We start from the raw sequence: 115,343 nt of genomic DNA, 5'->3' as shown, positions 1-115,343 counted from the left end.
GTCATCCTTTCATGCCTGCATCACTTTCCTTCCTGCTACCTGAAGACATCCACATACGATCTGCAATAAAGAAGCCCACATTTCGTTATGGGAGTGAACTACTTTTTTCACGAAAAGGGTCTCTCTGGGCGCACAATACGTGACACCGTCACTTTTAGATGTAAGTGATTTAATATCATTGGATATAGTCACAATGGTAAATGTCAATAGCGATAAAATAACAGAAATTGATTATAAAATTGATGCCTTTTAAATAAAACAAGGTTTCAATATGTCGATATAAAAACCAACAAAAAGCATGAATTCAGGAATAACCAGAAGTGTGCTCACTTTTCCATCGCTTCAAGAGGTATGCAACATCCTATTTACAGTTAGAATAATACCCTTTATTCCATGTGTTAGATTAATGTTATCACCCGAGGTGGGGGTAACCAGCTTCTAAATCAGTCCAAAAGTTACTTTTCTAGTGGTTTTTGTTCAGGTTGCGCTACGCGAAATCTGAAGAAAAACGGAGGGGTGAGTACGTCAGATTTCACGTAGCGCACGGCGACGAAAAGAAAATTTCGTATGATTTCTGGCCGGTTAATTGATCAAAATTGAAATCGCAGGATGAAGTACAACAGGGCTGAAGCCTTTTATGCCAGAAAAGTGCTGATAGTTATAATAGGGCCGAAGCCCTTACTGAAGCATTTTGGCGTTAACTGCAGCCCTTATCGGGCAAATGGGGTAGGGGGCCAGCCGGGGCAACCCATGATGCCCAACCATCCTTTCCATATCGTTCATTATAGTAACTTTCTTTGATCGCCTTACGCGCCAAATATGAAGCAGTATCCATACCAAATACCTCAATAGGAAATAGTTCATGCCCCCCAATATCCGTCAGACAAAAATCTGGGAAAACATCATTATTAGAAGCATCGTATCTCAGGGGTTTGATAAATGACCGCTCATGCTTATGAAGATAATTTAGCATGGTCAGCTCATAACTCGAGTCTGCCGGGATCCAGTTTTCATCAACATTCATCAATGCTATCTGAAGTGGTTTAAGATAGTATGTATCTTTCCCCTTAAATTTACCCAGATCACCTATAGCCATACAGATTACGTTACCTCCTGAACGCCAGTTTGCTATTTCAGAGCTGAATCTCTTCTCCAGTGATGCCCAATTCTCAGTATTCATCAGCACAACTGGAACACCTGAAAAAAACTTTATCGGAAGTCGTTTTGATGCATTCGAGTGTCTTTCAGGGTTATATTTAGATAGTACATTGAGGCAAATCAGACGCTCTTTATTCATCAGCGCCTCTGATGTCATTTTTATGTTTTTTGTCTCTTGAGGTGTCGAAGGATATGCACCTGCAAGTAAATGCATGGACAGCGGATGTGATGCGACTTTAATTTTTTCCGCAGAGTGGGTTATAAGGTTGAACACCTTGCCAGGATTACGTTTCCCGGCCATTTTCGGATACCAACGATTCAGACCGCTGTCATCCCACAGGAACTGGAGAAGACCCAGCAATGACATGCTATTCTGAGAAACACCACCTGATTTATTCCTGTTATCTATCGGTACGATCGAGGTCGACTCCGAGTCAGATGAGGCTAATGCCACGTCTAACCTAATTCCGTAGCCTCCATCTTTAAGGTCTTTGACGACACCTTGTGTATAGCATTTTAGACCTGAATTGTCTTTATCAAGTGTAAAGAAAATACAGTCAGGTGAATGTTGACTACCTGTATTCGGGTACCGCGCCAGGAAATAAGTATCACCGCCTGAGTGATATTTTACGGCAAGTGATTTTTGTCCTTTTCCTTTACAGGCACAGCTTACCTTCGCTTCTACCGAAGCATGCGCCCGGGACAAAACGGCGTACCAACTCTTTTTAAATTCTTCTTTTGTCTGGAAGTCTCTTGAATACCTTTTACTGTCACCCCCATAAGATACAATCACATCATTAACAGTAGACATAAGCCCCCCTTAATTGATCTGAGCCGAGATGCGTTTTCATTCACCTCAGGTAATAATTTTCATATACATTGACACAATAGCATGTTGTTAATAAAGTAACCTATACTTTGAAAGTAACTTTTCAAAATCGTTGTGATTTCCCCCTCAAATCACATTTAATGATTATCATCCAGAGACAACCAATGATAAACATCCGGTCAACTAGATTAGCCATTTTTCCACTGGCTGTTATCCTTTTATATTCCCCATTAACTTCTATTGCCAAAACTTTCTCGGCGAAAGTAGTGCGAGTTATTGATGGTGATACAGTCCAGGCTTATGACGGTGCAACAAATACAAGAATACGGCTCTATGGGATTGATGCTCCTGAAAGTAAGCAAGCCTTCGGACAGAAAGCAAAGCAAGCAATGATTCAGTTAGTAGCAAATCAGGTTGTTAGTATTCAGGACCATGGGCAGGACGTCTATGGTCGTATGCTTGGCACAATCTATCTTAACAACAACGATGTTAACGCCATCATGGTCGCAAACGGTATGGCCTGGGCATATCGGTATCAGGGGAGGTTGATTGTTCCTGAATATGGGCCTCTTGAACAAAACGCTCGAAATGAAGGGAAAGGTCTGTGGTCTGATCCGCACGCTATAGAACCACGTCAATGGCGAAAAGCGAATAATTAAGTAAGGAATCACACTTCCACTTTCACAATATCGAGCATTCCTACTCCTAAAAAGTAACTTTTTAACGTGCGCTATTATTTATAAACAACACTGTAAAAAATGGGGGATTTATGGTTCAGATTCTTAATACAACAGGTTTAAACTATCATGTAGAGCAAACCATCGCTAATGCCGAAGAGCGCATTATTTTGATAAGCCCTTATCTGAAACTTAGCGCAAGAATTAAGGAGCTCATTGAAGACAAAAACCGTATGAAGGTTGATATTCGTATCATCTACGGTAAATCTGAACTTAACCCTAAAGACCATGAATGGCTTGTCAGTTTACCTTATGTTCGTTTGAGTTTTTGCCAGAACCTTCATGCTAAGTTTTATGCTAATGAAAATCAAAGCCTGATATGCAGCCTAAATCTATATGATTTTAGTCAAATCAACAATCATGAACTTGGGGTGTTAATTGTAAAGGATGATGACCGTGACGCTTTCAACGCTTCTATCACAGAGGCCCAGCGGTTAATCAGGATCAGTACAGAAAATATTCCATCACCAATATCATTACAATCGGGTAGATCTGAGTTGCAAAAAACTCATGAGCAGAAGAGTGAACATACAAGAACATCTCAAAAAAATGATGAAAAACATAGTATGTTAACAGATCCTATCTCAACCGAGTCAGATGAGAGAACAAGTAAAGAGGGGGATACAAACCCAGAACCCGCAAATAAACTAACCTCAACTAATTTAGCTAAACAACATAAAATGGGTTTATCTGAAATGTATGCGGAATTGATGAATTCAGGATACCTCATAGAGAAAGACGGAAAATATGAGTTAACGCCTTTAGGTATTTCCATCGGAGGCGAGAGTAAACCCAATCGTTATAAAAAAGGTGAGTTTTATTTTTTATGGCCTTCTGATATTTCTCTTTAACAGAGTTAACTTTTAAATTGCAGGGTGGTTTTTTTAATCACCCCTTTAACATTTATATGCAGTCTGAAATTTCTTAAGCAGTATCCTTTTGCAATCAAAAAATGTATTCAAATAGCATTGATTGTTTGCTTGATGACCTTTACAATTACAACATCTTATTCACTTCATACAACGATAGAATCATAACCGGATAAAAATTTTCCCGAGATGATTTTTTTCAAGATGGTGAATTTACCAACAGGGCAGTATCAAGACCAAGGAACATACATTCAGCATGAGATAGACTCATTTTTAAGACTTTTCTCGATTGAGAGAATTGAACTTCCTAAACCACTTGCTGAATTTCTTTAATTAATTTAATGTTCTTATGTAATTGCATAACAATGTGCATAAAGAGGTAACTATGAGCGAGACATTACAGGTTCTCAATAACATCCGTACACTTCGCGCTCAGGCACGAGAGCTACCATTAGAAGTGCTTGAAGAAGTATTAGAAAAGTTCACTATTGTCGTCGCTGAACGCAGTGAAGAAGAAAAGGCGGCCGAAGCGGCTAACCGTGAGCGTTTAGAAAAACTCTCTCATTACCGGGAAATGATGATCGCTGATGGTATAAATCCGAGCGAACTTATGGACGCGGCCGTCAACATTAAAGTACGCAAAAAACGTGAACCACGTCCTGCGAAATATGCTTACGTAGACGATGCCGGTGAGCAAAAAACCTGGACAGGTCAGGGACGTACTCCGGCACCAATTAAAGCTCAGCTGGATGCAGGAAAAACTCTCGAAGATTTCCTGATCTAAAACAAAATTTCTTTATTTTATTAACCACCTTACCAAGGTGGTTTTTTTTATCATCTTCATGCATTATCGTGGTTGGTCCGGCCGCAGAGAGATTACTATGTTAAACGATCATATTGAGACAGTTATGGATTTGTTTAACGGATCCAGACATCTAATCATTGCTGGAATTGTTCTAATTTATCTGGTGTTGATATGCCGTATAGTCAGTCATTATGAGGTTTATGCGGTAATGAACCGTAGACAGACATCATCCAGAGCTGGTAAGTATGAAGATGAGGACTCGGATTTAGCTAACCTTCTCATAAGCAAGAGTAAGGTTTCTCTGTGTTTAGACGTCATTACATTAGTATTGATTACATTTTTCACTGTAATGATGTATGTGTCAGCCTGAGTTTGTTGTGTTCATATTGGCATTTGGTATATCTGGCCATAGCCACACCAAACCACAAAACGTGTAAAATCAATAACTTAGTACGCATAATGTGCGTTATGTTAAATCCAGACTGTATATATATACAGTGCTTTATCAGACACTAACCTCTCACGTTGTAAGTCTTGCATTAGGGTTAATGCTATGAATGTCCATAAGAGTTATCAAACTATCACCCACTACCATTTTGATTGGTTGACCCCAGCTGGCGACTACCCCAAGTCTGCTATTATGGTAGTTGAATGCAAGGATGGCCGTTGGATGATAGTTCAGGAGTTTGGGGAAGATTACGGCTGCTTCGAAGGTGTGCTGAAGAATGAATGCGATCTTATCACTAAGCCTACTTTTTATCCCGACTTGCGAAGTGCAGCTATGTCCGGTTTTGGTATGATGAAGCAATTATACCCACTGTACGATGATAATCTCTTTAATGAATTCCTCTCAGAAATTCCGGAATAGGTATTTATATGGCCAATATCCTTATGCCCGATTGTCTTGTGAAGTTAAACAATCTCTTACAGGCTATTGAGAATGCACCCGTTGAGTGCGATGGTCATACATTAATGATAAGCAGTGCTCTAAATCATGCAGGCATTTCTCATCAACGAATGTGCGGGGTAGTTAAAAACCCCAAAACGTATTTTGAGTTATATCCACATTTCTGGATTGAGATAGGTGAATTCACTCTGGATTACCGACTCAGGATATGGGTTGAGTTATATTCAGGTGGAAAACTATCAGAGGGTGCCCCTCACGGCATATTTGATGCGCGTGGGCTTGAGTATCTTTACACTTCTGGAAGCATTTGCCCACCACCTGCCCTGGACTTTAATTTATTAAACTTAATCAGTGATGGTTATTACGAAAAAATTAACTTTACCGAGCTAACAACACTGGCACATTCTGTAGATATTAGTTTAATCAGTGATGTTAAGAATGTTACAAACACCGGGGTTGCAGAGTACAATGATAATTAATCAAAAAATATTAGAAGCTGATATTACAAATATAATCAATACATTTGAAAGGCTAATGGATGAAAGTAATAAAAGTATTATACCAGTAAAATCCAGACATGTTGATGGCTTGGCCTTGTTCGAAAACATGTATATACGTGCACGTAGCAAACATGCATCTTTGCTGGGTAAACCTGTTCTGGTTGTTTCATCAGTTTCTGTATTTATCACTAATCAAGGCTGCTTCAGTACACTTCTTTCTCACTTAAAAGCCCATTGTAAGAACAAGAGTTACCTGTTAAAAATTGAGAGCGTAATCTCTCAGGAACTCAGGAGATATCTTGCCAGGCAAATGTTCGTATTCATTGGAGAAGAATGGGAGTGCGGGTCTGGTTATTGGGTGCCTGAAGATGATCCAGTATACCCATCTTTAAATACACTACCTTATTGATAATAAATACTCTTTATAGGCTCTGAATAATGTCGACTATTCATCTCATTACAACATGCGCGAAAAAGAAAGCAGGACCTGTACATGACACTGTGTTTCCCTACCATACGACAGATACTGAGATTGCCTATCAGCAATGGAAAAGTCTTGTGCAGTCCCGATTCACTACATGTAATGATGATATTAAGGAAACGGAAAACATATACTGTAGTGCTCACTGGAGTACAGCTAAGTCTATTGCAAACTCTAATTCTCATATCTGTTTATGGGTTATTTCTGCAGGTCTGGGCCTACGACACAGTTCTGACCCCGCGATCCCTTATGATGCTACGTTTACAAAGATAGGAAGAAAGAGCGCCAGCATATGGGGTATGCTGACTTCTGACCCCATACTGCCTGGAAAAGTCCCTTCCCTTGCGGAACTGTTTAGTATGTACCGGCATGATATCTTTATCATTGCGGCCTCTCCCGTTTACCTGAACGCTGTTGAGGACGATCTCGTTAAAGGAGTGGCTTATCTTCCCTGTCCGATAAAGCAGCTTAAAATCGCTTCCAGCGCTGCCTACAATGGAAGATTAAGAGAATATGTGCGATGCGGCGGAACCAGAATGATGAAAGACCTTAATGCAAACATGACGACTCTAAACATTAAACATGCTGGCATGCTGATTCATGAGCTGGAGTAATGGCAGGTACACTTAGCCTTTGATGCAGCTGCAGAACGCTGGCTCTGACTGCCGGTGCCCACCCAGCAACGCATTATTTCATTTGTACTGTTGAGATATTGCCTCGATTACCCCGCCTTACTGTCATGCGCTAGTTCTACGATTTCTTTGCCCGGACATGTCCGGGAGCCGATTATCCATGGTGGTTGTTCCTGCCCTGCCTGAATAACCGGCTTTAATTCTCTGTTCATCGCCCACAAAAAAAACTTATATTTAACATTTTAATTCATTCCTTCATGTTAAGTACTGACAATATTTCATAATGACAGATGCTACTGTTTGGTCAGTCATCCCCTCACTGTAATTCGTTGACACCAGATTTTCGCACCCAGGTGGAAAACGGTGTGATTCATCATCAATGATAATAAACTTGTTGACCCCCATATGTCTGGCATGTAAAAGGCACTCTCTGTACCGAACATATTCGGTATCCTTTACTTCCTGAAGTGAAGGTGTAACACCTATTATTCTGTGTCTGAATGCTACCGGAAAAAGGTATTTAAGCCCTTCTAAAGTCATTGTTTCCCTCCAACTGCTGGACACGACTATATGTAATTCTGGACATTGTTTTAAAATTTTTTCCAGTAGAGGCATTCTTTCAAATGTCTCATTCATCCTTCGATGGAGGACTCCATCAAAATCAAGATAAAGCAGGACAGTACCACCTGAACAATTGCAAGATGCTAGTTGAGGTGATCCTGTAAACTCTGGTGGGTTAATATTTTTAGAACGTCTTTTAACTATACTGTCATATAGCATAGCACTAAAGATGATAATAACAACAGCTGTTGCAAACATCACCCCACCAGCAGAAAGTGAAAACAATGCCCCTGCCATTTTCACCCCCTTTTTACATCATACTTAACTTTAAGTTTAGCAAACCCATCAAACTCTTTATTTTTCAGTTTAAACTCATCATCTATAACATTCAGCTCACCCAACGAAGCGAACGGTGATAGAGATAATTTAATATCTTTTATTACGTCCGTATTATTTACCACTTCATTTATTCCTTTCATGGATTTGTCCAACCAAAAATGGCTGTCTGATATAAGTGAAAGAATATACTGAACATCATCCTCTTTTTCGCACACAATATTTCTGCCATCAAACTGGACAGTGTCTTGATTTAAGTAAACAGCAAGGAACTGCAACTGAGCATTGCTTAAAGATAAGTTTTTGTAAACTTCTTTTAGGCCGCCGGTGTACTCTGAATTCGCAATATGAAAAGCCTTAAACACCTCATCATACTTATGCTGAAGCCTTTTCTTTGACTTAAGACTTTTAAATAGCAGATAAGATAAGATAACAATCACAATCATCATGCCGTTAAAAGCAATGTTATGTTCGAACATAGAAACCGCCATAAATATTTAATGTTTAGTGAAATTTACATCTTTCAAATGTAAAATTCATTTATTATTAACCTCATTATCTCCATGCCCACTGGGTCACGTTTTACGAGGCATTTACTATATATCCCTGTTTTTGAAGTGCTGCTGATACCGACACGATATGATATATAGAAAAACAATTCGTATGTTAGGAAATTCTTTAATTATTATATCTTCATTCAACCACTTGCGAGGTTCTCGTGTATTCGGTTTCTGTCGATGGTCAAAGCGCCCCTTTCTGTATATAACTAACTCAGCACCCCCTGTTTTCGGGTTAACCAGTATGCTTCTATAATAGCTATCACATGATAAGTATCCTTCATCATTAATAATCACTTTGCCGCTTTCAGTTTTGCACATGTATGGCATAAGTATTTCCAGACCTATACACAAGTCTTCATAAGTGTTTTTGCTCACTGAATTGCGAATACCTATCTCCAATGGTTTCCCAGGCTCTCCTTTTTTGAGATGCAGCGAAAATGACCTGACATAAAAGTAAAGTAAATTCTTACAAAAATCAGGATAAGGAGGATTTGTCAGAAGTTCAAGATCTGGACGAAATTTGTCATTCCTCATATAGATGAATTTTTTTTCCTGCGGGCAGTAATAACTATTGTCATACTTGATACCCCTTGATAATTCGGGTCTGTTATAAAGCACTTCCCTGCTATATTCATCGTTCTTTGCACATGATACATAAGCAGATAAATGTTCCAAACTAGGGAGGAATATACCATAATCCTTTGTCTTATCGTCATCAATAACGCCACCCCATTTAGCTATCAGGTTTCTTTCATACTGTTCTTTGAGCGCATTTGTTTTTTGTATATTTAGAAATAACGTTTCAAGAATCATGCTTTTTTCGGTAATTATCTTTATAGACAGTGCTCTACGTCTTGCGCTTTCTTCCTTCGCCCTCTCAGCTTCACGTCGCCAGTACTCAATGCATGTTTTTTTTGTTTTCTCTTCTTTATTTATACAATCCTGCAATGATATATAAAAATTTTCTTGGACATGATGTACATTGGTGTTCATTTTCAGGTAACCTTTTATAAAGTTAAGTAAGTATACAAAAGATACTATAGCTAGTGTTTCTTTGACGCATTTCCATTTACGTACTCGTATGACGCTAAACACTAACAACGTCAGCAAAAACGACGCCACCAACGAAAACTGTCAAGAAAGCCTCCGACATACATACTCCTAGAATTTTGCCAATGAATTAAACACTCCGCTTATATTTCTATGTAAGGGAGGGCTATGTTTAGTTCCCTTTTGCCTTATCAATTGCCTGTTGCAAGCGATAAAAATCAGGCGCACCGGGCATAATGGTTGTGGTTTTGTTTTGCGGGTTCTTCATGTTCATAACAATAAACACTGGCGTGCCGCTATAATTGAGTTTATCCGCCAGCATCATATTTGCATCAAGAACATTCTGAAGCTGATCGCGCATTTCGACAGTAAGCAAGAAGTTACCTTGCTGATCCAGTATTTCTTTATATCCTAAACCATTGACCAGGGCCGCCAGATTAGAAGGTGTATAGTCCTTCCTGTCCTTCATTGCCCTACCCGCTTCACTCATGAGCTTATTATGGAACTCGTAGTATTTTTCCTGCCCGTACTTATTAAAGATGTAGAGACCAATTTTTGCCCCCATCCCGGAGATAGGTGTGCGGTCAGCAAAAATGGTGAAGTCTTTAAAGAAAGTCCGAACATTTTTATTTTCTGCAATCGCCTTTTCAAGCACGGGACTGGACTGCTGACAGAAATGACACATGTAATCGAAAAATTCAATAACAGCTACATCTGCGTTATCTGGGCCGTAGTTTGGCGTGAATTTTGTTTCAAGCAATACGTCTTTTGTATTCACAACGTCTGAGGTTTTTTCACCATCTCGGTTGGCTTCAAGGCGCTTACCAGCTTCCACCAGGTTCTCTGGATGTTCGATCAAATACTGTGCCGCAGTTTTTCCAATAAGTTCCTTGTCCTGCTCAGTCAGGACTAAACCGGCTGTCTTATTTACCTGGTTCGCTGTTTGAGCTAATGCATTGAATCTATTTGCCAGTTCGATTTGCTGTTTTTTGACAGACTCATTAGCCGAGTCATTTGAGTTCATAATATTACTGCCATTCCCCCAAATTACCGAACCAGCAACAAAACCACCTACTACCAAGGCGATGTGAATCAGAGTTTGTTTTTTAGTGCTTTGTTTATTTTCCATGATTTATCTCTGAGTTATTTTATTTTAAACAGGCGTATCTGATGGTTCTGAGAGCCATTTTACTTACTGGATTTACGGCTATTGCTGTCTAGTTCATCCACTGCATCCTGAATAGCCTTCTGGATATCGACATTACCGGCCGTCATGACAACATTATTGACAGACCCCCTGATATCCTGAGCATCATCCAGAATACTGGATATACCGTCAGCAATCGGGCCATTCTTCAGTGAAGTGTAATGCTCGTTCACCCATGTCGATTGTATAAAGTTATTCCTGGAGATTGACGATGGAAACTCCGCATCCGGAACCGAAATATTTTCAAGGCTATCTTTTGTTTGTGTATAGGCAAAGATGCCTCCAATGATACCCACGTATACCACTGTTCTGATTAATCCCATGAGAGACTCCGTTTTATGCGCTGTAGATGACCACAGGACTTAATTCCCTGCTCATTTGCACGGGTGATGATTTATCAGGATGCCCGGCAGCTGGAGTGGTTGATTTCAGGTCAGTCTGGACCTTACGGCCGTGCGAGTACACATCATCAAATACACGGTTCATTGAGCTCTTCCGCGTTGAAACTTTGTCATCGAGAAGCATGATCGGCTTTTGCGAGCCGTCGACATCGACGAAAGTAACTTTGCACGCAACTGGCCCGCAAACGCTGGATTGGGCGGCAAATGAAACAACCACAACCGCTGCCACTGCAATTAATTTCTTCATTGTTGCTCCCGGAGAGTTATTTTTTCTGATTGGCCGTTTTCAGGCTGTTCAGCATCTGGTCAGGGTCACGTAACCCCGCAAATACCATCGGCTCACCTTTCAGGCTTAAACCGCTAGGCGTGCCTGAGAGTTTGAACATGTTCCCTGCATTAAATTGGCTCTGAATGGAGTCCATGCAGGCCTTTGTCGGTTGCTTTTCAGGTAAACCATCCCCTTTCATTGCTCTGGTTAAAGCTGCAGGTTTGTCATCTGCACACCAGACAGATGCCATGTTTCGGGCTATCATGGAGTTCATCCCGGCACGTGGGTATGCGATGAATTTAATAGTGATGCCTTTATCCAGATAGGATTGCAGGTCGCTATGTAGTTTCTGGCAAAAGCCACAGGTGATATCAGTAAAAACACCGATGACATATTTCTCATCTGGTGCTTTGTAGGTGATAGTATCGAGCTTCTCAATATAGGATCGCATCCCTTTACTGATAAACTCGTCCGTGGTGTTTTCCACTTCTGTCCCTTTCACTTTGAATAAATTTCCGGTGAAGATGTATTCACCGTCAGACGTGACGTAACTCGTCCCTTCTTTTGAAAAGACTGAGTAAATACCACTTACCGGAGATTTCTCTGCAGAGACGGGGTTGATACCAACGGCTTCAATTTTGTCCTTTAATTCTGCAGGTAAATCAACATCAGCATAGGCCGATGGAGTTAACAATATCAGAGCAACTGCAATGGGTTTAATCATGTCCTACCTCCTTAAATACTGTATCAAACAAAAAAAAATATTTTTCCGACCAGGAGGCATTTACCCCCGGTATAGGAAAAAAATTTTTTTGTTGTCGTGTAACCTGTAAAAGTTACTTTTGAGGAGCGGGTTAATGACTAGATTATTTTTTGGAGCGGTGCTGTTCGCCACTTTAACCGTCAATGCAAATGCAGCATTCAATCCCCCACCGGATCGACCTAAGCCCCAAAATGTACCCGAAACGGTTAAAAACGAATGTTTAACTGACGCCGCGCGTTTCTTCGGGATTGACCGTGACCTTGTCTTTACTCTTTTTGATAACGAAGGTGGAAAGATTGGCTCTTTCGTCCTTAACACCAATGGCACATGGGATATTGGCCCAATGCAGATTAACTCATCAAATCTGGCTGAGGTGAAATCCCACTTCCCCGCAGTTACCTGGCGTGAGCTCGCTTATGACGCCTGTGCTTCTTTTTGGGTTGGGACATGGTGGCTGCACCGGAAAATTATTGACCGTAAAGGGAACGTGTTTGAAGGTATTGCTGACTACAACAGTAAAACGCCTCGCGTAAGAGCCAACTATATTTTCAAATTTATGGAACGTTATAACCGGCGTCTGCAGCGTAACGGCAAAATGATGCAGCTCAATGCATGGACCGGTCTTGATCGTGTAAAGCAGAATCCTCCCGAGGTAACAGGTAAGCTCGCTAACAACTCTCATCAGCAATCCTGGCAATCCTATAGATAAAAGTAACTTTTACTGCACCTTCGCTGGTTGCCCTGGTGAGGGTCCAACTTTTGGTGTCCAGTTCACAAGTCGGCGAGCGTTTATGAGTAACTTGCTAAACCAGAGGGAAGACCTCCCTGCCTCACCTGCATACGCTGATGGTCCGGCAGGGAATATCAGGAATAGATTAGAGGCAGATATCCGACTGATTATCATCCCTCAGGCATGTCATAGTCACCCGGCATTGCGGTCGATACCGCATTAGACAGCTGGCAGACCTGGCGCTTATCAGCGCCATTCAGTGGTTAAGTACTCTTCCATATATGACATCGCACGCGGGTTGCTGTTGCTCACCGGCACATCCAGCCTTCCCAGTGCCCGGGACAGCGTGGAAAAGTAAGGTTGCTTCTCCCATAATGCACGCTCGCCGATGACATAAATGCGTTGTTTCGCCCTGCTTACCGCGACGTTCAGAAGATTGGGTTTTTCCGCCGCCCAGGCTTTCGCCCCCTGACTTTTTATGTTGCCTCCCAGCACGAGGATAACCACAGTAGCTTCCTTGCCCTGTGTTTTATGTACGGTCCCCGTTCTGTCCATCCTGAATCCCAGCCTCTTTGCGATCCGGTTAAGCTGCTTAGCGCAGTCCTTGAATGGCGAGATCAGAAACACGTCGTCAGGTGTCAGTGAATACTGGTGACGCAACGCCAAAAGTAACTTTTCCACTGCCGCCCCTTCCTCCACTACCCAGTTTCCCTCGCATGTCCTCCCTTTCACATCCAGCCATCCGCTTTCAGGGAAATCCACCAGGCCCGGCTTTTTCCCGTGGACCATGAGCCCGTCATAGGCAATATGGTTACTGATACTGAACATTGGGTCATCACAGCGCCGGTGAACCCGTAACGGACAGCCCACCCAAATCTGTTCTGACTCCGGGTCGGGTAGATAGGTGCCAACGTCCATCGTCTGGTCTGCCAGTATCTGTGCTGAGACTTTTCCGGGCCACCAGCAGGACGGGATCTTATAATGTTTTCCCAGCGCCCCCTCTACAGTGGACGGAATACCGCTGACCGGCTCCAGTTGTTTTGGGTCACCTACCAGAACCGTGCGTTTTGCTCTCCAGATAGCCCCAATCGCATGCTGAGGTTGTGCCTGTCCGGCTTCATCAATCAGCAACCAGCCTATCGCTTCCTGACCTGTATCCCTGAACATCCGGGGCATGGACGCAAAGGTGCTTGATATAACCGGGACGACCAGAGATAAGGAGTCGAGAGCCAGACCCGCCTGTTTTTCGGTCAGTTTTCGCCCTTTTAACCAGTCCATTGCAAGCCCTATATTAGCGGCCATTTTTACAGGATTATTTTCAATAAACGCCCGGTGAACGTCTAATGCTGCGATAAACACATCTTCCCTCGCCTTTCTCCAGCGCTCATGAAGCCATGGTGCTGACAACTCCCTTCGTTCATCTGTTGCAGTCCGCTCCGGCCAGGAGGCTCCCAGATCGGATATAGCCTGCTTCAGCAAGGTATTATTCTGTTCCTGCTCTTTACAGACCGCCTGACCGTTGCTGATCACCTGAGTGAGCTCACGCTCAAGGCTCCTGAGTTCATTGTCTGCATTATGTTTTTCTGATTGCGCCAGCTGCAGTTCCTGCCGTTGCTGAGTCAACGTCGCCCGCAAAGAATCTGATTCATCTGTCAGCCGTTGATAACGATCCCACCATGCCTTCGATATCCTCCCCAGCGAAAAGAGATTAGCCAGAAGGCCGGGTTTATTTTTTTCATGCTGGTGGATGCGCTGATCGAGTTCGTCCCGATCTCCACTGGACAGGGTCAGGGTCATTTCCATAGCGGCGAGTCTGTCAGAGAGCGTCTGTAGCGCGTTCCGGCATTCCTCAATCTGAAGCGTTGCGGTTTGCTTCCTTTCTTCCCACACTCTTCGTTGTTCTTCGAGCCACTCAATTTTATGCGTTAGCCCTGAACTGGTGACCAGTTGCTGACGCTCGGCTTCCTCCACCGCCTGTGCCTGTTCAAAACGTGTGACAGCCTCAGTCCAGGTCAGTGCAGGCTCTCTGACTTTCCGGGGCGGTCGCAGTAAATTCAGATGGTATTTCAGCCCCTCCCCACGTTCGGGTGAAAACTTCTCCGGAGGTGCTTCATCGCCTTTTTCACTTTTCTGCAGATTTCCCCACCACAGTGTGTTAACGAACTGCTCTCTGTTACTTTTATTGCCCAGTCTTGCCGCCAGAAGTCCCCAGGCAGGCCTGTTAAGTATTACGGTAGCCAGCCCGCCAAAGTAATCGCTGCGATCTGACACATCCTCCGGTACCGCTTCCATCCCGGGGAGCTCAAGTGAGATATTCTCCACGGCTCCGTTATTGGACGATGCAATCACGATGGCACTCCCCGCCAGGGACGGGTGAAGCGAATAATAGGGTATCAGCCTGTCATTGTATTTGAGGCTGTCTTTGGCTTTAAATGCAGAGTCTCCGAGTTTAACCAGTTTACTCGCCCGATCGGTGACGACTGCGGCCACCACATCACGCAGGAGTGTTGTCTTCCCCGTTCCCGGAGGACCATTTACAGCAAAAATACCCGGTTCAGTGTGATTTCTGGTCCAGATTTCATTGACGGCCAGCTGCTGGCTGAATGCCAGCGGGTACTTTGAAGGCCAGGAGCCAGCTGGTGGCTGTGTGGGCAACAGTTTCTCAAAAGCAAAATCCAGGCCTTCTTCAGTGCGTATATCGAGGCGCTGTTGGTTATCCCGGGTTATCGCCATGATAAAGTCTTTAAAACCGGCCCCACCCCCTCCTTGCCTCCACTCCGCGTCGAGCTTTCGCAGTTCCTGAATGAAAAAACTGTTAATGAGGTCATCGGGCACCGCTTCTTTCTTTTTATTGTCTTTCTTTGCACTGTCTTCCTGGATAACTTTCGCCTTCCTGGTCAGGGAACACTTAACCACACTGACGATCGTCGTATCCATGGCTTCTTCCGGGAAATACAGTTTTGCGATGACCAGTTTCTCAAGCGTCTTCAACCATCCTGTATCGGCCTTCTGTCCCTCCTCCTGTAATCGATAAGCCTCATTGTCCACCCACTGCATGAGATGAAGGGTCAGATTATCAAAATCGTAAAAACCGCTATCCACCAGCGGGAGGCTGTCGTTTGGTGCGGGCAGGTCGGACACATCGGAGCAAAGGGGAGCATGAAGAGCATAAACGCCGCGATCATGCCTGAGTATCTGAGCCGCCGACCATGCTGACAGGGATAACATGAACGTGGCTGGCTGGGGGATGCCTTCTTCATTGAAACCAATATCAAAAAGCCTGCATTTCCCTGATTTACGTTCTTCAGGTACCGCTTCATGGGCACCGATTTTATCCTCCAGCATTTTGGAAATCTCGCTAAGATGATAAACCCCCGCCTGAGCGGAGTAGCGCCACACTTTGCCAGGCGCAATATCCTTACGGGTATGTTCCGGGTCATCCCAGGGAAGCATGGTTCCTGCGCCTACTTTGTAAACCGGGTTGAGTTTGTCGCGGGCATTTTCCTTATCAATATCCTGAGGGGTTAAGGCTTCAATGGCTCTCCAGAAGAGGAACACATTTTCGGTTTTTATTGATGATTCATTCACGTAAACCTCACTGGTCTGTCTGTTCCTGACGTCGTGACTCCCGTTGACACACTACGAAGACGGTCTGCTTACCCGGCCGGGAAAAGAAAACGTCATTCCCCTTAATTTACCGGGTAGAACTGCCGGGGTGCTGTTTCGATGGCTGAGAAAAAGTAACTTTCCGGGCCTGTGCAGCGCATAAACAACGACTGTTTTTCATAGCCGGTCAGCGATAACAACTGTGTATCAACGGATACACCATGGACTATGGCCTGTAAAGCCCCCTTTTAGAGTTGAGGCTGCATCCGGGGGTGATGAAAACAGGGGGTTGGAGGCTGGGTTAAATAGTTTATAATGTAATCAAATGAGAAGGAGCAGAGGGTTACACAATGATGTACGAACTGTTTGGTTTTGAACTTGCCGACTTTAGAGAGCTCTTCTATGTCTTTTGCCTGGGTGTGCTTGTCTACCGCTACTGCACTGTCGGGCACAAATACCCGCTTTTCAGTTGCCGTAAGAAAGAGCCTGATACGGCTGAAAGGGTTGAAACCGGGGAATCCCGTGAAACGGATTATGATAATGAGTTTCCTGGCTACAGACAATCAGATATCAATGACCCCCGTTCAACTGAATATTATTTTTTTGAACAAGAAATTAATGAAAGACATCACCACTAAAAAGCCCGCTTTATAGCGGGCTTTTTTCTTAGTGTTTTCGGTACTTGTCCAGGAAGGCTTTCGCATAATCCTTGCCTTCTGTGGTACCGAGCCTTTCCGGTAGGCTTGCGATAAACGCAGGGTAAGCGGCGGCCGCTTCTGGCCCATATCGTGGGTCGTCAGCTAATTTACTCTGGACAGTCCTCATTGCGGTGTCCTGCGCGTCCTGAAGACGGGTTAATTTCTCGTCCGTCATACCAGGGCTGTTGTCAGCTAAATTGAGCGCCTGTCGTAACTGCATATTATTGCTCATGTTGCCGATGAGCGTTTGACCGGATGAACCGTTTTCTAACTTCATAGAATCACCGACATAACGGTCTGAACCGGCTCCGGTTAACGTTTTTGCTACTGTACGGTTACCATCAAACACCTGTTCTCTGGCTGCCTGCCCTTTATCTAACAGATTCGGACTTCTGCTGTTGCTGTCGCGCATACCTCCACCCAGCTCATAATCAGCAGAGCCAGTCGGTACTCTGCTGGCCGTAGTGCCCGCCTTGCTGACCGCGTTTTTAACGACGTCCGAAAGTCCGTTTTCATAACCATTATTTTTACCATCCACGGCTAACCGAGCAACACGGTCTACATCGGATGGTGAATAATTATTACCTGAAATCTGGTTGAATGCAGAACGCCATGAATCAGCTTCTTTAAGACTGTTTTCTCTGGCCTCTCCGGTCTGATTGCGGGCAACTTCCGCGTGTAACGCCGACTGGCTTAAGGCGTCTTTCGCATCTTTTTCTTTATTCCCGGACGGGCGGAAACTCTCAGCACTTCTCGGCATATCATGCGATTGCATGTCCCTCATTGCTTGCTGAGTCGGGGCATTGATATCGCTGGTTTCAGGATCGCCAAGAGCTATGCTTTGAATTTTTGAAACTGCCTTGGGAATAGCTGCATCTGTATCTGCCGTTTGTTTCGCCTTGTTAATGGTCTCTGCTGTATTTCCCATTGGCAGCGAATCATCGACGGCTTTAAGGTTTTTAGTATCATTGTCTGTATGGACATTTCTGATATTAGCCCCGTAGGTATTAGCTACATTTCCTCTGGCTTCTTCTTCATTAAGTTTGTTAGCTGTCATGCCGCCAACTTGTGTTGTTGGTTGTGCTTGCGCAGCCTGCTCCCGCTGAGCGAGTCCACCAGTTACCGTCCCTTGCTGATTCGCAACATTACCAGAAACCTGTCCGGCAGTAGGCACTGCGGACGTGTCAGGTGCGATTTGCTGCTGTTCATGTCCGCTGGCATAGTTTCCACCGGAGCCCAGTGCGACAAACTGATCCAGTTTTTCCGTCGCGGGCGCAATCATACCGGCATTGGCCCCCATGATACTGACTGCATTTTTGAGCATCTGGGATGTTTTCTGGATATCGCCCAGATTATGTGCAACCGTCTCCCCTGCATCCATATGAGTCAGTTTCTCTGCTTCGTTAAACATCATTTTAACAAAGGCATCATTACCGTTTCTCTGGTCTCCCAGCGTGTTACTGCTGTTTAATGTCGCTTTCATCGCCTCCCATTTGCCAACTGTAGCTTCACGGGATAATCCCGAGGCCTGTGCCCAGTCACCTACAGATTGTGCGGTTGCTGGTTTACTCAGGGTGTCTGATAGTTTAGCCCCGTCGATGTTGAGGTTGCTACTCATTGAAAGCTGGGAAGCCTGCCCACCTGTCTTACTGAATGCATTACTCTCTTTATTAGTGACAGCCTGGGCATGTTGCTGCATCCTCTGGGCCATTTTCTGGTAGCTGTCAGAATCGGAGAAGTTATTCTCTATACCATTTGACGCTATCTTTGATATGTCCTTTGAAAAACCGCTTCCGGTTTTGGACATATTAGAGAGGCTATCCAGGAGACCTTTTTTTGCCCCGTCCGAAAGTTGAGAGTTGTTCTGTAAACGAGCGCTTAAATTTGCAACAAACGCCCCCATAACGTCCCCAAGCGCAGGCTTGCCCCCACCTTTACCCCCACCAAATTTCATTCCAAGATCACCATTCGCACCGAGTACAGCAGAGAAAACGTTTGATTTAAGAGCATCTGCTGATATTCCTACATCTTTAGAAATGTTACCGGTAAGCCCGGTCACGAAATCTTCCATAGCCCTCATACTTCCCTGGTTTGTCGTACCCGCAGTTTGTGTCCGACTGCCTTGCATTCCTCTGGTCCAGGTTTCATTAAATGCCTCACTGGAGCTGAGTGTCGATAATCGGTCGGTCCCTATCGAGTGCTGCCCTGCTGCGTTAACGGTATCACTTAACGATGACCCCAACCCAAGCGTTGGCATCATCCTGGTCGGAGAATCCAGAAGCCCGCCAGATGACATACCTCCACCGGTTGCAGTGGCTGCTGTGTGTGTCTGGTCACCAAAGGACTGTTTACCCGCATTACCCGCCGACCACACTTCTGGTGTGACATGACCAGTATTGGCAGGAGCATCCGGCGTCACATTTTTCAACGCCCCCATCATCGGGTGGATGCTGGTGGTCAACAGGAACAGCGTCAGCATCGGTACCATGCAATACAGCGCTGAAGCTACTGACAGGTAACTGCCGTACGTCTCCTGAATACTCCCCATATTCGCCCAGTTCATAGTGGTCTGTACACCCAGTGATGACCATGTGTCAAACTGCTGATTTAACACCATTTTTACGTATGCGTTGACCATGACCGCCGTTATCGGCCACATGTTAACGAAGACTATCAGTTGAAGGTATTTTGCAGCTGAAGTTATGCCTTCACCTCCCAGGAAGAGGATCGCAATCAGAGCAAAGGGGGCAACCATGTAGCTGAACATTTCCAGAAACGATATTGCAGCGCCTGAGATGTTCAGCCAGAGTTGCCCCTGACTGACCATGGCGTTGGTACGTTTCATGCTCGCTTCGAAAAGCTGGTAGTCAGCCGCTATACCCAACGATTTACGATACTGCAACACACCTTTATCTATTTGGTTGAGGACAAATGCAGCAGTCGTGATATTGTGAGCCTGACCGGCACTTCCAAAAAGCGTGGTGGCTGCACCTCCGATAAAATCGGTTTGTTGGCCGCTATCCTCCTGCTGCGGTGCTACAAACTGATTCATCTGACCCAAATTACGCATAATTGACGCGCCCTGAGGCGAGTCGAATGCGGCTTTAACCGCCGCCCAGGCATCTGTACACGACGCATACTGCAAACCTGTAGATGTCACCATGGGGACGCTGGCCGTCTTCAGGCTGTTGGCCGTCATTGAATCCATCACGTTCATTACTGACGCAAGATCTGTGGCATAGATTTCATTCAACGCCACCCCTCTGAGTGGTGTATTGACCTCTGAGTCTTGGGTCGTTTTAATACAATCGCGTGCAATAGACTGGATGATTCTGCAGACATCAAAGGTGACAGGTTTTTCGCTCCCGCTCATCGTATTCGGGAAAGCCTGACAGAATCCACTGGATTCCCCACCCCACTCCATATATTTGACCATTTTGGTCATTGGACCCAGCGTCAGGCTGTCATCGAGCGTGTCAGTGACCTGCCCCACCGGCGTAAGCGGGTCAAACGCTGCTCGCCAGTCCGTAATGAGCCCGTGCAGTAATCCGGTAGTCAGTTCACCGGTTGACGCGATAAATAACGGAACATCGTCTATGTTCCTGACTTCCCCCGTTTTAACCGATTCCAGTGTGACATCGGCTTTAATGACCGCGATGGAATAGAACAATAGCCCCATGATCCAGGAGAAGATCGGGACATCATTTTTTGTGGGAGCAAGAACCCATTTCATTGATTTATAGAAGAGTCCAATTGCTGCTGCATAGGCAGCAAATCTGAGCCATTCATTGGAACCATGAGAGGAAAAAATCAGCGCGATCCCGTTAAAAGCCGTATAAACAAAATCGATATCACCAATGGTATAAATAGTGTAATTACTCATATCAGCCACCATTCCCGCTATCGCCATAGGTCCGTTTTTTAACGTATGCCATATCCCAGTAAGCCAGGACCGTTTTTTCCTCAGTGTTCTGTATGGACTGAACCTCTGAAGCGCTGCGGATCTGGTTTCTGAAGGTTTGGTTTATTTTTTCTAGTTGGTCCTTAAACGATGCCATTGCCTCTGAAGGCAAAGTCATATTCGTCATTTTATTCTGCACACTACTCAGCAACTCTATTGTGAAGTTTTTGGCCGCGATCGTACTGATATCATTGATGTATTGAACCCCCTCAGCAGCTGACAAGGTCTGAAGAGTCGGAATGATGTTATTAACACCTAACATACTGATAAGTTTACGTTGGTCTTGCGTCAACTCAGTGTCATTCCTGACAGCCCGCTGAATTTCGAGTAATGTTTCAATAATGGTTTCAGAAAGACCTTTAAATTGTATAGAGTCCTGACGCATTTCAAGACACTGTGCTTTTCTGTTACTACGTAAATCAGGTGTTGGGTTACAAACATTTAATTTAACGTTGCCGGATCCTGTCCCCTTTATGAAATCAGCGGCTTTCATCGTAGGTGGGATCGGTGTTATCGCTGAATTTTCTCCATTACTATCCCAGCTGACGATAAGTGTTCCTGTAAGCGACATTATTTGTTCTGCAAGTTTGTAACCTGTTAATTCAGTCACGCCCCCCACATTCATATTGCCGTTATCAATGCTCATGAATCCCTGGTAAACAATATTCCCTGCATATTTCTCTTTAAAGGCATCAGGATCTTTTGCATAGTTCTTTTTGTTGACTTCACTGGCAGGCTGACTCATGGTGCTACCAAAATCTGGGAATATACCTGATACCATGGAGTCAACAGCGCCACCGCCGAGCCCTATTTTCTCAGTAAACTCCTGAGGTGTACCCAGCCCGTTTTGCAAAAACTCATAGGTTGCGTTACAGCTGTCTTTGGCAAATTTGTTCAGTGCTGCGAGCTTGTCCTGAATGTTGGCAATGATTGCTGCGCAGTCGGCACAGATTGCCGATACTGCCGTGTTAAAAGCATATACCGCTGACCCCTGCGCAATACCGCGTCCAATCTGCACAAGCTGATCACCATTGATCATGCTGAAACTGCCGAGGAAAATATCGATGCCGTTACACCCGACGCTGGCTTTCGGGAAACTGACATTGACGAGGTTGGTATTCACCTGAGGCTGGCGGTATGAGAAACTCCCCCCAACAGCTCCGACACGTGATGCCGTTCTTACGGAAGCGGGATCTGTTGAAGCCACCATGCCTTTAAATATGCCCTCCATGACGTTAGCAGCATGGACCTGCTGCATGGAGAACACACCAAAGAACATGGCCGATAAAAGTAACTTTTTCATGAAAGTTACTTTTGGAAAATCAGTAGCCACTTAAGCCCCCTTCATTTTCTGAAATACCGGTATTAACCCGATCGGTTGTTGGCATGTCGTACCCGCTAAGTTTTTCATCCATTATGTGCTGAAGCAGATAAGGATCCTGTTCATAGCGCTCTTTGTTCACGGTCAGGACATCTCTGTCGCCAATGGCATATTGTTTCTTAATATCGAGCGTGTTCTGGAATGTCGCTTCGTCGAGAAGGTTCATACCTCTGGCCGCAAGAATAATCGTATTTTTCAGTTCGTCAGCGGACACCAGACCGGTACTGACTCGTGTAGCCTGAGAACCATCATTGGACATGAGATAAATAGTGGGAACTTCTGTGATGGCGTATTGCTTAATCATCTCCATTGTTGCCCGTCCATAACGGGGAAATAAACCATTGTGAAGAGGTCGCCCGTCTATACTCACCGGCATAATGTCAATGTGATAATAGTTCTGCATGAAATTCAGTATCTGGCTTTGCTGGTGACAGTACGCACAGGTACTCTGGAAAAAGAAAAACAATCCACCTTTCTGAAAGATGGAGGTAAGTGCTTTTTGCTGATTTTCCTCAAGTCCTGCACGGTGTGCATTTAACGCGACAGTTTCGGTTGGCTGTCGTCGTTTTTCTGACATCATCGGGTTATTAAGGAAATAGTCACGGGTCCGGTCAGAGAAACGGGTGGCAATATCCAGCATTAAACGTTGCGCAGTATAATAGCGGGACAGGTTTTCGTTGGTCGGGTTATCCATTGCCGCATAACGAAGATTCAGCAGGTTTTCTTTTAGCCAGCGTGAATCGAGCTTAAGCTCTTCTTTTTTGTCCTGAGATGGCGATCCCGTTAATGGCTGTTGCGGTTGTTCTTCTTCATCTTTTACCGGTTCTTTATCGTTATACCAGAAGAAACCTTTTTTCAGGGACTGCCCCGAAACAAAAGGTGTGTTCTCAACTTTCTGGGTATCCGCCAGGCTCATAGTGGAAAGCACCAGCAACGAACTAATGGCGGCTTTCAGGATAAAAGTTTTAGTGTTCTGCATATGCTTCCCCTCGATGGTTAGCATTATCATCCCATAAAAAAAATTCCTTTTTCTTCTATAAGGAAGATGTTCTGTACGAAATCTGAAATTTTTCTTGAGGGGCGTTGGGATTCAATGTCGCCGGGTCATGAATCATCGGGAAAACCAGAAATGAGTAACGCCAGGTAACGGGTTTACCTGTAACACGACTATTCAGTAAAACCACCATGGTTATAAGCTGAATGTTTAAGCCTGTGAATTTACGGAATGTTAAACAATAAACGGGAGGATAGATTCCTGACCCACGAACACGTTGACCTTCAGTTGGTTAAAAAGGTCAACGCCAGAAAGTAAAAGATAATGAGGAAGATATAACATGAACCTGTTCAGGGGCGCCTAGTATTACCCGGCGATTTAAATCTGGACACGGTTTCTTCTGCCTGCATCAGGAGTGCCAACTGATGCGAAAGATTACATTTTCTGGCAGTGAGTATTTTCTCAACTCTCGCCTTACGGTCAGGGTTTTTTATCATCCGGAGAAAACGGGATGGGCCCGAAAGATATTCGGCCAGACGAATGCTCACAGCATCTGGACTGGCTGAAAACATGGCGTCCAGCTCTTTATCAAACCTGATTTTTCCGGATGGACAGGTAGCCCTTTTTAACGGAGCAAGTTCCTGAACAAGTTGCAGGATATAAGCAGGAAAATGGTTTTTAAGGTCGCCAGTTTTTAACTCTGTATGAATGACTGGCAGGTATAAATAAGAGGCACAACGGACATGAAGGTCAGGAGAAATCGAACGCAGGCGATTATGGATGCTGTCGGAAAGATGAAAAAAACCCTGCTCATCTGATGGTGTCGTTATTCCCGTCGATGCAAACGCGATATGGCAAATGGTGCTTGCCGTGTGTAAAAGCTGATTTTCCATGTAATCTTAATTACTTTTATTCAAAGGGGACTACGGACTGAGAATAACGCATAATAGCAACTTTGCATTTTTTTGCGCTACATGTCGGGCAGGAATCATACCTGTCCGGCGCATGTATGAAGGGCTTTTTACATACCAGGCAATAGTCTTTATAGTCAGCTTCCGACATCCCGTTGAGAACTTCGACAATCCTGTTGACCTTGAGCGGGTAGTATTCCGGCGTATAGCCCGTGTTAATTAACAAATCAACAAGTGCATTAAAATCCATTTCTCTGGTTGATTCTGTAGGATTTTGTGGGTCATATCCGAAAATATGAATAGCATTGTTTACAACGACATTTGACAGCAACATGGCGGATTTTTCACCGAGCCATTTACCTACTCCTTTTCTTGTATTTATCCCTTTGGGGTACTCCAGGCTGTCGGCAACTTTACGACCATACAAATGTGTTATTGTATATTTATTGGCATCAAATTCTATTAACTTTATGGCACTTGCCAGACTATTTAGCTGGCTTACCTCGCTCTTTTTAAAGCCCATTATCCGCATTCTCCTTAACGTGTACCTGGTCCGGTTCTGTCGACCGGCAGGAAAAACCACTTCATGTTTTCAGAAAAGTTACTTTTCAGCGAAGCACGCTCGGATCCTGTTATTCACCAATATGAATGAACCGTAATCAGGTTACCATATCAATGAGTGAAGCCAGTTAACTCATATAGCATCCAGAAACCGCTAAAATAACTTTAGCTTCTCATATGAATCTTTAAGAGCAAATTCTACCCGTAAGTTTTCCATATTTTCCCTTGGAATGAAACCCTCCAGAACATCAGCCATAATCTCGTAACCCCATGCATATACTTTGTGATCACGTCGTCCGGTATCATAGGTTATAAACCGGGGGAAAAGAACCACATTTGTCACCTCCACAAAGGCGGACATCTCTGTATCGAGGAGCATCTGAAAAGCGTCATTAGACAGGGCCAAATAAGCCCTGACATAAGCCGGTTTAAATCTGGCCAGATTCCATAGATTGACCAGGAAATTCATCTGTATAGAGACGATGTTTTTCCTGAATAACTCAAGGTCGATGGGTTTATAAACATACTGCTTCCCGCTCAATAATTCGCATGGCTCATTTGGTTTCATCTCGGTACTGTCAAAAGGTCTGCCGTACGTTTCAAACTTCAGTAACTGAGAGTCATCCAGAATTAATTTTATTAACTCACCCCATAAAACAGGTTTCCCGTTGACACGGGGAACTAGCAGGCTACCTGGCCTGGCTTCTGACAGGGCAATTCTATTTAGACGCGCATCAGTGGCGGTATGGAAAAAACGCTCCAGCAGGTTGTCCGGTATATAGCGGTAGTCCGACGCGAGATCACGAGGCAACACACTGAGAAGTTTTTTCTGACTACGTATCAACTGCAACTCCGAGCGGAGAAACGCCTTAATGACAGTGTCAGTCTGTACGTTGGGTTGTACGTCCATACGCTCTCCAGGATACTTTTAAATCGCGCTACTTCGGTTACTGAAAGAGGTTTGATTATATCATAGCAATCCGAGGGAGAGTAGAAAAGGGTTAATCACAAATAGTATAAAGCACTATCTTCGTTTTAGTTCCCAGTGCAAGAACATCCGAATTTTCACCAATATCATTAGGCACTTTTTTGAAAAAACCGTCGATAAGCGACATCTTTCATTGGTAACTTTTTTGAAAAAAGTTACCAATGGGGAAAAATCTTCATTTGTAACTTTTCCCGGAATAGTGACCAATGGACAACAGATTTTCACCCTCCATCATTTGTAACTATTACGAAAAAAGTTACTTATGTATAAGGGTAACTATTACTGGTTCGCAAAAAAGTTACTTTTCCATCTCCACGGTTGCGAGAAGTGGTTTTACGGGAGGTGGCACGCACACTGTGTGGGGTCTCAGGCAGAGGTTGCTGGTCGTACTCACAAGAAAGTTACTTTTTGCCGACGACATGAACACGAAAAAAAAATTAAAAAAAAAATGCAAAGACCCTTGTTAGTTCAGAAAAATCTTTTTGGATTCCTGTAGTCTGTGAGAATGGAGGAGTTGATATGAACCCGATAATTACGGCACATCAGGAAATCGTTATCGAAAACTCGGTTCGCTATATCGAGTTACTGAAATCAGAAGCGACAAAAATTCTGGATGAATACTGGGAGACCTGGAAGGCACGAAATCAGTTGATATCCCAGACCACGTATGCAAACGGGGGGAAATTCATGCCCGGTCGATTCGCACCGGTGTTTAAAAAGGTCGGCTCATCGCAAAAGCTCACAATTGTATGGAAAGATTTTTCGCCCAGGTTCAAAAACAAAATTGAACATCATGGCGTGGTTGTTAAACCTAAACTCGGAGGATACAGCGTTAGTTGTTTTAAAAATGCACTGGACTGGGAACTGGAGCTGATCCAGGAAACAGAAAACAAAATTAAACCGATCCGTGAACTACTCGCGGAATACCATCAACGAAAACTGGCCGACATCAAAAGACTGGAAAAACTGAAGAGGTTAATATAATGGCTGACAACGCATCCCCAAAAACTGAACCGCGCAATCAACGTAACGCTGGCAATAACCGCCCGTTAGGGATGGTCATTTCAAAATTAAAACCACTTTCAAGTGAGTTCTATACGCACTTTCATGAAAAAAACAGAGCCTGCCTGCGCCAGTTTAACGCCATTTCCAATGCAATTTATAATATTTTCCGGCTGGTAGAAGGTGACCAGGCGACAAGCACTAAAGTTCAGAAATGGCTCTCCGGTGTTTACGATGAACTGTCGGGTAATGTAAATACCTTCAAAGAGCAGATTGACAAAAATGTCGCCAGACTGCCTCTGGATGATTCATCATTCGAAGGGTTTGACTATGGTGAATTTGAAATTCGCTGGAACCACCCAATGACCTATAAATTGCTGGATATTATCCAGACCATCAACGTCCTGACTCGTCAGGCACATCAGTTGTGGTTATACGGTCAGATATCACAACAGGTTCATGACCGAATTATCCTGCAACTCCTGAGCTCACTGCGGGTTGCGATGGACAACATCACAAAAATACTGAACGCTGAAAACCGCGTGAATGGAAAATACGACGCATTGCCATTCATCCAGAGCATTAAGCGGTTTAAATCGGTGGAACTTTATATTGCCAGTCTCGAAACTAAAGCCCCTGTTCAGTCCGGCCACAGTACCAGTTCTGCTGATGCTGGCAGTGAGCCGACATTAAAACCAGAAGAAGCAGCTGGCTCCGGTAAACCATCTGACAAAACACAGCCTTCTGCCACTCCTGTTTCGGTACAATAACTCACAGGTTGATATGAGTATTATATCCAGGCTTTTTTTAAAAATTAGGGTCGCCCTCTTCGGAGGGCCTGACCACGATATTATTTTTGATACTGATGATGAGTACGATATCCCGCACACGCCTAACAAGGATGTGCAAAGCTATCTTGATTATCCAAGCAAGCCTGCGGGTATAACACTCTTTTCAGAGCGTGAGATTCTATCTGTACATGCTAACCGGTTACAGGAAATTAATATGTATATCGGTTTGCCAAATTCAGACCTGAGTGAGGAGGCCTATACCTTCACTAATCTGGTCATTAAGCCATTGATGGAATATACACGCTGGATACATCTTTTACCTGCGTCTGAAAACCATCACCATGCCGGTACAGGGGGCCTGTTAACGCACAGTTTAGAAACTGCTTTCCTCGCTTTAAAATTTGCGTACAGCACTGAATTACTCCCTATTGGTCTGCAGGATGAAGAACAGATCCGAAAACGTCGTTATCTTTATGCAGCCTTTATTTGTGGGCTTTTACATGACGCAGGGAAGATATTTGATGTCGACGTTATTTCGTCCACCCCTGGTGTTAAAAGCACATGGCGTCCGCTCTCGTCCAGCCTGATGGACTGGGCAAAGTCCAACCGTATTTTTTCCTATGAAGTTATCTGGCGCAAAAGGCAGGCTAACGAGCATTCCGTGCGGGCACCTGTATTCCTGGAACGCTGCTTAAACGATACGTGCCTTAATTATTTGAGCGACGTAGTCAAAGAACGGTTGTACGATAAAATGCTGTCGGCATTGGGTAATTATACAACCAGTGATGATTTTATTTCTCGTTGCATGAGAACGGCCGACTGGCATTCCACCGGCACCGATACCAGCTACCGGTATGATAAACAATCCGGTATTCGGGCCTCTGATACTGCTGCACGTGCCATCGCGATTCTGAAAGACAACATCAGTACTCTTAATATCAATGGTTTCGACTCATCGTCAGTAAGACATGACAGAAACTCACCGCCTCCGGTACATATTATGATTATCGGTGGCTCTGTTTACATCAACGAACATGCGGCCCTTGATTTCATCCTGAATCAGTTTAAACATCTTGGGATTAACTTCCCGGATGGCGATCTTGGCCGCAAAGCATTAACCGACCTTCTTTTAAGTGGGGGCTATATAGAGCCATACGGTGAACAACGGGTTGCTCACTTTTTCCATCGCGGTGACTTTACGGAAAATGACATACAACGAATGTTTGATGAGGGTATCAAAGGCCTGAGCTGGTTCTCTCTCTTAAAAATAAAATGGGTTGGTTTTCTGTTCAAATACGATATTCTACCCGAAAGTACGCCGGGTATTTTCAGTATTAATGAGACTAATGACTATGTTTTTGTCGACCGCAAGGGGAATGACACGCTTTATGTACGCCCTCTTTCGCATGGTACAAAATCAATCCGTCTTGGAATAACTCAAACCACTGATAACGCTTCAGTCTCTACGGCTGACACACAACGCGCAGCGGAAAGTAACAGTACAGTTTCAGATACTGATAATACTGCTGATTCTGAAAATGAAGAGGCGACTTCCGGTGAGAATCAGCAGGCTCAGGAAAACACTAACAAAACATCCCTTAGAACAGATGCAGCTGAACCTGAGACAGAAGAACGTGATTCTATAAAATCTGTTAAAACCCGCCGAAAAAAAGGTGAAGTGAGTCCTGATGAGTACATTTCCAGACTCCTGCATCAGTTCAAAAATAATGCCATTAATGCTAATGAACTGGCTTTAATCGATGGGGTTCTGTATGTATCAGAAACTCATATTCGTTCCATAGCTCCGCTTGAAGAGCCGCGCTTAATGGAGACCGGTCTTTTTGTTCTTTCTTTACGGTCAGGAAGTCTCGATGAAGAATTCAGTATTCCGTGCAATGACGGGAAACGATATGTTCAGTTAAATGACGAAGTATCGCTTGTCCAGTTACGTCATCAACCTGATATTAGAGAGGTTGAGATGCTGCCTTTGCTTTCTGCAGATTTATTTGGTGGGGTTAAGACTGATGATGAAGGGGTGTCTTTCACTTTTCCGCCGCAACTGGCTAAGGTGAATCCTGAGCCACTCCCTCCGGAACGTTATGAAGAGCAGGCACCTGAACTGAATCGAACTGAACATGAACCGACTGACATACCATCAGCGGAATATCCCGATGCGCAGGAAGATGATGTTGAACAATTCTGGGTGGACTACGCTTCATATTCATACGGTGATGACTGTATTAACAGTGAAACAGGCCCGATAAATCAAACCTGCGAGAGCGCTGATGTTGATGTAGCACAGGACAAAAAGTCACTTTCAGATCGTACGCCGGATAATAGTACCTCTGTTCACGAACTCCCTCCGGCAGAGATGGAGCATGATTTCGAGCTAACGGAAGACGAAGTGCAAGAGGAAGATTCTGTTGAGGGGGTCGTTGACATTAACAGCGATTTTGAAGCGCTGTTTGCCCGTCAGAGTCAAATTATCACTGATCCGGCTGTCGTCATTGCACACAGCCTTGAGCAGTTAAAATCCAGTACTTCACCAGATCAGCAGCAAGTTGAAACCAGTAATAGCGATACGCTTTCATCCGATATCGACACGATTATTACACTCTTAAATCGTGTCAGGTACAATAACAATTCTGCTCATGTAAGAGTATTGCTACGGGTGGTTTTGGTAACTGATATAAATCTTTGCATCCGTCTTCGAATTCTAGATGATGTCGGATCCTGGGGTTTTAATCAGGAAGAAATCGGTCAACTCAAACTATCACTGTCTCATTTCCCTGTAGCCTCGCTAAAGGTCACGATAGGCCAACCAATTCGACACTACATGATCCGCCTTAGTGACCTTCAACAAGGTGCTCTGCGCAATAACATTTTCTACGAAGAATTTATTTCGTTTTTTAATCATCAGGAAGTAAGCCATGAAACGTAGAAGCCGTAACAATCTCCATACGCAGGAAATGCTCTACCGCCCTGCCCTTGAATTTCGTTCAGCGCTAATACTCATACTTTTTTCTGCTTACGTGCTTATAGACTCATGGACCAGTAAGTACGGTATCAGTGAAATACCCTTCTATTGCTCTCTGGGGTTAATAGCGATGGCAGGATGGAGGGTATGGCACGGGGTACCGGTCTTCATAGCTCACTGGCGATTATTTCATCGCACGATGGATTTTTTATCACTAGAAGATTTTCGTATGATTAATAATGCACATTTTTTTGCTGATGACCGTAAATATCAGAAACTGGTCAGTTTGCAGGAGTCTGGTGGAGCACCATCGAAGAAAAGTGTTTACCAGCTCCTTCGTAAGAAAGAAAAGATTGTGATCCCCCAGCGTACAACGTTTCTGTGCAATGGTTTCAAATGGGGACCGGAGCACTCTGAACGTACCTACCAGGTGCACAACCTTTCCAGTGATATGCATGAGGTGCAGTTACCGTTTATATTGAATCCCGTTACCCGTCACTATCGAAAACTTGCCTTCGACCTGGGCGGGAATTATGCGATTTTCGGCGTTGATAAAAAAATCCCGATATTCGTCAATGAAGAAAATTTCTTTGGCCATACTCTTATTACAGGAAACGTAGGTACCGGGAAAACGGTTCTCCAGCGCCTTCTTTCCAGTTCAATGCTACACCTTGGACACATCGTTCTCGTTGTTGACCCTAAAAACGACTATCAGTGGCAGGAAGGGTTAAAGGAAGAATGTGAAAGTCTTGGTAAGCCTTTTATGCATTTTCACGCAGGCAATCCTTCAACGTCTGTATCTTATGATGTCAGCGCTAACTATGTTAAGGATACAGACCTTTCCGCCCGTATTATGAGCATTATTTCAGGTACTGAAGGAGGTGAAGATCCGTTCGTGCGTATTGCAGAGGGGCTTGTCACAACGGCGATAGGTGCCCTGAAACTGGGTGGTACAAAACCGACTATCCAGAATATTTACTACGCCATACGCTCTAAACAGGATCTCATTGTTACCACTCGTAACGCTCTCAGGGGTTTTTATACTTACCATCTCGGGGCTGACTGGCATTTAACTGTTCAGGTATCTCCAAATCTTACTTTTGCAGACGAAATCGAAAAGCTGAAAGAATATTTCCACTGCAACTACTTTGAAGACAATTCTCCCAAAAACATGCATGGCATGGATACGGTTCTGGAATGTTTTAAATACATCTCCGGCGATGAGTCGCACTATTACAAAATCACTGCCAGCCTGATGCCTATGCTCAAGCGATTGTCCCAGACCCCTATGGATATATTGCTTTCGGCGAACGATGTCGAGAACCCTGACCGTAACATCGTTAACAGCCATGGACTCTTTAACAGCGGTGGCGTGCTTTACATTTCGCTGGACGGCCTGTCTGATCCGGCAACAGCACGGGACCTCTCCCAGCTGATTACTTCGGATATTGCCGCTGAGGCGGGTAGTCGCTATAACACAGCATCTGATTTGTCCACTGTGCCCAGGGTTTCCATATTCATTGATGAGGCTCATCAGGCAGTTAATATGCAACTGATTAACCTTCTCGCCCAGGGACGCGCGGCCAAGATCGCATTGTTCATCTCTACGCAGACCATTTCTGATTTTGTATCGGCCACCAGCGCCGATACTGCTGACCGTTTAACGGGCCTTTGCAACAACTACATTTCCACACGTGTTACTGACGCGAAGACTCAGGAGCTTGTTCTGACCAAAGTCGGCCAGACTAATGTCTCAATGAACCAGGTCACTTACACCACCAGTGCTGGTACAAAACAGTCACATACAGATTTCAATGGTTCCATTTCCGAGCGAAAGTCGACAACGATGGTAAATGCTATACCACAGGAATTACTGTCGATGATCCCAACCCTTCACTTCATCGCCTGCTTACAGGACGGGCGTAAAATTGTGGGCCAGATGCCTATAACCGTGCCGGGCAAATCAATGCGTAGGTCAACAACCGTCTTTGATATGGTAACGACTTCGCCCTACAAACTAAAAATGAGACGTAATCTCAATGTGGAAGAAATACTTAGCAAATCACAGAAGGTGGGCTAACTATGGAATGCAAACAGGTATCAAGGGAATCGTTATTCGGTATGAATTCCTCCCAGCCCAAATACATTTCACGTGCAACCAAGACACTGAAACTGTATGGCATAGATGTTGATGACGAAGGCCTGCCGGAACTACTGTCACGTTATGCGAAGAAGCTTACTGGTGACATTTGTAAGGTCTACGCCCAATACACGGTTGATAGTCTCGACGTGCTGGCCCGCACGCTGGCGGAGTTTTTTATTATCCGTTATGCGGTGACTATCGTTACGCACGATGATACTGAGGTCACCTGCAACTGGTCTGTATCCCAGGGCCCTTTTACCGAGTGGCTCAAGGAGCAGCTGAGTAACTGCATGGCGAAGAGCCACACGGTTGAAGTGCAGATTGATAAAAATCAGGAACGCATGGCTTTTATCCAGCTCAATGCCGAGCGTCTTGGCTGGTACCTGCTGCCTGAGTTTATTGATATTGCAGGCTTCCTCCCCGTTTTCCTTGAGATGCCTGAACAGGTTGAATACCAGGTTATGCGGCGCAAGCGACACGGTAAGGTGCCAGACATCCACCAGCACGATCTGGGGATTTTCGAAGAGGATGCTTTGATATCCGGTCTGAAAGAAAAGTTACTTTTCTGGAGTGGAAACCTGAGCGATCCACAGGATGAATACACGTCTCTTTTCAACCGTGTTATAGATCTTTCCATTCTGGGTAACCGCCACCAGCCCGCGATGTACCGTAAAAGCAGCATTATTCAGTCGTTCCTTGATGAATTTTCCGCCTCGGTGCTGACTCTTCCCGTTCGCTTTAACGACGATACCCTTATCGCACTCTGGACGCCATGGGCAGAGCCCTTTAGTCAGTTCTCGCGCTTGCGGCCGGTTGAAGAAGATATGGTATACACGCCAACCCCGGGACAGGTGCGCTGGAAAAATGAAGATGTTCGCAGAAAAGTAACTTTTTCTCTCATCTCCCGGTTAATCGCATCGGATGACCTGGCGTGTTCGGGAATTCTTCACGGCTGGAAAAATCATTACCTCAACAGAGAAAGCAACATTCGCCTGGCAGCCCTTTGGGCAGAGCTGTTCACTAATAAAACTGACTGACAGAGGTGTAAAATGGCTGGAAAGGATATGTCGGCGCAGAGAATGACGATGATCCGGTTTGGATTAGGGTTGGGTCTGCTGATTTATTTTCTGTTTAACGTTTACCTGGAAGACACTAACAAACTTTATAAGGATATCACCGCTGAGGTGAACGCCAGTAAGTTGCTTATGGATGTGGAGAGATGGCAGGAGGTAACGCGTAATACGGAAAAGACGTTTAATTACCTTTTTGTCGAACTAAACATTACAGCTTACTTGAATAAGACTCTTTTGCCTGAGGATGATAAAACCAAACCGGCACGCGGAATGAATCTCGCGGCAAACAAATTCATGAGCCCGAGCTATACCGCTGCCCGAAACATCCCCTTAATGGTGTATCAGGCGATTTACCGCTGGTATTTGCTGGCTGGCTGGTTTTTTACATTCCTCCCTCTGATGATAGCTCTGGCACTAGATGGTTATTACCAGTGGAAAATGAAGAGATTTGTTTTTGGCGATGTTACAATTCAGCTTTATCGCCTCTGGTTCCGTTCGCTGTCGATAATCGGTGTTTTGATAATTGCTTATCTGGTCATCCCTAACCTGAATTTATTTTATGGACTGACACAGTATTTTCCGCCACTTGCCCTGGCGTTGCTCGCTATTGCCATTAACCGGCTTCTCGCGCACTACCAAAAACTCATGTGAGGAAGAATATGTTTAAAAAAAGACCATCGAAACCTGAAACAGGCTCGGTTCAGGACGTGGTATCGCGTGAAAGTAAGAAGTTTTACCGTTTGTATAAATCGCATGTGTTATCAAAAATAACCCTGACGATTATTGGTATTGGGTTTGCAGGTTTTAGCGGCTGGTCCATGTATCAGGATAAACAGAAAAACGGTAAAGGGGCAGACCATATCGCGGTTATCCGTATCCATGGTGAAATGGGTACTGGCTCGCCTACAGGCGACGGTGTCATTATTGCCCGCGCTTTACGTGAAGCATGGGATAACCCGCACGCAAAAGCGATCCTGATTGAGGCCGAATCTGGCGGCGGTGGTCCGTCTGACGCTATTAATATTTATCGTGAGATAAACGAGCTTCGCGACTCCCTCCATGGAGTACCGGGGCTCACAATTGAAAACTCCGACCCCACAACATCCCCGGATAAAAAGGACATGCCACCAGCGCCCTCTGAAGCGGTTAAACAGGCGTTGCTGAAAGCCGTGGGTACTGGGCATGGCAAACTGCCAGCCGCCGCCCGGGACGTCCGCCCCATCATCGTCAGTATTAAAAATATGTGCGCCTCCGCCTGTTATTACGCAGCCTCACCGGCTGATGCGATCTATGCGGATCCCAACGCCATCATTGGCAGTATTGGCGTACGTATGGACCACTGGGATGTGTCCAGGATTATGGACCGTCTTGGTGTGGCTAACGAACCGTTGACGGCCGGAGCCTGGAAGGCCTCGCTTGACCCCTGGCGTCCGATTGATGACGAAACCAAGGCCTTTCTGCATAGTGAGTTACTCAACAAAATGCATGACCAGTTTATCAATGATGTCGAAGCCGGTCGTAAAGGAAAGTTACTTTCGCGTGAACAGGCGGATAAAGAACAGCTCTACACGGGGCGTTTCTGGCTGGGGGACCGTGCGAAGCAGTTTGGCCTTATCGATGATACAGCCACCAGCACAGAGGTGCGTGAGCGCCTGAGTATTGTCTACGGCACCACGCGTTTTCGCGACTACAACGCGCCAAAAGCATCGTTAAGCAGCATGTTAGGATTGTCACTGGACGTGAACCTTAAAGAAGCTGTATCCAGTGCGCTTCACACCACCAGCACAGTGAGGTAGCGATGGACCTGACCATGTTGTCGACCATTTTTCTTGTGTTTGTCATGCTGATCCTGTCATGCATCATCCTGTGCATCTGGCCGCTTATCAGTAACATGTTCAGCGAGCAGCGCACACGAAATGCATTAAAGGAGGTGTTAGCAGACCTTGAAGGGACGCTCATATCTGACATTACCCTACCGCTCAACGCCTCCCAGACAACGCAGATAGACCATATCTTTATCAGCACGAAGGGTATTTTCATTATCGAAGAGAAAAACTATACCGGTGACATTTATGGTGGTCTCGATGATAAAATATGGACGGTTGTATACGGTTTCGGTAAAGCGAAACATAAGATGTTAAACCCGTTTGTTCAGAACAAAACCCACATATCCGGAGTGTGTCGGGCCATAAAGCGGGGTGATGAGGGTATTGTTAATGTTGTGTTACTGACGGGCTCCAGTAAGTTTATGGTAGACCCAGCACCGGAGTGGTTGTGCCGTAATTGTGATGACCTCGGGAACAAGTTCACTGCGTACGATGCTGAGCCCGTGTTTAGTGTTGAGGAGACTGGCTGGATCGAAAATGACCTGCGTAAAGCAATGCTGCCGCAGACGCTGTTGACCGACCTGGGTCACGTCTATTCACTGAAACTAAAACACCGACAACCAATATCTGTACCGCACAGGGTGACCTATTTTACGCTACTGACTACCACCCTGTTCTTCCGTGCGCTGAAAAAGTTATTTTCGCGTAAGCGCTCAGAGGTCATCCACAAGCAGTACCGTGAATAGCTCGCATCCATTTTCCACCGTTCTATATGCACAGGGCCACCAGCTGGCCCTGTTTAGCTAAAGTAGTCAGATGCAGGAGGATTAAGGTACGGAACGGACTGCCAGGCGCGGATCATGTTAACCATCTGCTCAGCAATCCCCATTGACTGGTTTAACCGGTATGCCGTCCGGGCTACCATTCCTTCCTGACGTTCATCAGATTTCACATCCACCAGCCTGAAGCACCACCACTCTTTGCCGCAGCTGATGACACAGATATCAAACTCGGCATTAACTACCGGCAGATAAGTGTGTTGATTCAGTTCCAGCAAAAGCGAATATGCCTGTGGCATATACCGTCCATCGAATGACCCCGCCCAACGATATGTTGCGATGAACGGCGGCGAGTCCAGAGATTTGAGAAATGTCATGTCATATCCACCAGCAGTTCGAACTTGCTCCCATTATAAATATTCGAAAGCCTCCTCAAAGCCCCCTTTTCAAACATGCAACAAAGCGACTTTCCCGCGCCCTAAAAAAAGTGACTTATATCGGCATTGTATTCGGGTCTGGAACTATGTTTAGTGCGAGTTTTTGTTACCAGTGCTTTTGGTGGGTCTTTAGCAACAAGATTCAGGTGATCGGGTATTCATAAACAACCAGAAATTATGTGGCGCATTAATGAGACTATTTCGGTGAGTTCCGTTGATGAAAAGTACCTTTTGTGCTGAATGCCGACCGGGATATCAGGGGGAGTCGCCGTATCCGGGAGGGCCCGGAATGAACAGCGACGTCCTGACAGATATACATTAACGTGCTTACGATCGAGCCCGGTCTATCAAGAGCACTGTATGCTGATGTTGATACTTCCATCCACTAACTGCAGGTTTTTTTTACCTCTTAGCATGCATAACAGCATCACTACGGCGAGAATGAGGCATTGTCGGTGACAATTAAAGTTACTTTCTCTTAAATCAATTCAATACGAATCTGAAATTACTGTTGCTGTATACAGCAAGTGCAATCTTATTTTTTTCTTCATCAGACCAGCCTGCCATTTGCTCATTGAGCGGCGTTGACCTTACGATGATGTTTCTCGCTATGTTCAGAGGTTTCACGTCTTTACAGGAACCAGCGAGGATAAGGGCTTTACCGTCGTCCAATTTTTCATTGAATCTATCTAATTTTACAAATGATACTATTTTCATAATCATCTCCATTTATCTGAATGCCTGTCATATAAACATATCGTTATTGTGCAACGACTTCCTCCCGGTCAGCGTACGCTATCCAATGAAATCAACCAGAACCCTACGGGCAATGCTTTGCTCTGGCAAATCACTGTAGATACGCCGCATTGCTGCTTTGTGGAATGGGGAACGATTAACCACGTCCACCAGCGCTAACCTGCTTTTGTTGAATGATGCCCTAACCTCACTGTAACGCTGGTAATGAAACAGCCTGTGGAACAGGTTCATGGACAACACCTGATCGCCTGTGACTTTGAATCGTATTACCGCCTCCCTTACCTCAATCTCTTCTGCCGGGATTTCACCATCAGCATAGGAACCCACAATGCCAGGGGAAACCAGGTATTCCTCATCAAGTGGATCGTTCATGAAACGGCTATACATTTGCGGCTCCTGTTTGAGGAAATCGTCGTACCGGGGCATCCTAAAAGTTTCGTATAGCATATAACTCATGTGGAGTTACCGTCTTTTCTTACTTTACGATGTGCGATAAAGGGAACCGCATGGATCCCCACCAGCAGCTGGCAATGATGGAACTATCAGGAAGACACCAGCGTTTTAATTTCTTCCACACCAAACGCTTTACACTTCATTTGCGTTTTCTGCCCGACAGTTTCAGGTGCTTTCCACATGCCGTATAACTTGTCTTTGTCTGCTATAAATTTTGCGCCTTGCAACTTGCATGACGGAGCCTGTTTTTTATCATTCCATGTGGCATTTACAACGAACGTCCAGACCTTACCCGCCTTTAATTCTGTCGGCATATCGTAGGAGAAGGAGACAGTCGACGCGTGTTGGCTGTTATCCGCAACCGTCATCGATGAGGTATCTACCCCGGCAGCTTTGAGCTCATTGATAGCTGCCTCGCGGCTTGCACCGCTACTTTCCTGCTCTTCTATCTGTTGCTGAATCCACTCTTTGTCGCTGGATGTAAGCAAGGATGCATGGCTGTTGCTGCTGCTCGTTATCCAATACAGCATCGCAAGATGCGAGAAACCGAAATGATTACTTTTATCTTTCTCTATGATGTTACTTACAAGGTTCTGTGAAGGTGGGATGAAATTTACAGATGAAGAGCCCCGCTCAGAACTTCCAGGAATGCTCTGAGACGACGGGAGAGACGACGATTTTTCGGATGTTGGACTTGATGCAGGTATAGTCCCTTTCTTAGCCACCAGCTCCGACCCGCTCACTGATTTCTTTGGCGTAGTGCCTGCAGCAGCGGCGTCGTTATCTCCCTTGGCCTGAGGTCGACTACTGACAACAGCATACCCTCCAGCCTGGTTCTCCACCTTCCCGGTGGTGCTCTCTGACGGTTTATTCCCTGAGGACGCGGAAACTGCCCCGACCGTTAATGCGGCTCCATAACCTGCAATCATCGCTTTCTGGCTGGTGGTCAGTGGTTTGGTGCGAGCCGGTGCTGGCGTATCGTTAACCGTGCGGCTTGCCTGGCTTCTGGTTGAAGAGTTGTACGACTTGGTAATGGTCGATGGGCGGAAGGATGATTTGTAGGAAGACCGATTGGATTTATACCCTGCTTCCGCAGAGGTGGCCACCAGCATCAGACAAATAAGTGAGATCGAGGTTTTGCTAATTTTGCTGCGCATGATTTATTCCTTTTTTGACGAGTCATTCTGAAAGTAACTTTTGGCACAGAGAGCGTTGATCAGCCGCTCACAGGTTTTTGAAAACGGAGTCCCCTCTTAATGCCAAATTAACACCCAGCCAGAGGAGGTTACCCAAAACCGAACAGGTCAGAATGTTAGTTAACATTCCTTGTTGCAGCAGGGTAGTCAAAGGTACCTCCGAGGAATCAAATGCTAATGCAAATCCTATCAGTACATAAAAAAACACGACCGGGAATGAGCGCAGATAATATTCCGTCATTATCGCCGTTGCTCTTACAGCGTAAGCAATATTGCGGATTATGGTTTCTGACCTGGATGGGGCATCCTTTATATTTATCTTCATGCTCGAATCTCTTATTTTTGGGTTTAAGACAACATTTTACAGTAGCCATGTAGTGCCCTATCCCCTTAACTGTTGGATTTTGCCTATCCGGGATATTTTTTTCCTTTACTCTAATTCACCATTCAACCTTCTCCAGGCATTTTGAATTCAGCGCGACAGATAGCGGAAAATGATAAACCCATCGTTCCTGGTTGCTGATAAGACAGAAGCCTGCCGGGAGCCGGCTGCTGTTTATTGTCATTTTCTGGACTGGATTACACAGAATGTTTATGGCAAATTTCTGGCTTCTTTCTTGTTCTCATCCATATGCTATTGGTGATGTAGTATGTCCAGGTTCCTGAAGGGTGTTGGTTTGGGTATGGCGGGCATTGTGTTGCTGCTGTGCGGACTTATCGCGCTGTATTATTTTGAGTCGAAAGCAGCGCTCAGAGCTGATATCAAGGCCTGTCCCACGGTTACAGCTGGTCAGGCAACCGATGCCGTCATTCAGGACATACTCGTGAACAGAGAGCGCATTTTCTCTAAGCCACAGCTGGAGCGTCGGGACATAGTGATTGAAGAACTGAACGTCCAGATAGGCTATTCAGGAACCCTTGTCCCTTTCAGGATCAACGGTGTCGATGATCGCCGGTTTTTTGGCATGTCGGGATGTGCCTCTCTCGACTCTGTTGAATATGCCACAGAGTTTTTGACCCAGCATTAGCTTGATCGGGCACAAGTAACGAACAACATATTTTTCCTGATTGTCCGTTTCGTTTGGCTCGGCCGATGTCACAGTACCGGAGATTTTGCATTCAGGAGAAATGATCTTAAGTGGTGGCCATAGACAGCAAACCGGCCAGCAACACCTGTTCCGGTCGATTCCGGTTCATAATGTTCGCGTCGGCCACCAGCTGACCATCAGTCAATACCAGCATCCTGATCTGCATTAAAAAGAGCCATCTCCTCATCTATAAACACCGGATACTCGAACTTCTCTACCGCCTGAATTACTTCCGGATGGTTACGCCAGCATTCTTCAACAAAACCGAGAGATAACTGTTCAGCTTGCCGCCGCAGCTGTCGTGCAGTCTCGTAGTTGTCCCAGCCACTCTCATAGCTTGCTTTCTGATAGAGGTCTTTTTGCTGTGCTTTTATCTTTTCGATCTCATCAGGACTGGTTAAATGGCGGTGCCACTCCAGTGTGCGGGCATTGCCTGTTAACACCAGCCTGTCACCCTTATCGCGGATCTCTATAGTCCTTTCGGAAAAACTCACCGGCCCCTGGTCACGTCCTGTCAGGTGGTCAATGAACTCATCCCGCCCTTCTTCATCCTGGACAATCCATTCACCCCGCGTAAAAGCTTCTTTTGCGCACTCAAGGGCATCATGTATGGTTTTCGCTTTACCTACTAGGAACGTACCTTCTGTAACGTACGTGCCATACAGCGGGTCATCTTCCGGATACTCTACCTGACCAGTTACGTATACGAGGAAGGGGTACTGCCGTTCCCTATGACGGACAATAAATCGTTCGCGTTTTGCCATAGCCTCTTTCTTGTAATAACGCAGCGGCTGGACCGACCATGGCACGATTTGCTTCCACCAGTCTGGGGCTAAACGCATGGCCAGTTGCTCAACGTGTTTAACCATTTCATATACCGCAGGGCTCGTTATGGCACCACAATCCCTTAGCTGAACCACGCACTGAGCAGCTGAGTCCTGACTCACCCCCAGCATGCTATCCATCATCTCTTCATCTACCTCGATACCGTGCCGCAGAAGGCCTTCAAACGTCATTAGAGTGCCTTCATGTTTAGCAAGGTCCACCAGCGTATTCACGATATGGGTAAAAAGAATGTCGCTGTGAGTGGCTGGTGTGTTTTGAGTTTTCATTCGTGAACCCCTGTTTAAAAAAATATTGGCAAGGTATAAGCGAATATTTCATTCATGCACACCAGGATACCAATAAAATAACGATCATCAACCCCTTATTATCACCGGAAGCTATTTCCAGCTTACGGGAAATGCATACCAAACCGGTTATAAACGCCTTAATCATTTACAGCATTCAGAATCATCCAGAGTTTTTATCAGTTAACATGCAGCATACCGGCGTATAAAATCCGACAGGAAAATTAGTATTAATGACTTTCCTGATTGTGTTTCATGGATTTAATTAGCCAGTAATTTAATATATTGATGCCCCCCTCATCCATTGAGCAGACGTCAGGATAAAGCTGTGTCTCCGTCCGGTTTTCAGACTGATGACAGGGTGTCACATGGAGTGAAGTGTGCTATATTGATTTGCGATTCATTGAATCCATGTGTAGAAAGATGAATGTGTTTTTTTGCCCGTCGTCGTGCGGGCTTTTTTTATTTAATGTAGTCAGGAAAAAGGGGCTACCAGCGCACTGGTAACCCCTTCATAAAGCGCTTCAGGCATGTCCAGACAGTTCAGCCCCTGTACGGCGGAGGTTGCCCTCCGCCGGGGTTGGCTACTTAGCGGATTCGTAGGCCATAAAAGCCGCCACCTCCCTGGTTGTGTCCCTGTACCGGATTTCGCAGAGCGATTTTCTGGTCAGGTAGGTGAATGCCAGTAGTGTGAGACACACTATTAATACACACCATAACAGGTTACTAGGTGGCAGTTTCATAGCCTTTTTCTCCTTGCCTTACGGCAGCTAAGAGGCTACTCTGTTGGTGTCTAGTCAAGCAGATGGCCTCGTGTGGTTGGTTAATGAAAATTAACGTCCTACGGGGCTTTCTTCTTTCTGCCTCACAACATCAAAACACTCAAACATCATGAGGCAAAAAGCCTCAAGCGCCGACACCATTATACCGTGTTTACTCCCATCCTCCCAGGGCTAATAAGCTGGTAAGTTAATAACTTTTAAGATGGTTTCCGCCGTGTTTCTGCCCTGCATCCCGGCATCTGCTGGAGTTCAGTCATGAATTTTCCCCTCTGTCGATATGCTCCGGTTACCACTTCTGCGCCGTCCAGTGTAGCGGTTCTGTGCAGACGCAATGTAGTGCCAGAACAACCCCCTTGTTCGCCAGCTGCGCCCATGTCTGATGTTAACCAAACGACTCAGCTACCAGATTGAAGATTTACGCCCAAATAGAGGTCTACGCCTATGACAAAATTCTCCAGGCAATATCAGATATCAGTAGCGTCATATCCGAAAGAGATTTTTAAAGTCACTTTTCCTGATTGTATTTCTTTCAAAATACAATGACGGTAAGGTTATTTAGCCAATTGACGCGCCACTTGAATAAGTTATTATTACTTACAGGCACTCTGAACTATCAGCAATTTCACAGACTCAACAATGCCTGTAGAAATATCTTTGTATCGGTATTATTTAAGGAATCAATTATGACACTCACTGCATATTACCAGCTAAGGAATACAAAAGCCGCAGGTCTTGGTTTCGAATTGCTGACCAGTGAACCGGGAGCCTTTATTGTGCTGGAAGAATGCAGTTATGAGAAACCGTATGAAATTGCCCGCTATGGGCATAACGGGAGTGCAGGCGATCGTTCGAATGCGTTCAGCTGCGCGATGAATAAAGCCCGTAGTCTGCAGAATTACAGTGGAGCAAAACTGGATTACAACGTTTACGAAGAAACTGCCTGAATCATCCTGTAATAGCTGTGTGTAGTCTTTGCCCGCCGCTGGCGGGCTTTTTTATGTGACACCGGGCAGGAGCGCCAGGCATCATGACAGCGCCCTATCCTCTCTTGCTTCACTTCCTGTCAGGTTTAAGACGACTATCAAACCGGAACGGTATCTGTTGAGCCTTCTGCACGATCCCGTAAAACTCAGGGTGCTCAGGATTTAACAGATAATTGAACTCTACCGGCGATAAGGCTGAGGGAACACGCAGTGCAACCGAGCTCCTGGTAAATGACCAGGCATCTCCGTAATCAGCCAGTTCCTGAGGCGCATCCTCATCAGCCCAGTTGCCCGGTAATTCATCCATGTTTGCGCTTTGTATCAGTTCATCAGGCACATCGATACTCAGTAGCGTGAAAGAGTCCATTATCTGTGCCGCATGCAGGTGTACCAGGGTCTCCAGCATCGTTAGTGATGCCGTTTCGGAGACATATACCATTGACACCCCCACGCTATTCCAGCGCCCACCAGCCTCTTTCGCACCATATCCGGTCCAGGCCGTAGAAAGATACTTTGTTTTCGTCAGCCTGTAGAGGATCACGAGTACACCCCATGCTCCAGACGCGTAATCAGCTTAATGACCTCATAGGCTCCCGTTTCGGATGCCATCAGGTCTGCTGGCACTTTCCAGCTCAATGCCCGGTTAGGTTCGTTCAACCACTTCTGTGCGGCTTCCCTGTCGCCTTCAAACAAATCTACCGCCCGATCAATGACGCGGATAATCCGTACCAGACGTTCACTTTGTTCCGGGTTAAAACGTGCCTTCACACTGCGGCTAAATGTGGTTGACGGGATACCGGACATTTTTCTCAGGTCATTCTGGGTTATTCTGGCCCAGTCAGTGATCCGGTTCACCACCTTCCCGTCCAGGCCTTCATTGATTTGGCCCAGGAGCGCTACACCATCAGCATTATTTAACCCGGCAACCTGCCAGAGGCGCTGTGGTCTGGCTGGAGTTGAGGACAAACTAAAAGTTTTCATAGCAAACCTCCATTTGGTCATTATATTATACCCAAATGGTAACACCAGAGCAAATATCAACCACCAGCAGACGGAAGGCATTTTTCCTGATTGCGATAACTCAGAGTGTAGCGATCGGTATCGAGTCCCACCTCGTTGTGTAGGCTGGAGAGAGCATATCTCTCTTCATTGACCACGCCGGTGCGATGCCACGACCGGCAAACCATACTTTGCCTTTGCCTGAGTTGTTTATCGTATCCAGTACGTTCATGAGCGCGTCACTGTTTGCATACGACCTCCCTTCATCAAATAACGATAGCTGGGTAACTCCGCAGGGACGGAAATCGTTGAGCATGACTCCCGCCTTTGCATAGTTATGTCCTTCTTTCCAGATTTTATCCAGAGCCCGGCCAGCCGCCGCGATAATGTCCCGCGTATCACGTGATGGAATGCAGAGCTGTTCGCTGGAGACTTTGCTGTAATAGGGTTCATGTTTTGAAAAAGGCGAGGTTTTTATGAAAACTGATACCTGACCGCAGTATTGACGTTCCTGGCGCAATTTTTCCGCAGCACGTTCAGCATACTGGCAAATTGCCTGCCGCATGGATTCATACGTTGTTATACGCTGCCCAAAGCTCCTGCTGCATATGATCTGTTGTTTTGGTGGCGGGGCATCCTCCAGGTCGATACAACTTTCTCCCCGTAGTTCCCTCACTGTTCGTTCAAGAACTACGGTGAAGTTTCGTCTTATGAATGCAGGGTTAGTACGAGCCAGCTCCAGCGCAGTGGTTATGCCCATTGCATGAAGCTTACTTGTGGTTCGTCCACCAACCCCCCACACCTCCTCTACCGGCATCAGAGAAAGCATCTTATCTATCCGATTACGCTGGCCTGCAGTCAGTGCGAGTACCCCTCCGAACTGGGGCCAGGTCTTACTGGAATACTGGCAGGCTTTCGCAAGGGTTTTTGTAGGGGCCAGGCCTACCCCTATCGTCAGTCCAGTGCAGCGGAAAACATGATCCCTTAGCTGATGTCCGTATTCCTCAAACGTCATGCAGTTATCAATCCCACCAGCCCAAATAAAAGACTCATCGATGGAATACTCTTCGACACGGGATGATAATTCCTCCAGGCAGAAATGTACTCTGGCGCTCATGCTGGCATACAGCTCGTAGTTACTGGAGAAGGCAATCACGGGCTCCGGGAAGCGCTGCTCACGCAACTTAAACCAGGGTAAACCCATAGGAATGCCGAATTTTTTGGCCAGTTTACAACGAGCTATAACGCAGCCGTCGTTGTTAGAAAGGACGACCACTGGTTTATCGCGTAAATCGGGTCTGAAGCATTTCTCAACACTGCAATAAAAGCTGTTCACATCCGCCAGAGCATACATTACAGATTACCCCGGGCACGATGAACCCAATGAGTCACCACGCCAAAAATTGTCAGTTCATCGGGGTCTGGGTAAATTGGTGAATAAGCATTGTTCATAGGCAACAGGGCCAGTCTGGGAGTGGTCTGGAGCTGTTTAACAGTGAAGCCGCCGTCCACCTCGGCGATCACGATATCGCGATGTTGAGGACGCAGAGAACGGTCCACCACCAGCAAATCTCCATCACGCATACCGACATCCTGCATGCTGTTTCCCTGAGCTCGCACGAAATATGTTGCGGATGGATGCCTGATGCAATAATCGTTCAGGTCTAGCTCACTGGAAGTATAATCCTGGGCAGGGCTGGGGAAGCCAGCTGCACACCGCTCGAGAAATAAAGGGATGGCGATTTTCTCAGGATTTTCCATTGGAATTAAGAACATAGGCACAACCTCCGATCACTTAAAAACACTGTATATATAACCAGTATAAATTGGATCTTTGCAGGTGCCTAGTCCATCAGGTAGCAGTTGGGATCAAGACGACTACCGTTCAAAATTATTGATTGTTTTTAAAGCAGGAATGCCGCCCTACCTTAATCAACCAGAAATGCAGAGTTATAACGTCATACTTCCTTACCAGCTCAAGGCATGAATTTATCGACGTAAGGCCTTTGCTGATTGCAACCTGCAAGATTTGACAGAATGTGGGTTATCCTGAAGAAAGTAACTTTCCTTGATTGTAAAAAGTCCCATCTGCTTGTAGGGGCACATAACAAAAGCCCCACCATTGCGGTTTTTATGTCGATACCCCCGCGTGCGGGGGGAATACTCATTACGGGTGTCCATTCGGATCTGGTAGTGCCGTTAACCCCCGCATGCGGGGGGAATACTTTAATCCACTGCCGGAAACAGGAGTCCGGAACCGATAACCCCCGCTCACGGGGGGAATACAGCAGCAGCTGACCAACTGACGGAAATCCAGCCCGATAACCCCCGCATGCGGGGGGAATACTACTAACAATATTTAACGAACGCCAACACACACCGATAACCCCCGCATGCGGGGGGAATACCACCGCCGTTACTTTGCTTTACTCAATCTCGGCCGATAACCCCCGCACACGGGGGGAATACAAAAGACGTTTTTATGAAGGTTGCCGTTTTCGCCGATAACCCCCGCATGCGGGGGGAATACGCAAAAGTGTTTTACCAACTGCCAAAAAGTAACCGATAACCCCCGCACACGGGGGGAATACCCCTGCCTCGGTGGGGTTTTTGCTTCTCTAAGGCGATAACCCCCGCATGCGGGGGGAATACTAACACTGTGCAAAAGGTATCCGTGAGGGTGCCCGATAACCCCCGCATGCGGGGGGAATACGTCTGTGCCTTTCTGGATGAGGTCAAATACCTCCGATAACCCCCGCATGCGGGGGGAATACTTCCAGCCAGCGGGTAACCGTGGACAACACGACCGATAACCCCCGCACACGGGGGGAATACTTCCAGCCTGCGGGTAACCGTGGACAACACCACCGATAACCCCCGCACACGGGGGGAATACTTCCAGCCAGCGGGTGACGGTTGAGAGCACCACCGATAACCCCCGCACACGGGGGGAATACACGTTCCAGCCATATAATCCGGAAACGTTGCTCCGATAACCCCCGCACACGGGGGGAATACTCTAAAAATAACCGGTTGATTATAAAATATTAAATAGCGCCACTAAAATCCACCAGCTTTTGGAGTTAGCGGGCAGTGAAATCAAAAGATTGATTTTCATTGAATGCCTTTACCATAGCAAACAACTCGTCCCCGGTAATCTCAACACCATTCGGTGTGATGACGATTTCTCCAAGTGTAACTGGTACCAGTTCACCCGGCTTCCAGGTCGTAACTGTCCAGTGAGCCTCCACCAGACCGCAGTTATGATTCGCATGACCGCCAAAACGTGGTTCGGCTGCAAAGCGGATTAATGCAGAAATGAAAAGCCCTGCTTCCTCATCAGTCGCATTTTTAATACTCATGCGATGGCTGAGTTCTGCGCCGGTGATAAACGCTTCATACGGGTCAATCGGGCGGCGAATTGACTCGCGAGATTCCTGCTTCTGATCTTTGCGGGCCTGAATTTTTTCATCGAGCTCCCGTACTTTGATTTGAAGCTCAGCTTTGGTGTCTTTATCAGCCGACTTCATCGCCTTTTTGAGTGCATCCTGCTCTGTTTTGATCTGAGAGATATCCACACTTGCCTCAGCCTGTTCCTCGAGCAGGCGTTCCAGACGATCAACCTGGTCTGTCTCAAGAAACTCCATCAGACTTTCGTCACGCTGAAACATAATTGAGCGGGCACCCCCACCAAACATCCCCCACTGGTTATCACCATCCGGGATAGCATTCCCTATACCAACTTTGCCGCTTAATCCCCAACGACCAAACAAGCTGATTAACGGGTTTTTGCTACGTAGTTCAGCACCAGCATTGATTTCACCTGGCGCGAAGGTTTCGGCTTCACCATTGATATCCACCCCCTGGGCCAGCATGAAATGTACTGCCAGGTCGAAAGGTGATTTTCCGTCTGCATTAAGGCCCACACGATCGACAATGACCTTATGCGCAGCATGACGAAGAGTTCCCCGAATGCTGGTACCTGGAAAGTACGGGGCTGCATTGAATCCACCGTTACGAGGCAAGCGATGGCCGGAAGTTGAGACCGCATTTTTTACTGTTACAGTCAGTGGTTCCAGAGTCGAAATTTTACCGTTGAAGTTTAAAGTTCTCATGAAATTAGCCTCGCAATAAAGAAGAAATCAATTGAGTACGAACTGGTGCTGGGTGGACAATGTTTAGCTTTTCACCAACGAAATAGGGAGGAATAAGTGGTGATACTCCTTTGATACCATTCAGACCCGAATTAACAGTTACCGGACGCAATGCCATACCCTCGTTGGATATACTCGTGTCGATATCGAGAGGAAGAATTGTCACATTGTTAAACTCTCCATTAGCTGCAGAGAAAAAGTCATAACCAACGCCAACATGGGCATGGTTAAGCAGTATTTCTACAGCCTCAGAAGAGCCGACAAAATCAAACGTTAAATAGGGTGCAGAATAAGCTGGACGGGTTGTCATCCTTCTCTTCGTGGGGCCCCCGGTCAGGAGGACACGCGTAAACACCCCCCTGTGGATACGAGGAGAGAACATTGCAGTGCTCAGTTTTTCGGGACTGAGATAATCGCAACGTACGCTTGTTGTCGCCCCAATCCCCTGTTCGGGCGTGATGCCAAAACGTAGAGATGAAGCATGGAAAACACCCAGTTCATCGTTGAATAGAAGTATTTCCTTAAGACGAGCCAATACGACTCCTGGCTCGTTACTGGGTATCGCCTGAGACAGTGCTTCATACAGAATGCCGTCCAGCGATGGGGCTATCCCACTGATGACCACCGGTGTCAGAGAAGACATGATGACCCGATACGGTTTAAAATTTAACACTGGATATCCTCTTCAAAATACGCCGGTGATAAAATTTCACACGAACGATATTCACGACGAAATCGAACGGGAATAATGTGTTCCAGCGACCGATGTTTAGACGAAAGGTCAGTCGGTTCCGGAAAACGCGGATCGAGGATAATTATCCTGACAGTATCATTTTCACTACGAATCCCCCGCCCTACAGACTGCTTTGCTTTGCGAATAACTTTCCGCAAATTTTCCAGGTAGATGTTCCGGTTAACTGCCTCAAAGGTACGACTATAGCCTCGTTCCTTCAGATACCCATAAAGGCTTTCAGCCTTCATTCTGTCCGGAGGTAAGAAAGGTATCCGGGTGATGATTAAATCCTGGAAAATCTGTTCCCCATTCTCGCCTCGTGGGCTCACACCAACAGAAGCACCGGCAGAAATCAGAATTCCTGGTTTCTCCTGATACTGTTTAATAATTTCGGACAGGGCCTGACCTGCTTTCTGAATATAAACTGGTTGCGAGACCTCACCCAGCTGATTGGCAATCATCCGGGTTTCATAATGGCTGGCAGTTAATACCAGAGCTGGCCCGTGAATACAGGACAATTGTTCAACTACTGCCTTTAACCATTGACCTGAAAATATCTGTTCTTTCGGGTCATCGAACACCTTTGGAAAATCAGCACCGGCGATGGTCAGCTTCATTGAGCCATAGACGTCTGGGGAGAATATTTTCCTGATTGAAATCGTATCGCTGGTTAACCCCAGAGCTTTACATAACCACTCCATTCCGGTCTCTGGGGTACTGGTAATTGAGAGCGTAGCCGACGTCAGTAACGCACTACGCCATTGAGTGCAGTATCTGCCCACATTCATCCCGATAAACGGGTTTACAGCGATCAGGGCTGGTTCACGACGTTTATTGGAAACGCCTACACCCTTTTGCCCCCCGGACAATCCGAGCATTTCCCAGCTGTAGATACAGTCAAAGAAAGCTTTCCGGGCCGCTTCATTTTTTATTTCCCGCCCTACCTTTGATAAGGCGTTAAAGCTATTGTCAAACAAGGCAACCGCTGCAGGCGTACTACAAAAATGCAGATCGCCCGCTATCGAAGTCACGTCGTTCATTAACTGGTCGATGACATGCACGCCATTACGTGGAATATGTTCATTGAACGCACTGGTCAACTCTCTGAGGTTGAAGCGCCGCTGTTTCCAGACCTCAAGCATATCTACAAAAATGTCTGCCTCATCAATAATGAGGTACATATTTTCTTTGTCACCGAGGATGCGGTGATTACACATACAGTCGACCATTACCATCGCATGGGTCGTAACAATAAAGTTAGCACTGAGAGCATTCAGGCGAATATCATCAATGTCCTGTATATCATCCCAGATGGAGTAGGTGACCATCTCTGGCGTGATCTGCGCTGGCAGTTCACCATACTCTTCTTCAAACTCAACCAGAGGTTTTGACCAGTTAGCGAGTTTTTCAAGGACCTTAACCGTATCCAGATCGGTAAATTCGTCCATGAGTAACAGTCCACGTACTTTCTCCAGGGATACGTAATTTGCTTTCCCCATAAGCCGGGAAAAAGTAACTTTTATGCCGCATTGTTCAGCTATCTGTTCAAGGAGAGGACGATCGCTTCTGAATATCTGGTGCATCAGGGCATGAGAATTCGTGGCGATCACAAATTTTGCCTCAGGGTTTTTCAGCAGAATCAGAAGCGCCGGTACCAGATAGCCCAGCGTTTTTCCTACACCTGTTTCAGCACTAATCAGTGCAACTTTATGATCCTGAGTCAGTGCACCAGCTGCAGCCTCGATATAATCCTGTTGGACCTTACGTAACGACAATCCGGCAGACTCAAATACCGCTGATGTATTCATGACTACTCCCCTGCCAGATGCATGAAACCACAACCAAAAACGCGTTTAGGGCCGACGCCATAAACGATGGCCATTTCAGCTTCCTGTTGATTGCTGATAGTGGCGGCCCCCTGAACAGTGAAGACAGGAAGCATAAAACCACGGCGAGCATTGCCCTTGTCGATATGGACGAATTCCGGGCCACTCACGACGATTTGACGGGAGTCAAGACCAGCCTTCGCTAATTTGGTGAGGGCCATCTGATAACTCGCTTCATCAGATGGAGCAAACTGGCGTCGGCCATGGCCTTCTAACTTTGTTCCTTTATGAAAGATGGCCATTGACGTAATGAACTTAATTTCATGGCCCTCAGAGAGAATAAGCTCTCTTTTTTTCTCCCCTGGCAGCTCCAGAGCTGTGGCTGTGCGGACCAGCAGTCTCGAATCATTCCCGGTACCGGGAAAAATTTTAAAAGAGTACGGCAGCTTCTCTCCCTTACGTTCCTGCATGAAAAAATCCAGGTGCTGGTGGATCCGGTAAACACTTGTGTGAGAGATACGCAACCGAAACGCATTATCGTAGAAAATCATGGTCATACCTTTTTCAAGAGGTGCAAAATGCTCAGGCGTTGATGGGGATCAGTCGGCAGAAGCAGCAGTAACGGAATGAGGTTGTTTTTCTTAAACTCATTCGAGGCGGCTTCAGGAGTTATCCGCGAATAGGCCAGCAGGGTTACTGTTCTGATAAAGATATCCATCTCTTTCTTGGAGTAGTTTTTTATTTCCTGATGGAGTTCTTTAGCCTTTTTTAAATCCAGCATGTAAAGGACTTCGTTCTGCCGGGTGAGTAGTTGATCGGCACAGGTATAAATTGCGTCGGCACTCAGACTGACCCGCAGTGAGCGAACAAGCTCGTAGGTTTTCACGCCGAAGTTTTGAATATAAATCAGCGGGAATTTCAGTTCGGTGTTAAACAGGTATTCCAGATGCTGACCGCTGGTGGCCGTGATGACTTCTACGTGATCGAAAAAATGCTCAGGTAGTTTATTGACCACTCCCTGAGGGGCTAAAAGAACCGAAGAATTGTCTTCAACGTTAATAACAGCCCCAACACCAGACCACATGCCAAATTTCTGGCCGGTTGTTGGTTTTTTGGGGTTCTCCACGCCCATCAGCTCTGGAGCAGAAACAAAAAATGTCTGGCAAGGGCGGCAATGCACAACACGTTCCCTGTAGGCGTTGACCAGCTCGAAGCCTACCCCGTCGAACTCTGAGGGAGCTCTGCCGCAGCATGAGCAATTTCGTTGCACAGGCACAGGCTCACCCATATAGGGCAATAAAATACTCGTCAGAGCGCTATATACTGACTCTACAGGATGATTCAAAGCTCCCCCTCCCCTAAAATAAGCTATGCCATTTTGATGGCAAATTAGTTAAGTGTCCCTGCTCACAGATACAAGGAATTTTCACCCGCCAGCTTAATAAATAATGGTGAAATTTCCTTAGGCAAATTTAACAGAAGCTTCTGATACAAAGACTCATCTTCCGGACGCCCGGTCAAAATCACTTTCCTTCCCGAGGCAAGTGAATGAAGAACGTATTTCAACACATTCCGCATATCAAAAAGGACAACATCATCAACGATGATATCTTTATTTGATAAACTCTGAATAAAATTCTCACCAGCTATCGGCTCATCTGGTGAAATAAATAAACCATCAAATAATGCACGCTTCGCCAGAAGGGTTTTCCCTGACCGGGAAGGCCCTATTATAACGACAATAAGGTTAGTATCTTTTTCTGAAAAATAACTCAACACCTTATTGAGACATTTTTCATTTTGATTGTTATTGAATTTCAAATCATGACTCCTTTCCAAGAAGATGCCCTCACCTGTGGTTATTCCGTTAATTCAAGGGATGAAGTGTACCAGTTAACCTATGTCCTAATGCAGGAGGTTTTTTGTTTCCGAATTACCCTTGTCCTTGCCATCGCCAGACATCTCTTGCAGGTCTTGATGGCCCATCAGATTCACGAACATAGCACGATAACCCACTGGCAAGCGTGAAAGTAAACCAATGCACAATTCATGGTCTGACGGTTGTCCGATGACCAGAACCTTATGGCCAGAAGCATGTACAGCCAGAATACACTCCAGGACTTTGTCTGCATCAAAACGGAAAATGTCATCAATCACTACATCAAAACCTGTGAACATCTCCGAAATGTGATCACATTCTTCAAATTGCTGAGCGGTAGGGTATAGAGCATCGGGAACCTCAAGTTCAGCCAAACAGGATTTACCAGACCCGGTTTCTCCAATAATAAATACAAGAGCTTTATCTTCTGTTTGCTTGAGATATTTAGTAATGACCCCCATGTTATCCTCAAGATTTTTCATTACTAAAGCAGGTAAGTTTTTATCAAGATTCATGTTAAACCTCTTATTAAATTTACTGTTATAGAAAAATTGACAACACGGTATTTATTCATTCTTCCAGTACGTTACACCATCGTCACAGAGATACCCTGTCTGGTCAGGTTCACCTCCAATAAAAACACCAGCCTGACCTTTTAGTGAAACACCCACTCCCGTCGTGGTAGCACCTTCTCTTTTTTCTATAACTTTGCAATGCTCAGCTGCAAAGTCTCGCCAGTCCTGTTCCTTCTGGTCGCTTGCCAACACCAAAACCACCAGCACGGACATAACTCCACACAGGAGTGCAATGCCAGCCAGTCCGGAAGCAAATGTTGTCAGTAAAGAAAAGTCCTTAAACAAAACAGCGCCAAGAACCAATACCACAAGCAAGGCATAAAAAATTACTGCTCCGTTACTTGTTAATAATGACGTTCCCCAATCCCAAAAGGAATTAACAGTAATTTCACTCTGCGTCATACTTCCCTCCTTCAGTTTAATGGCAATCTTCAAACAAAGTCTAAAACTGTGCTGAATTGTTCTGCTTCAGGTAACATCGGCTTCAGCCCACTACGTCTTGCAATGCGAGTAACGAGTATTAATGTATCGGTCGTATCAGGCAAAGTGATTTGTTTGTGAGAAATTCGGACATCGTCTTCATTAACCATGGAAACATCTACATCGCCAACGCCAATGGTGATTGAGAATTTTTTGTCCGAACCGTAAAAAAGCTCCAGCTCAGTAAATGGTCCAACAGCCCGAAAACAAGTCAGGGACATTTTATGAATGCTGCCAATATTTGTAATGCAGCTATCAATGAATTTATCGGCATGTTCGTGCTGAATAAGACGATCTGTAGAGGTCACTCCATACAGAAACTTTAAATGGTTACCATTGGATTGATTGATGCCTTTCATTAATTAGCCTCAGGATTTAATTTTGTTAAAAAGCATTGCCGCCGAGCCTATACCTAAAAGGACGGTCATACCGTAAAGCAAATACGATGAAATATTGTAGAGATCAAAACCGAGTATGGTGCGTGCTTTTTCATCCGGCAAAACCACGGTAAATATAAGGTTCCACAAAGCAATTAAAATTATCTGGGCACCAAATAATCTAGGCAACGCGCCAAGTTCTTCGAATGCAAACAGCCACATAGTCACAACCAACACAATCATAATGCCTACGAAGGAACATAATATCGCTGAAATCCCAAATCCAAATGCAGCAAACACAATTGATTCTTTGGCGTTTAATCCCGTGGCTCCGTAGACCAATAGCACCATAATAATAAAAAAAAGAGAACCCTTTATAAATGCCATAAAATCACCCAAGATTATTAGAAAATGCTCTTTTGCTGGCCAAACAAAAACTTACAATAACAATGCATTTAAACCAAAAAATCATTCAACCTATTTTATGTTGTAAGTAACTTATGTTGTAAGTAACTGAATTTAGCCCTCTGTAATTTCTAAAAGATTTATCGAGCCTCATAAAAGATAATACAAAAGATAAAATTCCTGCTCAGCCTTTCTCCCGCTTACGCGCAATTAAATCCCGGCGATGCAACCAGAGGTGAAATATATCTTATGAGTAAGTTAAAAACAAAGCCGAGTGTAAGGCTCAGGATTAACACCACGATAAAGCGATGTGGGTCTTTACCCAGAACAATATCAAAAAACCTTCGCATGATCTTTGTAAGATAATTTAAAAAAAAAACCATCTTTATCCCCTTCTATACCAATTCACAAATCATGAGGCAAGCCGGGGAAAACTCCCCGGTTACGCCTTAAATATTATTGCTCTGAGTTTTTTTTCTGGATTTTTTCCAGATGTTTATCGTAGCTGTCTTTGGCTGCAGTCAGCTGCAAAAACTCTTCATAGGTTAACGTCAGTTGATACTGGGCTTTAGCGAGAACCTCTGTACCGTCTTCCAAAAAGGGAATTTCTTTCGCTTCGGTAACGATACGGTTAATAACATCAAGAGAGTTATCTACAATCTCTTTGGAGATTTTTTTCGGCAGCACGTCGAACACCGACGGCTGAGATTTGATATTTTGTTTAGGTTCCCGTTTCGCCGCAGGGGTCCGTTTCGGTTCGGATTTTTCACCGCCTTCCCCTTCTTCTGAACCGCCACCCGCAACACCTGCATCATTGCCTGCAGAGCTATCAATGACACCACCAGCCGCGTCAGAGGCACTATTAGATCCGTTACCTGCATCAGTCGTTGTAATGGTTGTCACATTGCCATCAGATTCACCATTAGTGTCGTTTTCACCTGTACGCTTAGCAAGAAGGACCTGACCAATGGTTTTGTCGGTAGCTTTGCCAAACTTATCAAACGCTTCCTGAATGATAGCGACACAGTTATCCGGGTATTTCTCCATCACGTCGAGTGCTGCGTAGTATGCTACTACACCTTTAACGATCAGACCTTTTAACGCCTCCGGGGCGGTGTGAACTTTGAGCAATTTACGGACATGGGTTACGGAGACTTTACGGTCTGCGGCCAGCTCTTCGATGCTCATAGGCTCTTCTGCGCTGTTGTGCATGCGATACATGGACTCAGCCTGAGCAACGATCGAGACCGGAAGTTGATCGTTTCCTTTAAGATTAAAAAGTTCTGCTTTACTGTCAGAGCCACGGAATTCGTCAACACGAATTTTATCAACCGGGCCCTCACCCCGTTCTGCGCGAATTTTATTAGCCAGTGGAATTGCACGGTGACGGCAGTGTCCCTGACGAATGACAACCTGACCATCACGAACCTGGACAACCATAGGGGCCATTTCCAGAGGGCTATCGGCATATTGCTGAGCCAGACGCGCCAGGTGGTCCTTAACTTCCGGGAGTTCCCAGTAAGCCTCACCCAGGCCAGCGGTACGTGTGTTAAAGCCAGGGATGATGTTCAGATGCGTCGGGTCCATAACAAGACCATTGCCCAGACGACCACCGATACCATTTTTTTCTAAGAAGGTACGCAGAGAAACATTTTCGTTTTTGGCTTTAGCTGGAGTTGCCATAGTTGCAGTAGTCATTGAATTTTCCTCTTCCTGTTGTATGTGGGTAAACGGTCATTGCCGTTGTTAGACCCAGGATACATTCTCAAAACGCTCCATCAAGCCCCTATTTTCACTTTGGCGTGAAAAAAGTTACTTTTTTTTGTTCACGGCAAAAATTTTACACATGATTCTTCTGTGGCAAGGGCTCCAGGAGCCGGATTTCGGTGTTTATGTGAAGAAAATTTTTTCAGTGGTATGCCGGGGATCATAATTTTTGGATAATTTTGAAGGAGATACGAACAGTGAAGGTGATTGCAGACGATGCATGTCTCATTGATTTTTAGGACATAAATCGTCAAAAGTTACTTTTTTGAGGGTGATAACGACACTTGAACACGCTTCTCAGGACAGAAAAGTAACTTTTTTCAGTGCTGAGCCCACTCTTTCAAAAGTTACTTTTTGATAAAACCTGCGTTCGGGGAAGGAGGCAAAGCTTGCGGGGGGAAGGAAGAAACTATTTTTATCTGATTGTGCAAATCATAGACGCTCAGCCCGTCATGTTGATCCCCGTACGCAGATAGACAAATGTTCGGGGTTTAAAAAGTTACTTTTCAGGTGCTGTGCTGTTTCACGCTGCCGGATACATAGCAGGTACAGGTATCCTGTCCTGCTATGAGAAGACCAGCGCCCCTGTTTAGTTCGTCTCTGTTTGCAGCTCTTTGCGAGCGTTTGCGATCAACTCGTTCACTTCATCGCGGTCAAATCCTGGCATTGCGGGCAAAACCGTATCGGAAGGAACGGCATCAATCCACTCAAGAGCCGCAAGCAGTGCGCTTAGTAATTGTTCATTAATTTTCATTAGACCGCCTATTTCAACCTTTTTACTATCTTTAAAAAGTTACTTTTGCTGAGTGCAAACTCAATCTTTCGACCACTCGATAAGCGCATTATGCAGTTCCATCGCGCCGGAAGAACGAAGCTCAGCGTCCTCGTACGATATCCCGAGGCGGTCCATGACGCAATCCGTATCCAGAAAGTCAGAGGTGGCGTTCAGAGCTTCTGTAATGACCTGTCCATGGGTAACCGCCACTAACTTGCGCTCGTGATCGGCTATCTGTAATGCTTTGCCTCCATCAATGCTGTTGCCCTGGTCGTCTATCCCACTGGTTGTCTGACAGTCGTTATCGAGGACAGATACTGGCTCATCGGCATTAGCGGTGCCGTGTTTTGCATTTTCCGCTAACGCGATAGCTGCCTGAACGGCGGGTATCATGGCAGCGGAATCTACGTTATCGGAAAATAAAATATCGGTTTCCATTTCAACATTATCTTCGAGCCAGCGAAGAAGAATTTCTAAAGAATCCTGAATGTTCATATTTAGCTCCGGCCAAAAAATTAATAACAGGGGTGAAGACAGACATTCTAAATTATGAAGAATTCATGCCGCAGAACCAGGATACATTTTCAACTCAAAAAAGCAACCCTTTGCAATCAGGAAAAGTTAATTAATTGCAACCTGAAAATTCACCACTTAAATAAACAACGGGGTAATATTATTGGAAAGAAACAGCAAGCCGGTTATTTTCAGGAGTTCTGCTATCATGCTTGTCATTATATTTTAAGCCACTGTTTATGCGGCACTCACAATATGCATTCAAATATTCAGGCGTCAGATTGATTCCTGGAATTGATAAATGCATTTATGCATTCCTGCATTCCCCAGGATGCCTGCCACTTGCAAAGAAAAAGGTACTTTCTCTCAAGGTTCTCCATCTCTTGAAGATTTTCCGCTGAAAAATACGTCCATATATCATGCCAGCATACATCATAAGTAACCCCTGCGGGTGGTTGGTACGTCATGGCATCTGCACAGATAATGTCCACACGCTTATCATCTATAAAGGCCGGAGCGACAAGGTTGATAACGTCTTGCTCTTTTTCAATAACGGTTACGTGGGTCACATCCTTTTTTTGCAAAATGACATGGAGAACCATCCCCAGTCCAAGCCCGTTGATAAGCACGCGCCCCGTTGCCCGCTCAATAAATTCCATGCACGTGTTAATTTCCATCGGTGTATTGGACATGACGACTTCGCCATTATTTGAGAGACGACGATACTTACCAGGTGGAATGTATTCATTCTGATTGCCTGTTACGTCGGCCCTGAGAGAGAGCATATGCGCTTTCTCCTGAGAGATGGTGAATGTATCCAATGTCCACGATCCGGATTTACCGTCCGTAACAGGGAGATCGTAAAAAAGAGTTCCCATTTTCAGTCCTGTAGTGTCGGAGCGTTACTTACCGGAAATTACCACAAACCGGCTACTTTTGCAGGAATATCAGTCGCTGAAATGTGTATTTCGCCGCCGCCACACAATGTAACGTTCAAGACATCCGCACATGATGGCCGTATCACGGGCTCCCTGAGCAGCCACGGCAGCTGATGTACGGCGTCCACCATTTCCTGTGAACTCGCGGGAGGATGCGTCCTGTAGCGTTGTCTTATCGCCATTCATCCGGTTCAGGAGCGCGTACAAATCGTCGAGGCTGAGGTGTTTCCAGCGAACGTCTGACAACCTGATTTCCTCCTGATTTGCTTTCTCATACCGTTCGTCACGGGTTAAAAGCTCACCTGGCCGGGCTTTCCTGAATGCTTGTGTTGCTTGTTCGACAGCACTTTCTTTACTGCTGGCAAAGAGATATTTTGCGCCGATGGAATAACGGTATTTCCAGCGACTGCCGACCTTTCTGAGAAGGTCAAATTCAATCAACTCCTTTTCCGTTACCATGACTTAACCTTAATTCATGAATGATTTTGAAGAGTCAAGAATAAGTTTTTTAATGTCACGTTTCGCTGCCTGGCGTGCGCGATGCTTATCGGCACGTAGTACACTACTGTAGGCATTATTTTTACGGTATCCCCTGGAACGACATAATCCACAGGTGCAACCAGTTACAGAATAAGACAAGCCATAAGGTTTCATACCTTTCCCTCTTTTTAAATATCCGCATCGCGATAAGTATATTAAATAAAACAGATAGCGCAAGTACCGTAATTAATATTAATCACACCGGGAGCGGCCGGTATAATTCATAATTTCTGAAGCATTATGTAGACCGGCCAGATAAAACATCCTGAAAACAGTTTTCTTTTTATTGAAATGTTAGCGGTTAATTGGTCCATATTTTTTACTGGCAGGGAGGGAAACAGTCCAGCATGCTCTTCGCTTTTACGAAGTCTATTCCGCCGGTGTGTGAATATGAAAGCGTGGTTCTCCATCTTCAGGGTCAGGCCAGTTCCGGGATTTGTTCACTTTCAGCTTTTCGATCATCGCCCGGGTAATCTGCTCGTCAGTGATACCGGCTCGGCGTTGGGCATCCCAGAGTAAAAATTGCATATCAGCCCATTCAGCATAGTTACCGGGCGCTTCTGCGGTTTCCAGCGCCTCGAGACTGAGATGCTTCAGCGGGCCAGTCGGGCCAACATCGCCGAATGTATCCTGAGACCACTCGGCGTGGTCACGGCGGATCTGGTCGCGTTCAGGAGATGGAGAGGCATAGAGATAGAGTGCTATATCAGAACCGTCTAATATGGGTTCAGGCCAGATTTCCCCAAAACCATCTTCGCACTGAAGCTCAGTGCGGGATGTGTATACCACCGGCCTATTATTTTTCGCAAACCCGCGATGCTGCAGGAGTTCGCGGATAACGGCGGCAATAACACCAGGCGCAGCCAGACGGCCAAACTCGCATTGATAATTTGGGTCGGGGTGACAAACCGATTCTTCCGCATACCAGAGCATGTTCGCCAGGTAATCATCCTCAACTGGCGTAGAAGTTTCGGCCTGACGTCGTTTTTTTAACTCTCGTGCCATTATTGCTGCCTGATGGGGTGAAACCACTTCGCCAGCGATTATCCGGTCCAGTTCATCGACTGAAAAGGGATAATCATCCGGAAGAGTGTGGGTCTCTATATTGAGTAGGGCTTTGTTACTTTCGTGGCTCATAGTGTGCTCCAGTTATTTTCGATCACTACGCCGAAGGTTAAAGCTAATCGCATCGTTTTGCCTTTAAATATCCAGGTCTGCTAGAAAGCGTTGTTGAATCTCATTTTTTTGAATGATGTCCACCAGCTGGCTGGGGTCAACCGTCTTAGCCAGCAGATTTGAGGCATCATCCAGTGCCCAGGCTTTTAACACCATATCGCCTTCAGACATAAACATTTCCCGTCCATTTTCATGGTTGTACCATTTCTGATTATCATCCAGTGTCACTAGGATATGCGTCGGTTCGTTGCCAGGATCCCCGTTGTCGAAATAGTGGATTGCATAGAGGCCCGGTTTTAGACTTTGCTGGGTGAGCTGGAGGTTATTGTTGCTCTGTGCCAGCAGATTTGAGGCATCATCCAGCGCCCAAGCTTTTAAAAATGTATCGCCTTGGTGTCGCAACATATCGAGGCCTGTTCCCTCTTCACGCCAGAGTTGGTTGGCGTCCTGGGTCGCGAGGGTATAATACAGATCACCATCAACATCCCAGCAATCGAAATACCAGACAGCATAGAGACCCGGTTTCAGGTGATTTAAATTCTGTTTCATAATAAGCCTCCGGTGAGCATGCACACAGACTAAAACCTATAAAAACCCAAGTGGAATTTAATCGAAAAAAAAGAAAACCTAACTAGCAAATGAAATACAAAGCAGGTGGTTGATACTACCAGAATACTATTTTATTACGCTTGTTCAAGACCCAATTTTTAATGTCAGGAAAAAGAAAGAGATTTTTTGGGAGAGATTGCAATTTCTGGATGATAATTAAAAGCTGTGAAAATCTTGGAGGTGATAAAAGTGTTAATTAAAAACCATCATAAGTCAAAAAAACTGGGTAATGCTGCACATTCAGCTCTTACGAATATACAGCCTTTCCCTGAATGTTGATTGTTTATTCAACCTGTTTCAGAAGTTTTTCTATTCCTGATTTTTGTACCTGTCAACATTATCAATTCAAGATAAATAATGCTCAACAGGGTAGTCAGCCTTCACCGGCAAATATTACCAGTCTCCGCCCTCCACTCTTAGGTCCGGTGCCGCATGAGCTAGTAACTCCTGCTGGGGCTGGTCATGTTTATTATGACTTTCCCCAAGCAGCAGGCTTAAACTTCCAGACGCCGCATAATACGAAGCATCCGGGAAGTGCTCGCGGACCTCGTCCAGAAGTCGGGAGAGGTTTTTTGCGGTCCGGTAGAATCGAGAGGCTGCGTTTGGCATAGCTTCGCTTAACAGCTCATGAGCTGTTGTATTTTCACTGGATATTTTTGATAAAACGTCATCCTGGTCCATTTACAGTTCTCCCGTTTGATGGTTGTTAATGATGGCAATAGTGCATCAGTCCTGATCACACCAATCCCAGTTGCCAGGCGATGCCCCGAATGGTGTATTCACCGCTCCACCCTGTCACAACATAGAAGCGGTCCCCGTTTTTATTACTGCCCGTTAACTTCATTTTTTTTCCGGTGCTGGCAAGTAATACTTTCATTGATTTTACAGTGACTTTCATCTTCCACCTAAACATTCAAGACTCTCTGTTTTTCCTTACTGCTTACAAATTCATTGTGGAATATCAATCCTTGATATTCATGGTGGCAGCGGCTTGTTTCCCCGTGTCGGTAAGCGTGACCGCATAAAACAAGGCGTGTTCTCTCCCCCCCTTATGTACATAGTCCACCAGCCCGAGACGAAACAGGACAGGAATAGATGGTGCAGAAATATCATCGGTGAATATCCCTGATCCTGGCCTGCATTCCCGCGCCTTTTTTCCGTCACCACGGAGTTGATATTTACTCCCACCGGATAATCGCCGCAGTGTGTAGATCTGTGCGTTAGTAAGCTTCATCTTAAATCCTTGAGATACTGATACTTTTTAGAACCAAAAAAGAAGCCAGAATTATTATTCTCAATAATTATATATTTCCGACTCTACTCAAAGGTAATAACCTCCATAACACAAACATGCTGTGTAGCATCAGGAGGAAGTAAGACACGGCAGTTGGGGCAAGGAGTCATGCGCTTGGTTATTATACTAGCTAAATCTGTCATGCGCTTGGTTATACTAGTTAAGTCTGTCATTTTCTCTCGCGAGCCGTCAGAAAGTTCCATTAAAGCTTTTTCAAGTAAATTGCTCATTTTTATATATCCTCTAAGATTTATGTACAATCTGTTGTTCTCGCCCAATGTTGAGATTATTGAATTATCTTCAACCTACAGGCGATGACCAAAATTAGTAATAAAAGTAACTTTTTCCTGATTGCGACGCTAGTGCTATCATACGCGCACAAAAAACATACCAGCACTACCGTTTGCTTTGTTATTACTCCACTTGATAAGTGAACTATACACTACGCGTCACGAGAATAGAGAGTTGACAGGAGCTAAACTCTATCCCACTGTATATACCATTTCATACAACGAAAAGAGTGATGTGCGGTCATATCTGTCGCCTCATCTTCGAAATAGGGTTATTCCAGGCATCAATATCTTCCTGAATCACCCTGCCGTTACCACCGCATAACATACAACCGGATAGAAGGCCGTAACACTCAGGGCATTTTTCGAATGGCCCAAACTGGCGCTTCCATTTTAGCAGTGCTGCTCGCTTGCCCATTTCTTCAATGGAGGGCATCATTTCACCTCCTGTGGGGCGGCTGCGAGCATGGCTTTGTATGTGCCTTTTGATGAAGGGTTCTTGGTGGCCATGTAGTGCAGCCACCCGGCATCAATCATCTCTTTTGTCGGTTCCTTCGGTAACATCACGTAACCAGGAGGTGCTACGTAGCGAACTTCCACTGTTCTGTCAGCACCTGTTGCCTGGTCAATGCCAATTACCGGAGAGTTGACTGCCTGGAGCATAGCGGCCCGGAAAGCGTTCCAGGAATCAGCGGCCGCATTTCGCTGGTCTTCATCCCACTGGAATACAGCGTGGTCACGACGCCTGGCGCTGGCAAGAATCTCGATACTGTCCGGAGTAGCTTCTTCCGGCACTACCAGCGTTGGCTGAGGGGCGGCGAAAAGTTCGTGCACACCATCAGGGCACATTTGACCGCCCTTTACAGTGCATACCGCCACTGGCTCAGCCTCCACCTTCATGCCATTTGCCAGCAGAATAGTGATGGCGCGAGTTAATGCCATGCGCTCACCACTTTGAAGAATCCGAGCAGCCTCTGCGCACGAGGACTCTGCTGAACCGGCACGTTCAAGAAGATTTTTTACGTTATTTTCGTATACTCTGCAGTCTTTATCCAGCTCAGCAATACGCTGCAGGGCCTTCTCCAGTGACTCTACCAGCGCATCAACGTAACCAGCGGCACGAAGGGCAAACGCCGTGATTGATAGCTCTGCGTCAGTTTCTTGCCCGTAGCTTTCGCATTCCGAGACAACTGCAAAATAGTCGGAGTCGATCTCGTTATTTGCCAGGTGGCGTAGCAAATTGGCCGTTTCATTTCCGTTTGCGATGAGTAGATCATGGCTCTGCGGTTGTTCGGTGATATCGGTTCTCTTGCTGCACTCAAATGAATTGTTCATGGTTATATTCCGTATGAGAACGTGCGACCTAGAAAAGTAGAAACATGTCACTGTAAACCAGGTTATCATATTAAAACGTTCCTGCAACTCCTATTATCTTATCATTTATAAAGTAACTTTCTGGATTTATAAGGTGGCGACCTTCTGTAAAGTTGGTTGACTAAATGCGAAGCTTTGTAGTGTGGAGGAAGTATTAACTTAAGTGGATAATTTTAAAAATCAAGGCAAACACTCGAAAAAAACCTCGGATGATAAAAGCATTTTTTATTAAGCAGGCCTTCGACCTGCTTTTTCGGAATGAGATAAAATGAAAGCTTCATTATCGCTGGTGGGAAAATTAAATATCGTCGTCAGGAAACTCTTGCTGGATGGCATGGACCAGTTCAATCTTATGCTCACGAGTTAAATCACCCCATGCAACTTTAGCCAGTGGCGCTTCGCCATCAGTTGTTGCTTCAATATATGACCGGCTTTGTTGAATAAATCAGATTTCGGGTAAGTCTCCCCCGTAGCGGGTTGTGTTTTCAGGCAATACGCACGCTTTCAGGCATACCTGCTTTCGTCATTTTGTTCAGCGCTCGTACCAGGGCCATAGCCTCCGCAACCTGACCATCGTAGTCACGCAGCGTCAGTGAACCCCCGAACAGCTGTTTTACCCGGTACATCGCCGTTTCCGCTATCGAGCGACGGTTATAATCTGTTGTCCATTTCCACCGCGCATTACTCCCGGTCATTCGCTGATTAGCCACTGCACGGTTACGGTCTGCATATTCACCGGGCCAGTAACCCGCACCTTTTCGGGGAGGGATAAGGGCGCTGATTTTCTTACGCCGCAGTTCATCGTGACAGAGCCGGGTGTCGTAAGCGCCGTCTGCCGATGCTGCCCTGATTTTTCTGTGAGTCTGCCGGATAAGACCCGGGAAGGCTTCTGAGTCCGTTACGTTGTTCAGCGACAGGTCTGCACAGATGATTTCATGTGTGTTGCTGTCAACGGCGAGATGCAGCTTACGCCAGATACGGCGGCGTTCCTGGCCATGTTTTTTGACTTTCCATTCGCCTTCACCAAAGACCTTCAGCCCGGTGGAATCAATCACCAGATGCGCGATTTCACCCCGGGTGAACGTTTTGAAACTGACATTAACCGACTTTGCGCGCTTGCTGACACTGGTGTAATCCGGGCAGCGCAACGGAACATTCATCAGTGTAAAAATGGAATCAATAAAACCCTGCGCAGCGCGCAGGGTCAGCCTGAACACGCGTTTAATGACCAGAACGGTGGTGATGGCGAGATCAGAATAGCGCTGAGGTCTTCCCCGTGATGAAGGCGTTGCCGACTCATACCAGGCCTGAATAGCTTCATCATCCAGCCAGAAAGTTATGGAGCCACGGTTGATGAGGGCTTTATTGTAGGTGGGCCAGTTGGTGATTTTGAACTTTTGCTTTGCCACGGAACGGTCTGCGTTGTCGGGAAGATGCGTGATCTGATCCTTCAACTCAGCAAAAGTTCGATTTATTCAACAAAGCCTATATGACCATAATTTTCTGTAAAGTTCTTGCCCCACCCCATCGAGACATTCAGCTACTTCATCCACTGTCCAGTGGTTCAGAAGTTCTGGCATAGCTATGTCATTACCAGGGCAATCGTCTGAAGAACAAAGGTCTGCGTCATGATAAATGCGACCGCAATGAACGCACTCAAAATTTGATAGAGGAATTTTTGGTACAGATACATTACTCATGATCATATCTCCAATATTAAGTTTCCTGCTTTATAAAATACAATGACGTCAGAACCCGGATACTACCAGTGCGGTGATATCCGTCATGTTCGCCCCCGTTTCAATGCCTTGTGAATTTGCTGCATCTGCCGCAACGTACTTGCATGACCCTGCCTCGGATGACATCCGCTAAACTTGGTATGTTCGCGGTCGTAGTCGTTAATTAAATCTTCCATTGCGGTGATGGCCAACTCGATTGCACTAGCAGCAGCTCGTAACTTTGCTCTTCTATATTCTTTTACAACGGTGGAATCATTCATGAGCGATTGTCTCGGTTAATATCCTTTTTCTTTAAACCCAGGATACTACTTTGGAACTCATGTGCAAGCCCCTATTTGCAGGTTCCAGGAAAGCAAATAAGGAATGTCCATAACACTGGGAAATAATGAGCGAAGAATAATATAGTTTCGCGATCAGTATGATGACTACAAAAAGGTGAGTATGAAGATCTTCATTATCGACGAATACCTCCCCGCTTATGCGGGGTTCTCTCTAACAGAGAGTAGGAAAGTAACTTTCTATCTGACTGCCTGTGACATCATTCATCCTTTATGACAGCCCGGCAGGCTTCTCGCAGTACCCACTCAACGGCATCTTTATAAGCTCCCGTTTCTACTGGCGGATTTTCACGCTTAACCTGCTCATAAAATGCTACAGCTTGTATCAATGCATCCGGCACTAGCTTCGCGTGCCGATAGAGCGGTATATCCCCTGTCTCTGAGTTCTGCTTACCCCAAATCAGAGAGGTTTCTCGGCCCATGGCAATATGATGAAGGTTTCGTTCGTCGGTAAACACTACCGGCTCGCCGTCCATTGCAGCCAGCGCCATGCGGGCCACTCTCTTAAGAATCTCGATGTCGGCGAGCCCAAGTGTATAACCAGCTTTTAGATCAAATACAGCCTGAATATTTTCGTCTCTACTCATGCATCCGCCTAAAAAATCTAAGTCCAAGTGATTCCAGCAGGGGGAGAACCTGGTTTTTGTTATAAACCGGATAATAGTGGTTAGCTGCCTACTTATTTATAACTTCCGTACCACCACCCGTCCCCGCCATCAGTCAGGGATATTCGGCACTTTCCCACTGCATTAAATACGCTAACCGAGCAACTGAATACGCCCTGTCTTTGAGTTACCGTCACTCCGTTCTCGTACTCGCCAAGACGGATAGTTTTATTATCCTCATCAATCTGAATGTCTATTTTGGTTCCGCGCAGTCCAGTGTCCTTAGTAATAAGCCCACCAGTAGCACCAGATTTTGTCTTTCTAAACGAAACGAACTTAGAACCTGGCACTCTTCCGCTACGCTTTGGTATTGTTCCCAGTTGAGATATGAATGCCATCTATTCAACCTCCATCTTGATGCCAGCGGCGGCCAGCAAAACGGCCTCTACTACCTCCATGGAAGGTGTACCCTCCCAACATTCGCATTGGTCATCGTACCCTATTGCGTTCTGAACTTTGCTGATAAATTCTGGATCAATTTTCCAACCCGGGTCAGAATCTTTAGGTTTCGGCAGCGTCACGGTGCGGGACTCCAGCTCTGCAATCTTTCTCTGCTGATTTAATAGCGTTCGCTGGAGAATGACTAACTGGCCTCGTGCCAGTTCATTCTCGGTTTGCGTGTTCTTCAGCGCCTCCAGAACGTAACCATCTGGTAATTCCGATGAGATGCCAGTCAGCAAGCGGATAATAGCGGAACCGCGTGCGGCATATTCAGTAATGGATACGTCAGAGCCAGTGTCGACATCAGCGATCTCAAAACGTAAATCTACGGTGTCGCTATCAATAGCAGTAGCCTCAAAGCTACCGATAAGCTCTAATACAGCGGCAACATGCTCGACCTCATCCGCCACTACCGGCTTGCTACTCATCGCGGCCAGCGCAAGCTTGAAAGCAGCCAATGTGTTGCTGTCAGTGATGCCAGCGCCTTCAATTGCTGAAATTTGATCCTGTAACCACTCTCTGCTTAAGGTTTCTGTTGTCATGATTTAGCCCTCACCCATCCCTTAGTTGTGCTGCGGATTACACCAGCTTTACGTAGCGCCTGGAGTCGGCGATCGAGAATGCGAAAGGGTTCAGGTTTATTCTCCTCCGTTGCAAGTCGGATACATTCTTCTGCAACATCTTTGACGTACAGACTGGAAAATGGCGTTGGATGCCCGCTGATTTTAGTCAGTATTTTTGAGTCAAGCTCGTTATATTTTGTCATTGTCAGATTTCTCATGTTTTAAATTGTCTATGCAGAACTGAGTAAGAACTCTGGCCTTCTCACCAGTAATTCTATACCGGTATGGATTTCCAAAGGTGTCAATCGTGTCGCCGAGTGCGTACCAGTCGTCAGTGTAGGGACACGATTCGAATTTTCGTCCATCCCCACCAGTGACATAACGATGACGACGTGTGATCCCCCTGCGTGTGCAACTCCCGCCCTGCCAGCATGTCGCACCAGTTGGGTAAAAATCGCGCTTAGCCATTACTCATCTCCATCGAAGGGTCTGACTCTCCGGATGCGAGTTGCGGTTACGACCGCACTCATTACTGAATTAGACTTCTTCTTTGCCCCCACCATATTTAAAATATATTGGGAAAAATCCGTGCGAATTGAGTGACGGGTGTGGGGTACTCGCTGAGTTGCTTTAGCTGAGACAAAGCACCGTTTATTTCTGACTGTGTCAGTTAGGTGAAATCAGTCATCTCTGCTCTCTGCGATAATTTCTGAAATCAAACGTTCCACGACCCAATCGTTTATATTTTGAACTGATGGGAAACGCTTATATCTTCCGCCTCTGCCATTTCTTTGCCCGCGCTGAGCATTTAATCGCCGGAGTACGCCATTGTTGATTTTGGGTGGCAGTGCGGTGATATCAGTTTTCATACTATACCACCTTTGACGCGGGCGATGGCTTCACGCGCAGCCCATACAGCATGTTTGTCAGGAATAACTACTCCGCTTTGCTTTCCATCCCGGTCACGTTCGCCGGTGTCGCAAGCAGCAGAAAGGGCTTCAAGGGCTATCAATAATTCATCACGTTGTCCTGCTACTTTCGAATACTCAGTCGCGGCGGTAGCCATTTCGGCTTTATGCTTCTTGTAAGCCTCATAGGCATGCCAGGACTGGCCTTTGCGCACGCTGGTGGTTATGTCTGCTACCTGGTCTGGCGTAAGCGTGGTCAATGGCTGTGCCGGGTAAATCAACACCTGACCGGCACTCCAGTCGAACCCGGCCTCGATGGACTCGACTTCTACTGATGGAGTAACTCCGACACTTCCCGGAGAGTGGATGATGATCGTGACTTCAGGATCGCGGCGCTGGTTGATTTTGTTTGCCCATATGGCAGTTATCAGCTCAAAGAATCTGGAAAATTTCATACAACGCTTCCTCAAAAGAACTTCACACTAGATTTGCAGAAATTTGCAGGCTATGTCCGGCAAGAAGTGGATGTAGTTTTATGACAGACAAATTAACTTACCTGGCCGGACTTTTTGTCTGCTTTCATTTTGTGATATACAGCCCAGCTCAAAGCATCCAGTTTTTTCAACCCAGCCTTGTCATAAAGGAAGATCCCATTATTACAGGCGTGTTCTTCTTCAACTTTCTTTTTTAGTTGTTCTAACTGGTCATATGTGAGCGTCGAAAGCTTTACCCGGTTCCAGCCAAAATTACGAATGTGAGTGGCCATTTATCAGCCTCCGTTACCCAGTAAACTTTATTCGCATTAATCACCAGGATAGCAACTTAGAACTCCCAGTCAACCCCTCTAAACACCCTATTTGTCATTAATTCATAATCACTGGAGCACTTAGCAGCAATGTAATAAAGCATGACATTAATTACGTGATTATGTTTACTTTGATTGTAATGATGGATCCTTATAATCAATAGATGCAGATACGTTAGAAAAGAACGCCTCCCTGGTGTGGCTGTTAAGTGCACGAGCGAAGGTTGCATTAAGCACCTCGGCATCACTGCCATCAGTAATATAAAGTGCGATTTTTGTAGCAAGCCGTGCCTTGGCTTCTTTTAACTTCATATCACGACAGGCACGGGGAATATATTCCGCAATCTGGGCAATAGACTTTTCAGTTTGGTTAAACATTAAAACTCCCTCGGCATTCATGATATTAACAATGTTATTTCAAAAAAAATGCGTCCCGCTTAATAGCGCTATTGAACCCGCACACAGTTATAAAAAGGTATAAAGTTACTTTCCAGGTAGTCAGACGTTCCGGCGGTTATACGTCACTTTCCAGTCGTGATAATCTTTCCCGTCATTAAGAGGGCTAAGTTTGACGACATTCTCCGCCAGTCCATTCATCATCAGCACGCGCTCAATGCCAGAAAACCAGTCTTCCTCAGAGCTCAACGGGAACCAGAGATTATGATTAGCACCACTTAGGAGCTCATCATTACAGAAATGAATCCCTCTGCCATATTTTGTCACACAGCCGGTGACAATCACTTCATGTCGAACGTCATTGTCGGTTGCAGGAACATCTTGCTGTACCGAACTATTTCCGTTTTCTATGCCCATTTGCGACTCCTTGATTTTCTGCTTTACGTCTTATATATAGGCCCCGCCACGACAGGTTGTTAGGTCCTGGTAAAGAATTGTTACCAGTCCCACGCAATAAGTTCATCCACAATATCTGCGTCACGATCAAAGTGAACACATTCGAACCCTGCGTTAAGTACTTTTTCGATATTTTCGATTGTAGGCCAGGAGATACCATCATCACGTAAATGTTGTTTCCATTCCTGATTATCACAAGTTATCCGAATAATGTAACCATATTCATTTGCATGAATCCAGTTACGACCACTTTCAGAACGAGGATTATAGCTGGCTTCAGTTAATAACACTGCATCATCTTTAGAAATGTGAGCTGTGCTGATAACAGCAGTGGTATAGCGTTCTTTAATTTCAATAGCCATGTCATGTTACCTCTATAAATAGTAGTGCACGGGTATAAAGTTAGAATTAATTGTCATACTCTGGATGGTAAAGCATCAGGGTATCTACTGGCCACAATCTCATTAATTTTGTCAACGAGGTCTGGACGTGTGAACGTCACATGAGCGGACCCTTTCCAGAAAGATTTAATAGTGAACCACTCACAGGTAAACACACCGTTTAACGTATAACTGTTTAAGTTGATAAAATCCCTGTACTGGCTCCCTTCCGCTATCCGTGAATCTGGAACGTTTTTCTTGTCGATAAGGCAGAAAGCACGGGCGAGATCATTAATCCAGTTCTGCGCATTAGTCCTGACCGAAGCGTATCGATTTCGCGAGACATTTATGGATAAAACACCTTCGAGTATAATTTTCTTGCCCAGACGGCAAGGATTATTTGTTTTGTAGTCCCAGGACAGCTTACGGAAAACGTCAATAATACCAGTTACAAATGTTTCGTTCTTTGAGGCATGAAGATGCTGAAACGTACTGATGACATTGTCCAGAGTAACTTCAGGGCATTCTTCACTGTATACCTGGTCAGTCCATTTATCATGTTGCTCACTACTCATAAACGTAAACATCCCTGTCCGGGTCATCAGGCGCGTCCAGATACTGCTATCAACACAACGAGCCACCCTGCGGCGTAAAGCCTCTATTTCATTTTCTTTGCGGCAACGCCTACCTGACGCCACAATCTCATCCAGCCCTGAGAACCAATCCTTTTCAGCAGCAGCTGCGAACAACAATTCTGCTTCTCTGAGTTTCTCTAAACCTTCCATAAACGCCGCAATGCCAGCAGTACGTTGAGCAATGATTAAATCAATAGGTACAGAAGGAATAATATCTCCTGTGTTCTCTGATGTGTTTAATTCATCAATCAATGTATTTTCGATGGACATAGAAACTCCCTGAAAGAAAAGGTTAGGACGAAAATTCTTTCTTCGTTGAAACCAGGATACCTTTTTTTACCTCTTCATCAACCCCCATCTTTTAAATTTCCCCAAAAAAAGTAACTTTCTCAGGGCCTGACATTCTGGATCGAAAGACTATAATTCATAATGCTCCAGTGTTTACAAAGGGTATTAAAAAAGACTGAAACTTAAGCCAAAATCATTTAGTAATTATGAAGGATATTAGACTGAAACAAACCGTAAAAACGTAAATTACATGCACCATACATTTTCTGATTGTATTTCAGGATTCCTATAACAGAACTTGCAAGAATAGTTAAGAATGTCTTGTTGAAAAAAAGCCCCGGAACTAAACCGGAGCTGCATTTAGAATTTTCAAATGCAAATTGCAGAGTCTGGCTGGGGAAGCCTGTCGGTTAAAATACTGTATCTGGAAAGCCTGTCAGACTCCAAAGTATTCAAGAGCAATGTTTCCGTTCTGGACAATAAAACATTATTCTCCCATACATCATGCTGCAAAGTATTAACCGCTTCGCCGGTTCGATATGATTCCATCATCGGTTGTATTTTAACCGGAGCGACTTTGTGATAAGAAGGATGGAGCCTTGGTTTAAATTCATCAAGACCAATATTCAAGCCTATATATTGTGAAATAAGGTCAAATTCAGAATCCATCACTATAGTTTTAATATTGTGCTGAACAAAACCAATGTCTCCTATGTACCATTTATATTGCGTTGTAAAATGACTTACTTTCTTTTCATACTCAAGAAGTAAGCCAACCATGGCTTTACGATTTTTTTGCATACCCACAGTAAGCCGTTTATTAGGAAACGGTCTTCCGCATGAAAGGGCATCACCTTTAATCTCAAACTCCAGTTCCGGGATCGTCACTGATTCAAGTCGGCATTTATTTGAAATGGTGTGGTATAGCGTTGGAACAAGATGCAGATACATGATCCCCCCAAAAAAGCTGTAGTCCCAGCAGCTAAGTTTATTCTGCCCAGAATGGTGTTAATGGTACGCGGTCTCCCCTGATCAGTTGCTTTACATTGGTATCGTGAAAAGTCCGGTAATGCTCAATGTTCAATTCGCAAAAAGCTTCAAGTTCAATTTCGGTCAGTCGAGGGGAGTAAATCAGGAGTGTATCGGTTTCATCATCCGCAAACTGTTCCGTGCCATCTGGATACATGATTCGTGGAACTCCACCAATAAGCATTTCAACCTCAGTAATAAAGGGGGTCGTATCTTGCGATAGGAAATTCAAAAAAACCGTTCTGTCAGACATTCAGATGCTCCTGCATTCAAAAATAGAGTATTTTGTACGTATCCGGGCTGAACTTTACGTTCAGGAAGAGCGGTGTATAACCAGGTTCAATCATCTGTTCATCAAATGAAAGCCCTCGTGCAATGTTTTCCCTAATCTGTCTTTTAAGCAATTTGATAAATTTGGACTTTAAAAAAGTATCTTGCGATACATCAATTTGTGAAAGTGGTATCGAATAAATCTTCTTTGAATGTCGATAACCATCGAAATCATTATAACATAGATTTATACTAATAAATTCAGAACCAGGAGCACTGACTTTATTTGCTAAATCATAAGCAGATTTCTTATCTGATTCTTTAATTTTTATAAATGAAGAATCATGGAAGTTTTCTGGTAACACCGTAACGATACATCCTGATATTATGTCCCTGATTAGAACGTACCACCTCTCATCCAGTCGACTGTAAATCAGAATGTGTTCTTTTAATATCCCGGGTTTCGAACCCAAATCAACATATTCCCTTTTGTCGATCATATCAGTGAGCACATGCAGAGGAAGTCTAGATCGCTGCATAAGTCTGAGTCTGGCGTGATCGGTTATTCCTGTGTGTACCATATCTCCTCCTCATCAACTTTTTTGTAAAAATAGTAATTATTTATCCATGACTTTTAATCACCCCCACTGCAACCTGAATCTGTCGAGTCCGAATAACTACAATCTGCTCCATTATTAACGATACTATCCGACTGAACGTTGCTTATTGATGAGTAATAAATGCTGTGTAAAATCAGTGAAGAATCATCACTATCATTCTGTTTATACCGGTGAGTCGGAGATTGACTAACGATAGGCAATGATTTTTCCTTTTTCTTATTCTTTCCCGGAACAGAAGCTGCTTTAGGGGTAATGAAAATATACCAGCTAAATGCAAACCACCATGAGATCAACGCATAATAAAACAACCACGGCCAGTCGCTAAGCCAATAACCACCGTGATAGGCCAAAAGTAAGGTACAGGCCCCTCCCAACAACACCAGTTTCCGAAACAGCATAAACACCTCCTTGCAAAAGTTACTTTTGCGAGTGAGTTTTATTAATGCAGCATCAATTCCTGAGCTGTAGATTGCCCGGAATGTCCAGTATCAATAACCGTCATCATCGGCTCGGCAATACCGACTACGTCATCATCAATACCTGCACAACGGCTGACCACATCGATGATCGCCATAAGCTCATTAAGCGTCAGCGGCTCATCAATCTTCACTTCCGTAATGTCTTTCTTCACTATCGCATCACGGGCAGCACTATGCCGTTTCTGGTTATATAGCCAGACAGCATGGTTATTAGATACCTGTTCACCGGGAGCGGATTCGTCAGTGTCTGAGTCGGCAACAAAAATGCCAACCTGATTTTCAATACCTGCGCACTGGCAGATTGAATTTGTCAGATCCAGAAGCTGATTCAGCGTAGGAGAACAGAGCAGCTCAATTGATGATGTTGCACGGGCCTTAATAGCGCTTGCTACGGTGTCATGATGCTTTTTGCTGTAAAACGACACGGTCATGTTACTCATGGTGTTTTCCTTTTATGGTTTTCCGTAAATTGACTGAGTGGCCTGTATGTAGAGAGTGGAACAGGCCAGTACACGTAATGCTTTACTGACCGGTAGTCTTGCCTTCCTGAGGTTCGTCTTTAGAAGACGCCCTTTTTTTCAGTCCAAAACGACCAGCAAAGTAGGCCAGCGCCAGGATGGCGTATACCTGCCAGAAAGGCCAGTCCGAAAGGAAATAGCCCATGTGGTAGGAGAGGATCAACAGCCCGATGATGGGTACCAGTAATGCTTCCCGTTTAATGTTTTTCATTTCTACCTCAAAAGTGACTTTTATTGGTTAATTTGTGCCTGTGGCATAGTAATGACACTATCCTTTACTTCTCTCTCCTAGTCGCAGTTCACCCCCACTACAAAAAGGACCAGCCCAGTGGTGACATTAAGGCTTCTGAGATCGGTCTGTTCTGTGGTTAAGGCCCTGAGATTGGCGTCAGTCGCATCCAGGGGGTATAGCGCCTGTGTCAACAGGAGAGCATTTTCATCCGAGCAGGTTAACCCGAGAGAAATAACGTATGACTGATAATTCAGCCGTACCCGCTTCTGTTCCTCGTCGCCCGCGCAGTTAAAATAATCGAGCGAGCGTGGCTCAAATGCCTCATCTGCAATGCTCTCCAGCACCCCATGTTTTTGAGGCATGATCTGCAATGGTAAAACCGCTGCCGGGAACTGGTTACAACTGTGGCCTCCGCATTGTTCTTCGCCAAGGAACCAGTCCTGGGAAGGTGACTCCGGAACTATCTTCGTTGAAGCCAGCACCAAAGCAGGGTATTGATCGTCATGACAGAACCAGGGGGCAAAATGCTTCTCCGAAATATCGGATATATTTCTTCCATACAGAATCGGTGGAATAGAGGATTTCATTACTCTGACCTGCCTTAATTTTTGATTATCTTTCTAACCAGATATCTTCTGCTTGTCCGAAACATAATTCACTCTTCCATACATAACCACCATATACTTGAAGTGTATCCTGATATGCAGTGGAGATTCTGGCTTAAGACGATAAATTGTCTTTTGAATAAAATTTATTTTCCTGCATGCTGGATACGGCGAATTTTCTGTTTATCTGGTACTGAAACTGGCGGCGTGCAGCCAGGGAATAGGATATGTATTCGTGCCCGCACTGCCTGCATTTACACATATAACCTGTACCTTTAGTTGCGAGTACTGATACATCTCCCCATCCGTTATGATCCAGACCCGCCCTTAAACGGTGCCAGTTTTTTTCATAGCAGGGCAAGCAGCGTAGGCTTCGATTTCTTCGGCAACTTCCACGTTCACCCATATGCAGTTAAAACCCCTATTGTATTCGTGTCTGGCAGGAACAATTATACAGATTGAAACGTTGTGTAAAGCCCCTATTTAAGCATTCCGTCCAAAAAACATTATATATATCATAAACATCCAATAATTACGGAAAGAGCTACAGAGGGTGACTGAGGCGTGAGTGATTGATCATGTTGTTCTGGTCTCGATATGGCCCACCAGCACAAATGTGTAGGGTGCCGGTGCAAGTATAAAAATGACTAGTGTACCGACAACAGTGAGAAAAGCGGAAAAGTGACTTTTACGGGAGTACAGCATGGTCATAAACAACAGCTCATCCCCCCACAACACAGATATCTCTAAGAGGAATATGCTTCATATTTATGATGTAGTCTTCTCATCTCTTTTTAAACTTTATGCGACTCATTAGAGACATTCGGTCAAAACCATAACTATGCCTTAGACGCTGCCCTCTTTTCCTCGTACCCCCCACCCCTCCCATCGGTCAAAAAACAGCCGCAGTTATGTTGTCACACTGTTTATTTATACAGCATTGATATGTAATGACATTTTTTTGTTTACATCCCCAAAAAACGTTCCTTAGTTACGAAAAATGATTCGCTGACTCTGTAAAATTGTCCTGCCTGTGATTAGCAACGGATTACCGGAGCAAATCTGGTGAGGTTGTTTAACAAAGTTGCTTTTGATTGCGATAAACCTTGCGTCAGTGCTGGAGGTCAGAGTAGGCCAGATGTACGAACGGATGCACAAAGAAAATTGCCTTCGTTCCACTCTGTCCCTCTCTTCATCTATAGGCTCTTGCTTACACCTGGCGAAACCAATTCCGAACAGGGTTTATCGACAAAAGTAACTTTCCGTCCTGGTTATTTACCTGGGCAAAGCGATCTCTTAGAACGAACGAGCATACAAGCGTTGTCCTGGAACCAGAACCGCACAACGCATAGAACACTTTCCGGCATAAAAGTAACTTTCTCAAAGTTGCGTTGTGACCAGAAAGTAAAACCGGAGAGTAGCTTTACGATAATCGACACTTAGCATGCAACATAAGGCCCCGTTGATCTGGGCTCACTCGATGGCTTACGAGGTAACAAACATCGCAACTAACGGTAAGTTCGCATCCCTGTAAAAATGCATGGTGATACGTACGACGGTTAATCTTTTCACTTTTCATAGGATGAGCACAACAGCTATCTAACCATGCCAACCTACTTGAATAGCTCTTAAGTAATTGTTTTATAGTGTAAAACGCCACTATCTTTCTGGGGTTACCCTGATACTGTGAACGTACAACCGTTAATTCTTTCAGATTAAAGTGACAATCTGCGGGCTTTGCACGTCCATAGGAACGTACGACGGTTAATGTTTTGAGCTTGAGAGGTCGGATACGAATGACAACATACGACCGTTAATGTTTCTGATTGAACTTGTCTTGAATGAAGTTTATTTGCTGTAGTATCAGATAGTTACTGTGTTTTCGTGTAGAGAGGCAACAATGGACGTGTAGTTAAAAGTGCAGCAACAGCGATAAAAGTTACTTTTCGATAAGGGGACTATTCTTCCAGAGAGTCATCCCCCTCTTTTGTACGCCTGATTTCCTGAATGCTGCTACCTTAAAGCTCCTCAAAATCGGCATCTTCGACTTCGGATTCCGGTTTTCCTTCCCTCTGCAACTTATCGAGGGCATCCAGAACGCCAGCAATCTCAGTTTCTGAGTAACCTGCAGCCTTCAGCATTTTAAGTTTATGTATCAGTGCATCGTCATCAGCTGGGTTATGTGCAGCCGGGACCAGGATGGTCTTTTTGGCATCCAGCGAGGGACTTCGTTTAAGTATGTGGAACTTTATTGACCGACCAATCTTCTCTTCTCTGTATTGCAAGTAACCGATTTGCTCAAGTTCCTTCAACGAACGGCGAATGATCATGTTCTGAGAGGCTACTGGGGACGTTAGCCGTAAACGGTCGCGAAAGCGTTTCATTGAGATTGGTGCGGGGTCTTTAGGTAGGCTGGCGAGGTAGGTATACAAGGCCTGGGCGGACTCTTTCCTTTGCAGGTTATCAAGAGCCTTAAGGCGAAGATAAACCTTATAGTCAATCTGATAGAGCTCCTGAATCCGGGGATCTCCCTCTATCTCAATCTCATTGGTTTTTAAGTTGTACCGTGCCCAGTTAATGAGGCCGGTCGTGAGGGTTGAATCTTCATTGCGGAACTGAAAAGTGACCATTTTCAGTTTAATCATCGAAGCATCGATACGTTGTTTCATGGGCTTATTCGACCTCGAGGGGTCAAACCCACAATTTTTAAGGAAGGTGCTAAAAGGAAGCTTAATCCTTCCTGAGTAATGGCCATGGTCATGTAAAGAACGGACTATACCAAGCCATACACGGAAATCTGTCCCCATATCAAGACGAGGGCTGGATAGCGATATTTCTTTGTAGCCTTCACTGGATGCGATCTGCATATGCTGTAAATCGCGTGACACATCCATCGTAACCAAACCCTCTGGGAGGTTTTTCTTTGCTACGCCCGGAGGGGCCGGGACAAATACCCCAAGCCTCAACAAAGCAACAGGTTGAACGGTACCATTGTTACCAGGGGTAAAGTTAGTAACTTTACCCGTACCCCCTACGACATTGAATGAGAATGCGGCTTGTTCTTTGATTTCATTGTTAATTTTTTCCGTTTTCTTGTTCACAGTCATTCCTATCCTAAACATACGACCGTTAATGTTGAATCCCATTACTGTAGATCATCCAGCATACGACTGTTAACTAAAATCATTCATACATTAATGAAACTCCATATGAACATTAACAAAAACACGTACGACGGTTAATCAAAAGTGTCGATTTTCTTATATAATTCAATTGGATACAGCGCCGGGGATCCTTTTGGTTTTTATGGGTTAGATCTAGGATCATATTGGGATCAATTATTGGTTATAGGGTGTGGATAACGGGGATAAGTGGCTGGACCCACAAAATCGTTTACAAACACAGCATTTCTCTCCTTTTAGGGGATTTGACCCCTAACTCTTACCGAAGCTGGATCCCAGATCGGAATAAACAACAACAAATATGCCGAAGACATAACGTAGATCACTGTCATACAGTTTAATAATTCGTTATTTATTAGTATGATAAGAACAAAACCAGTGGGGGTTGCCTCTCTGCAGGGTAGTGCTGGTGGTTGAGTTTCGGTACCTCGAACAGTGGTAATGATCGGATCCAGCGCAGAATGGTCGTCAAACACACCAGGATTAGTCGCAAATATTATACGTAGGTAGGTACCATTTTTCTAAGAAACGGCTTCTGAGAGCGATTACGGGCCTCTGAGAGGCTAGTTAACTAGCAGGCTGAACTAACTGAAAGGTTTTACCCTTAACGATCCAGAAAAGGATCCGCGTGATCCTGAGCACGATCGCTTCCGGACGATAATCCAAAAATTGGGCTTTTGTGGATGGTTTGATGTCGTTAGAAAATGGTTCTTTCAAGGATAAACGTAGCTACGAAAGCTATGGTTCGGGCCTTAGATTTCGTACAGCAAGGGGCGCAGAAGACAGCAAACGCTATCTGGCAATGTTTTCTGAACCCACCGGACCATGAATCGCACTACTCCTGGGACGGTCACCTGAAAGGTTGGGGCTGCACTGCTGCAGCCCCTCATTGGAGAAACTATAACCTTATGTTTGTAAGTTCCTTACGGCTATCTTCAATTTTTACCCGCGCTTCCTCAAATGCTAACCTTAACCAATCGCGGTCAAACCAACGTCGCACCGGACTATTTTTGTTAATTGAAACCAGTTCGGCGTAATGTTGTCCGTATACCTTTCCTGTGGTTCTTCCCCTCACGATTATTTCAAGATTCTTCAGTTCATATCTCCCGGTAAGAAGATCAGCTATGTATAAATCTTTACATTCATCATCCCAGGCATCTGATGTGTCCCAAAATTCCTCTTCGCTTTCGGTTACAATGATTTCGAAATTAGCTGTGGCACGTGACATAACAAGGTCGCCTGCATAGGAAGGGCTCATATTTTCATGGATTTTATAACCGTCATTTTCAAGCGTGCTACATATCTCCTCAATGCTCCCCTGGATACTATCCAGAACGTCATAAAAGCGATCTTCATATCCGATATCTTCCGGGTAATTTTCTAACAGGACTCGGATGGTATTTGCATGAGAATATCGGTACCCAAAACCGTTGCGTTCAAGAATGAGTTTTGTTTCGCTGTCTTTGATTACTTCGGCAACCTCTTCTGCCAGTTTTGCAGTGATATGATTATATTTCACCAGACCAGCCAATAAGGACAATATTTCTTTGTCATGCAGCACGCCGTAAAATGCCACACCATCTCCCTGGCAGTAAGCTAATGAATAGTTCAGTTCCATATCGGCAGGCCATCCGCGAGCCAGCAGAGTGTTTTGACAGTGACGGTTAAACAGATTATTAAAAGCATTCATAGCGTATTCTCCTGCAATTTAGGATTGTGTGCGGCCTGACCTGTGCCGTGAGACAAACGCAGACGGGGAAAACAGAACGAAAAAGGGCGGAGAAGGAAGCCGCAGCTCAAAGTTTTTGCAGGCTGAATGCCTGTAAAAATTTTGAGACCGGGTGACTGAGACGGCGACAGCTTCCCTTTGAAGTGATGTGACCCGTCTAAAGTGGTCTCACGGCACAGGTCCCGGTTCCGGGTTTACCGGGACCGTGGGCCTGTGCTGGTGGATAGAACGAAATACTAAATTGCAGAGGGGTAAAATGGAGAAAAGTGGTTCATGATGATTTACTCGTAACCGTATTTTATGGCGGCTTTTACAGCTGCATCATACAATTCCTCTTTAGCCATTTTTTCTTCTCCGCCACAATCAAGGGTCACAGTCCTGAAAGTTTCGGGGTCGGGTTCATTACGCGATTTTAACTGGCAAGATAAATATTCTTTCCCTATTGGCACCAGGCCTATGTTCCTGTCCTGCCAGCTGGAATAAGAAACGTAGGATGCACCGACAATGCTAAAGAAAACGAGAAAAATCCATTCTTTTCGGGTTAACAGGTCCTTACGGAAAATTGCGCCAGCGATAGTCATCACCGGCATAATCCAAACAACAATACTGGTCAAAACAAAGAACTTGCTAAACATAAAGCTCCCCTAATACCACCTTTCGTCAACGCCTTCTGGCGTGTTTGATCTGTCTCCGGAGACACTTTTCTTAACGGTTTCCTTCTGCATCAGGATATGCATGATTGCCGTCTCCCTGCTATCGAAACTGTGTCTGGTAACCTTATTTACTGGTGCCTCGATATTGCTCAATGAAACATTAGCCTCAGCGCCTTTTGGACAGATATCAAACCAGTGGTGAATACGGTAGATTTCACCACTCGATTTGATTACCGGCAGCGGCCCTTCTGACAACGATTTAGGTAGAATGACTTCGAATACATCAACGGCAGACTGCACCTGTAGATGTGAAGAACCAAGGAGTTTATCTATGATAAACTCACCATTATCGCTTTTAAGGTTATCGGCAATATAAATCCTGCGATGTAACCCGCGTTCCGCTTCAGCGAGGACAAAAAACAATCGGTTTTCAATTCGCTGAAGCTGGCTGTAGGCGCTGTAAGATAAAGGTCCATAATTCACGCTATCCATTTCAACATTGCGATCTGCACAGAACATGCCGATGTCGGGAGTTCTGTTCGTCATGCCCAATGCCAGCCTGTTCCCCCTAGTTTCAAGCCTTTCGAGCTTTCCTTCCGGGTGAGCAAAGCGTGAAACATATTCCTGATAAAGTTCCTTTTTCAGGCGTTCGCTGCTGTTGTGATAAAAATACCCAGCGGCCTCACTTTCTGTTGTGACGTAGATATACTGCCAGTCTCCCCGGTTAATGTAGATGCCTACCGGTATCATCAATCTCGGCTGCTGCACCTGGCCCCCGGTTTTGCGGTAATCATTCATTTCGCAGTAGGCCGTCATCCATTCACGTACCCCAGCCTCAAATTCTGAGGGGTTAGCCGGAGACAGTTTTCGGAGGTCCTCTTTGCCTGTCTCAATATATTCAAACGCTCTTTGCTTTTCGTGAAAGCTGGAGAACACTGATTTCAACCCTTTCCACTCATTGGCCTCCGGCCATTCATAGAGGGTTGTTTCGCAAACACTATTTTTGCTTAGCAACGCAGGTTTGCTGGAATCAAGAGTCAGCCCTTTTGCTGACATTTTAAAGGTCAGCAGCATGGCCCACTTATGTTTTTCCACGCGATCGTCACGTTCCTCGGCTGTAGGGGTAACATACAGAGCCAGTCTGGCATTTGTCGTGACTATAAGACGTAACGGTTTGCTACCCCGGGAGATGGCCATCTCCACTGCAGCCTCTCTATGGCTCAAACCGCGCCAGGCGATCAGGTCCATCATGCCAAGTAATGCTTTCCAGCTTTTCTCGTTGTCAATTCCTTCACTAAGCGGCTGACCTTTTTTGTCCGCCCGCCAGGTGATGACTGTCTTGTCGACGATTTCAGCACGATTAGTTTTAGTGCCTATGTTGCCATCCACCAGCGCTCTGATGAGCTTTTGCCGATAGGGCTTCTCCTGCTCTTCTTCCGCTCTCAGGACAGCTGAAAGGCGTTTGAAGAGCTTTATGTAGTACATAAAATTTTTACGGCTGGAACGGCTGTGGATGTAATAATCCAGATCATCGGCTTTAACCGCGTCCAGACAGAGGAATCCCACGCTGCAGGCGTCATCCCACGGATCACGCTGAAAATTAGTGAGGGATACTTTCGCATTAAATTCACGTACATCATTAGCCCGGGTGCGACGGTAGATATCTTTTTTGACCGGAACCTCCACGCAAATCTCATTGTTGCGGGTAAAGGCCACCGCCATTCCCTCATCATTGATGAAATCGGCGGTAAAATAATAGGATCGGTAACTGGTACCAGTATCGACTTTCACAACGCCCGGCGCGGTATTTGGTGTACAAACAGCTCTCCATTCGCAGAACACCCTTGAACCTGAGCGCAAATGGCTATTGGCCTGGGTTATATACTCCTCAATAGAGGGGCGCACTTTCGCATCAGGATCGTCCAGAAGGCCAGTACCATCATGATCATAAATGAATCGACAATACTTCTCCTGGAACGCCATAGAGACGAAACTTAAGCGGTCCTGAGGGTCGTAGAACTCGCCAAACAGCTTAAGCCGGTGGTCGAGCCCGCAGCACAGGATAAGAAACCGGTAATAATGCAGAGCAACCATCTCATGCGCTTTAAGCTTGTCAGTGTATGACACGTCATTGAACGTAACCTGCGAACCGTCAATGCCTCGAAAGATATTTCCCTGTTCATCGGTGGTTGGAAAAAGTGTATGAGCGCCGAGGTGAGACTCTACTCCGGAGTAAACCTGGAACAGCCGTTCGCCGTCCCGAACCATCAGAAAGACCGTCTGGTTTTTTGCATTGAGCTCCCAGTTAGCCCAACGGTCCTGATAATCAATATAGCGACGGGTAGTGGTCATACATACCACACAGCGCTGTGACGGGAAGATCTGCTCCACCAGCCCTGGATGGTTGTTTAATGCATGGAAAAAAAGTGGCAACTTTTCAAAATCAAACCATTCTCCTATATCGAGAAAAACAGCCGTTTCCTCATCGACGGCCAGCTTACGCTGTACGAACGTCAAGGGAATGTGTGGCGGTGCTGATTCACCCTCCCTGATAGTGTTCACCACCACATCTTTCCCGATGTAGAGGTCAAGGGACTTTATACCGTCCATCAGTTTATTCAGCGTTTCGCGACTTTCTTCGGCAATGGCAAGCTGGGCGGCAGCCGACTCTTCCAGATAGGGAGTAATAGCCATGACGGCTCTCGAAATCGCATTATTCTTTTCTTTAATCCAGTCGATTTGCGCCTGTGCGATTTCATGTCTGAACTCAACAGCCTGCTGGAGCTGTGCTATTTTGGCTTCATCGATACCTGATGACAGAGCTGTGCCAAGAGACGCTATCTCAGTTGATGAAGACAGCTCCATAACCATAGGAAGTTGCTTTTTGTCATCGCCTGGCGTCGATGAACTGGCTTTCTTTGCTTCAACCCTGCCGAGGAGTTCCGTACGCAGTGCTTCAGGATCAGACATGGTTTCGGTCATTTGCTGAGTCAGCTGGCTAACCCGGTTTTGAGCTGCAAGCAGTTCCTGGCTCCGGATATCCTGCCCATCATCTGCAAATTCAAATTTATCCAGAAAGTCATTAAACAGAAATCGATGCTCTTTAAACGATTTCGTGGTGCGGCAGCTACGGCCAGCAGCATCGGTAAATTTGAAAACAAAGTCTTTGCCGTATTTTGACGGATGGGTGCGGAGGATCACAGTATGGAGTGCATTATCAACCCAGCGGAGCGACTCAATCAGCAACACTTCATCCTGTTCAATACATTGCTCAGGAATATCGTTTTTTGCGCGCCAGTATTGCCCTCCCTTGAGGGAGTGAAATTTATGAAGACGTTCCGGCTGTTGTTGGTGCGGGATAATGTCAGGCATATCGCCATCTCCTGTGATCGTTCACTCCGCAAAAGACAGAGTGAATAATGTTTATTCGTAACGGCCGCTTACGCGAACAACTCACCGTTATCAATAATCGGGTTCATCTCAAATCCCGGGAAGTCAGAAAAAAAGCCGGTGGCTGAAATTCGTAACCATTCCAGAATACTATCAAAACACATCCATCTGCGGTTGAGCCGCTCGGCGGCCAGGCCTGTCTTGAGAGAACCGGCAAAAGGATCAACAACAAGCTCGTTTTCCTCCGTCAGGAACCGTATGAAAAAATCGGGGATGGCCGTAGGGAACATCGCCCCATGAGCAGGAAGCCCTAAGCGTTTAGCCTCCTGATGAAACCGACGAGTGTCAGCACATGCATGGCCTCTGATCATCACATTTTTGGGAATAGCCCCGTTAGTGTGGTGCGCAAAGGCCCCTGGTTTCACGCCATGAGCGCCGTCACCGTAAATTGTCTTGCGCATCTCTCCGCCTCTGGAAATCAACGCGCTATGGCTCTCGGTGTGGGGCTGCAAAACACGTTGGTTACAGGAGCGGACAGCATCTGGATTATTGGTCAGCCAGAAAATCATTTCATGCCCGGCCAGCAGGTGAATTTTCTTGCGGCAGGCCCAATATGTCGGAGAAGGTGGTTTGCTCATATTAACCCATGGCACCCGGTCCATCAGGTAGAGGTCAAGCTTTTCGCACAAGGCCAGTAACAGGCGCTCAGGATAGAGGGAACGAGAAGGCCGCCCCGGATTAAAAATATCCTGTCCGATATTCAGCACGACAGAACCACCGTCAACCAGCTGGTGGGCAATTGGCCGAATGGCTTCTACGATGAAATCAATATAGTCACAGTCGTTTTTGAAGGCTGCAGCATAATCCCGCTGCTTTCTGAGCGGATAAGGTGGTGAAGTCAGGCAGAGATGAACCGGCTCGGTATTGCCCGGTAACACCATTGTTGAATTTCCTAAAATCGCTACGCCGAGATCTGTACTGAATGCCACTAAACAAGCCCCTTCCCTGACTTCGGAAAGCCCTGACTTGTTTTTCCGACAGTGGCGCCATAGAGAACGGCCTGAGCTTATACGCTCAATGACGTTCATAGCTTTTAGCGTCTGTTGGAACCAACGGATACGGTGTTTTATTTTGTTATGCGGCACACCGGCCAAACCGAATTTTTCTTTTTTATTGAAATCATTATCTGAAATTGAAAGGCGAGACTGTACCTCCCTATATAACTCATCATTGGTGAGTTCACGCTCGGCATCAGAGTAAATGGCTTCAATTAAATCCAGATTCAGAAGAGACATAACATACCCCTGTGAAATTCGTGTAATCATTATCTCATATTTAATCTTGAATACCAGGGGCGAATTCATCAGAATCAAAAATAATACGGAAAGGACATATTTAGTTAATAAACATCCAATGTTTGAGTGTGGTTACCCCCCCCCGGAAAGTCATTTTTCTTTGATTGCAATATCATAGCCCCTGACTAAGGGGGGATTTTAAATGGAGATTACTTGTGATGTTCCAGTGTTTATTTCTAATTGTGAACTCCCTTGAAAACAAGCAGGTGTAAATAAAAAATGGACACCTGCAACCAAATGTCCAGTTCGGGAGCCAGACTGCATTTTTTAATCGGTTGTTAATATTAAATATATTGTTCGTAAAGTCGTGCTAGTTCTTTGTGTCTCAAACAAACCACACGATATAGATTTTGTCTTTCTGTTTCAGGCAGTAGCCGATAAGTAGCAAGGATCTCTTCGGTATCACTATTGTAAACCTCATTAAGTGAGACGATCGACCCGGCTGGGCTCTGCTGGTGGTTATCGAGTTCGCTGATTTCTTTCAAACGCAAACTGAAGCTTTTTGCCAGAACGGCGATTTCTTCAGGGGGAAGATTCTGCAACTCTTTCGTCAGGCCTTCACTGTTTGCCTTAAGGGTTTCATCCTTACCGGAGACAAAGCCCCGAATCCATTCCGTCGATACCCCGACCGCACATGCGATGTTGTGCAGTGCTGTCTCACTGGCGACCCCATCCTTGAACCAGGACTCCACTGCAACAGAATCGGTACCGGCGATTAGCGCAACATCATCTGTCTCCATCTTGTGAGATGACATAATTTGAAGCAAATTAACAGGATTAAAAGGCACCATTTTTTCTTCTCCGGCATTGAAATAATTAATTAAAGCAAGACGTTGGGCAGTTTCAGTAGGATCCGGTGAGTGGTATTCATAGTTAACGGATGTTTTGTCCAGAGGCCCACCACGAAGTTGGTCAATCAGGTCGTTATTTGATCCTGGTTTAAGAATCCTAATTGTGTTTTGTTCGCTCTGTCCTGATTGCACAGGATCATCTGCATGTTTATCGCTGGCATTATTCTGCTCGTCGTTGAAATTCATTGTTTTCTCTATGATTAATAAGGTTTTTCGTTCGCTGCATGTTTACTTCAGAAAGATTATCAGATTTGAAAGTAAGCTTCCTCGCATAACCGCTACAAATGCCGCAGCGGATAATTATTTTTATCGAAAGTTACTTTTCTGGCAGTAAGTGACAACTTGTCACCGCCCTGAACGTGTTGCAATCCTGATTCTGCATCAGCTGTCGTGAATAAACGTCAGCATTAACAACCTGTTGACCGTCATCGCACATTAGGACAATGACCGGATAGCCACGACCGCTGATTTCAGCTGATTGCTGGTCAATGAAGTCACACTGTGTAAAGTCCCTGGTACCGGACAATATCTGATCCATACTTGTTGCTACGGAGTTATTCAGAGTATGGAAAGCCAGACAAATCACCAGGGCACTGATGGTCAACGTCAGGGCCAATGGACTGCGTCTGCTCCATGCGAAAACGAAACCGCGAATAATGCAAATCGCAATCAGAAAAAGGGCAAGGTAATAAATTTTCTCTAACATTGTCGTCCCATATATTTGCTTTGACTGGTTCAGTCAGCTCTTTGCTGGCTGCTACCTTTCCTACGACTGGCTAAACGCTGTTTGATACGCTCGCGGGCCTCTGCCTGTTCATCAATGCAGAGCATCTGTCCGATTAACAAAAGATGCCTTTCTTCGCGTTCAGCATCCGTTAGAAAATCAAATGGTGTCCCCGTAAAATCAGGAGGCAAAGGTAGAGCCTGCTCCCAACGAGATATAGCCTTAACAGAGAGACTGTTCAGACGCACCTGCACGCCTTCCCGGCCCAACAATGTATATAACTCGATAGCCCGGATTTCTTCCTCAGGATGCTCTGCTACATGGTGCATTAAACAATTCCTTAAGCATGGGCATGAGCGGTAAGTTTGACCCGATTAGCCCCACCATTGGCCCACGTAAACAGCAGGCGGTATTTTGAAGACACGCGGATAGAGGACATATCGCCCGCCCTTTCACGTTCGCGTAACCGCGTATGGTGGATTTTTTCATAGTTACGGCTTTTAAGACGGATCAGGTCGGCTTCGCTTCCCGCAGCGTGTAACTCATTAAGGGCTCTTTTAAGACTGTTAGTAATATCCGTAGGAAGCCCTGACTGCGATTTCCCGCTCGTAAATAACTTCTCAAGATTTTTTTCTTCAAATGAATGAATCATATTTCCTCCTTTGTTATGAATATGATTGCATATTAAAACGCTACGACAAGGGGTCATTTTAAATTTAGAAGAGAAAAGGTGAGTGATATTTCAAAAACATTCGCAGTTTTTGGGTGGGGTGTTTTCAAATTGTTTTTTTGAGGGAAATCCCAAGTGGAAATTTTTGGCTGTTTATGACGAGGTGTATTAACTAAGGTTTTTTTCTGTTGCCAAATAATTAAGGGGGTTATGGTGGCATCTGGAAGTGATATAATGAACCAACTACCAAGGGGGCGTTATGTCAGCTAACTTTAATTGTCAGATTGTTTCTACCGAACAGAGTGAGGCAGTTATAACTGGCGAAGATGCCGTTACTACTATCTTGGAACAACTGGAATCAGCAGGCATCCAGGTGGAATCACAATGCCGTTCTGGTTATTGCGGTGCATGTCGACTCAAGAAAAAATCGGGTGAAGTGAAGTATGATAATGACCCGCTGGCTTATGTTGGGCAGGATGAAATTTTGCCTTGCTGTTGTCGACCTTGTGGCCTCCTGGTACTGTATATTTAATTTTAATACTGATTCAATCCGAGTAAGGCTAACTTATGGCAAGTAAAGGTATTGAAAAATTAGTCTCTGAGGCATGTAAAAAAGGATACTCTGTATTTCGCAAAGGAGACAGGATAGAGATTTGTAAACCTAACAGAAAAATGGTGCGTCTGGTTATTTTACCTGATGGTACGGGATACAGGGGAGATGTTGATCTAACGCTGGCAAAAGCCGTCAGAACGCAAAAGCAAATGAAAGAGGTGCTAGGCCTCTAGACTAGACGCACGGAAAGTAACTTTCTTTGATGGCACCCAAACCAATATTATTAAAAGGAAAGCACAATGTCCGACCATGTGAAGTTTTATGATTACTATATTGTGGAAGGGCCAGAGGTTCAGGCTCTAATTGAGTCCTTCGAGCCGATTTCACAGAAGCGGTCAGAATTAATTAAAGAAGCCATGACACTCGTTGAAGCCGTAGGCTGGGTCGACTCCCAGAGTTTTGGTGATAAGGGGGATAAAATACAGTCATTCGTCTGGAAAGCAGATCACAAATTCCCGTGCGAAATCACGATCAAAAGACGAAGCTATATGGATAAGGTACCGGTGATTGTAGCCCGGGGGAAAGGAAATACATCGGATGGGCGGGAGTTCAACAAAAAACTCGATGTAATTATTAAAAATGTTAATAACAAACTCGGTCCTTTCCCATGCTGGTCTTCATACATAATTAATCATTTTGGCATCATGCACAGCGCCCACGGTGGACCAGTGGCCAATCGCCCTTTCGCTACAGCTATCCTGACAACTTACGGTGGTACAATCTCTGGAAGGCAGGATGCATTAGCTTTCGCCATACCTAACAGGAATGATGGGTATAATAAACCAGTTATCATCCCCCCAAACTTCAAGAAACTAACTTATGGACAGTTTTACGACATAACACACCCCCATCTTGTTTAGGTTGCAGATCTCAGATCTGAGGAGCAAAAATGAAGCGTTACACAGTAATACTGTGTGATAACTTTAGGTTTGCTGATTATCATGTTTTAGCTGAAGACAACTCAGTTGCTGTCACTAGAGAGATATCAGAACACTGCTGGGACGATTCAGAAGAGAGAAAAGAGGAACGGTGCTCAGATCGCTGACTGCAATCACAAGCAATTTTCGTTTATCACGGTTGGTGCAACTATGCAAAAAGATAAAACAGGCAGTATCGAACCAACAACCTTGGGTGCTGGGGGGCATTTCCGCATCAAAGATATGTTTCGGTTAAAGATGCCCTGTGCTAACTGCCCTTTCAGGAAAGAAGGGGCCATCCATCTGAGCCCTGGTCGTCTATCGTCCATTATCGATACCCTGGTAAAAGATGATCACACAACCTTTTACTGCCATAAAATTGTACATTCTATTGCTGGCGGGCAATTTGAAGATGGCTTGTACACCCCTTCAACGAAAGATGCTATGTGTGCAGGTGCAGCGGCGTATCTCATGAAAGCGGGCAGACCTACAATAGGTATGAGGATTGCGTACCTGACGGGAGCAGTGACCCCAAGTGAGTGGGACAAAGCTGCGGATATGGTAATTGATCCTCCCTTTGATAAAAACAGCAAAAAGCTTGGATAAGAAACCAAAATGAAAAAGGTCTGGAGGGATGTTGTACACATTGATATCACAACTGGAGAAAGAGGAGGCAGGATCTGGGTCTTACGACTTAGCTGCGGTCATACCGTATTTCGCCGTATTCCTCCGCTCAGACTGCATACATTGACGTGCTTTGAAAAACATGAGCCACCACATAGATGTGATTGCAAAATATGTTCCTCCTACGGCATATAATTGTAAGTGTAATGACGTAACCACCGATAAGCCGCTAAAAACATACGATGAGTGGTGTAACAGCAGATTGAGGAAGGCATTATGGGCAACTTTTATTGGGCAATTTGCCATCACTGTGATGGCCACGGTAGCATGGACAACCCTGCATTTTCAGATGGTTTTACCAACTCTGAACTTTACGATATTGAGCCAGAGGAACGGCAAAGGATCGTTAACGGTGCCTATGATGTCCTTTGCACTACCTGTAAAGGCAGCGGGAAAGTGAAAGTTCCAAATATCCGCGAGATGTCTTTCGGCGAAAAAAGAGCATTAGTGGAAAGACGGCGTGAGCAGCGTGAACTCGATGAGCTGAGCCAAATGGAGAAAATGGAACGGATGATGGGATGCTGAGCAGATTTGTGCCCCTCTATCTCCCAGGGGCATACCTCTACGTTTGCTAAAAAAAAATGTCATAAACCGTGTTTATGAGCATTTAAGTCAGAAAAGTAACTTAACTGGCCTGTACGATAGATAGACCACTTTATCTACGACTCAGGTTATTTTTATGAAATCCTCTATATTTTCAAACTTCTTTCGGTCATCCCTGCCAGTCATTCTTCTGACTGCATTCATGAGCCCTGTTAGCTTTGCCAGCAGTTTTGATGAACCAGCCAATGATAAATTTGAGTCTAGCGATTTACGGGGTTTGAACCACTTAACTGACCTGATTAATGAACGAAACACTACTTCTGAGAAAATATCTGAGCACAATGTGCTTAATAAAAGTCAGGAGGAACTGACCAATAAAATATCCGTGCAACTGAAGCACAAACTTGAACAAGAAAAAATCGATCAACTAATCTCATCATTGAACAAAAATAACTCATCCAGCGAAGAGTTGAATTCTAGCATTCAGCATCTGATCTCTATACTTGAAAGCCAAAAACAAAGCCATGATGCGGTCATCTCTAAAAATAGAACTGACGAGGGCAATATTTCAAAATCAACAAAAAACGACATGATTGAGTTAATGGTAAAAGATTTGGGTGCAGACGCTCAAAAGCAACAAGTCGCGATTGAGAACAACGATCTTCATAGAACTACGGCGTTATACGATTCTCAATCAATGGATTATCTCAGGAGCCAATGGCAAGCGTTATTCTTCACAATTTGTGTGGTTGCTCTGCTTGTTTTTATCGCATGCAAGAACACGACTCGCAAAAAGTAACTTTTTAACAACAAATCTGATGATATCAGCAGAATAGCATTAAAAAAAAGGGAAAAATATATGAGTATGCATAACAAAAAAAGTGATTCTTACTTTAGTCGAAACCAAAAATGGTTGAGCCCGCTTGTTATTCTAGCTTTTTGCCTGTTAAGCTCACAGGTCGGCAAGATTATAGGCGAAAGCAATGTATTTCCAGGTTACATTATAAAAACTGTTGCAACCATTGCGCTTTTCATCTGCGCATTTAATGCAAGGATGACACCAACCGTGTCTGCCAGAATCATTGTTGCTACGTTCTATTTTAGTGTATTTGGTGTGTTTGGCTTGCTAATTTTTAACTATTTTAATGGGTAGGCACGAATCCTATATTTCATTTAGATTATAGGGGGGAATTGTAATGATTCAAAATGAACCGACAGGTCGTATGATTAAAGTCACCAGAGCAACGGGTCGGAGTAGTGACTACCTGGGGCCTTGCGAGATTTGCTCAAAAAATATGCCAGAAGCATACGCAGCACGTTACGGAAGGGAAAGAAAGAGAGCTAATGGTGAAGTCTATATCGATAAATCCGGAGGTAGCACATATGGCCATAGAGAATGTTTATTGCAACTTGTTAATGTTAAACCTGATATATTAGCTCTAAATATTTCCTTAGGAATGTCAAAAAGAAAGTAACTTTCTGCTTGCACCTAGATTAAATCCCAACACCATGATTTTTATAAAAAAGCCTGTCAATGACAGGCTAATATAAAGACCAAAACTTCATAAAAAAACATTCAAAGCCATGTTGTTAAGCTATTGAAATTCGGTTTCTTCGAGCATCAACGCATTTCCGACTATATAGTCGTCAGGGCCGATAACACTTTTCACCAGAATAGTTGCATTTTTGTTTACTGGTAAGGATAGAAGCTTTCCTTCTTCATTAATAACCAACCAGCAATATCGAATGTTTTCATGAACGATTACAGGGTTGAGCTTCACAGCTTCAATGTAACCACCGACCAGTTGTTGCATATCTGCAAGCGAGAATGCACCGTCATTATCACGGCTACCTTCCAGGTCCAGAGGGGATAGCCTTGTAATGCGATCGTCTGCTGATATCAGTAATGCCATGAGTTCTTCCTTTCAGTTATGCTGCATTCATTTGTCATTGACTGCATGCATTTTTTCAATGAACGGAACCACCCAGGACTTTACATAGTGGAAATACTGCTCATCGTCGGTTTTTGAGTCAGAGCCTGGTGCTTTTTTTACCTTTACCATTGTATTGTAAACAACCATGTTGTTCACAGACTCCAGAATAATACGACACATTTTTATATTACCCGTCTCTCCTTCTACAGATGCCTGGTAATTCAATTCTGCGGTAATCTTGTCACGGATTATCATATGTTACCTTCTTGAGTGATACGGGATGAATCTATTTTTCCACATATAAATGTTTAGTCAATGAAATCCCGCATTTTGATTGTAATAAAAAATATTTAGTTCGCACTATGTTGACCTGTAAGAACGAAAACACTGTTCTTTCCTGTGTGTCTTCCATTTATTAGAACAACGTGCATATCTATTCTTGCATTTAAAGTCGCTTCGTCAATCCCCTATATTTCTAGGCGGGTATCTTTTAATGCAGATGGGAATACTCATCTCATAAACAGTGAATAATTATAAAGATGAAATCACACCGTTCTATTTTTTAACTTTTGTTTTTATATTTAAATGTAAGTGCGAATATGAATATAATGTGAAGATAGTGATAAAATTTAATTCAGATGTCCTTGTGGTTTAATAAATTATTAAGTGATGGTGTATGCTTATTTTTAGCATAACCTCCTGAACATACGAATGAATTCATAGTTACACCTTTTATCCTCACAGCCACGCTCACTCTCTTTTGCCTTGATTCTACCCTCAGGATCCGTAACATCGTGCATAAACAGCGAATGTTTATGGTGGAGAGGTTTGAATGAGCCTTCTGGCGGAGTGGTTGCAAACAAAGTGTTCTGCGAATGTTTGGGTATACGTTAAGCGCTTATCCGCGAACGATACCGGTGCTACAAGATCCCACCAGTCTGGTCTTTACATGCCGGGAGCCGTCATTGATGAGCTGTTTCCTTCCCTCCGTGATACTCAGTTAAGAAATCCTGAAGCTCTTTTTTCTGTTCACGTGTCATCTCATCCTGATTGCCCTGACCTTGATGATGTAAGGGCCATTTACTACAACAATAAATTTTTCGGGGGCACCCGTGATGAAAAGCGTCTGACGGGCTTTGGTAGACAAAATCCTCTCCAGAATCCGGAGAATACCGGCGCTCTGGCACTTCTCGCCTTCGACCATGTGCCTGGAACATCATCCAGTTATTGTGATGTCTGGGTCTGCAAGGACCTGACCGAGGAAGATATTCTTGAACCAATTATTGGTGAAGTTATCCCGGGAGCAACGATATTTGGTCCGGGAGATAAAATAATTGGAGGGTTCGTTACAGAAACTTCTCCTGGCAGAACAAAGTATAAGCTTCCACCCGAATGGAATCACCACTTCCCTTCAGGAAGGGAGATTATTAGTTTTGCCGCATGTCATTACGATAGAACAACTGACGACCCGGACTCACAACTGACGCGGAGGAGGAAAATTGAGTTTGAAATTTTTCTTGCCGTTGAGGAACTGCACGTGCTGGGTCAGATAGCCGAAGGCTTTGCTACGGTGAATGATTTTATTACGCTTGCTAATTCAGTGAGTAACCGGAGGAAGTCTCGTGCCGGGAAAAGTCTTGAGCTCCATCTTGAATCTCTTTTCAAAGAACACGGTGCAACGAGCTTTGAAACCCAGGCTATCACGGAAGGTAAGAAAAAACCCGATTTCATCTTTCCTTCCGGTGCTGCCTATCACGATCCTGATTACCCAGCTGAACGGTTACGCATGTTGGGGGTTAAAACCACCTGTAAGGACCGCTGGCGGCAGGTACTGAATGAGGCTGACAGAATTGATACAGTACACCTGTTCACCGTACAGCAGGGCGTCTCTGTGGCCCAGTTCAGGGAAATGCAGTCTGAGGGGATACGGCTCGTTGTACCGGTAGGGTTGCATAAGGCCTTTCCTGAGGAAATCAGGGGTGAGTTAATGTCACTATCTGCGTTTATTGATGAAATCAAAAAACTCTATTGGTGACATCCCCTCACATCTGGCGAGAGTCGTATGCGCATGGGATGATACCAGCATAGATATTTGAAGAGCCCCTTGGGGCTCTTTTAGTGCATTTATTTCCGGGCCTTTACAGCCTCGATGATCCGTGACTCCAGCAATTTCGCTACTGCATCAAAGACCGGCACGATGACGGAATTTCCGAACTGGCGGTAAGCTTGAGTATCGGATACGGGGATTCGAAAAGTTACTTTCCCTGGCTGCTCAAATCCCATTAGCCGGGCACACTCACGCGGTGTTAGACGCCGAGGACGTCTGGCCATGTTATCAGGGTCATTAAAGTTTTTTTCACCGAGTTCGCTATCCCAACCACGATCAACAAGCGATTCACTGCCATCTTTGTGATACCTTGCTGATATTGTTCTGGAAATCGCTTTATCATCGTCTGGTTTAACCAGGCCAAAGCCAAAGCCATTACCTTTCTCTTGGTGTTTTTTGGCGTATTTATAGAGATAATCCCACAGCTTTGGCGTTAGTGTGTATTTATCATCAACATCACTGTCAAGGAGTTCTCTGAACAGCACTTTTCTTTCAGGAAACAGCGAAGAAATGTCAGCAAGGCTAAATCCCTGACTTAAATTCAGGTCACGTCTGAAGCCCACCAGAACAATACGCTCCCGGTGCTGAGGGATGAAATGCTTACCATCTATAACTTTTGGATCATCCGCACCTGTAGCTTCAGCATCAGCAACGTCGTAACCGAGCTCATTCAGGGTATCCATAATGACACGGAAAGTTTTCCCTTTATCATGGCTTTTGAGGTTCTTGACGTTCTCGAGTACAAAGATGGCCGGTTTTTTTGCCATGATGATACGAGCCACATCGAAGAATAGGGTCCCCTGGGTGTCACATTCAAAACCGTGTTTACGGCCAAGTGAGTTTTTTTTGCTCACACCTGCAAGGCTAAAGGGCTGACACGGGAAACCAGCCAGCAGAACATCATGATCGGGTATCGATTTATCGATATGGGCGTAGGCATCTTCTTCGCTGACATCTTCCTTATGACTGAGTGTCACATCGCGGATGTCCGAATTGAAGATATGCGCTTCGGGATCGCAGTACCAGTTTGCTTTATAAGTTTTGACTGAATAGCTGTTCCATTCACTTGTGAAAACACACTGGCCGCCAATGGCTTCAAACCCATGACGGATACCGCCGATACCGGCGAAGAGATCGATGAAGCGAAAAGCATAATTGGGATGGTTTGCTGGCGGCTGCGGGAGCAGTCTTTCAAGAAGCGATGCCTCAGTTACGGTAAGTGAACGTGGCCCACATTTCCCGTTAATCCAGCGGTTCAGGGTCTCCCTGGTCCAGTCTGAATTTCCCAGCTTACGCAAAAGTTCGGCAACAAACTTCTGATCATAGATTTCAAGGACTTTCCCTATCAGGGACAGGTCCCTTTGCTGTTGTCTGGCCTCTTCATTACGTGCCTCTTCCACCAGCTCTTCCGCAAGGGAATCAAATTCAGACATTATTGCCTCCACAGGTTATATGCGTGATATTCTATCACTCATTTAACCCAGCGCAAATAATATCTGTGATTTTAACCAGTATAACGTGCTCTGCCAGGCAGTACTCTCATTGTTTTTCCAGTCGATTCAGTATTCTTTTCCAGAAACACGATGTCGGTAGCTTTCCCAGTTAAACACTACCCATAGGCTGTTTCCGAGACGCATGCGGTCCATCACGCGCTCACCTACAAGTTTGTTCATCTCTTCCATATTGCTGTTAGTGAGCATCCCCGTAGGGCGTTTTGATGATGACCTGCGATCAACAATCTGGTTGATGATAACTTTTTCATAGCGTGATTCTGTTTGCACTCCAATTTCATCAATGACCAGAAGGTCAACTTTACTGAGATCGTTCAGTAGTTGTTCTTCACTGGTATTCCTGTTGCTGAAGGTATCTTTCATGGACGACATGATGTCTGCAACCGTTATGATTAAAACTGACTTTCCCCGCAACAAGAGGTCATTACAGATTGCTGCTGCCAAATGGTTTTTGCCAGTGCCTGGTTTTCCAGAGAAAATAAAACTGGCGATGTTCCCCTCAAATTCTTCTACATATTGGCGGGCGAGCATGAGTGCTTTCATTTGCCCCTCACATTCAACTAAGTAATTATCAAATGAACAATTCTGATGCAGAGGACGTATCCCTGACCGGTTAAAAGTCCTTTGCATTTTCATAGCTCTATTCTCGCGCTCAAGGGCCTCCGAGCGAAGCTGTCCCTGTTCCCGCTGCCATTGCAACAACTCCTCAGGTGAATTGAATGCAGGCTCAACGGTCTTGGGCATCATTTTTCTGAGGCGTTTCATGATGTCGCCATTTTTGACAGGGCTCATAGCCGGGTATCCTCTGAAGAGTAGCTTTGAAAAAGCTTCTGAAAACTATCAGCAACATGCTCATCTACTACAGCCTGGTGCCCTTCTACGTACTCCGGGGCATCCTTAAGACCTTTGTATATGATACTGTCCATACCGAACTGATCGGCAGTTATATCTACAATAAAGTGCATGCCATGAACGTTAGCGACAACCCAGTAATGCCCTTTCATGCCTTCAGGGGTGACAATTCCGCCATCACCAACACCATCACCACCGGCGATACGCGTCCTGACCCCAGAAAATTTCTCCAGTAGCATGGAAACCAGAATCGAACCATACATGCAGGTTCCTGTGGTATCAGATGTCTTAAGAGTACTGGAGATTAAATTTTCAAAAATACGCCGGGACATTTCCACCACCTCATGCGGAGGAGAAAATTGTTGCGTCATTATGCCTCCTGTTAATGGTCAGCTGCAGGTACCTACATTTTATCTTTCTTACTGGCTTGAATCTGTTTAACTATCAGCTCCATTTTGGAGCTTCTGTCCTCCAGTAGTTCACGCAGGTCATCCCATATACCGACAGGTATTGGTCTGTCACCAGAAAGCCACTGACGGATGCGTCTGCCGTCCGACAGTCCAAGGGCTCTGGCTAGTTCTGTTTGCCAGCGCTCACCAAACAGCAACTGACCTGCACTGATGAGCAATCCGCGTCTGTTTTCGTTCTCATTGGTTGATTTCATATCTGGCTTCATCTCTGCGGGAGAGCTCCCATCCGGCGAATTGCCGAAATACTTTCCTCCACGCCAAAAAGATTCTCAGCTGGTGGTTTCTCGCCTGCAAGCTGGCAGGCGGTGCAGGCTGCATGATATGAGTTACTTCGCTCCCGGAAAAGAGCCTGGAGAGCGACTACAACCAGAGTACGGTCGTCACCTGTTAAATCTTCAAGTTTCATACAAGCCTCAAAAGTTATGGGTCAGTAGGGGCTGAGAATGGTTAATCCTGATTAATACCGTACGCTGAAAAGTCCTGAACGTTTCCTGTCACAGCAGATAGAAGACGGAGGATGTTCTCTTCTCCGATGACAGCGAGCGCGGTCGGCATCAATCCGAACTCATCGTTTGTCAGACCAATAGCCATTTTATGCTCGCTGTGTCGACTAGCCGACTCGATACGGTCTATGAAGACGTCAATGCAGCCATCGATACCGCGTGCTGCGGCAGCTTTGGTCATATCACAGGCATGGTCCCCGTTCAGTACGAAAAACACACGGCCATCCAGAACCAGAGCGGTTGTATCGCAGCCATACCCGGCAGATGAACTGTTATAGCTGATATGAAAGCGCTCAAATCCGCGAGTCATATTGGGCGCTGGGGTATTGATCACAGGAACAACATCTGAGGAAAAACCCAGCTTAGCTAATTGAGGGATAGTTGACATGAACGCCTCCTTAGGCAGTTAATGGGCGGCTCCGTGGCCTTCCCTTTCAAACAAATTGTACCTTATTTTAGGTACGCAGCAACCCCTTTTATAAAACGACTGTGTTTTCGAAAGGTAAAAGTCGATACTCCCCCACCACCGGTCTAGATCCGACCGTATCTTTCCCTGGTTCCAAGATTTTAAGAATGTCCGTATGATAGGTGGGATTAGAATGCACAGGACCAGTTTGAATGTTTAATAGCCTTTCTGATTATCTACAGCAACAACGAGATCGCGAGGAGGCTCTGAAACGAAAACTAAGCCAGTTGAAGCCAACTGTTAGGAATGGCGAGGCAGGAGAGATAATCGCAGCGCTGATTGACCTCGGCTCAGTGGGGGGCGATTTTAAAAAAACGACGTACGATTATATCTATGAGTATTTTGCATCCGCCCGCTGTATTGATGTGTTGGTGGTAATGTTATTCCTCAATATGAAGCATCCACTCTCCGATGGAGCAATAAAAAAAGCCTATGCAAGACAGTCCGACAGTGAAGATTCGAGGTCTGCTTACATAAGCTTGATAGTTGACACTATTGATAAACGCCGGTAATCCCACAGTCCGCCGCTAACTGGCGTCTCCTTTTTTCCTACGAACGGCCATACTGACCTCCTCACGCAAAACAGAAATGGCCATAAGCTCAGCCTTTAGTCTGGAGGCAGCGAGATCAAGCTCTTTCCCATACCAGGCCAGGGTCTCAAGATCAATGAGTTTTGTGTCGATGGTCGGAGGTAATTCAAGTAGTTCGGGTGGGGTGCTGCTTTAACAAGAACAAATTAATTTCATCAATAGTATTGAACTCCCCAATGATGCTTTCTTCGTAATCTGGTCGCTGGGACTGAACCACTAGCCTGAAGGGCGGTTCGTTAGAGTACATGAAGATAGGTTTCAGACGGGTTTTGACCCATTTTGCCTGGGCGTCGTGAGCCAGGACACAAGCCTCTTCGTAAGTTCTTACCTTTCCAAGCACCGATGAGCGGTCCCTCGCTCCACCGTTAAGACATCTGTCAGTAAATGAGCCGTCTGGTTTAGTGATCCCATAAGGATGATCCCACCATTCATCTAGCTGTTCTTTGCTTCGTTCACTATTAGGGGTGTCATCAAAATTGGCCGGAAGTTTTGGGTCAAGGGGGAGCTGAGATGGCATGCGTTTATCCGTTTTTACCATGTTGAGGCATTAAGCCAGATAGACGCGATACAATTACTGGTAGATGCATCAGACCAGGTAATGTCTATAATTGAAAAACCATGTATAACAGGGAATGGGAACAATGCAAAAAAAAATGCTTACAGTGTTGATCTGTGCCACAGTCTTTCTTTCTGGCTGTAAGGAAGAAGGTATAACCCCAACTGGCAAAGCATGTATGGGCACCGATAATGACTCATTGATTGAAGGCCTGAAGGGGAAGTGCCAGAAAGGCGATACTATAGCGACAAAGAACCCTGCATATTTTTGTGATTTCAAAAGTCAGATTGCTTTTAATAATTACAATAGTGCTATATGTATCTATACCGGAATGCAAGCTGAGGAACGGATTAAAGAAGCCGACATCAGTCCAAGAAAAGACAGCAAACCTCAATCCTGATAAGCCTCCCGGTGTGCCAAAAAATAAGAAAGCTGGGGTTCAAGTTCTTTTGAGGCATCGTACGCCTCAAACCAGAAAACCACAGGTTTCTCAATAACCGTTACCAGCCCAAATCGTTGGGCTGTGCGGAAATTGACTGAGTATGCCTGAGCACGCTCAGGCTGGTGGGCAATCTGTTCCCTGAATCCTTCGATTGAATATGTCGCTTTGAAAAGGTTGCATGCTGAACACGCGGGGAAAAGATTATCTAAATCATGGCGATCAGGATGAAATACTCGTCCATTGCTTCGTGCAACGTGACTCACCCTACTCCCCTGGGGCGCGCGAACTATATCGAAATCTCTACGAACTGGCTCTACATGATCGGCATGCCAGCCCTTTTCCTTCAGCTCACAGCCGCAGTAGGCACACCTGCACGCAAATTTTAACCTGAGTTCTTCTCTTTGCGCTTTGGTGATTTTCGTTTTGGGTTTTTCTGTCCTGGTCTGCATCTCGGTTTTTACGGCATTGTTGTTATGAGAGGGCAACTCTATGAGCTCCCCCCCCCTTTTGATTATCTTTTCAGACATAGATCCCCCAGAAAGTAACTTTCTGCAATTTGATAATTGAAAATTAATGAATGGACATCAATCCTTTTTACTTTCAAAACTTTTAAGGTTAACAACTACCTATTTTTTGATTTTGACGCTATTTTCTTTCCTAAGCAGTCTATTCAGTTGGCATTCTTGGCTAACAGCCCAATATTTAATGTCGAGAATTGGTACTATTATCTTGCCATGGTCCATAAAGTCTTCAGTGTGCACATTTTTGAGTACATCAATGAATGATGTATCTGATCGGTACTTCAAAATTTGACGGTCAAGTAAATCAATCCAGCTTTTAGGAAGATCCAAATAGAACCATACAAAAAGTACTGTAATAATCCCAAATCCGTATATCAGCAATGCTGTCAAAGGTGAACATTGCGGGGATAGCTTAAGATATGCCAGCAATGGTATCCCAGATAACCAAAGTAGGGCTAGTACAATAGGTTCTAGATATTTCTTTTCGATGTAATCGCACGTCCAAAAAATTTTGGACGCCTTCTTTCTTTTTGCCTTTATTTCTTTTTTAACTTTATTGTTAATCAACATGTTTAATCCTGTCTAATGGGTATCGCTGGTCAATTCCCGATACTCGTTATTAACCCGGTAACGTACAACAGTCTGACCCCTTAACGGGGACACCTGTACCTGTTGCCACTTCACAAGAAAAGGTCAGCGGTATGGCTTTGTGGGTAGAACAATTCATGCAGGCTCTTTTAACCAAAGAGGTCGGAAGGATGTTAGGTACGCGCTCTCCATACGTTGAAATACACATATCCCATCCCGATGAGCAAAGGCGCATAAACCATCTGATACTCAATGAAACTTGCCCTGCTATACCTAGCATCGATATAGAGTTGGATGAGTGAAAGAATGGTAAAAACAAGGTGGTGTGAGATGATGGACAAAACCAGAAATCGTAAATTTTTATATTGAGGCCGCAGGGTAAATAAGCGAACCGCCATAGCCATAGTCACGAGGAACAGGAAAATGGGCTGAGAATGAGGGAACAGAACAATCTGACCACAAGCAATGATTGTGAAATAGACGACCGCCAAAACATTAAATTTTTTCGTCAGATGAGTTGCATGCATATACATCCCGCTTGAATAACCTGGAAGTTAAACTGAATTTTCAGAAGCTACCGCCACTCCCTTTTACCAGACAGGGCACTGGTTTAGTTCTGGCCTACTAAAACAGATAATAATCTAACATAGAAAATTTTGGTTTTTCCCGACTTAAAGGTACTTTAAGGCCGTGGAGTGTGTTTTTTTACGTTCGTCGTTAAGTTCCTTTTCTGAATGCTTCCTGATATATCACGTCGTCGGATATCTGATCAAGCATTCTGCTGTTAATATAGCTGTCATCAGTGATGTGAATGAGCCTCCCTCTCCTTCTATGTCGTTTTCTTCTTTCTGCACATTCTGTTTTGACATTTCCCGCGCTGCATACTGGCGTCATTTGAACATCTCGGGATGGAATAGTTAATTGACGATATCAAAATAAGCGATCCTGAAAGACCCTTTTTGTCCCGCATTTCTTTCCTCTCTGGATTTTTTTTGTCCTGTTATTCAGGAATTTCTGAAACAAATTTTGATATAACTGGATTATTGGCGTTAGGTCTGTTCATACGGAAAACGGAACTATGATGAGCTCGAAACACGTGGTCATTAGCACGAAGCATCCGGTTGCCGGATACCTGTACCTGGAAATGATCCCCGATAGCGAGGTCGGGTTTTCAGATATCTATCAGATAACAGACAGTCTTTTTCGTGCAGACGTTCTGCCCTGTGACTGGCGAGAGCATAAGCGGCAGTGGGGTAAGGACTTTCTGGGCCATGGCTCATGGGATGTGTACTACATCAAACAGCATGTGAACCGAATTAACTGGTTTGGCAATGACAGCATTAAGAAAATTAAGTTCAGATACAGCCTGTCCCTTAAAGAGCTGATTGACTGGGTATCCGACCCCGACCATTGGATAGATATTGCCGTAGAGGTAGATGATACCAGTGGTTCCAGACCAATGGCCGTAGCCATGTTTAATCAGAACCAGCACGTTTAGTCAGTATGTGCGCCGTAAAAAGTCACTTTTACCGGGTGGCGGGAGTGTACATAGGCCCAAAAGTTACTTTTGGGCTGCTGGTGGTGATTAAGTTGATATTTAGTCCAACCTGTTTTTTCGGGAGAGAATAATGCTCAGTTCCAAAACCAGAATTGCCCTGATTGATTATGAAAATATCGGAAGCCTTGAGGGGGTTTCCCTTCATGACTTTGACAAAGTGCTTTTCTTCACGGGCGCTAAACAGGAAAACATTAAAATTCCCGTTACGTCCCTGAGCTCTGCAATTTCTGTATGCATTATTCCGGCGACTGAGGTATCCAAAAACAATGTTGATTTCCATCTGGTTCTGGAACTCGGCCAGCTGACCGCATTGTCCGGGGATACGTCACACTTCTCTGTTATCTCCCGTGACAAGGGCTATGACGGCATTATTGCCCGTCTTAAAGCAGCAGGGATCAGCTGTACAAGGTTCTCTCCAGCCCTGCCCGCTCCGCAGCCGGTTAAAGACACGGCTTCAACAAAGAAAGTGATGAAAGCCAAAGAGCATGACATGGGGTACTGGATTAACAGACTGAAGCTTTCCTGCGCATCCTCCCCTAAATCGCTCCCGGCCACGCCAATGGGCTTACAAAATTACCTTTCAAATGTGACAGGGCAAAAATCCTGCTCATTGCTGAACGAGCGGATTAAGCAGGAGCTAATTCGTCTTGGTTTCATCACGATTTACGAAAAAACGCTGGTCTGGAATCGCTCATTACATTCGCCAGCCCAGAAGAGCAGGCGTGCTGTTCTCGAGCAGGTGAAATAAGCCGTAGGCCAGGTGAGCAGAATCATAAACATGCGTTGTTTTTGCAACGGAGAAGGAAAGTAACTTTTTTGGCATGTATCGCTCCGTCAGTGGTTAAGAGCGACTCACAATGCGACCTTTTAACCATGATTTAGACTGGTACTGATATGAAATTCAAACTCAAACTTCTGGCGGCATTAATCCTCGGCACCCTTTCATTGCCGGGCCATTCCCGTGTTTATGAGTACACAATAAAAGATATCTACGGTGTGGAGAAATCCGTTAGCGCCGATTCAGCGAAGCTGAACACCACGGAGAAAATCCAGCTTAGCCTGATTTCAGGGCTGGACAGGAAAATCCGTGTGACGGTGAAAAAAGGCGACGCGAATGTCTACAGCACGACGACAGAAAGCGTGAAAGTTGCCGATCGCATCAAATCATCATCAGATGAAGAGTTTTACGGGAAAGTTATAACCATGCCACCGTTAAGTGAAGGGCTGTATACCATTACCTCGGAAATATTGAATACCCAGGATGCCCTTATTGATTCGACAACTCAATCATTCCTGATTGATACGTCTGGCCCCACAGCCGATAACATGAGGATTGACCAGCGTCCGGGATATGACATGGTGCTTACCGGAAATCTCTGGGAACTGGGGTTGGGGGCAGAAGCAAAACTATATGTCACCGTCAAAAATGTGAAAGCGACGGCCGGTTTTGATAAAGCTACTATCCAGATCTTAAATCCCGATAATACCGTCTATTCCAAAATGGACATGGTTTACGACAGCGGTTCTGCATCGCTTTCTGTTCCGTGGACTAAGGGGAGCGCGGTTAAAGCCGACTGGATGCCGGTGTCCAATGCGGATACAGAATATCGCTTTCGTGTCACGCTATACGACAAGGCAGGTACCCGAAAAGTCCTGCCGGATCAGAAGTTCCTCTTTGACTCGGATTTAGGCGAATACACGCTAGTCGCGGTGTATGACCCTACAGCTGAAACCAGTGTTATACCCGGATTCAGTAAAGGGTATGTTGAATATAAATCGGGGATGACGGTCAATCTGAATCCCATTACTTTTGTCTACCGTGTCCCTTCTACGAACCGCAGGGAGTACAGAAAAGGTGGGCTGGCCTTCGGGAACATAATTTCTGAGGCTAACGGCTACAGCTATGTGTCGGTCACGACCCCTTACCAGACGCTCTCTGTTATCCATAACGGTTATCAGTGGGGGGGGGCCAGTGTAACCTACAATATTAAAATGGGTGCAGATGCGCCGGTAAGCCCGACTACTCCTGACGTGTGGATTACCTCGGACAAGAAAAGCTCGGTAAGCTCATATGATTTCCTCTGGAAAACATCCGATCTCCCGGTGACATTTCTTACTGCCCGCGTGAAAGCGTCGGCACGAAATTACATTCAAAAGGCTATGTCTAATACCGGAGGTTTCTTATGTAACATTCCTGTCGGCGAGCTGGAGTGTGAAGGGAAAATTGTTGGGAATATTCAAAAAAGTGGTAACGGCCATATGGGTTTTTTCTTCAAGATGACCAACTCAGATGGCACCCTTTTCTCACAATATGCTGAAAGGCGGCAATACTGGAATGCTGACCAGTTGCCCAGAATTACTGGTTATGATTATCAGGAAGACAAGAAAAAGGTTCTGCTATTTGTGAATCTACCGGGGAACGGCAGTTTACGGTACAAATTGCAGCTCAAGTCTGCGGTTCTAATTAATGCGGATTCAAATGTCCAGGTGTTAACCGGTACCAATACAGCGATTGCTGGTGATGATTACACCTACACGTTTGATTTGGGAGCTCTCCCGGAAGGCAAATATAACCTTTCCTTCCTTGCCAAAGACACCTTCGATAATGAATCGTCATCGCCGTTCATCACGCTGGTGAACGATATGACCCCCCCAGACGTCATATTTAATTATGAAAATGCCCCGCTTGCTTCCGGTTCTACCGTGTATGGGCTGGAGAACATCGCGATTAGCCTGAATGACGCGCTGACAAAGCCTGTTCTCGAACGCCTTGAGCTGAAAGGTGGCCCCGCATCTGATAGCGTGATTCTTGGTTTCAACCAGAATGCCGATGGCTCCTATACGCCAGATTATCCACGTCTGTTCCCTACCCTTGTCGAAAATACCGATAAATATACCCTGACGGCGTATGCAACGGATACCAAAGGGAACTCCACTCAGAAAAGCATTCAGTTCGCCTATTATCCGAAAAATCTTGTAACCCTGGAAAAACTCAAAACGCTGGGTGTGGTGAAGGCGCTGAAAACCAGCGACAACACTCCGCTGGCCGTCATGCGTACCGGGCAGTTTAGGCGGAACGATGGCTCCTTGGTTCAGGGTGTACAAACTGCCAACATCACGCTCAGGACTGACGCTAATTATGCGATCAACATACTGGGTACTGTCATTCAGCCGGGCGAAACCAAAGACATCCAGATAGACCTCGGCGCTGGTGTTAACACAACGGTCCCAATTTTCCCGGCAACAAACGGCGCTACCGGGCAAAGCGATTTCATCATTGAGTTTCCGCAAATTAAATAGCGACTCACGATTACGGGTCCCTGCTGTTGGGCCGGTAATTTTTGGATAAACACGACAACGCCGAATATGACGGCCAGGAAGAGAGAAAAGTTACTTTCTCAACTCTGATTACAAGCCTGCTGGGAATGATCTGAAATGAATACCAAGATAAAACTGCTGACAACGATAATCCTCGCGACGATGTCCTTTTCATCGCATTCACGGGTCTATGAGTACACCATTAAGGATATCTACGGTGCGGAGAAATCAGTCAGTGCGGAAACCGGCATTCTTAACACTAACGAAAAAATTCAGTTGAGCCTGATTTCCGGCCTAGATCGCAAAGTACACGTATCTGTCCGGAAGTCAGGAACGGAGGTTTACAGCACGACAACCGATAGCATTAAGGTAAGTGATCGAATTAAGGCATCAACAGGTGAAGAGTTCTACGGGAAAATCATCACGCTTCCTCCCCTGAGTGATGGACCGTATCAGGTTATCTCTGAAATACTTAACACACAGGGTGCTCTGGTCGACTCCACCACACAGGATTTCACCATAGATAGTGTGGGCCCTACAGCGGACGATTTGAGCATTTTACAGAAACCGGGGTATGAAATGGTCACCCAGGGAGAAAGGTGGGAACTGGGCCTTGGAGCCGACCAAAAACTATATGTGAACGTTAACAACGTTAAAGCAGTCGCTGGTTTCGATAAAGCTACATTACAGGTTATTAATCCCGATAATAGCGTCTATTCCATTACTGCTATGGACTATGATAGCGGGTCTTCCTCCCTGTCTGCTGCATGGACTTTAGGGAACCGGAAAAAGGCCTCCTGGATGCCTTCATCAAATGCTGATGTAGAGTATCGTTTCCGGGTTACACTCTTTGACAAAGCAGGCTCCCGAAAAGTATTACCGGAACAGAAATTTGTATTTGATGACCAACTGGGTGAATACACTCTTATTGCTATACGGGACCCCGAAGCGCAAACAAGCGTTGTTCCAGGGTTCACTTCGGGTTATATAGCTTATAAAGCGGGTATGACAGTTAATCAAAACCCGATTACCTTAATCTATCGTATCCCCATCAACAATGTAAGGAAATACAACAAAGCTGGTTTAAGTTTTGGCTCTATCATTTCAGAAGCTAACGGTTACGCCTATGTGGCGGCAACAACAGCATATAACAACAGGTACGATATACATAACGGGTACCAATGGGGCGGCGCTACTGCAAACTATAACCTTAAACTGGGTCCCGACACGCCTGTCGGACCGGAAATGCCTAGTAGCGTTTGGCTCACGACGGACACAAAAGGTGAAATTAATTCTTTTAACTATTTATGGAAAACAAGTGATCTACCGGTGAAATTTATTTCAGCGAGGATCCGTGCTTCTGCGAGAAATTATATCCAAAGAGCATTTACAGGTAACCTGGAAATCTGTCAAATCCAACCAGGTGAGACTGAGTGCAGCGGGCCGGTACCGTGGTCAATTGCTAAAAGTGGCAATGGAGGCGTGACATATTCTTTTAAAATGTATAATGAGGACAAGACACTTTCATCAATTAATCAGGAAAGGAGGAACTACTGGAACACAAACCTTCTACCGAGGATAAAGGGATATGACTATCAGGAAGATAAGAAAAAAGTACTTTTATTTGTTACCCAACCCGGTAATGGTACCTTCAGAGATCAACTTCAGCTTAAGTCCGCTGAACTGATTGATGCTAATTCAGGTATGCAGGTGCTGAATGGAGCCAAAATAGCGCTTTCTGGTGAAGATTATACTTATGCGTTTGACTTAAGTAAGTTGGCTGAAGGAAGATACGACTTAAACTTTCTGGCAAAAGATACCTTCGAAAATGAAACATCTTCTCCATTCATCACGTTAGTGCATGATATGACTCCCCCTGAGATCAGCTTTAACTACGACAATGCCCCGCTCACCTCCGGCAACACGGTCTATGGTCTGGAGAATATATCCATTAAACTAAACGATGAGCTGACTAAACCTACTCTTCTCCGCCTGGAACTACGAGGGGGGCCTGCATCTGATAGCGTAGTCCTTGGTTTCAACCAGAATGTTGATGGTAGCTACACACCTGATTACCCACGGCTGTTTCCTACTCTGGATACGTCGACGGATAAATACACTCTCACTGCATATGCCACAGATGCTAAAGGTAATACGTCCCAAAAAAGTATTCAGTTCGCCTACTTCCCTAAAAATCTCGTTACCCTGGAGAAACTGAAAACACTGGGCGTGGTTAAAGCACTCAAAACCAGTGACAACACACCTCTGGCAGTCATGCGTACCGGCCAGTTGAGAAGGAACGATGGCTCTCTTGCCCAGGGTATGCAGACGGCAAATATCACGGTCAGAAGCGACGCTGAGTATGCCATCAACATTCTGGGAACGGTGATCCATCCCGGGGAAACTAAAGAAATACAGCTTGACCTCGGAACTGGTGAAAACTCTACGGTTCCGATTTTTCCGGCTATCAACGGGTCTACGGGTCAAAGCAACTTCATCATCGAGTTCCCACAACTTAACTAACTATCGACGGCCACCGCCTCTGCTATGTGGGGCTGGTGGCGTTTCGTACCAAATGGTGTTGTTAAAAGTATGCAATCAGAAAAAAGTAACTTTCTCCAAGGCATAAACTTCACGAATTTTTTGGATTAATAATTTGATATGAAAATTAATTTACAGACTACTTTAATACTAATTGCCCTCTCCGCTTTTTCACTCCCCTCATATGCTCGTGTGTATGAATATGTATTCAAGGATGTCTATGGAACGGATAAATCAGTCAGTGCGGAAGCAGGTATCCTAAATACAAATGAAAAAATTCAGGTAAGAATAATATCGGGACTCGACAGAAAAATTCAGGTAACCGTAAAGAAAGACAATGTTGGAGTATATAGCTTTACTACTGAGAGCGTGACGGTCAATGACCGTATAAAGGCATCAACTAGTGAAGAATTTTATGGTAAAACGCTGACATTGCCACCACTGAGTGATGGAAGTTATGTAATAACGTCAGATATCCTGAATACTCAAAACACTGTTATCGACAGCACGTCTCACAATTTTATTATTGATACTGTAGGGCCTTTGTCAGATAACCTGAGCGTGGACCAAAACCCCGGATATGATATGGTCTTAACAGGTGAGCGTTGGGAACTAGGCCTCGGGGCTGAAGCAAAGCTGTACCTGAATGTGAAAAACGTCAAATCTGCCACCGGTTTTGATAAAGCGACTATTCAGGTGATAAAACCTGATGATACTGTTTTTTCAACTACAGATATGGTTTATGACAGTGGATCAGCATCCCTTTCAATACCGTGGACAAAAGGGAATATGAGTCGGTCATCATGGATGCCTGTATCAAACGCTGATGTGGAATATCGTTTCCGTGTGACGCTCTATGATAAAGCGGGAAACCATAAAGTTTTGCCGGATCAGAAGTTCATATTTGACTCAGATCTTGGTGAATATACTTTATTTGCTGTTTATGACCCGACTTCTAAAACAAGCGTAGTTCCGGGATTTAGTGAAGGTTACATAGCATATAAGCCGGGAATGACCGTTAACCAAAACCCTTTAACACTCGTGTACAGGGTTCCATCGAATAATCGAAGGGAATACAGTAAAGCTGGTTTGAAATTTGGCACGATTATTTCCGAAGCGAATGGATACAGTTATGTATCCGCGAAAACGGCCTATAAGGTAGCTTACGTCATCCATAACGGATATCAATGGGGTGGAGGCTCACTCTCCTATAATATCAATTTAGGAAGTGAGGCTCCGGCCAGCCCGGCAGCACCTGAAGTATGGTTAACATCAGATATAAAAGGTGAAATGAATGCAGGCAGCTATCTTTGGGATTCCAAAGATCTACCCGTGAAATTCAGCTCTGTTAAGATCACTGCGTCTCCGCGAAATTATGGTCAGAGAGCGATGAGTGGAAATACTGAGATTTGTCAGATACCTGCTGGTGAGACTGAGTGTACTGGTGCGGTATCATGGTCTATTCCGAAATCAGGGAATGGTATTACAACATACTTCTTCAGATTGACTGATATGGATAAAACACTTTCATCAGTCACTGTAGAAAAAAGACATCACTGGAACACTGATCTGTTACCCAAGATAACTGGATATAGTTACCAGGAGGAAAACAAAACTGTACTCTTATTTGTGACGCAACCAGGGCGCGGAAAATTCCGCGATTTGTTGCAACTCAAATCTGCTGCTCTGATTGATTCAGATACCGGGGACCAACTACTGTCAGGTATCCAAACAGCTCTATCTGGCGAGGATTACACATACAGTTTTGATCTCAGCAAACTGGCCGAAGGTAAATACAATTTAGGCTTTCTGGCAAAGGACAGCTTTAACAATGAAACTTCATCACCATTCATAAATCTGATTAACGACAAGACACCTCCTGTTGTTAATTTTAAATATGAAAATGCGCCGCTATCCCCCGGAGCTACTGTTTTCGGGCTTGAGAACATCAGTATAACGCTAAATGATGAGTTAACAGCACCCAGCCTTGTCAGACTTGAACTTAAAGGAGGACCAGCGTCGGACAGCGTTATCTTGGGGTTTAACCAGAATACGGACGGTAGTTATACACCTGATTACCCTCGTCTCTTCCCCAGTCTGGATGCAAATACGGACAAATATACACTAACCGCATATGCTACCGACGCGAAAGGTAACACTACTCAAAAAAGCATTCAGTTCGCCTATTACCCAAAAAACCTGGTCACCCTTGAGAAGCTGAAAACTTTGGGTGTTGTAAAGGCGCTAAAAACCAGTGACAACACACCGTTGGCCGTCATGCGGACGGGACAGCTACGACGTAACGATGGCTCACTGGCTAAGGGTATACAAACGGCAAACATCACGGTCAGGAAGGACGCAGATTATGCGATAAATATCCTTGGGAACGTTATTCACCCCGGGGAGACAAAAGAAATTCAGATAGACCTTGGAACCGGTGAAAACTCAACTGTTCCTATTTTCACAGCAGAAAACGGTTCTACAGGGGAAAGCAATTTCATAATCGAATTTCCGCAAATCAAGTAACCAAGTAACATGCATTAATCAAAAAATGTGCCCTGATCAGGTTCATACTGATTAGGGACGTTAGGCATAGATTCATCGTCTAACTATAGAAAGTAACAATAAAAAGTAACTTTCTAATTACCCACCAGATAGGTTAATTTTCACATCAGGGCAATAGATACCAGCTTTGCTGGAAATTTTCCAGAAATGATCAGAGTCGAATTTCGACATGATCAGACCCGTTAGTTGGTGTTGCCCCCTCCCCCAGTATAAGGGTTATAGAGTTCTTTAGGACGGTACATTGTCAGGGTTATTCGTGAGTAGGCTGGGCGCAGCCCTAACTAGTTAGGCTGGTTGTATAATCATAACGGTGCACCAGAAGGTTTCAAGAGCAACAAGAAACAGACTGCGAACAATGGGGTTGTATTCATCTGCTGCACAGAATCAGTCTGCCGTGGATTCTGGTATCCGACTGCGAACAACGGGGTTGTTTTCACCTGCAGTACATCATGAGTCTGCGGTGGCTTCAGGTATCCGACTGCGAACAATGGGGTTGTTTTAGTCAACGATGCTTCTGAAAGCTGCCGGAGCACCAAGAGATGGACTTGAGCAAAGGGATTCTTCTCTGCCAAGAGTGGAACAGAAAGCTGTTAGAACCTCCAGTGTCAAAGTCGTACATGTGAGTTGCATAAATGAGAAAGTCATGATCCCTGTTAAAGAATCATGACTAAAAATAAAATAATTATTTTGCTTTGCTAATACTAACTTTAATTAAGCGTTCAATCTCATTTATTGTTGATTGACCAATACGCTTAAATTCAAAGCTTACTTTCTGGCCATCGGCGCTTCTTTTTACCCTAGCGTAAGTATCCTTATTATCAAAAGCAGCAATATCAGTCACTGTCCATTTTTGCGGTTTATTTACATCATTACAAAGAATACTAAGAACTGAATGTAAACCATCTAAAATTGACTTCTGAACTTCCTCAATATCATTAATGTTAGTAATTTTATTGTCATCCGCCCCTACTTCAGATGTTAGCTCTGTCAGAGGAATGTTATTAGCATTAGCGGTTTTTTCAATTCTAGCCAATTTACTATAATAAGTATTAGGTATCCCCTCACTATCTGGGAATATTCTAATAAGTTCTTTACTGATTTTTGCAGCCTGAATTCTCTTTCTTATCGATTCAATACCAATATTAAGATAAGAAGCAAGTTCCTCATTAGTTTTAAAACCCTTATTCTTCATGATTTCAAGGTATTTAATTCCAACTTCACGATACGAGAATCGTTTTGCCGTTTGTGCAGCATTAACAATACAATCGACATCTTCACGGCTAACCTCTACATCGAAGGCCCATAAAGGTAAATCAACCGAACATTTTATGCAGCAGAAACGACGCCTACTTCCTTCAATTAGGTAAAATTGGCCGTCCCGGTAGACGGCAATAGCTTCAGTTGTAACCCCATTCTCTTTAATTAAAGGAAGAATTTCTCTTGTAGAGAGATCGTCAACTGCCTCTTGATTTCGTGGGTTTAGTTCATGAACGAGCGTTTTATTAGCAACTTCTGAGCCAGGGACGACAACGTAGCGAGCTTCAACTTTACGCCCATTTGCTAGAGTAAATAGTCGCTTCTGTGTAGGAGAAGTACGTAAAGGTGGAAGTCCGCTTTTTTGATCGACAAATGTACGTTTGCTGTTTCCGGTTAAGTATTTGTCTTTGCTTGTACCGCGTTCAACATCACTCATTATTTACCCTCCTCCCTAACTGAGAAGCTTTTAATTTCATTGATAAGTTGTTGATACACCGACTGAACCGACATTTCAGCAATATCATATTGTTTTGAAGAACAAAGTTCTTCTGATTTTTTAATATCGAGTACAGTACGACCTTTCTCAGCCGCTGCAACGAAAGCCTCTGAATGTTTAATATTTGTTGTCATGAACCGATCACGTACAGTTCTTACTAGTTTATTTAAAGTACGAATCTCATGTTGACTTCTATCATCTACGTTTACTGCAAGAACATTTATCCATTTAATATTTGTTCCCTTAGATGGAAGCTGCTCAAGTCGGTCAGAAATCGTAATCATATAGTTTGTGGTTGATGCAAAATCATATTCTCGTGGTGTAATGGGAACAAGTATTGCATCAGCTGCTTCGTTTGTTGACCAAATAATTGGAGAATCTTGTGGCGGAGTATCTATAAATATAAGGTCATATTTTTCCTTTAATACAGGTATAACCACATCACGAAAACGTGTCAGAAGTTTGAGTCTTGCCTCCTTATCGAGGCTCCAATATTTATCAGTAAATCTATCATCTGTCGGGAATGCAGTTATAACATCCATGTTAGGGAGATGGGTTGAAAATGCCATAGCACCAATAATTTGTGCTTCCGTATATCCCTGTTTTATATATTGTGTAAAGTCATTATCTTCAATTTCACTAAGCAGAACATCGGTTATGGTTAGGTAAACACTATCTTCACTAGTTGAGTGGATAAGGTTATTGCCTAACGAGCCTTGGGGGTCAAGATCAATTACGCAGATTTTTGCATTCAGATTAAGATCCAAAGCGGCCGCGGTAGCAAGTGTTGCTGTTGTTGTACTTTTACCTGTCCCACCTTTATGGTTTTCCGTAACAATAACTCGGGGCAAATACATTTCACGATATTGAATAGTGCCCATCGCTTCCATTATTTTTTGAACATCCCAACGTGTATACAGGTGACTCTTATTCTGGAAGATAGGTTCACCGATCACTTTTTTCTCATGTAGTTCAGCAAGAATTCTACTAAAAGTGTTTCTTGATTTACCAAAGAAGTCCGAAAGAGTTTTTTTATTTAAACAATGGTTATAGATAAGACGATCTAAGCCATCGACTTGTTCATCCGAAACATCAACCCGACTCGACTCCAAGATTATTTCCTTGAGGCTTGCTTGTTCATTTTTCATCTTTAGGCCGATAGTACGAATATCATCTAATATGCTCATGATCTCTCCTTAGGTTAGTCTTCACATTATTCATGAGGATTGAGCGTATTACAAGGTAAAAGTGCATTACAATGCACTTTTATCACATCATGCGCTCAAAATGAGATTTCGTGCACAGTCTTTTTTGGGCGAGAAATGTACAAATAATTCTCAAGGTATTGATATTAAAAGAAATCTAATTTAACTAGGCAAAATTCACAGATTTGGTGAATTCTGAGACTTTTTCCCAGCCATCCATACTCAATTTTTAAAATTTAGCTAGAACCCATGGGCGCAAATGACTATGCCACCCCTTTACCATGCCCTGCCCTGCCCTGCTCTGCCCTTCTCTTTCACCTAACTACTGGAGGCCGGTTTAACGATGTATACCTTCCCAAATTTCGAGGTCGAAAACATGGCTGTTCAACTTATTGGGGCTCCAGACCAGAATTGCCGACTACGAACAATGGGTTTTCATCTACAAGGCATTAGGATTCTTCTGTGGATTCTGATACCGACTTTGTGAAACGTAGTTTGATTGCATCTGTGGGGCTTCATGAGTCTCCATGGGCACGAATGACCAGACTGCGAACAGCGGAGTTGCATTTCATCTGTGGACTTCATGGGTGTCCAGAGAATCCTGGGATCCGATTACGAACAAAAGGTTTTTTACACCTGCAAGCATCAAGAATCTGATAAGGCTTAAGATAGCCGACTGCGAACAGACAGCGGGATGGTTTTATCTGCAAGATATCTGGAATAGTCTGAGGATTCAGATAGCCGATTTTATAAAAAGGAGTTGAAATCATCTATGGGGCTTCATGAGTTACGAGAGGCTCACATGAGTATAGTGCGAACAACGAGGTTGTTTTCACCGGCTTCACATCATTCATCCGCTGAGGTTTCACGTAACGACTACGAATAACGGCGTTGTATTCACTGGCTGAACTTCATCAGTCAGTAGAGGCTTCACTTAATGACGGCGAACAAGGGGGTTGTTTTTTAACTCGCTACGCATCATGAGTCTGCTGTGGCTTCAGGTATGCGTCTGCGAATAACGGGGGTTTTGTTCACTGGCTGAACTTCATCAGTCAGTTGAGGTTTCACGTAATGACTGCGAACAAGGGTTTGTATTCACCGGCTGCACATCATGAGTCTGCTGTGGCTTCTGGTAACCGACTGCGAACAACGGGGTTGTTTTCACCGGCTG

At 45.0% G+C, this 115,343-nt stretch carries 120 protein-coding genes and 1 pseudogene; 35 read left to right on the top strand and 86 right to left on the bottom strand.

Annotation, left to right across the window (positions count from 1 at the left end):
* Nucleotides 1–697: 697 nt before the first annotated feature.
* Entirely contained in the window at nt 698–1,969 is a 1,272-nt protein-coding gene (locus tag ABLV64_RS07050) for a DUF1173 family protein (RefSeq protein ID WP_004181719.1), read from the bottom strand.
* A 182-nt stretch (nt 1,970–2,151) separates the two neighbouring features.
* On the opposite strand from ABLV64_RS07050, the gene ABLV64_RS07045 reads away from it, so the two are divergent.
* The 7 genes from ABLV64_RS07045 to ABLV64_RS07015 all read left to right on the top strand — a co-directional run bounded on the left by ABLV64_RS07045 (nt 2,152) and on the right by ABLV64_RS07015 (nt 6,900).
* A complete protein-coding gene (locus tag ABLV64_RS07045; RefSeq protein WP_032455404.1) occupies nt 2,152–2,646 on the top strand; it encodes a thermonuclease family protein in 495 nt (164 codons plus the stop codon).
* A gap of 110 nt (nt 2,647–2,756) precedes the next feature.
* Complete coding sequence (locus ABLV64_RS07040; protein WP_004181718.1) at nt 2,757–3,575, top strand: phospholipase D family protein; 819 nt, start codon at nt 2,757–2,759, stop codon at nt 3,573–3,575.
* Nucleotides 3,576–3,978: 403 nt separating this feature from the next.
* On the top strand, nt 3,979–4,377 hold the full coding sequence (locus ABLV64_RS07035) for an H-NS family nucleoid-associated regulatory protein (RefSeq protein WP_004181717.1): 399 nt from the start codon (nt 3,979–3,981) through the stop codon (nt 4,375–4,377).
* Nucleotides 4,378–4,951: 574 nt separating this feature from the next.
* On the top strand, nt 4,952–5,266 hold the full coding sequence (locus ABLV64_RS07030) for a hypothetical protein (RefSeq protein ID WP_004196316.1): 315 nt from the start codon (nt 4,952–4,954) through the stop codon (nt 5,264–5,266).
* 8 nt (nt 5,267–5,274) lie between these two features.
* Complete coding sequence (locus ABLV64_RS07025; protein WP_004181938.1) at nt 5,275–5,784, top strand: hypothetical protein; 510 nt, start codon at nt 5,275–5,277, stop codon at nt 5,782–5,784.
* The gene (locus ABLV64_RS07020; RefSeq protein ID WP_062826803.1) at nt 5,774–6,214 is read left to right on the top strand and encodes a hypothetical protein; all 441 of its coding nucleotides are present in this window, start codon (nt 5,774–5,776) and stop codon (nt 6,212–6,214) included. Before ABLV64_RS07025 ends, ABLV64_RS07020 begins: the two co-directional genes overlap by 11 nt.
* A gap of 29 nt (nt 6,215–6,243) precedes the next feature.
* Nucleotides 6,244–6,900 carry a hypothetical protein gene (locus ABLV64_RS07015; RefSeq protein WP_004181937.1) on the top strand — a complete coding sequence of 219 codons (657 nt, stop codon included), beginning with the start codon at nt 6,244–6,246 and terminating at the stop codon, nt 6,898–6,900.
* Nucleotides 6,901–7,173: 273 nt separating this feature from the next.
* Here ABLV64_RS07015 and ABLV64_RS07010 read toward each other — a convergent pair whose 3' ends face one another.
* The 7 genes from ABLV64_RS07010 to ABLV64_RS06980 form a co-directional block, all read right to left on the bottom strand.
* Nucleotides 7,174–7,776: an HAD domain-containing protein gene (locus ABLV64_RS07010; RefSeq protein WP_004181934.1), complete on the bottom strand. Its 603-nt coding sequence runs from the start codon at nt 7,774–7,776 to the stop codon at nt 7,174–7,176.
* 2 nt (nt 7,777–7,778) lie between these two features.
* On the bottom strand, nt 7,779–8,294 hold the full coding sequence (locus ABLV64_RS07005; RefSeq protein WP_004196349.1) for a hypothetical protein: 516 nt from the start codon (nt 8,292–8,294) through the stop codon (nt 7,779–7,781).
* A 117-nt stretch (nt 8,295–8,411) separates the two neighbouring features.
* The gene (locus ABLV64_RS07000; RefSeq protein WP_025368585.1) at nt 8,412–9,368 is read right to left on the bottom strand and encodes a hypothetical protein; all 957 of its coding nucleotides are present in this window, start codon (nt 9,366–9,368) and stop codon (nt 8,412–8,414) included.
* Between the two features lie 229 nt (nt 9,369–9,597).
* Entirely contained in the window at nt 9,598–10,554 is a 957-nt protein-coding gene (locus ABLV64_RS06995) for a DsbA family protein (protein WP_110437860.1), read from the bottom strand.
* A 59-nt stretch (nt 10,555–10,613) separates the two neighbouring features.
* Entirely contained in the window at nt 10,614–10,955 is a 342-nt protein-coding gene (locus tag ABLV64_RS06990) for a hypothetical protein (RefSeq protein ID WP_004181929.1), read from the bottom strand.
* 13 nt (nt 10,956–10,968) lie between these two features.
* Nucleotides 10,969–11,280, bottom strand: coding sequence for a hypothetical protein (locus tag ABLV64_RS06985; RefSeq protein ID WP_004181928.1), 312 nt, complete (start codon nt 11,278–11,280; stop codon nt 10,969–10,971).
* 16 nt (nt 11,281–11,296) lie between these two features.
* Nucleotides 11,297–12,025 (bottom strand): thioredoxin fold domain-containing protein, encoded by a 729-nt coding sequence (locus tag ABLV64_RS06980; protein ID WP_004181926.1) that lies wholly within the window; start codon nt 12,023–12,025, stop codon nt 11,297–11,299.
* A gap of 133 nt (nt 12,026–12,158) precedes the next feature.
* Between ABLV64_RS06980 and ABLV64_RS06975 the strand changes: the two genes are divergently transcribed.
* Complete coding sequence (locus ABLV64_RS06975; RefSeq protein ID WP_348843186.1) at nt 12,159–12,773, top strand: lytic transglycosylase domain-containing protein; 615 nt, start codon at nt 12,159–12,161, stop codon at nt 12,771–12,773.
* A 267-nt stretch (nt 12,774–13,040) separates the two neighbouring features.
* Here ABLV64_RS06975 and ABLV64_RS06970 read toward each other — a convergent pair whose 3' ends face one another.
* Nucleotides 13,041–16,382 (bottom strand): DEAD/DEAH box helicase, encoded by a 3,342-nt coding sequence (locus ABLV64_RS06970; RefSeq protein ID WP_040222828.1) that lies wholly within the window; start codon nt 16,380–16,382, stop codon nt 13,041–13,043.
* A 368-nt stretch (nt 16,383–16,750) separates the two neighbouring features.
* On the opposite strand from ABLV64_RS06970, the gene ABLV64_RS06965 reads away from it, so the two are divergent.
* Entirely contained in the window at nt 16,751–17,038 is a 288-nt protein-coding gene (locus tag ABLV64_RS06965; protein ID WP_223341309.1) for a hypothetical protein, read from the top strand.
* Nucleotides 17,039–17,066: 28 nt separating this feature from the next.
* On the opposite strand, the gene ABLV64_RS06960 is transcribed toward ABLV64_RS06965, so the two are convergent.
* From ABLV64_RS06960 to ABLV64_RS06935, 6 genes are all read right to left on the bottom strand, one after another.
* Nucleotides 17,067–20,981, bottom strand: coding sequence for a conjugal transfer protein TraG N-terminal domain-containing protein (locus ABLV64_RS06960; RefSeq protein WP_045289293.1), 3,915 nt, complete (start codon nt 20,979–20,981; stop codon nt 17,067–17,069).
* A gap of 1 nt (nt 20,982) precedes the next feature.
* The gene (locus ABLV64_RS06955; RefSeq protein ID WP_004026310.1) at nt 20,983–22,392 is read right to left on the bottom strand and encodes a conjugal transfer protein TraH; all 1,410 of its coding nucleotides are present in this window, start codon (nt 22,390–22,392) and stop codon (nt 20,983–20,985) included.
* Nucleotides 22,382–23,419, bottom strand: coding sequence for a conjugal transfer protein TraF (gene traF / locus ABLV64_RS06950; RefSeq protein ID WP_104457676.1), 1,038 nt, complete (start codon nt 23,417–23,419; stop codon nt 22,382–22,384). Before traF ends, ABLV64_RS06955 begins: the two co-directional genes overlap by 11 nt.
* A 365-nt stretch (nt 23,420–23,784) precedes the next feature.
* Nucleotides 23,785–24,327 (bottom strand): hypothetical protein, encoded by a 543-nt coding sequence (locus ABLV64_RS06945; RefSeq protein WP_071528224.1) that lies wholly within the window; start codon nt 24,325–24,327, stop codon nt 23,785–23,787.
* Between the two features lie 16 nt (nt 24,328–24,343).
* Nucleotides 24,344–24,868, bottom strand: coding sequence for a hypothetical protein (locus tag ABLV64_RS06940; protein ID WP_016947090.1), 525 nt, complete (start codon nt 24,866–24,868; stop codon nt 24,344–24,346).
* Nucleotides 24,869–25,060: 192 nt separating this feature from the next.
* On the bottom strand, nt 25,061–25,816 hold the full coding sequence (locus tag ABLV64_RS06935; protein WP_348843188.1) for a hypothetical protein: 756 nt from the start codon (nt 25,814–25,816) through the stop codon (nt 25,061–25,063).
* A gap of 597 nt (nt 25,817–26,413) precedes the next feature.
* Between ABLV64_RS06935 and mobI the strand changes: the two genes are divergently transcribed.
* Genes mobI through ABLV64_RS06895 form a run of 8 tightly spaced genes read left to right on the top strand, consistent with a single transcriptional unit; the run spans nt 26,414 to nt 36,452 of the window.
* The gene (gene mobI, locus ABLV64_RS06930; RefSeq protein ID WP_016947089.1) at nt 26,414–26,878 is read left to right on the top strand and encodes a conjugative transfer protein MobI(A/C); all 465 of its coding nucleotides are present in this window, start codon (nt 26,414–26,416) and stop codon (nt 26,876–26,878) included.
* Complete coding sequence (locus tag ABLV64_RS06925) at nt 26,878–27,666, top strand: hypothetical protein (protein WP_016947088.1); 789 nt, start codon at nt 26,878–26,880, stop codon at nt 27,664–27,666. Before mobI ends, ABLV64_RS06925 begins: the two co-directional genes overlap by 1 nt.
* Nucleotides 27,667–27,679: 13 nt before the next feature.
* Entirely contained in the window at nt 27,680–30,628 is a 2,949-nt protein-coding gene (mobH, locus tag ABLV64_RS06920) for a MobH family relaxase (RefSeq protein WP_040168654.1), read from the top strand.
* Nucleotides 30,618–32,744 carry a conjugative transfer system coupling protein TraD gene (gene traD / locus ABLV64_RS06915; RefSeq protein ID WP_004181913.1) on the top strand — a complete coding sequence of 709 codons (2,127 nt, stop codon included), beginning with the start codon at nt 30,618–30,620 and terminating at the stop codon, nt 32,742–32,744. The genes mobH and traD overlap by 11 nt, the downstream gene beginning before the upstream one ends.
* Nucleotides 32,745–32,746: 2 nt before the next feature.
* Nucleotides 32,747–33,844: a hypothetical protein gene (locus tag ABLV64_RS06910; protein ID WP_004181912.1), complete on the top strand. Its 1,098-nt coding sequence runs from the start codon at nt 32,747–32,749 to the stop codon at nt 33,842–33,844.
* A 12-nt stretch (nt 33,845–33,856) separates the two neighbouring features.
* A complete protein-coding gene (locus tag ABLV64_RS06905) occupies nt 33,857–34,531 on the top strand; it encodes a DUF4400 domain-containing protein (protein WP_004026331.1) in 675 nt (224 codons plus the stop codon).
* Nucleotides 34,532–34,539: 8 nt separating this feature from the next.
* Nucleotides 34,540–35,676: a S49 family peptidase gene (locus ABLV64_RS06900; protein WP_014386569.1), complete on the top strand. Its 1,137-nt coding sequence runs from the start codon at nt 34,540–34,542 to the stop codon at nt 35,674–35,676.
* Nucleotides 35,677–35,678: 2 nt separating this feature from the next.
* Nucleotides 35,679–36,452 (top strand): nuclease-related domain-containing protein, encoded by a 774-nt coding sequence (locus ABLV64_RS06895; protein WP_016947085.1) that lies wholly within the window; start codon nt 35,679–35,681, stop codon nt 36,450–36,452.
* Nucleotides 36,453–36,505: 53 nt separating this feature from the next.
* Here the strand turns inward: ABLV64_RS06895 and ABLV64_RS06890 are convergent, their stop codons facing one another.
* From ABLV64_RS06890 to ABLV64_RS06875, 4 genes are all read right to left on the bottom strand, one after another.
* Nucleotides 36,506–36,862: a hypothetical protein gene (locus ABLV64_RS06890; RefSeq protein ID WP_004181906.1), complete on the bottom strand. Its 357-nt coding sequence runs from the start codon at nt 36,860–36,862 to the stop codon at nt 36,506–36,508.
* A gap of 543 nt (nt 36,863–37,405) precedes the next feature.
* Nucleotides 37,406–37,639, bottom strand: coding sequence for a hypothetical protein (locus tag ABLV64_RS06885; RefSeq protein ID WP_004181905.1), 234 nt, complete (start codon nt 37,637–37,639; stop codon nt 37,406–37,408).
* Nucleotides 37,640–37,717: 78 nt separating this feature from the next.
* Nucleotides 37,718–38,065, bottom strand: a complete 348-nt coding sequence (locus tag ABLV64_RS06880) for a hypothetical protein (protein WP_004883396.1) — start codon at nt 38,063–38,065, stop codon at nt 37,718–37,720.
* Between the two features lie 155 nt (nt 38,066–38,220).
* Entirely contained in the window at nt 38,221–39,288 is a 1,068-nt protein-coding gene (locus tag ABLV64_RS06875; protein WP_016947082.1) for a hypothetical protein, read from the bottom strand.
* Nucleotides 39,289–39,977: 689 nt separating this feature from the next.
* Here ABLV64_RS06875 and ABLV64_RS06870 point away from each other — a divergent pair.
* On the top strand, nt 39,978–40,355 hold the full coding sequence (locus ABLV64_RS06870; RefSeq protein ID WP_004181901.1) for a hypothetical protein: 378 nt from the start codon (nt 39,978–39,980) through the stop codon (nt 40,353–40,355).
* Nucleotides 40,356–40,552: 197 nt separating this feature from the next.
* On the opposite strand, the gene ABLV64_RS06865 is transcribed toward ABLV64_RS06870, so the two are convergent.
* Both ABLV64_RS06865 and ABLV64_RS06860 read right to left on the bottom strand, forming a co-directional pair.
* Nucleotides 40,553–41,527, bottom strand: coding sequence for a hypothetical protein (locus tag ABLV64_RS06865; protein WP_014386572.1), 975 nt, complete (start codon nt 41,525–41,527; stop codon nt 40,553–40,555).
* Between the two features lie 602 nt (nt 41,528–42,129).
* Nucleotides 42,130–42,288, bottom strand: a complete 159-nt coding sequence (locus tag ABLV64_RS06860; RefSeq protein ID WP_004181898.1) for a type I toxin-antitoxin system Hok family toxin — start codon at nt 42,286–42,288, stop codon at nt 42,130–42,132.
* A 722-nt stretch (nt 42,289–43,010) separates the two neighbouring features.
* On the opposite strand from ABLV64_RS06860, the gene ABLV64_RS06855 reads away from it, so the two are divergent.
* Nucleotides 43,011–43,271 (top strand): hypothetical protein, encoded by a 261-nt coding sequence (locus ABLV64_RS06855; protein ID WP_004026352.1) that lies wholly within the window; start codon nt 43,011–43,013, stop codon nt 43,269–43,271.
* A gap of 109 nt (nt 43,272–43,380) precedes the next feature.
* Here the strand turns inward: ABLV64_RS06855 and ABLV64_RS06850 are convergent, their stop codons facing one another.
* From ABLV64_RS06850 to ABLV64_RS06590, 53 genes and pseudogenes are all read right to left on the bottom strand, one after another.
* Nucleotides 43,381–43,851 (bottom strand): RES family NAD+ phosphorylase, encoded by a 471-nt coding sequence (locus ABLV64_RS06850; RefSeq protein ID WP_004026354.1) that lies wholly within the window; start codon nt 43,849–43,851, stop codon nt 43,381–43,383.
* A complete protein-coding gene (locus tag ABLV64_RS06845) occupies nt 43,848–44,291 on the bottom strand; it encodes an antitoxin Xre/MbcA/ParS toxin-binding domain-containing protein (RefSeq protein WP_004181895.1) in 444 nt (147 codons plus the stop codon). The genes ABLV64_RS06850 and ABLV64_RS06845 overlap by 4 nt, the downstream gene beginning before the upstream one ends.
* 100 nt (nt 44,292–44,391) lie before the next feature.
* Nucleotides 44,392–45,663, bottom strand: a complete 1,272-nt coding sequence (gene umuC, locus ABLV64_RS06840) for a translesion error-prone DNA polymerase V subunit UmuC (RefSeq protein ID WP_004181894.1) — start codon at nt 45,661–45,663, stop codon at nt 44,392–44,394.
* Entirely contained in the window at nt 45,663–46,085 is a 423-nt protein-coding gene (gene umuD, locus ABLV64_RS06835; protein WP_004181893.1) for a translesion error-prone DNA polymerase V autoproteolytic subunit, read from the bottom strand. Before umuD ends, umuC begins: the two co-directional genes overlap by 1 nt.
* Before the next feature lie 1,307 nt (nt 46,086–47,392).
* Nucleotides 47,393–48,424 carry a hypothetical protein gene (locus ABLV64_RS06830; RefSeq protein WP_029505552.1) on the bottom strand — a complete coding sequence of 344 codons (1,032 nt, stop codon included), beginning with the start codon at nt 48,422–48,424 and terminating at the stop codon, nt 47,393–47,395.
* A 4-nt stretch (nt 48,425–48,428) separates the two neighbouring features.
* Nucleotides 48,429–49,136, bottom strand: a complete 708-nt coding sequence (locus tag ABLV64_RS06825; protein ID WP_110437859.1) for a hypothetical protein — start codon at nt 49,134–49,136, stop codon at nt 48,429–48,431.
* A complete protein-coding gene (locus ABLV64_RS06820) occupies nt 49,130–51,004 on the bottom strand; it encodes a helicase C-terminal domain-containing protein (protein WP_016947078.1) in 1,875 nt (624 codons plus the stop codon). The genes ABLV64_RS06825 and ABLV64_RS06820 overlap by 7 nt, the downstream gene beginning before the upstream one ends.
* Nucleotides 51,005–51,006: 2 nt before the next feature.
* The gene (locus ABLV64_RS06815; RefSeq protein ID WP_029505551.1) at nt 51,007–51,573 is read right to left on the bottom strand and encodes a type I-E CRISPR-associated protein Cas6/Cse3/CasE; all 567 of its coding nucleotides are present in this window, start codon (nt 51,571–51,573) and stop codon (nt 51,007–51,009) included.
* Nucleotides 51,574–51,575: 2 nt separating this feature from the next.
* Entirely contained in the window at nt 51,576–52,367 is a 792-nt protein-coding gene (locus ABLV64_RS06810) for a hypothetical protein (protein WP_029505550.1), read from the bottom strand.
* A gap of 62 nt (nt 52,368–52,429) precedes the next feature.
* Nucleotides 52,430–52,843, bottom strand: coding sequence for a hypothetical protein (locus ABLV64_RS06805; RefSeq protein ID WP_004197660.1), 414 nt, complete (start codon nt 52,841–52,843; stop codon nt 52,430–52,432).
* An 84-nt stretch (nt 52,844–52,927) separates the two neighbouring features.
* Nucleotides 52,928–53,416, bottom strand: coding sequence for a hypothetical protein (locus tag ABLV64_RS06800; RefSeq protein WP_016947075.1), 489 nt, complete (start codon nt 53,414–53,416; stop codon nt 52,928–52,930).
* Nucleotides 53,417–53,467: 51 nt separating this feature from the next.
* Nucleotides 53,468–53,878 (bottom strand): hypothetical protein, encoded by a 411-nt coding sequence (locus tag ABLV64_RS06795; RefSeq protein WP_016947074.1) that lies wholly within the window; start codon nt 53,876–53,878, stop codon nt 53,468–53,470.
* A gap of 29 nt (nt 53,879–53,907) precedes the next feature.
* Nucleotides 53,908–54,315, bottom strand: coding sequence for a hypothetical protein (locus tag ABLV64_RS06790; protein ID WP_061891945.1), 408 nt, complete (start codon nt 54,313–54,315; stop codon nt 53,908–53,910).
* Nucleotides 54,316–54,324: 9 nt separating this feature from the next.
* Nucleotides 54,325–54,720 carry a hypothetical protein gene (locus ABLV64_RS06785; protein ID WP_110437858.1) on the bottom strand — a complete coding sequence of 132 codons (396 nt, stop codon included), beginning with the start codon at nt 54,718–54,720 and terminating at the stop codon, nt 54,325–54,327.
* Nucleotides 54,721–55,194: 474 nt separating this feature from the next.
* On the bottom strand, nt 55,195–56,436 hold the full coding sequence (locus tag ABLV64_RS06780; RefSeq protein ID WP_110437857.1) for a hypothetical protein: 1,242 nt from the start codon (nt 56,434–56,436) through the stop codon (nt 55,195–55,197).
* 658 nt (nt 56,437–57,094) lie between these two features.
* A complete protein-coding gene (locus tag ABLV64_RS06775) occupies nt 57,095–57,259 on the bottom strand; it encodes a hypothetical protein (protein WP_004026392.1) in 165 nt (54 codons plus the stop codon).
* 60 nt (nt 57,260–57,319) lie between these two features.
* Nucleotides 57,320–57,775 carry a DUF957 domain-containing protein gene (locus tag ABLV64_RS06770; RefSeq protein WP_014386579.1) on the bottom strand — a complete coding sequence of 152 codons (456 nt, stop codon included), beginning with the start codon at nt 57,773–57,775 and terminating at the stop codon, nt 57,320–57,322.
* A gap of 287 nt (nt 57,776–58,062) precedes the next feature.
* Complete coding sequence (locus tag ABLV64_RS06765) at nt 58,063–58,671, bottom strand: hypothetical protein (protein WP_110437856.1); 609 nt, start codon at nt 58,669–58,671, stop codon at nt 58,063–58,065.
* Between the two features lie 69 nt (nt 58,672–58,740).
* The gene (locus ABLV64_RS06760) at nt 58,741–59,190 is read right to left on the bottom strand and encodes a hypothetical protein (protein WP_004026395.1); all 450 of its coding nucleotides are present in this window, start codon (nt 59,188–59,190) and stop codon (nt 58,741–58,743) included.
* Between the two features lie 468 nt (nt 59,191–59,658).
* A pseudogene (locus ABLV64_RS06755) lies at nt 59,659–59,970 on the bottom strand (dATP/dGTP pyrophosphohydrolase domain-containing protein); the annotation flags it as partial.
* A gap of 501 nt (nt 59,971–60,471) precedes the next feature.
* Complete coding sequence (locus ABLV64_RS06750; RefSeq protein WP_004197199.1) at nt 60,472–60,996, bottom strand: hypothetical protein; 525 nt, start codon at nt 60,994–60,996, stop codon at nt 60,472–60,474.
* Nucleotides 60,997–61,449: 453 nt separating this feature from the next.
* Nucleotides 61,450–61,737: a hypothetical protein gene (locus tag ABLV64_RS06745; RefSeq protein ID WP_004883232.1), complete on the bottom strand. Its 288-nt coding sequence runs from the start codon at nt 61,735–61,737 to the stop codon at nt 61,450–61,452.
* Nucleotides 61,738–61,792: 55 nt separating this feature from the next.
* Complete coding sequence (locus ABLV64_RS06740) at nt 61,793–61,954, bottom strand: hypothetical protein (RefSeq protein WP_162138575.1); 162 nt, start codon at nt 61,952–61,954, stop codon at nt 61,793–61,795.
* A gap of 63 nt (nt 61,955–62,017) precedes the next feature.
* Complete coding sequence (locus tag ABLV64_RS06735; RefSeq protein WP_004197207.1) at nt 62,018–62,290, bottom strand: hypothetical protein; 273 nt, start codon at nt 62,288–62,290, stop codon at nt 62,018–62,020.
* Between the two features lie 83 nt (nt 62,291–62,373).
* Nucleotides 62,374–62,580 carry a hypothetical protein gene (locus ABLV64_RS06730; RefSeq protein ID WP_004197220.1) on the bottom strand — a complete coding sequence of 69 codons (207 nt, stop codon included), beginning with the start codon at nt 62,578–62,580 and terminating at the stop codon, nt 62,374–62,376.
* A 301-nt stretch (nt 62,581–62,881) separates the two neighbouring features.
* Nucleotides 62,882–63,079 (bottom strand): hypothetical protein, encoded by a 198-nt coding sequence (locus ABLV64_RS06725; RefSeq protein ID WP_004883227.1) that lies wholly within the window; start codon nt 63,077–63,079, stop codon nt 62,882–62,884.
* Nucleotides 63,076–63,975, bottom strand: coding sequence for a hypothetical protein (locus ABLV64_RS06720; RefSeq protein WP_223175076.1), 900 nt, complete (start codon nt 63,973–63,975; stop codon nt 63,076–63,078). The genes ABLV64_RS06725 and ABLV64_RS06720 overlap by 4 nt, the downstream gene beginning before the upstream one ends.
* Before the next feature lie 524 nt (nt 63,976–64,499).
* A complete protein-coding gene (locus ABLV64_RS06715) occupies nt 64,500–65,468 on the bottom strand; it encodes an IS5-like element IS903B family transposase (RefSeq protein WP_000654805.1) in 969 nt (322 codons plus the stop codon).
* Nucleotides 65,469–66,291: 823 nt separating this feature from the next.
* Nucleotides 66,292–66,678: a hypothetical protein gene (locus ABLV64_RS06710; protein WP_024198083.1), complete on the bottom strand. Its 387-nt coding sequence runs from the start codon at nt 66,676–66,678 to the stop codon at nt 66,292–66,294.
* A gap of 416 nt (nt 66,679–67,094) precedes the next feature.
* A complete protein-coding gene (locus ABLV64_RS06705) occupies nt 67,095–67,739 on the bottom strand; it encodes a hypothetical protein (RefSeq protein ID WP_004026412.1) in 645 nt (214 codons plus the stop codon).
* A 701-nt stretch (nt 67,740–68,440) separates the two neighbouring features.
* Nucleotides 68,441–68,629, bottom strand: coding sequence for a hypothetical protein (locus ABLV64_RS06700; RefSeq protein ID WP_004026413.1), 189 nt, complete (start codon nt 68,627–68,629; stop codon nt 68,441–68,443).
* Nucleotides 68,626–69,123: a hypothetical protein gene (locus ABLV64_RS06695; protein ID WP_004026414.1), complete on the bottom strand. Its 498-nt coding sequence runs from the start codon at nt 69,121–69,123 to the stop codon at nt 68,626–68,628. The genes ABLV64_RS06700 and ABLV64_RS06695 overlap by 4 nt, the downstream gene beginning before the upstream one ends.
* 92 nt (nt 69,124–69,215) lie before the next feature.
* Nucleotides 69,216–69,434 (bottom strand): hypothetical protein, encoded by a 219-nt coding sequence (locus tag ABLV64_RS06690; RefSeq protein ID WP_004026415.1) that lies wholly within the window; start codon nt 69,432–69,434, stop codon nt 69,216–69,218.
* Nucleotides 69,435–69,599: 165 nt separating this feature from the next.
* Entirely contained in the window at nt 69,600–69,851 is a 252-nt protein-coding gene (locus tag ABLV64_RS06685) for a hypothetical protein (protein WP_004197205.1), read from the bottom strand.
* 120 nt (nt 69,852–69,971) lie between these two features.
* On the bottom strand, nt 69,972–70,286 hold the full coding sequence (locus ABLV64_RS06680) for a hypothetical protein (protein WP_004026416.1): 315 nt from the start codon (nt 70,284–70,286) through the stop codon (nt 69,972–69,974).
* Nucleotides 70,287–70,366: 80 nt separating this feature from the next.
* The gene (locus tag ABLV64_RS06675) at nt 70,367–70,687 is read right to left on the bottom strand and encodes a hypothetical protein (protein ID WP_004026417.1); all 321 of its coding nucleotides are present in this window, start codon (nt 70,685–70,687) and stop codon (nt 70,367–70,369) included.
* Nucleotides 70,688–70,740: 53 nt separating this feature from the next.
* Nucleotides 70,741–71,610: a DUF4942 domain-containing protein gene (locus ABLV64_RS06670; RefSeq protein ID WP_348843199.1), complete on the bottom strand. Its 870-nt coding sequence runs from the start codon at nt 71,608–71,610 to the stop codon at nt 70,741–70,743.
* Nucleotides 71,611–71,997: 387 nt separating this feature from the next.
* On the bottom strand, nt 71,998–72,579 hold the full coding sequence (locus ABLV64_RS06665) for a DUF6012 family protein (protein WP_004026428.1): 582 nt from the start codon (nt 72,577–72,579) through the stop codon (nt 71,998–72,000).
* A gap of 37 nt (nt 72,580–72,616) precedes the next feature.
* A complete protein-coding gene (locus ABLV64_RS06660; protein ID WP_110437879.1) occupies nt 72,617–72,910 on the bottom strand; it encodes a hypothetical protein in 294 nt (97 codons plus the stop codon).
* A 16-nt stretch (nt 72,911–72,926) separates the two neighbouring features.
* Nucleotides 72,927–73,508: a hypothetical protein gene (locus tag ABLV64_RS06655; RefSeq protein ID WP_024198086.1), complete on the bottom strand. Its 582-nt coding sequence runs from the start codon at nt 73,506–73,508 to the stop codon at nt 72,927–72,929.
* Between the two features lie 53 nt (nt 73,509–73,561).
* Nucleotides 73,562–73,945: a hypothetical protein gene (locus ABLV64_RS06650; RefSeq protein ID WP_024198087.1), complete on the bottom strand. Its 384-nt coding sequence runs from the start codon at nt 73,943–73,945 to the stop codon at nt 73,562–73,564.
* A 41-nt stretch (nt 73,946–73,986) separates the two neighbouring features.
* Nucleotides 73,987–74,466: a hypothetical protein gene (locus tag ABLV64_RS06645; RefSeq protein ID WP_004026435.1), complete on the bottom strand. Its 480-nt coding sequence runs from the start codon at nt 74,464–74,466 to the stop codon at nt 73,987–73,989.
* 82 nt (nt 74,467–74,548) lie between these two features.
* Nucleotides 74,549–74,755 carry a hypothetical protein gene (locus ABLV64_RS06640; protein ID WP_004026437.1) on the bottom strand — a complete coding sequence of 69 codons (207 nt, stop codon included), beginning with the start codon at nt 74,753–74,755 and terminating at the stop codon, nt 74,549–74,551.
* Nucleotides 74,756–74,832: 77 nt separating this feature from the next.
* A complete protein-coding gene (locus ABLV64_RS06635; protein WP_004026440.1) occupies nt 74,833–75,363 on the bottom strand; it encodes a hypothetical protein in 531 nt (176 codons plus the stop codon).
* 2,036 nt (nt 75,364–77,399) lie between these two features.
* Nucleotides 77,400–78,488, bottom strand: a complete 1,089-nt coding sequence (locus ABLV64_RS06630; RefSeq protein ID WP_024198088.1) for a RepB family plasmid replication initiator protein — start codon at nt 78,486–78,488, stop codon at nt 77,400–77,402.
* Nucleotides 78,489–79,461: 973 nt separating this feature from the next.
* Nucleotides 79,462–80,253: a hypothetical protein gene (locus ABLV64_RS06625; RefSeq protein ID WP_004026443.1), complete on the bottom strand. Its 792-nt coding sequence runs from the start codon at nt 80,251–80,253 to the stop codon at nt 79,462–79,464.
* A 320-nt stretch (nt 80,254–80,573) separates the two neighbouring features.
* On the bottom strand, nt 80,574–80,927 hold the full coding sequence (locus ABLV64_RS06620; RefSeq protein ID WP_004026444.1) for a hypothetical protein: 354 nt from the start codon (nt 80,925–80,927) through the stop codon (nt 80,574–80,576).
* A 9-nt stretch (nt 80,928–80,936) separates the two neighbouring features.
* Nucleotides 80,937–84,317 carry a hypothetical protein gene (locus ABLV64_RS06615; RefSeq protein ID WP_040222869.1) on the bottom strand — a complete coding sequence of 1,127 codons (3,381 nt, stop codon included), beginning with the start codon at nt 84,315–84,317 and terminating at the stop codon, nt 80,937–80,939.
* 68 nt (nt 84,318–84,385) lie between these two features.
* Nucleotides 84,386–85,630, bottom strand: coding sequence for a site-specific DNA-methyltransferase (locus ABLV64_RS06610; RefSeq protein WP_004026446.1), 1,245 nt, complete (start codon nt 85,628–85,630; stop codon nt 84,386–84,388).
* Nucleotides 85,631–85,974: 344 nt separating this feature from the next.
* Nucleotides 85,975–86,727 (bottom strand): hypothetical protein, encoded by a 753-nt coding sequence (locus tag ABLV64_RS06605; RefSeq protein ID WP_004026447.1) that lies wholly within the window; start codon nt 86,725–86,727, stop codon nt 85,975–85,977.
* Between the two features lie 130 nt (nt 86,728–86,857).
* Nucleotides 86,858–87,247 (bottom strand): hypothetical protein, encoded by a 390-nt coding sequence (locus ABLV64_RS06600; RefSeq protein ID WP_016947060.1) that lies wholly within the window; start codon nt 87,245–87,247, stop codon nt 86,858–86,860.
* Nucleotides 87,248–87,276: 29 nt separating this feature from the next.
* A complete protein-coding gene (locus tag ABLV64_RS06595) occupies nt 87,277–87,594 on the bottom strand; it encodes a hypothetical protein (protein ID WP_004026449.1) in 318 nt (105 codons plus the stop codon).
* 11 nt (nt 87,595–87,605) lie between these two features.
* On the bottom strand, nt 87,606–87,917 hold the full coding sequence (locus tag ABLV64_RS06590) for a type II toxin-antitoxin system RelE/ParE family toxin (RefSeq protein ID WP_004181835.1): 312 nt from the start codon (nt 87,915–87,917) through the stop codon (nt 87,606–87,608).
* A gap of 277 nt (nt 87,918–88,194) precedes the next feature.
* Here ABLV64_RS06590 and yfaE point away from each other — a divergent pair, with 277 nt between their 5' ends.
* From yfaE to ABLV64_RS06550, 8 genes are all read left to right on the top strand, one after another.
* Nucleotides 88,195–88,467, top strand: a complete 273-nt coding sequence (yfaE, locus tag ABLV64_RS06585) for a class I ribonucleotide reductase maintenance protein YfaE (protein WP_016947059.1) — start codon at nt 88,195–88,197, stop codon at nt 88,465–88,467.
* Between the two features lie 35 nt (nt 88,468–88,502).
* The gene (locus ABLV64_RS06580) at nt 88,503–88,721 is read left to right on the top strand and encodes a hypothetical protein (protein WP_085858953.1); all 219 of its coding nucleotides are present in this window, start codon (nt 88,503–88,505) and stop codon (nt 88,719–88,721) included.
* A 66-nt stretch (nt 88,722–88,787) separates the two neighbouring features.
* Nucleotides 88,788–89,408 carry a hypothetical protein gene (locus ABLV64_RS06575; RefSeq protein WP_016947058.1) on the top strand — a complete coding sequence of 207 codons (621 nt, stop codon included), beginning with the start codon at nt 88,788–88,790 and terminating at the stop codon, nt 89,406–89,408.
* A gap of 228 nt (nt 89,409–89,636) precedes the next feature.
* Nucleotides 89,637–90,071 (top strand): hypothetical protein, encoded by a 435-nt coding sequence (locus ABLV64_RS06570; RefSeq protein WP_004026454.1) that lies wholly within the window; start codon nt 89,637–89,639, stop codon nt 90,069–90,071.
* Between the two features lie 294 nt (nt 90,072–90,365).
* Nucleotides 90,366–90,674: a hypothetical protein gene (locus ABLV64_RS06565; RefSeq protein WP_004026456.1), complete on the top strand. Its 309-nt coding sequence runs from the start codon at nt 90,366–90,368 to the stop codon at nt 90,672–90,674.
* A 154-nt stretch (nt 90,675–90,828) separates the two neighbouring features.
* Complete coding sequence (locus tag ABLV64_RS06560) at nt 90,829–91,491, top strand: hypothetical protein (protein ID WP_016947056.1); 663 nt, start codon at nt 90,829–90,831, stop codon at nt 91,489–91,491.
* 60 nt (nt 91,492–91,551) lie between these two features.
* Nucleotides 91,552–91,845: a hypothetical protein gene (locus tag ABLV64_RS06555; protein WP_004196694.1), complete on the top strand. Its 294-nt coding sequence runs from the start codon at nt 91,552–91,554 to the stop codon at nt 91,843–91,845.
* A 43-nt stretch (nt 91,846–91,888) separates the two neighbouring features.
* A complete protein-coding gene (locus ABLV64_RS06550; RefSeq protein WP_124036897.1) occupies nt 91,889–92,167 on the top strand; it encodes a hypothetical protein in 279 nt (92 codons plus the stop codon).
* A 120-nt stretch (nt 92,168–92,287) separates the two neighbouring features.
* On the opposite strand, the gene ABLV64_RS06545 is transcribed toward ABLV64_RS06550, so the two are convergent.
* Both ABLV64_RS06545 and ABLV64_RS06540 read right to left on the bottom strand, forming a co-directional pair.
* Entirely contained in the window at nt 92,288–92,605 is a 318-nt protein-coding gene (locus tag ABLV64_RS06545) for a DUF3846 domain-containing protein (protein WP_004181829.1), read from the bottom strand.
* Between the two features lie 27 nt (nt 92,606–92,632).
* Nucleotides 92,633–92,881 carry a hypothetical protein gene (locus ABLV64_RS06540; RefSeq protein ID WP_004181828.1) on the bottom strand — a complete coding sequence of 83 codons (249 nt, stop codon included), beginning with the start codon at nt 92,879–92,881 and terminating at the stop codon, nt 92,633–92,635.
* 577 nt (nt 92,882–93,458) lie between these two features.
* Between ABLV64_RS06540 and ABLV64_RS06535 the strand changes: the two genes are divergently transcribed.
* Nucleotides 93,459–94,661, top strand: a complete 1,203-nt coding sequence (locus tag ABLV64_RS06535; protein ID WP_110437877.1) for a type II restriction endonuclease — start codon at nt 93,459–93,461, stop codon at nt 94,659–94,661.
* A gap of 89 nt (nt 94,662–94,750) precedes the next feature.
* Here ABLV64_RS06535 and ABLV64_RS06530 read toward each other — a convergent pair whose 3' ends face one another.
* The 5 genes from ABLV64_RS06530 to ABLV64_RS06510 form a co-directional block, all read right to left on the bottom strand.
* Nucleotides 94,751–96,166, bottom strand: a complete 1,416-nt coding sequence (locus tag ABLV64_RS06530; protein WP_004026463.1) for a DNA cytosine methyltransferase — start codon at nt 96,164–96,166, stop codon at nt 94,751–94,753.
* A 126-nt stretch (nt 96,167–96,292) separates the two neighbouring features.
* Nucleotides 96,293–97,036 carry a DNA replication protein DnaC gene (gene dnaC / locus ABLV64_RS06525; RefSeq protein WP_110437876.1) on the bottom strand — a complete coding sequence of 248 codons (744 nt, stop codon included), beginning with the start codon at nt 97,034–97,036 and terminating at the stop codon, nt 96,293–96,295.
* Nucleotides 97,033–97,467: a hypothetical protein gene (locus ABLV64_RS06520; protein ID WP_004196690.1), complete on the bottom strand. Its 435-nt coding sequence runs from the start codon at nt 97,465–97,467 to the stop codon at nt 97,033–97,035. The genes dnaC and ABLV64_RS06520 overlap by 4 nt, the downstream gene beginning before the upstream one ends.
* A 32-nt stretch (nt 97,468–97,499) precedes the next feature.
* Nucleotides 97,500–97,760: a hypothetical protein gene (locus ABLV64_RS06515; protein WP_004026466.1), complete on the bottom strand. Its 261-nt coding sequence runs from the start codon at nt 97,758–97,760 to the stop codon at nt 97,500–97,502.
* 253 nt (nt 97,761–98,013) lie between these two features.
* Entirely contained in the window at nt 98,014–98,457 is a 444-nt protein-coding gene (locus tag ABLV64_RS06510) for a hypothetical protein (RefSeq protein WP_004026468.1), read from the bottom strand.
* A 230-nt stretch (nt 98,458–98,687) separates the two neighbouring features.
* Here ABLV64_RS06510 and ABLV64_RS06505 point away from each other — a divergent pair, with 230 nt between their 5' ends.
* The gene (locus ABLV64_RS06505) at nt 98,688–99,047 is read left to right on the top strand and encodes a hypothetical protein (protein ID WP_004196726.1); all 360 of its coding nucleotides are present in this window, start codon (nt 98,688–98,690) and stop codon (nt 99,045–99,047) included.
* A gap of 184 nt (nt 99,048–99,231) precedes the next feature.
* On the opposite strand, the gene ABLV64_RS06500 is transcribed toward ABLV64_RS06505, so the two are convergent.
* Nucleotides 99,232–99,642 carry a hypothetical protein gene (locus ABLV64_RS06500; RefSeq protein ID WP_040120493.1) on the bottom strand — a complete coding sequence of 137 codons (411 nt, stop codon included), beginning with the start codon at nt 99,640–99,642 and terminating at the stop codon, nt 99,232–99,234.
* A gap of 124 nt (nt 99,643–99,766) precedes the next feature.
* On the opposite strand from ABLV64_RS06500, the gene ABLV64_RS06495 reads away from it, so the two are divergent.
* Nucleotides 99,767–100,081, top strand: a complete 315-nt coding sequence (locus ABLV64_RS06495; RefSeq protein WP_004181824.1) for a hypothetical protein — start codon at nt 99,767–99,769, stop codon at nt 100,079–100,081.
* Here ABLV64_RS06495 and ABLV64_RS06490 read toward each other — a convergent pair.
* The gene (locus ABLV64_RS06490; protein ID WP_004196710.1) at nt 100,072–100,650 is read right to left on the bottom strand and encodes an HNH endonuclease signature motif containing protein; all 579 of its coding nucleotides are present in this window, start codon (nt 100,648–100,650) and stop codon (nt 100,072–100,074) included. The genes ABLV64_RS06495 and ABLV64_RS06490 overlap by 10 nt on opposite strands.
* A gap of 99 nt (nt 100,651–100,749) precedes the next feature.
* The gene (locus ABLV64_RS06485) at nt 100,750–101,214 is read right to left on the bottom strand and encodes a hypothetical protein (protein ID WP_110437875.1); all 465 of its coding nucleotides are present in this window, start codon (nt 101,212–101,214) and stop codon (nt 100,750–100,752) included.
* Nucleotides 101,215–102,310: 1,096 nt separating this feature from the next.
* Here ABLV64_RS06485 and ABLV64_RS06480 point away from each other — a divergent pair.
* The 5 genes from ABLV64_RS06480 to ABLV64_RS06460 all read left to right on the top strand — a co-directional run bounded on the left by ABLV64_RS06480 (nt 102,311) and on the right by ABLV64_RS06460 (nt 111,175).
* Nucleotides 102,311–102,730: a hypothetical protein gene (locus tag ABLV64_RS06480; protein WP_004181820.1), complete on the top strand. Its 420-nt coding sequence runs from the start codon at nt 102,311–102,313 to the stop codon at nt 102,728–102,730.
* A gap of 130 nt (nt 102,731–102,860) precedes the next feature.
* Complete coding sequence (locus tag ABLV64_RS06475) at nt 102,861–103,538, top strand: NYN domain-containing protein (protein ID WP_004181819.1); 678 nt, start codon at nt 102,861–102,863, stop codon at nt 103,536–103,538.
* A gap of 146 nt (nt 103,539–103,684) precedes the next feature.
* Entirely contained in the window at nt 103,685–106,090 is a 2,406-nt protein-coding gene (locus ABLV64_RS06470) for an Ig-like domain-containing protein (RefSeq protein ID WP_040120315.1), read from the top strand.
* Nucleotides 106,091–106,225: 135 nt separating this feature from the next.
* Nucleotides 106,226–108,631, top strand: a complete 2,406-nt coding sequence (locus ABLV64_RS06465; protein ID WP_085013582.1) for an Ig-like domain-containing protein — start codon at nt 106,226–106,228, stop codon at nt 108,629–108,631.
* Nucleotides 108,632–108,769: 138 nt separating this feature from the next.
* Nucleotides 108,770–111,175 carry an Ig-like domain-containing protein gene (locus ABLV64_RS06460; RefSeq protein WP_348843204.1) on the top strand — a complete coding sequence of 802 codons (2,406 nt, stop codon included), beginning with the start codon at nt 108,770–108,772 and terminating at the stop codon, nt 111,173–111,175.
* Nucleotides 111,176–111,896: 721 nt separating this feature from the next.
* Here the strand turns inward: ABLV64_RS06460 and ABLV64_RS06455 are convergent.
* Together ABLV64_RS06455 and ABLV64_RS06450 are read right to left on the bottom strand one after the other, a co-directional pair.
* A complete protein-coding gene (locus ABLV64_RS06455) occupies nt 111,897–112,907 on the bottom strand; it encodes a ParB family protein (RefSeq protein WP_004181814.1) in 1,011 nt (336 codons plus the stop codon).
* Complete coding sequence (locus ABLV64_RS06450; protein WP_004181813.1) at nt 112,907–114,154, bottom strand: ParA family protein; 1,248 nt, start codon at nt 114,152–114,154, stop codon at nt 112,907–112,909. The genes ABLV64_RS06455 and ABLV64_RS06450 overlap by 1 nt, the downstream gene beginning before the upstream one ends.
* Nucleotides 114,155–115,343 lie beyond the last annotated feature (1,189 nt).

Source organism: Klebsiella sp. JB_Kp031, from assembly GCF_040064295.1.
GTDB classification, from domain to species: domain Bacteria; phylum Pseudomonadota; class Gammaproteobacteria; order Enterobacterales; family Enterobacteriaceae; genus Klebsiella; species Klebsiella quasipneumoniae.
The sequence above is the reverse complement of the archived record's forward strand: the minus strand, read 5'-3'. Positions and strand labels throughout refer to the sequence as shown.

Excerpts from the sequence above, each read along its gene's own strand:
- ABLV64_RS06685 (WP_004197205.1), bottom strand. The coding sequence starts at position 69,851 with ATGTTTAACCAAACTGAAAAGTCTATTGCCCAGATTGCGGAATATATT.
- ABLV64_RS06785 (WP_110437858.1), bottom strand. The coding sequence starts at position 54,720 with ATGGCATTTATAAAGGGTTCTCTTTTTTTTATTATTATGGTGCTATTG.
- ABLV64_RS06885 (WP_004181905.1), bottom strand. The coding sequence starts at position 37,639 with ATGAAAATAGTATCATTTGTAAAATTAGATAGATTCAATGAAAAATTG.
- ABLV64_RS06905 (WP_004026331.1), top strand. The coding sequence starts at position 33,857 with ATGGCTGGAAAGGATATGTCGGCGCAGAGAATGACGATGATCCGGTTT.
- ABLV64_RS06820 (WP_016947078.1), bottom strand. The coding sequence starts at position 51,004 with ATGAATACATCAGCGGTATTTGAGTCTGCCGGATTGTCGTTACGTAAG.
- ABLV64_RS06680 (WP_004026416.1), bottom strand. The coding sequence starts at position 70,286 with ATGGGCATAGAAAACGGAAATAGTTCGGTACAGCAAGATGTTCCTGCA.
- ABLV64_RS06960 (WP_045289293.1), bottom strand. The coding sequence starts at position 20,981 with ATGAGTAATTACACTATTTATACCATTGGTGATATCGATTTTGTTTAT.
- ABLV64_RS06770 (WP_014386579.1), bottom strand. The coding sequence starts at position 57,775 with ATGAACATTCAGGATTCTTTAGAAATTCTTCTTCGCTGGCTCGAAGAT.
- ABLV64_RS06910 (WP_004181912.1), top strand. The coding sequence starts at position 32,747 with ATGGAATGCAAACAGGTATCAAGGGAATCGTTATTCGGTATGAATTCC.
- ABLV64_RS07030 (WP_004196316.1), top strand. The coding sequence starts at position 4,952 with ATGAATGTCCATAAGAGTTATCAAACTATCACCCACTACCATTTTGAT.
- ABLV64_RS06515 (WP_004026466.1), bottom strand. The coding sequence starts at position 97,760 with ATGAAATCAACCAATGAGAACGAAAACAGACGCGGATTGCTCATCAGT.
- ABLV64_RS06980 (WP_004181926.1), bottom strand. The coding sequence starts at position 12,025 with ATGATTAAACCCATTGCAGTTGCTCTGATATTGTTAACTCCATCGGCC.
- ABLV64_RS06865 (WP_014386572.1), bottom strand. The coding sequence starts at position 41,527 with ATGAAAACTCAAAACACACCAGCCACTCACAGCGACATTCTTTTTACC.
- ABLV64_RS06580 (WP_085858953.1), top strand. The coding sequence starts at position 88,503 with ATGGCAAGTAAAGGTATTGAAAAATTAGTCTCTGAGGCATGTAAAAAA.
- ABLV64_RS06800 (WP_016947075.1), bottom strand. The coding sequence starts at position 53,416 with ATGAATCTTGATAAAAACTTACCTGCTTTAGTAATGAAAAATCTTGAG.
- ABLV64_RS06635 (WP_004026440.1), bottom strand. The coding sequence starts at position 75,363 with ATGAAATCCTCTATTCCACCGATTCTGTATGGAAGAAATATATCCGAT.
- ABLV64_RS06720 (WP_223175076.1), bottom strand. The coding sequence starts at position 63,975 with ATGAACAATTCATTTGAGTGCAGCAAGAGAACCGATATCACCGAACAA.
- ABLV64_RS06465 (WP_085013582.1), top strand. The coding sequence starts at position 106,226 with ATGAATACCAAGATAAAACTGCTGACAACGATAATCCTCGCGACGATG.
- ABLV64_RS06560 (WP_016947056.1), top strand. The coding sequence starts at position 90,829 with ATGAAATCCTCTATATTTTCAAACTTCTTTCGGTCATCCCTGCCAGTC.
- umuC (WP_004181894.1), bottom strand. The coding sequence starts at position 45,663 with ATGTATGCTCTGGCGGATGTGAACAGCTTTTATTGCAGTGTTGAGAAA.
- ABLV64_RS06615 (WP_040222869.1), bottom strand. The coding sequence starts at position 84,317 with ATGCCTGACATTATCCCGCACCAACAACAGCCGGAACGTCTTCATAAA.
- ABLV64_RS06630 (WP_024198088.1), bottom strand. The coding sequence starts at position 78,488 with ATGACTGTGAACAAGAAAACGGAAAAAATTAACAATGAAATCAAAGAA.
- ABLV64_RS06600 (WP_016947060.1), bottom strand. The coding sequence starts at position 87,247 with ATGTTAGAGAAAATTTATTACCTTGCCCTTTTTCTGATTGCGATTTGC.
- ABLV64_RS06860 (WP_004181898.1), bottom strand. The coding sequence starts at position 42,288 with ATGAAACTGCCACCTAGTAACCTGTTATGGTGTGTATTAATAGTGTGT.
- ABLV64_RS06555 (WP_004196694.1), top strand. The coding sequence starts at position 91,552 with ATGAGTATGCATAACAAAAAAAGTGATTCTTACTTTAGTCGAAACCAA.
- yfaE (WP_016947059.1), top strand. The coding sequence starts at position 88,195 with ATGTCAGCTAACTTTAATTGTCAGATTGTTTCTACCGAACAGAGTGAG.
- ABLV64_RS06665 (WP_004026428.1), bottom strand. The coding sequence starts at position 72,579 with ATGTATCTGCATCTTGTTCCAACGCTATACCACACCATTTCAAATAAA.
- ABLV64_RS06655 (WP_024198086.1), bottom strand. The coding sequence starts at position 73,508 with ATGGTACACACAGGAATAACCGATCACGCCAGACTCAGACTTATGCAG.
- ABLV64_RS06535 (WP_110437877.1), top strand. The coding sequence starts at position 93,459 with ATGAGCCTTCTGGCGGAGTGGTTGCAAACAAAGTGTTCTGCGAATGTT.
- ABLV64_RS06925 (WP_016947088.1), top strand. The coding sequence starts at position 26,878 with ATGGCTGACAACGCATCCCCAAAAACTGAACCGCGCAATCAACGTAAC.
- ABLV64_RS06745 (WP_004883232.1), bottom strand. The coding sequence starts at position 61,737 with ATGGACCAGGATGACGTTTTATCAAAAATATCCAGTGAAAATACAACA.
- ABLV64_RS06705 (WP_004026412.1), bottom strand. The coding sequence starts at position 67,739 with ATGACAACAGAAACCTTAAGCAGAGAGTGGTTACAGGATCAAATTTCA.
- umuD (WP_004181893.1), bottom strand. The coding sequence starts at position 46,085 with ATGTTCTTAATTCCAATGGAAAATCCTGAGAAAATCGCCATCCCTTTA.
- ABLV64_RS06740 (WP_162138575.1), bottom strand. The coding sequence starts at position 61,954 with ATGAAAGTCACTGTAAAATCAATGAAAGTATTACTTGCCAGCACCGGA.
- ABLV64_RS06505 (WP_004196726.1), top strand. The coding sequence starts at position 98,688 with ATGTTTAATAGCCTTTCTGATTATCTACAGCAACAACGAGATCGCGAG.
- ABLV64_RS07020 (WP_062826803.1), top strand. The coding sequence starts at position 5,774 with ATGATAATTAATCAAAAAATATTAGAAGCTGATATTACAAATATAATC.
- ABLV64_RS06935 (WP_348843188.1), bottom strand. The coding sequence starts at position 25,816 with ATGGACGTACAACCCAACGTACAGACTGACACTGTCATTAAGGCGTTT.
- ABLV64_RS06900 (WP_014386569.1), top strand. The coding sequence starts at position 34,540 with ATGTTTAAAAAAAGACCATCGAAACCTGAAACAGGCTCGGTTCAGGAC.
- ABLV64_RS06775 (WP_004026392.1), bottom strand. The coding sequence starts at position 57,259 with ATGAAAATTAATGAACAATTACTAAGCGCACTGCTTGCGGCTCTTGAG.
- ABLV64_RS06650 (WP_024198087.1), bottom strand. The coding sequence starts at position 73,945 with ATGCTGTTTCGGAAACTGGTGTTGTTGGGAGGGGCCTGTACCTTACTT.
- ABLV64_RS07010 (WP_004181934.1), bottom strand. The coding sequence starts at position 7,776 with ATGGCAGGGGCATTGTTTTCACTTTCTGCTGGTGGGGTGATGTTTGCA.
- ABLV64_RS06945 (WP_071528224.1), bottom strand. The coding sequence starts at position 24,327 with ATGGAAAATCAGCTTTTACACACGGCAAGCACCATTTGCCATATCGCG.
- ABLV64_RS06490 (WP_004196710.1), bottom strand. The coding sequence starts at position 100,650 with ATGTCTGAAAAGATAATCAAAAGGGGGGGGGAGCTCATAGAGTTGCCC.
- ABLV64_RS06545 (WP_004181829.1), bottom strand. The coding sequence starts at position 92,605 with ATGGCATTACTGATATCAGCAGACGATCGCATTACAAGGCTATCCCCT.
- ABLV64_RS06550 (WP_124036897.1), top strand. The coding sequence starts at position 91,889 with ATGATTCAAAATGAACCGACAGGTCGTATGATTAAAGTCACCAGAGCA.
- traD (WP_004181913.1), top strand. The coding sequence starts at position 30,618 with ATGAAACGTAGAAGCCGTAACAATCTCCATACGCAGGAAATGCTCTAC.
- ABLV64_RS06485 (WP_110437875.1), bottom strand. The coding sequence starts at position 101,214 with ATGTTGATTAACAATAAAGTTAAAAAAGAAATAAAGGCAAAAAGAAAG.
- ABLV64_RS06765 (WP_110437856.1), bottom strand. The coding sequence starts at position 58,671 with ATGGGAACTCTTTTTTACGATCTCCCTGTTACGGACGGTAAATCCGGA.
- ABLV64_RS06730 (WP_004197220.1), bottom strand. The coding sequence starts at position 62,580 with ATGAGCAATTTACTTGAAAAAGCTTTAATGGAACTTTCTGACGGCTCG.
- ABLV64_RS07040 (WP_004181718.1), top strand. The coding sequence starts at position 2,757 with ATGGTTCAGATTCTTAATACAACAGGTTTAAACTATCATGTAGAGCAA.
- ABLV64_RS06990 (WP_004181929.1), bottom strand. The coding sequence starts at position 10,955 with ATGGGATTAATCAGAACAGTGGTATACGTGGGTATCATTGGAGGCATC.
- ABLV64_RS06565 (WP_004026456.1), top strand. The coding sequence starts at position 90,366 with ATGGGCAACTTTTATTGGGCAATTTGCCATCACTGTGATGGCCACGGT.
- ABLV64_RS06830 (WP_029505552.1), bottom strand. The coding sequence starts at position 48,424 with ATGAGAACTTTAAACTTCAACGGTAAAATTTCGACTCTGGAACCACTG.
- ABLV64_RS06510 (WP_004026468.1), bottom strand. The coding sequence starts at position 98,457 with ATGTCAACTATCCCTCAATTAGCTAAGCTGGGTTTTTCCTCAGATGTT.
- ABLV64_RS06520 (WP_004196690.1), bottom strand. The coding sequence starts at position 97,467 with ATGACGCAACAATTTTCTCCTCCGCATGAGGTGGTGGAAATGTCCCGG.
- ABLV64_RS06595 (WP_004026449.1), bottom strand. The coding sequence starts at position 87,594 with ATGCACCATGTAGCAGAGCATCCTGAGGAAGAAATCCGGGCTATCGAG.
- ABLV64_RS06530 (WP_004026463.1), bottom strand. The coding sequence starts at position 96,166 with ATGTCTGAATTTGATTCCCTTGCGGAAGAGCTGGTGGAAGAGGCACGT.
- ABLV64_RS06780 (WP_110437857.1), bottom strand. The coding sequence starts at position 56,436 with ATGACTACTGCAACTATGGCAACTCCAGCTAAAGCCAAAAACGAAAAT.
- ABLV64_RS06625 (WP_004026443.1), bottom strand. The coding sequence starts at position 80,253 with ATGAATGCTTTTAATAATCTGTTTAACCGTCACTGTCAAAACACTCTG.
- ABLV64_RS06975 (WP_348843186.1), top strand. The coding sequence starts at position 12,159 with ATGACTAGATTATTTTTTGGAGCGGTGCTGTTCGCCACTTTAACCGTC.
- ABLV64_RS07000 (WP_025368585.1), bottom strand. The coding sequence starts at position 9,368 with ATGAACACCAATGTACATCATGTCCAAGAAAATTTTTATATATCATTG.
- ABLV64_RS06750 (WP_004197199.1), bottom strand. The coding sequence starts at position 60,996 with ATGAAACAGAATTTAAATCACCTGAAACCGGGTCTCTATGCTGTCTGG.
- ABLV64_RS07045 (WP_032455404.1), top strand. The coding sequence starts at position 2,152 with ATGATAAACATCCGGTCAACTAGATTAGCCATTTTTCCACTGGCTGTT.
- ABLV64_RS06645 (WP_004026435.1), bottom strand. The coding sequence starts at position 74,466 with ATGAGTAACATGACCGTGTCGTTTTACAGCAAAAAGCATCATGACACC.
- ABLV64_RS06815 (WP_029505551.1), bottom strand. The coding sequence starts at position 51,573 with ATGATTTTCTACGATAATGCGTTTCGGTTGCGTATCTCTCACACAAGT.
- ABLV64_RS06610 (WP_004026446.1), bottom strand. The coding sequence starts at position 85,630 with ATGTCTCTTCTGAATCTGGATTTAATTGAAGCCATTTACTCTGATGCC.
- ABLV64_RS06710 (WP_024198083.1), bottom strand. The coding sequence starts at position 66,678 with ATGAGTAGAGACGAAAATATTCAGGCTGTATTTGATCTAAAAGCTGGT.
- ABLV64_RS07035 (WP_004181717.1), top strand. The coding sequence starts at position 3,979 with ATGAGCGAGACATTACAGGTTCTCAATAACATCCGTACACTTCGCGCT.
- ABLV64_RS06590 (WP_004181835.1), bottom strand. The coding sequence starts at position 87,917 with ATGATTCATTCATTTGAAGAAAAAAATCTTGAGAAGTTATTTACGAGC.
- ABLV64_RS06890 (WP_004181906.1), bottom strand. The coding sequence starts at position 36,862 with ATGACATTTCTCAAATCTCTGGACTCGCCGCCGTTCATCGCAACATAT.
- ABLV64_RS07050 (WP_004181719.1), bottom strand. The coding sequence starts at position 1,969 with ATGTCTACTGTTAATGATGTGATTGTATCTTATGGGGGTGACAGTAAA.
- ABLV64_RS06640 (WP_004026437.1), bottom strand. The coding sequence starts at position 74,755 with ATGAAAAACATTAAACGGGAAGCATTACTGGTACCCATCATCGGGCTG.
- ABLV64_RS06670 (WP_348843199.1), bottom strand. The coding sequence starts at position 71,610 with ATGTCCATCGAAAATACATTGATTGATGAATTAAACACATCAGAGAAC.
- mobI (WP_016947089.1), top strand. The coding sequence starts at position 26,414 with ATGAACCCGATAATTACGGCACATCAGGAAATCGTTATCGAAAACTCG.
- ABLV64_RS06575 (WP_016947058.1), top strand. The coding sequence starts at position 88,788 with ATGTCCGACCATGTGAAGTTTTATGATTACTATATTGTGGAAGGGCCA.
- ABLV64_RS06660 (WP_110437879.1), bottom strand. The coding sequence starts at position 72,910 with ATGTCTGACAGAACGGTTTTTTTGAATTTCCTATCGCAAGATACGACC.
- ABLV64_RS06500 (WP_040120493.1), bottom strand. The coding sequence starts at position 99,642 with ATGCCATCTCAGCTCCCCCTTGACCCAAAACTTCCGGCCAATTTTGAT.
- ABLV64_RS06940 (WP_016947090.1), bottom strand. The coding sequence starts at position 24,868 with ATGGGCTTTAAAAAGAGCGAGGTAAGCCAGCTAAATAGTCTGGCAAGT.
- ABLV64_RS06470 (WP_040120315.1), top strand. The coding sequence starts at position 103,685 with ATGAAATTCAAACTCAAACTTCTGGCGGCATTAATCCTCGGCACCCTT.
- ABLV64_RS07005 (WP_004196349.1), bottom strand. The coding sequence starts at position 8,294 with ATGTTCGAACATAACATTGCTTTTAACGGCATGATGATTGTGATTGTT.
- ABLV64_RS06845 (WP_004181895.1), bottom strand. The coding sequence starts at position 44,291 with ATGAAAACTTTTAGTTTGTCCTCAACTCCAGCCAGACCACAGCGCCTC.
- traF (WP_104457676.1), bottom strand. The coding sequence starts at position 23,419 with ATGCAGAACACTAAAACTTTTATCCTGAAAGCCGCCATTAGTTCGTTG.
- ABLV64_RS06605 (WP_004026447.1), bottom strand. The coding sequence starts at position 86,727 with ATGAATTTCAACGACGAGCAGAATAATGCCAGCGATAAACATGCAGAT.
- ABLV64_RS06760 (WP_004026395.1), bottom strand. The coding sequence starts at position 59,190 with ATGGTAACGGAAAAGGAGTTGATTGAATTTGACCTTCTCAGAAAGGTC.
- ABLV64_RS06965 (WP_223341309.1), top strand. The coding sequence starts at position 16,751 with ATGATGTACGAACTGTTTGGTTTTGAACTTGCCGACTTTAGAGAGCTC.
- ABLV64_RS06460 (WP_348843204.1), top strand. The coding sequence starts at position 108,770 with ATGAAAATTAATTTACAGACTACTTTAATACTAATTGCCCTCTCCGCT.
- ABLV64_RS06675 (WP_004026417.1), bottom strand. The coding sequence starts at position 70,687 with ATGGCTATTGAAATTAAAGAACGCTATACCACTGCTGTTATCAGCACA.
- ABLV64_RS06700 (WP_004026413.1), bottom strand. The coding sequence starts at position 68,629 with ATGAAAACTGATATCACCGCACTGCCACCCAAAATCAACAATGGCGTA.
- mobH (WP_040168654.1), top strand. The coding sequence starts at position 27,680 with ATGAGTATTATATCCAGGCTTTTTTTAAAAATTAGGGTCGCCCTCTTC.
- ABLV64_RS06795 (WP_016947074.1), bottom strand. The coding sequence starts at position 53,878 with ATGACGCAGAGTGAAATTACTGTTAATTCCTTTTGGGATTGGGGAACG.
- ABLV64_RS06735 (WP_004197207.1), bottom strand. The coding sequence starts at position 62,290 with ATGAAGCTTACTAACGCACAGATCTACACACTGCGGCGATTATCCGGT.
- ABLV64_RS06855 (WP_004026352.1), top strand. The coding sequence starts at position 43,011 with ATGACACTCACTGCATATTACCAGCTAAGGAATACAAAAGCCGCAGGT.
- ABLV64_RS06875 (WP_016947082.1), bottom strand. The coding sequence starts at position 39,288 with ATGCGCAGCAAAATTAGCAAAACCTCGATCTCACTTATTTGTCTGATG.
- ABLV64_RS06480 (WP_004181820.1), top strand. The coding sequence starts at position 102,311 with ATGATGAGCTCGAAACACGTGGTCATTAGCACGAAGCATCCGGTTGCC.
- ABLV64_RS06620 (WP_004026444.1), bottom strand. The coding sequence starts at position 80,927 with ATGTTTAGCAAGTTCTTTGTTTTGACCAGTATTGTTGTTTGGATTATG.
- ABLV64_RS06690 (WP_004026415.1), bottom strand. The coding sequence starts at position 69,434 with ATGGCCACTCACATTCGTAATTTTGGCTGGAACCGGGTAAAGCTTTCG.
- ABLV64_RS06790 (WP_061891945.1), bottom strand. The coding sequence starts at position 54,315 with ATGAAAGGCATCAATCAATCCAATGGTAACCATTTAAAGTTTCTGTAT.
- ABLV64_RS06880 (WP_004883396.1), bottom strand. The coding sequence starts at position 38,065 with ATGTATAGCCGTTTCATGAACGATCCACTTGATGAGGAATACCTGGTT.
- ABLV64_RS06995 (WP_110437860.1), bottom strand. The coding sequence starts at position 10,554 with ATGGAAAATAAACAAAGCACTAAAAAACAAACTCTGATTCACATCGCC.
- ABLV64_RS06495 (WP_004181824.1), top strand. The coding sequence starts at position 99,767 with ATGCAAAAAAAAATGCTTACAGTGTTGATCTGTGCCACAGTCTTTCTT.
- ABLV64_RS06695 (WP_004026414.1), bottom strand. The coding sequence starts at position 69,123 with ATGAAATTTTCCAGATTCTTTGAGCTGATAACTGCCATATGGGCAAAC.
- ABLV64_RS06455 (WP_004181814.1), bottom strand. The coding sequence starts at position 112,907 with ATGAGTGATGTTGAACGCGGTACAAGCAAAGACAAATACTTAACCGGA.
- ABLV64_RS07025 (WP_004181938.1), top strand. The coding sequence starts at position 5,275 with ATGGCCAATATCCTTATGCCCGATTGTCTTGTGAAGTTAAACAATCTC.
- ABLV64_RS06870 (WP_004181901.1), top strand. The coding sequence starts at position 39,978 with ATGTCCAGGTTCCTGAAGGGTGTTGGTTTGGGTATGGCGGGCATTGTG.
- ABLV64_RS06895 (WP_016947085.1), top strand. The coding sequence starts at position 35,679 with ATGGACCTGACCATGTTGTCGACCATTTTTCTTGTGTTTGTCATGCTG.
- ABLV64_RS06450 (WP_004181813.1), bottom strand. The coding sequence starts at position 114,154 with ATGAGCATATTAGATGATATTCGTACTATCGGCCTAAAGATGAAAAAT.
- ABLV64_RS07015 (WP_004181937.1), top strand. The coding sequence starts at position 6,244 with ATGTCGACTATTCATCTCATTACAACATGCGCGAAAAAGAAAGCAGGA.
- dnaC (WP_110437876.1), bottom strand. The coding sequence starts at position 97,036 with ATGAGCCCTGTCAAAAATGGCGACATCATGAAACGCCTCAGAAAAATG.
- ABLV64_RS06570 (WP_004026454.1), top strand. The coding sequence starts at position 89,637 with ATGCAAAAAGATAAAACAGGCAGTATCGAACCAACAACCTTGGGTGCT.
- ABLV64_RS06475 (WP_004181819.1), top strand. The coding sequence starts at position 102,861 with ATGCTCAGTTCCAAAACCAGAATTGCCCTGATTGATTATGAAAATATC.
- ABLV64_RS06540 (WP_004181828.1), bottom strand. The coding sequence starts at position 92,881 with ATGATAATCCGTGACAAGATTACCGCAGAATTGAATTACCAGGCATCT.
- ABLV64_RS06985 (WP_004181928.1), bottom strand. The coding sequence starts at position 11,280 with ATGAAGAAATTAATTGCAGTGGCAGCGGTTGTGGTTGTTTCATTTGCC.
- ABLV64_RS06725 (WP_004883227.1), bottom strand. The coding sequence starts at position 63,079 with ATGATGCCCTCCATTGAAGAAATGGGCAAGCGAGCAGCACTGCTAAAA.